The sequence below is a fragment of the Thalassospira sp. GO-4 genome (assembly GCF_023588965.1).
Classification (GTDB): domain Bacteria; phylum Pseudomonadota; class Alphaproteobacteria; order Rhodospirillales; family Thalassospiraceae; genus Thalassospira; species Thalassospira povalilytica.
Genome location: NZ_CP097807.1, coordinates 3,241,716 through 3,357,058, shown reverse-complemented (window position 1 = coordinate 3,357,058; position 115,343 = coordinate 3,241,716). Strand labels below are relative to the sequence as shown.

93 protein-coding genes, 2 tRNA genes and 1 riboswitch (1 of these 96 only partly in view) are annotated in these 115,343 nt (G+C 55.1%); of the genes, 40 read left to right on the top strand and 55 right to left on the bottom strand.

Annotated elements, in window-relative coordinates; translation table 11 throughout:
* Positions 1-24: 24 nt before the first annotated feature.
* From M9H61_RS15480 to M9H61_RS15470, 3 genes are all read right to left on the bottom strand, one after another.
* Positions 25-1,143: an FIST C-terminal domain-containing protein gene (locus M9H61_RS15480; RefSeq protein ID WP_101248232.1), complete on the bottom strand. Its 1,119-nt coding sequence runs from the start codon at positions 1,141-1,143 to the stop codon at positions 25-27.
* Positions 1,144-1,318: 175 nt separating this feature from the next.
* On the bottom strand, positions 1,319-2,023 hold the full coding sequence (locus M9H61_RS15475) for a J domain-containing protein (protein WP_101248233.1): 705 nt from the start codon (positions 2,021-2,023) through the stop codon (positions 1,319-1,321).
* 1,064 nt (positions 2,024-3,087) lie between these two features.
* Entirely contained in the window at positions 3,088-3,795 is a 708-nt protein-coding gene (locus M9H61_RS15470; RefSeq protein ID WP_250281500.1) for an arylesterase, read from the bottom strand.
* Positions 3,796-3,968: 173 nt separating this feature from the next.
* Between M9H61_RS15470 and M9H61_RS15465 the strand changes: the two genes are divergently transcribed.
* Together M9H61_RS15465 and M9H61_RS15460 are read left to right on the top strand one after the other, a co-directional pair.
* Positions 3,969-4,715: an ABC transporter ATP-binding protein gene (locus M9H61_RS15465; protein ID WP_101248235.1), complete on the top strand. Its 747-nt coding sequence runs from the start codon at positions 3,969-3,971 to the stop codon at positions 4,713-4,715.
* On the top strand, positions 4,712-7,270 hold the full coding sequence (locus tag M9H61_RS15460) for an ABC transporter permease (RefSeq protein ID WP_250281498.1): 2,559 nt from the start codon (positions 4,712-4,714) through the stop codon (positions 7,268-7,270). Before M9H61_RS15465 ends, M9H61_RS15460 begins: the two co-directional genes overlap by 4 nt.
* Before the next feature lie 113 nt (positions 7,271-7,383).
* Here M9H61_RS15460 and M9H61_RS15455 read toward each other — a convergent pair whose 3' ends face one another.
* A complete protein-coding gene (locus M9H61_RS15455; protein WP_250281496.1) occupies positions 7,384-9,000 on the bottom strand; it encodes an acyl-CoA synthetase in 1,617 nt (538 codons plus the stop codon).
* 216 nt (positions 9,001-9,216) lie between these two features.
* Entirely contained in the window at positions 9,217-10,800 is a 1,584-nt protein-coding gene (locus M9H61_RS15450; protein WP_250281494.1) for a hypothetical protein, read from the bottom strand.
* 260 nt (positions 10,801-11,060) lie between these two features.
* On the opposite strand from M9H61_RS15450, the gene M9H61_RS15445 reads away from it, so the two are divergent.
* Positions 11,061-11,780, top strand: coding sequence for a Bax inhibitor-1/YccA family protein (locus M9H61_RS15445; protein ID WP_101248238.1), 720 nt, complete (start codon positions 11,061-11,063; stop codon positions 11,778-11,780).
* 152 nt (positions 11,781-11,932) lie between these two features.
* Here the strand turns inward: M9H61_RS15445 and M9H61_RS15440 are convergent, their stop codons facing one another.
* A complete protein-coding gene (locus M9H61_RS15440) occupies positions 11,933-13,543 on the bottom strand; it encodes a hypothetical protein (RefSeq protein ID WP_250281493.1) in 1,611 nt (536 codons plus the stop codon).
* A gap of 376 nt (positions 13,544-13,919) precedes the next feature.
* Complete coding sequence (htpX, locus tag M9H61_RS15435) at positions 13,920-14,927, bottom strand: zinc metalloprotease HtpX (protein WP_228194733.1); 1,008 nt, start codon at positions 14,925-14,927, stop codon at positions 13,920-13,922.
* A gap of 296 nt (positions 14,928-15,223) precedes the next feature.
* On the opposite strand from htpX, the gene M9H61_RS15430 reads away from it, so the two are divergent.
* A complete protein-coding gene (locus M9H61_RS15430; protein WP_250281491.1) occupies positions 15,224-15,868 on the top strand; it encodes a hypothetical protein in 645 nt (214 codons plus the stop codon).
* Between the two features lie 71 nt (positions 15,869-15,939).
* On the opposite strand, the gene M9H61_RS15425 is transcribed toward M9H61_RS15430, so the two are convergent.
* From M9H61_RS15425 to M9H61_RS15410, 4 genes are all read right to left on the bottom strand, one after another.
* The gene (locus M9H61_RS15425; RefSeq protein ID WP_250281489.1) at positions 15,940-19,119 is read right to left on the bottom strand and encodes an efflux RND transporter permease subunit; all 3,180 of its coding nucleotides are present in this window, start codon (positions 19,117-19,119) and stop codon (positions 15,940-15,942) included.
* A 36-nt stretch (positions 19,120-19,155) separates the two neighbouring features.
* Positions 19,156-20,319 carry an efflux RND transporter periplasmic adaptor subunit gene (locus tag M9H61_RS15420; RefSeq protein WP_250281486.1) on the bottom strand — a complete coding sequence of 388 codons (1,164 nt, stop codon included), beginning with the start codon at positions 20,317-20,319 and terminating at the stop codon, positions 19,156-19,158.
* A gap of 162 nt (positions 20,320-20,481) precedes the next feature.
* Complete coding sequence (locus tag M9H61_RS15415) at positions 20,482-21,096, bottom strand: TetR/AcrR family transcriptional regulator (RefSeq protein WP_101248243.1); 615 nt, start codon at positions 21,094-21,096, stop codon at positions 20,482-20,484.
* A 291-nt stretch (positions 21,097-21,387) separates the two neighbouring features.
* Positions 21,388-26,223, bottom strand: coding sequence for an NAD-glutamate dehydrogenase (locus M9H61_RS15410; protein WP_250281484.1), 4,836 nt, complete (start codon positions 26,221-26,223; stop codon positions 21,388-21,390).
* Positions 26,224-26,606: 383 nt separating this feature from the next.
* Here M9H61_RS15410 and fabI point away from each other — a divergent pair, with 383 nt between their 5' ends.
* Positions 26,607-27,365, top strand: a complete 759-nt coding sequence (gene fabI, locus M9H61_RS15405) for an enoyl-ACP reductase FabI (RefSeq protein ID WP_114111985.1) — start codon at positions 26,607-26,609, stop codon at positions 27,363-27,365.
* 73 nt (positions 27,366-27,438) lie between these two features.
* Here fabI and M9H61_RS15400 read toward each other — a convergent pair whose 3' ends face one another.
* The 3 genes from M9H61_RS15400 to M9H61_RS15390 form a co-directional block, all read right to left on the bottom strand.
* The gene (locus tag M9H61_RS15400; protein ID WP_250281483.1) at positions 27,439-28,080 is read right to left on the bottom strand and encodes a DUF488 family protein; all 642 of its coding nucleotides are present in this window, start codon (positions 28,078-28,080) and stop codon (positions 27,439-27,441) included.
* Between the two features lie 110 nt (positions 28,081-28,190).
* Positions 28,191-28,265 (bottom strand) — tRNA-Gly (locus M9H61_RS15395).
* A 36-nt stretch (positions 28,266-28,301) separates the two neighbouring features.
* A tRNA-Gly gene (locus M9H61_RS15390) sits at positions 28,302-28,376 on the bottom strand.
* Positions 28,377-28,596: 220 nt separating this feature from the next.
* On the opposite strand from M9H61_RS15390, the gene M9H61_RS15385 reads away from it, so the two are divergent.
* The 5 genes from M9H61_RS15385 to M9H61_RS15365 all read left to right on the top strand — a co-directional run bounded on the left by M9H61_RS15385 (position 28,597) and on the right by M9H61_RS15365 (position 31,507).
* Positions 28,597-29,112, top strand: coding sequence for a prolyl-tRNA synthetase associated domain-containing protein (locus tag M9H61_RS15385; RefSeq protein WP_250281481.1), 516 nt, complete (start codon positions 28,597-28,599; stop codon positions 29,110-29,112).
* 139 nt (positions 29,113-29,251) lie between these two features.
* On the top strand, positions 29,252-30,184 hold the full coding sequence (gene trxA / locus M9H61_RS15380; protein WP_250281479.1) for a thioredoxin: 933 nt from the start codon (positions 29,252-29,254) through the stop codon (positions 30,182-30,184).
* The gene (locus tag M9H61_RS15375; RefSeq protein WP_250281477.1) at positions 30,181-30,870 is read left to right on the top strand and encodes an LON peptidase substrate-binding domain-containing protein; all 690 of its coding nucleotides are present in this window, start codon (positions 30,181-30,183) and stop codon (positions 30,868-30,870) included. Before trxA (M9H61_RS15380) ends, M9H61_RS15375 begins: the two co-directional genes overlap by 4 nt.
* Before the next feature lie 49 nt (positions 30,871-30,919).
* The gene (locus tag M9H61_RS15370) at positions 30,920-31,108 is read left to right on the top strand and encodes a Trm112 family protein (protein ID WP_101246487.1); all 189 of its coding nucleotides are present in this window, start codon (positions 30,920-30,922) and stop codon (positions 31,106-31,108) included.
* Positions 31,109-31,123: 15 nt separating this feature from the next.
* Positions 31,124-31,507, top strand: a complete 384-nt coding sequence (locus M9H61_RS15365; protein ID WP_250281475.1) for a gamma-butyrobetaine hydroxylase-like domain-containing protein — start codon at positions 31,124-31,126, stop codon at positions 31,505-31,507.
* Positions 31,508-31,611: 104 nt separating this feature from the next.
* Here M9H61_RS15365 and M9H61_RS15360 read toward each other — a convergent pair whose 3' ends face one another.
* Positions 31,612-32,268, bottom strand: a complete 657-nt coding sequence (locus M9H61_RS15360) for an OmpW family protein (RefSeq protein ID WP_250281474.1) — start codon at positions 32,266-32,268, stop codon at positions 31,612-31,614.
* Positions 32,269-32,412: 144 nt separating this feature from the next.
* Positions 32,413-33,636: a 2-octaprenyl-6-methoxyphenyl hydroxylase gene (gene ubiH, locus M9H61_RS15355; protein ID WP_250281472.1), complete on the bottom strand. Its 1,224-nt coding sequence runs from the start codon at positions 33,634-33,636 to the stop codon at positions 32,413-32,415.
* A 597-nt stretch (positions 33,637-34,233) separates the two neighbouring features.
* On the opposite strand from ubiH, the gene M9H61_RS15350 reads away from it, so the two are divergent.
* From M9H61_RS15350 to M9H61_RS15315, 8 genes are all read left to right on the top strand, one after another.
* On the top strand, positions 34,234-34,572 hold the full coding sequence (locus M9H61_RS15350; RefSeq protein ID WP_007088725.1) for a P-II family nitrogen regulator: 339 nt from the start codon (positions 34,234-34,236) through the stop codon (positions 34,570-34,572).
* A gap of 23 nt (positions 34,573-34,595) precedes the next feature.
* Positions 34,596-35,924 (top strand): ammonium transporter, encoded by a 1,329-nt coding sequence (amt, locus tag M9H61_RS15345; RefSeq protein WP_250281470.1) that lies wholly within the window; start codon positions 34,596-34,598, stop codon positions 35,922-35,924.
* Between the two features lie 334 nt (positions 35,925-36,258).
* Complete coding sequence (locus M9H61_RS15340) at positions 36,259-37,497, top strand: ammonium transporter (RefSeq protein WP_228194741.1); 1,239 nt, start codon at positions 36,259-36,261, stop codon at positions 37,495-37,497.
* Positions 37,498-37,697: 200 nt separating this feature from the next.
* Complete coding sequence (locus tag M9H61_RS15335; RefSeq protein WP_250281468.1) at positions 37,698-38,888, top strand: aminotransferase class I/II-fold pyridoxal phosphate-dependent enzyme; 1,191 nt, start codon at positions 37,698-37,700, stop codon at positions 38,886-38,888.
* A 60-nt stretch (positions 38,889-38,948) separates the two neighbouring features.
* Entirely contained in the window at positions 38,949-41,402 is a 2,454-nt protein-coding gene (locus M9H61_RS15330) for a DNA translocase FtsK (protein WP_101246494.1), read from the top strand.
* A gap of 307 nt (positions 41,403-41,709) precedes the next feature.
* The gene (locus M9H61_RS15325) at positions 41,710-43,395 is read left to right on the top strand and encodes a methyl-accepting chemotaxis protein (RefSeq protein WP_250281465.1); all 1,686 of its coding nucleotides are present in this window, start codon (positions 41,710-41,712) and stop codon (positions 43,393-43,395) included.
* Positions 43,396-43,578: 183 nt separating this feature from the next.
* The gene (gene dcuC / locus M9H61_RS15320; RefSeq protein WP_114111990.1) at positions 43,579-44,973 is read left to right on the top strand and encodes a C4-dicarboxylate transporter DcuC; all 1,395 of its coding nucleotides are present in this window, start codon (positions 43,579-43,581) and stop codon (positions 44,971-44,973) included.
* Between the two features lie 44 nt (positions 44,974-45,017).
* Positions 45,018-46,394 (top strand): lyase family protein, encoded by a 1,377-nt coding sequence (locus M9H61_RS15315; RefSeq protein WP_250281463.1) that lies wholly within the window; start codon positions 45,018-45,020, stop codon positions 46,392-46,394.
* Here M9H61_RS15315 and M9H61_RS15310 read toward each other — a convergent pair.
* From M9H61_RS15310 to tsaE, 7 genes are all read right to left on the bottom strand, one after another.
* Positions 46,382-47,320 carry a LysR family transcriptional regulator gene (locus M9H61_RS15310; RefSeq protein ID WP_101246498.1) on the bottom strand — a complete coding sequence of 313 codons (939 nt, stop codon included), beginning with the start codon at positions 47,318-47,320 and terminating at the stop codon, positions 46,382-46,384. The genes M9H61_RS15315 and M9H61_RS15310 overlap by 13 nt on opposite strands.
* 207 nt (positions 47,321-47,527) lie before the next feature.
* Positions 47,528-47,848, bottom strand: a complete 321-nt coding sequence (gene trxA, locus M9H61_RS15305) for a thioredoxin TrxA (RefSeq protein ID WP_101246499.1) — start codon at positions 47,846-47,848, stop codon at positions 47,528-47,530.
* Between the two features lie 177 nt (positions 47,849-48,025).
* Positions 48,026-51,490 carry a double-strand break repair helicase AddA gene (gene addA, locus M9H61_RS15300; protein ID WP_250281462.1) on the bottom strand — a complete coding sequence of 1,155 codons (3,465 nt, stop codon included), beginning with the start codon at positions 51,488-51,490 and terminating at the stop codon, positions 48,026-48,028.
* Positions 51,487-54,687, bottom strand: coding sequence for a double-strand break repair protein AddB (addB, locus tag M9H61_RS15295; protein WP_250281461.1), 3,201 nt, complete (start codon positions 54,685-54,687; stop codon positions 51,487-51,489). The genes addA and addB overlap by 4 nt, the downstream gene beginning before the upstream one ends.
* Positions 54,687-55,448: a nucleotidyltransferase family protein gene (locus tag M9H61_RS15290; protein WP_250281458.1), complete on the bottom strand. Its 762-nt coding sequence runs from the start codon at positions 55,446-55,448 to the stop codon at positions 54,687-54,689. The genes addB and M9H61_RS15290 overlap by 1 nt, the downstream gene beginning before the upstream one ends.
* Entirely contained in the window at positions 55,445-56,572 is a 1,128-nt protein-coding gene (locus M9H61_RS15285) for an aminoglycoside phosphotransferase family protein (RefSeq protein ID WP_250281456.1), read from the bottom strand. The genes M9H61_RS15290 and M9H61_RS15285 overlap by 4 nt, the downstream gene beginning before the upstream one ends.
* Entirely contained in the window at positions 56,569-57,045 is a 477-nt protein-coding gene (tsaE, locus tag M9H61_RS15280) for a tRNA (adenosine(37)-N6)-threonylcarbamoyltransferase complex ATPase subunit type 1 TsaE (RefSeq protein ID WP_250281454.1), read from the bottom strand. The genes M9H61_RS15285 and tsaE overlap by 4 nt, the downstream gene beginning before the upstream one ends.
* A 242-nt stretch (positions 57,046-57,287) precedes the next feature.
* On the opposite strand from tsaE, the gene M9H61_RS15275 reads away from it, so the two are divergent.
* Entirely contained in the window at positions 57,288-58,310 is a 1,023-nt protein-coding gene (locus tag M9H61_RS15275; RefSeq protein WP_170310180.1) for an NAD(P)/FAD-dependent oxidoreductase, read from the top strand.
* Positions 58,311-58,350: 40 nt separating this feature from the next.
* Positions 58,351-58,749 (top strand): GFA family protein, encoded by a 399-nt coding sequence (locus tag M9H61_RS15270; protein ID WP_250281450.1) that lies wholly within the window; start codon positions 58,351-58,353, stop codon positions 58,747-58,749.
* Positions 58,750-58,757: 8 nt separating this feature from the next.
* Here M9H61_RS15270 and M9H61_RS15265 read toward each other — a convergent pair whose 3' ends face one another.
* Together M9H61_RS15265 and M9H61_RS15260 are read right to left on the bottom strand one after the other, a co-directional pair.
* Positions 58,758-59,555, bottom strand: a complete 798-nt coding sequence (locus M9H61_RS15265) for an SDR family oxidoreductase (RefSeq protein ID WP_250281447.1) — start codon at positions 59,553-59,555, stop codon at positions 58,758-58,760.
* Positions 59,556-59,599: 44 nt separating this feature from the next.
* Positions 59,600-59,920, bottom strand: a complete 321-nt coding sequence (locus M9H61_RS15260) for a nuclear transport factor 2 family protein (protein ID WP_250281445.1) — start codon at positions 59,918-59,920, stop codon at positions 59,600-59,602.
* Between the two features lie 105 nt (positions 59,921-60,025).
* On the opposite strand from M9H61_RS15260, the gene M9H61_RS15255 reads away from it, so the two are divergent.
* Positions 60,026-60,376 carry a helix-turn-helix domain-containing protein gene (locus M9H61_RS15255; protein ID WP_250281443.1) on the top strand — a complete coding sequence of 117 codons (351 nt, stop codon included), beginning with the start codon at positions 60,026-60,028 and terminating at the stop codon, positions 60,374-60,376.
* Between the two features lie 36 nt (positions 60,377-60,412).
* Here the strand turns inward: M9H61_RS15255 and M9H61_RS15250 are convergent, their stop codons facing one another.
* The 3 genes from M9H61_RS15250 to lepA all read right to left on the bottom strand — a co-directional run bounded on the left by M9H61_RS15250 (position 60,413) and on the right by lepA (position 64,711).
* Positions 60,413-60,877 carry a heme-degrading domain-containing protein gene (locus M9H61_RS15250; protein WP_250281440.1) on the bottom strand — a complete coding sequence of 155 codons (465 nt, stop codon included), beginning with the start codon at positions 60,875-60,877 and terminating at the stop codon, positions 60,413-60,415.
* Positions 60,878-60,884: 7 nt separating this feature from the next.
* Positions 60,885-62,783: a P-loop NTPase fold protein gene (locus tag M9H61_RS15245; protein WP_250281438.1), complete on the bottom strand. Its 1,899-nt coding sequence runs from the start codon at positions 62,781-62,783 to the stop codon at positions 60,885-60,887.
* A 122-nt stretch (positions 62,784-62,905) separates the two neighbouring features.
* The gene (lepA, locus tag M9H61_RS15240) at positions 62,906-64,711 is read right to left on the bottom strand and encodes a translation elongation factor 4 (protein WP_101246506.1); all 1,806 of its coding nucleotides are present in this window, start codon (positions 64,709-64,711) and stop codon (positions 62,906-62,908) included.
* 559 nt (positions 64,712-65,270) lie between these two features.
* On the opposite strand from lepA, the gene M9H61_RS15235 reads away from it, so the two are divergent.
* Positions 65,271-67,313 carry an ATP-binding protein gene (locus tag M9H61_RS15235; protein WP_250281436.1) on the top strand — a complete coding sequence of 681 codons (2,043 nt, stop codon included), beginning with the start codon at positions 65,271-65,273 and terminating at the stop codon, positions 67,311-67,313.
* 149 nt (positions 67,314-67,462) lie between these two features.
* Positions 67,463-67,936, top strand: a complete 474-nt coding sequence (locus M9H61_RS15230; RefSeq protein ID WP_250281434.1) for a hypothetical protein — start codon at positions 67,463-67,465, stop codon at positions 67,934-67,936.
* 105 nt (positions 67,937-68,041) lie between these two features.
* Here the strand turns inward: M9H61_RS15230 and pheT are convergent, their stop codons facing one another.
* From pheT to rpmI, 4 genes are all read right to left on the bottom strand, one after another.
* Entirely contained in the window at positions 68,042-70,450 is a 2,409-nt protein-coding gene (gene pheT / locus M9H61_RS15225) for a phenylalanine--tRNA ligase subunit beta (protein WP_206926589.1), read from the bottom strand.
* A gap of 4 nt (positions 70,451-70,454) precedes the next feature.
* Positions 70,455-71,525, bottom strand: coding sequence for a phenylalanine--tRNA ligase subunit alpha (gene pheS, locus M9H61_RS15220; RefSeq protein ID WP_101246510.1), 1,071 nt, complete (start codon positions 71,523-71,525; stop codon positions 70,455-70,457).
* A gap of 121 nt (positions 71,526-71,646) precedes the next feature.
* Entirely contained in the window at positions 71,647-72,003 is a 357-nt protein-coding gene (gene rplT, locus M9H61_RS15215) for a 50S ribosomal protein L20 (RefSeq protein ID WP_101246511.1), read from the bottom strand.
* A 17-nt stretch (positions 72,004-72,020) separates the two neighbouring features.
* Complete coding sequence (gene rpmI, locus M9H61_RS15210; RefSeq protein WP_044829755.1) at positions 72,021-72,218, bottom strand: 50S ribosomal protein L35; 198 nt, start codon at positions 72,216-72,218, stop codon at positions 72,021-72,023.
* 253 nt (positions 72,219-72,471) lie between these two features.
* Here rpmI and M9H61_RS15205 point away from each other — a divergent pair, with 253 nt between their 5' ends.
* Positions 72,472-73,431: an AEC family transporter gene (locus M9H61_RS15205; RefSeq protein ID WP_250281433.1), complete on the top strand. Its 960-nt coding sequence runs from the start codon at positions 72,472-72,474 to the stop codon at positions 73,429-73,431.
* Between the two features lie 104 nt (positions 73,432-73,535).
* Here the strand turns inward: M9H61_RS15205 and M9H61_RS15200 are convergent, their stop codons facing one another.
* The 4 genes from M9H61_RS15200 to M9H61_RS15185 all read right to left on the bottom strand — a co-directional run bounded on the left by M9H61_RS15200 (position 73,536) and on the right by M9H61_RS15185 (position 76,923).
* Complete coding sequence (locus M9H61_RS15200; RefSeq protein WP_101246513.1) at positions 73,536-73,940, bottom strand: response regulator; 405 nt, start codon at positions 73,938-73,940, stop codon at positions 73,536-73,538.
* A 53-nt stretch (positions 73,941-73,993) separates the two neighbouring features.
* Positions 73,994-74,509: a translation initiation factor IF-3 gene (infC, locus tag M9H61_RS15195; RefSeq protein ID WP_101246514.1), complete on the bottom strand. Its 516-nt coding sequence runs from the start codon at positions 74,507-74,509 to the stop codon at positions 73,994-73,996.
* A 231-nt stretch (positions 74,510-74,740) separates the two neighbouring features.
* Entirely contained in the window at positions 74,741-75,772 is a 1,032-nt protein-coding gene (locus M9H61_RS15190; protein ID WP_250281431.1) for a glycosyltransferase family 9 protein, read from the bottom strand.
* Positions 75,769-76,923, bottom strand: coding sequence for a glycosyltransferase family 4 protein (locus M9H61_RS15185; RefSeq protein WP_371922192.1), 1,155 nt, complete (start codon positions 76,921-76,923; stop codon positions 75,769-75,771). Before M9H61_RS15185 ends, M9H61_RS15190 begins: the two co-directional genes overlap by 4 nt.
* 116 nt (positions 76,924-77,039) lie before the next feature.
* Here M9H61_RS15185 and M9H61_RS15180 point away from each other — a divergent pair, with 116 nt between their 5' ends.
* Positions 77,040-77,858 (top strand): carboxylesterase, encoded by an 819-nt coding sequence (locus tag M9H61_RS15180; RefSeq protein ID WP_250281429.1) that lies wholly within the window; start codon positions 77,040-77,042, stop codon positions 77,856-77,858.
* 39 nt (positions 77,859-77,897) lie between these two features.
* On the opposite strand, the gene M9H61_RS15175 is transcribed toward M9H61_RS15180, so the two are convergent.
* The 5 genes from M9H61_RS15175 to tsaD form a co-directional block, all read right to left on the bottom strand.
* Entirely contained in the window at positions 77,898-78,233 is a 336-nt protein-coding gene (locus tag M9H61_RS15175) for a Rieske (2Fe-2S) protein (RefSeq protein ID WP_250281427.1), read from the bottom strand.
* On the bottom strand, positions 78,230-78,643 hold the full coding sequence (locus M9H61_RS15170; RefSeq protein WP_101246518.1) for an EVE domain-containing protein: 414 nt from the start codon (positions 78,641-78,643) through the stop codon (positions 78,230-78,232). Before M9H61_RS15170 ends, M9H61_RS15175 begins: the two co-directional genes overlap by 4 nt.
* A gap of 3 nt (positions 78,644-78,646) precedes the next feature.
* A complete protein-coding gene (locus tag M9H61_RS15165; protein ID WP_101246519.1) occupies positions 78,647-78,925 on the bottom strand; it encodes a YciI family protein in 279 nt (92 codons plus the stop codon).
* 113 nt (positions 78,926-79,038) lie between these two features.
* A complete protein-coding gene (locus M9H61_RS15160; RefSeq protein WP_114112345.1) occupies positions 79,039-80,043 on the bottom strand; it encodes an NAD(P)H-dependent glycerol-3-phosphate dehydrogenase in 1,005 nt (334 codons plus the stop codon).
* Positions 80,044-80,103: 60 nt separating this feature from the next.
* On the bottom strand, positions 80,104-81,162 hold the full coding sequence (gene tsaD, locus M9H61_RS15155) for a tRNA (adenosine(37)-N6)-threonylcarbamoyltransferase complex transferase subunit TsaD (RefSeq protein ID WP_250281425.1): 1,059 nt from the start codon (positions 81,160-81,162) through the stop codon (positions 80,104-80,106).
* 318 nt (positions 81,163-81,480) lie between these two features.
* Here tsaD and hemC point away from each other — a divergent pair, with 318 nt between their 5' ends.
* From hemC to M9H61_RS15135, 4 genes are all read left to right on the top strand, one after another.
* Complete coding sequence (hemC, locus tag M9H61_RS15150) at positions 81,481-82,425, top strand: hydroxymethylbilane synthase (RefSeq protein ID WP_101246521.1); 945 nt, start codon at positions 81,481-81,483, stop codon at positions 82,423-82,425.
* 75 nt (positions 82,426-82,500) lie between these two features.
* On the top strand, positions 82,501-83,184 hold the full coding sequence (locus tag M9H61_RS15145; protein WP_250281423.1) for a uroporphyrinogen-III synthase: 684 nt from the start codon (positions 82,501-82,503) through the stop codon (positions 83,182-83,184).
* Positions 83,185-83,224: 40 nt separating this feature from the next.
* Positions 83,225-84,697, top strand: coding sequence for a mitofilin family membrane protein (locus M9H61_RS15140; protein WP_250281421.1), 1,473 nt, complete (start codon positions 83,225-83,227; stop codon positions 84,695-84,697).
* Positions 84,694-86,127, top strand: a complete 1,434-nt coding sequence (locus M9H61_RS15135; RefSeq protein ID WP_250281419.1) for a heme biosynthesis protein HemY — start codon at positions 84,694-84,696, stop codon at positions 86,125-86,127. The genes M9H61_RS15140 and M9H61_RS15135 overlap by 4 nt, the downstream gene beginning before the upstream one ends.
* A gap of 72 nt (positions 86,128-86,199) precedes the next feature.
* Here M9H61_RS15135 and M9H61_RS15130 read toward each other — a convergent pair whose 3' ends face one another.
* From M9H61_RS15130 to M9H61_RS15115, 4 genes are read right to left on the bottom strand one after another with little or no spacing between them, the layout of a single operon-like run.
* On the bottom strand, positions 86,200-87,162 hold the full coding sequence (locus M9H61_RS15130; protein WP_250281417.1) for an ABC transporter substrate-binding protein: 963 nt from the start codon (positions 87,160-87,162) through the stop codon (positions 86,200-86,202).
* A gap of 22 nt (positions 87,163-87,184) precedes the next feature.
* A complete protein-coding gene (locus M9H61_RS15125) occupies positions 87,185-88,249 on the bottom strand; it encodes an iron ABC transporter permease (protein WP_250281415.1) in 1,065 nt (354 codons plus the stop codon).
* Positions 88,249-89,262 (bottom strand): iron ABC transporter permease, encoded by a 1,014-nt coding sequence (locus M9H61_RS15120; protein WP_250281413.1) that lies wholly within the window; start codon positions 89,260-89,262, stop codon positions 88,249-88,251. The genes M9H61_RS15125 and M9H61_RS15120 overlap by 1 nt, the downstream gene beginning before the upstream one ends.
* A complete protein-coding gene (locus tag M9H61_RS15115) occupies positions 89,259-90,050 on the bottom strand; it encodes an ABC transporter ATP-binding protein (protein ID WP_250281410.1) in 792 nt (263 codons plus the stop codon). The genes M9H61_RS15120 and M9H61_RS15115 overlap by 4 nt, the downstream gene beginning before the upstream one ends.
* A gap of 122 nt (positions 90,051-90,172) precedes the next feature.
* On the opposite strand from M9H61_RS15115, the gene M9H61_RS15110 reads away from it, so the two are divergent.
* Complete coding sequence (locus M9H61_RS15110) at positions 90,173-91,480, top strand: NtaA/DmoA family FMN-dependent monooxygenase (RefSeq protein ID WP_250281409.1); 1,308 nt, start codon at positions 90,173-90,175, stop codon at positions 91,478-91,480.
* A gap of 67 nt (positions 91,481-91,547) precedes the next feature.
* On the opposite strand, the gene purH is transcribed toward M9H61_RS15110, so the two are convergent.
* The 4 genes from purH to M9H61_RS15090 form a co-directional block, all read right to left on the bottom strand.
* Positions 91,548-93,125 (bottom strand): bifunctional phosphoribosylaminoimidazolecarboxamide formyltransferase/IMP cyclohydrolase, encoded by a 1,578-nt coding sequence (gene purH / locus M9H61_RS15105; protein WP_250281407.1) that lies wholly within the window; start codon positions 93,123-93,125, stop codon positions 91,548-91,550.
* A 347-nt stretch (positions 93,126-93,472) separates the two neighbouring features.
* Positions 93,473-94,879, bottom strand: coding sequence for a VOC family protein (locus M9H61_RS15100; protein ID WP_250281405.1), 1,407 nt, complete (start codon positions 94,877-94,879; stop codon positions 93,473-93,475).
* Positions 94,880-95,073: 194 nt separating this feature from the next.
* Positions 95,074-97,035, bottom strand: coding sequence for a nucleoside-diphosphate sugar epimerase/dehydratase (locus M9H61_RS15095; RefSeq protein WP_250281403.1), 1,962 nt, complete (start codon positions 97,033-97,035; stop codon positions 95,074-95,076).
* Between the two features lie 124 nt (positions 97,036-97,159).
* A complete protein-coding gene (locus M9H61_RS15090) occupies positions 97,160-98,173 on the bottom strand; it encodes a glycosyltransferase family 4 protein (RefSeq protein ID WP_250281397.1) in 1,014 nt (337 codons plus the stop codon).
* 220 nt (positions 98,174-98,393) lie between these two features.
* Between M9H61_RS15090 and M9H61_RS15085 the strand changes: the two genes are divergently transcribed.
* From M9H61_RS15085 to M9H61_RS15070, 4 genes are all read left to right on the top strand, one after another.
* A complete protein-coding gene (locus M9H61_RS15085) occupies positions 98,394-99,740 on the top strand; it encodes an RsmB/NOP family class I SAM-dependent RNA methyltransferase (RefSeq protein WP_250281395.1) in 1,347 nt (448 codons plus the stop codon).
* 132 nt (positions 99,741-99,872) lie between these two features.
* A complete protein-coding gene (gene rpe / locus M9H61_RS15080) occupies positions 99,873-100,538 on the top strand; it encodes a ribulose-phosphate 3-epimerase (protein ID WP_250281393.1) in 666 nt (221 codons plus the stop codon).
* A 177-nt stretch (positions 100,539-100,715) separates the two neighbouring features.
* A complete protein-coding gene (locus M9H61_RS15075) occupies positions 100,716-103,028 on the top strand; it encodes an FdhF/YdeP family oxidoreductase (RefSeq protein WP_250281386.1) in 2,313 nt (770 codons plus the stop codon).
* On the top strand, positions 103,025-103,375 hold the full coding sequence (locus tag M9H61_RS15070; RefSeq protein WP_250281379.1) for a hypothetical protein: 351 nt from the start codon (positions 103,025-103,027) through the stop codon (positions 103,373-103,375). Before M9H61_RS15075 ends, M9H61_RS15070 begins: the two co-directional genes overlap by 4 nt.
* Before the next feature lie 9 nt (positions 103,376-103,384).
* Here M9H61_RS15070 and M9H61_RS15065 read toward each other — a convergent pair whose 3' ends face one another.
* Positions 103,385-103,657, bottom strand: coding sequence for a DUF1674 domain-containing protein (locus tag M9H61_RS15065; RefSeq protein ID WP_181848865.1), 273 nt, complete (start codon positions 103,655-103,657; stop codon positions 103,385-103,387).
* A gap of 245 nt (positions 103,658-103,902) precedes the next feature.
* Between M9H61_RS15065 and M9H61_RS15060 the strand changes: the two genes are divergently transcribed.
* The 5 genes from M9H61_RS15060 to M9H61_RS15040 all read left to right on the top strand — a co-directional run bounded on the left by M9H61_RS15060 (position 103,903) and on the right by M9H61_RS15040 (position 109,399).
* A complete protein-coding gene (locus M9H61_RS15060; RefSeq protein WP_250281377.1) occupies positions 103,903-106,248 on the top strand; it encodes a Tex family protein in 2,346 nt (781 codons plus the stop codon).
* A 129-nt stretch (positions 106,249-106,377) separates the two neighbouring features.
* A riboswitch (TPP riboswitch) is annotated at positions 106,378-106,483 on the top strand.
* A 76-nt stretch (positions 106,484-106,559) separates the two neighbouring features.
* Entirely contained in the window at positions 106,560-107,369 is an 810-nt protein-coding gene (gene thiM, locus M9H61_RS15055; RefSeq protein WP_250281376.1) for a hydroxyethylthiazole kinase, read from the top strand.
* Positions 107,366-107,998 (top strand): thiamine phosphate synthase, encoded by a 633-nt coding sequence (gene thiE / locus M9H61_RS15050; RefSeq protein WP_250281370.1) that lies wholly within the window; start codon positions 107,366-107,368, stop codon positions 107,996-107,998. Before thiM ends, thiE begins: the two co-directional genes overlap by 4 nt.
* Before the next feature lie 211 nt (positions 107,999-108,209).
* Positions 108,210-108,515, top strand: a complete 306-nt coding sequence (locus M9H61_RS15045; RefSeq protein ID WP_114112024.1) for a hypothetical protein — start codon at positions 108,210-108,212, stop codon at positions 108,513-108,515.
* A 278-nt stretch (positions 108,516-108,793) separates the two neighbouring features.
* Complete coding sequence (locus M9H61_RS15040) at positions 108,794-109,399, top strand: superoxide dismutase (RefSeq protein ID WP_101246540.1); 606 nt, start codon at positions 108,794-108,796, stop codon at positions 109,397-109,399.
* A gap of 59 nt (positions 109,400-109,458) precedes the next feature.
* Here M9H61_RS15040 and M9H61_RS15035 read toward each other — a convergent pair whose 3' ends face one another.
* The 5 genes from M9H61_RS15035 to M9H61_RS15015 form a co-directional block, all read right to left on the bottom strand.
* Complete coding sequence (locus tag M9H61_RS15035) at positions 109,459-109,743, bottom strand: type II toxin-antitoxin system RelE/ParE family toxin (RefSeq protein WP_250281369.1); 285 nt, start codon at positions 109,741-109,743, stop codon at positions 109,459-109,461.
* Entirely contained in the window at positions 109,743-109,997 is a 255-nt protein-coding gene (locus M9H61_RS15030) for a CopG family ribbon-helix-helix protein (protein ID WP_250281367.1), read from the bottom strand. Before M9H61_RS15030 ends, M9H61_RS15035 begins: the two co-directional genes overlap by 1 nt.
* A gap of 112 nt (positions 109,998-110,109) precedes the next feature.
* Positions 110,110-111,609: an aldehyde dehydrogenase family protein gene (locus tag M9H61_RS15025; protein WP_250281358.1), complete on the bottom strand. Its 1,500-nt coding sequence runs from the start codon at positions 111,607-111,609 to the stop codon at positions 110,110-110,112.
* A 58-nt stretch (positions 111,610-111,667) separates the two neighbouring features.
* Positions 111,668-112,987, bottom strand: a complete 1,320-nt coding sequence (locus M9H61_RS15020) for an aspartate aminotransferase family protein (RefSeq protein WP_250281357.1) — start codon at positions 112,985-112,987, stop codon at positions 111,668-111,670.
* Between the two features lie 61 nt (positions 112,988-113,048).
* Positions 113,049-114,236, bottom strand: coding sequence for an FAD-binding oxidoreductase (locus M9H61_RS15015; protein WP_228194785.1), 1,188 nt, complete (start codon positions 114,234-114,236; stop codon positions 113,049-113,051).
* 290 nt (positions 114,237-114,526) lie between these two features.
* Between M9H61_RS15015 and gcvA the strand changes: the two genes are divergently transcribed.
* Positions 114,527-115,343 carry the 5' portion of a transcriptional regulator GcvA gene (gcvA, locus tag M9H61_RS15010; RefSeq protein ID WP_101246545.1) on the top strand. The gene runs 98 nt beyond the window's last position, so only the first 817 of its 915 coding nucleotides appear in the window; the start codon lies at positions 114,527-114,529; the stop codon falls past the right edge of the window.

Sequence of the window (115,343 nt, the reverse complement as noted above, 5' to 3'; positions counted from 1 at the left end):
GCTAACACGCATCAAGTGCCGGCCCTAGACAAACAGGGTCAGAACCCCGGTATAGCCATAGAAACGGTCATTGCAGATTTCACCATTGCCGTAAAATCCGGTCAGGGGCAAATCCCCCAATTCGTCGCGGATGATCATCATTTCACGGCTTTCGGTGCCAAACAGATGCGGGCCACGGGCGACACAGCTGCAATAAAGCGCCCCGCGCGGTTTACCGGGCAGACGTTTTTGCAATTCCGATAGCATCCGGCGCAAATCCTGTTCGGCGGCGGCCCCGTCCCGGCGAACAAAGCGGATGGCGTCACCGGCTTGCACATCGCCACTAATGGCGATCATGTTGTTGTGGGGATCAACCCCCATCAGATTGCGCACGACAAAATCACCGGTATCGGAACCGGGCACCATCAGGGCCGCGTGATAACGCCCGGATGCCATGGAATGTTCACTTCCATCGGCGTCGAGTTCTTCCTTAAGCACCGAAAGAGCTGGACGGTCATCAAGGGTGGAAACGATGCCTTCGCGGCCTTCGGTCACGCGATGGACCGGGCCGATTGGCGTGCAGGCCTGGCTGATGCCGACCTGAACGGTGGTTTTGCTGTCAAACAGTACGCCTGAAAGACCGCCATTGACCACGCGATCGGCAATCTGTGGCGCGCTTCGTTCGCCCGATGCAATCCCGCCGACCAGATAGGTTGATCCCATGCGCGCCAGTTCCGACAGGGTCGCAAGACTTTGCGGTGCACCGGGATCGCCATGGACCAGACCGAAAATCGGTTGCAGACGATCAATCGCCTTTTGCAGTTCCGGTGCATCAAGATCGGCATCGGTTTTCAGCGGTTCGAAAATATGAAAGTCGTCACTGGCAAACGGGGCCACCATGACAGAAGCCGCCGGAACCCCGAAATAGGCGCGGCCCGATCCACAGACACCAACACCCGATGTGCCGATCCAGTGTTCAATCGACAGGCGCGATCGCAAAAAGGTCAGGATGCTGCCGATATCTTCGGCAAGGGCTTCGGAAACATAGAGAAACGCCAAAGCCTGGGAGGGGAGCGGTTCTTTTTCCAACAGTTCCGCCAGCTCGGAGGCGACAGACGCCCAGTTTTCCCCGCTGGCATGTGCAGCCCGAAATTCCGCCGTCATGCATTCTCCCGATTTTGACTGATCACACGATCCGGGTCTTGCGCCCGCCTTTGTCCGAACATCCCGACACGACAGCGTGCGGCCATCCGGATAGCTCACTTACATTATATCTAAGCATCGGGTCCGGTTTTCGACAAGGGCCATCGAAAAAGCAGGGTCCGATGCGCGCTTGCGGTCAGGAAATATGTTTGCGCAACAGGTCCATGGCGGCATTCAGCTGTGTCATGCGTTGATGGGACCCGTAATTGCTGTCGGGATGATGGATCGCGGCAAGCACCCGGTATTTGGCGCGTATCGTGCGCATATCGGGCCGGGCACTGGGCGCAAACCCCATGACATGCAGGGCCTCGTTAAAGGTGGTCACACCACGATCAAGCGGATCAAAGGCAAGGTTATCCACAATCTGGCGCAGACGTTCGAGTTCCTCGCGCGATTGCAAAAGTTCGACCGGGGGTTCGGCCTGACGCTTTTTGATGGCGCGCGCTTCTTCAAGGGCGGCGCGTTCTGCGGCAAGGACATCGGACTTTTCAACCCGCATATTGACGTCCCCCGCATCAAAATCGATGGCCATTTTCAAGGCCTTGCGCACGGTGACCACCGCAAATCCCGGTGGCAGACGCAATTGCAGGCGCGGTTTGCGCCGCCACGGGCGACCTTCGGCCGGACCTGATTTCAGAACAATGGTTTCACGGTCCCCTTTGGGCGGATCACCGGGATCTTCGTAATCCTCGATCGTTTTTTCCGGCACGATCAACATTACTGATCGCGCCAGATCCGCGGCATTGACGCCGCGCCGTTCGGCCAATTGCAAAACGGTGTCACGAAATGTCGACGAACAGGGGATGGTGTAGGATTGTTTGACGCCAGATGATGCGGACACGCCCGATGCCTCTGTTAAATTATTGATTTAATTTAATAATTATTACGTCCCGGGTAACTTTAACCGCCCAATCGCGCGGGCTTTTTCTGTTCCCGGATGGAAGTGTATCGGGTGATTCCGGCAGCTGCAACTGCATTTGCAGTCAAAATCGAATCGCTTCCGATTCATCCACAGGGAAAATTGCGACTCGGGATGAATCCTTGGAGTCGCCAAATGACATCCAAAGCCCTGATATTGCGCCATTCCCGCCGAATCACCAGGGATTCCAAGCTGCGACTCGGTAAAAAGTTATTCAACAAACTTATCCACAGGCCCGGATTGGCATTTTACGGGTAAATTTACCTAAATTATTGAATCATATGGATTCTTTATATGAATCAGCGGTTATGACATTTCCCCACCCTGCGCAGCCTGCAGTTCCGCGATTGAAGATCGGGCGCGTTCAAAAACACCTACCGCACCTTTAAAACAACATACGCAGTTAACGGACTGACAATTCGGAACATATCCGAAAGTAAATGGTCTGTTAATTTTACAGTAAAGCCTGTGTTTTGGGGCCAAATCCGGGTGTTTTCGGGTGCTTCAGCCACTCATGGCACATTCCGAACCTATGATTAATCAATTGATTTTAAACGATTATCATAACATCTACGCCAAGTTTCCGACCTTCCCCCTCACAGAGGGAGAAATCGTTTCGGGTTGTTGATGTTTTCTATCTACATTTGCAGTTTTTTCGCCACCCCCAGTCCGAAAATGTCGCAATTCCATCGCCAGACGACATTTTCCGTCGGATTTCATGACCGATAACCCATTGGAAAACGGTTGTTTTTCAAACCAACACCCGACAAGCGGCAAAATTCAGAAACTGCTGCACTGCACAGCTTGCCCGCATGAGGCAGTCGCACCGCACCAACGATAACCGGTCACAGATTGCGCCAAAATTGCCGCCATCGGCTAATCCACCCCGATCCACAAAACCCAAACCATGGTCCGCAAACAGCAAAAAACCCCGATACCACACGGCAATCGGGGCTTTTGGCAGGGAAAAGATTAATCAGGCAGGATCAGGATGCATCATCGAGCAGATTGATCACATCGGGCAAAATGCGTTCAACAATAACCGCGACCCCGTCCGCATTGGGATGCATGCCGTCATCCTGGTTAAGGTCGGGTTCGGCCGCAACGCCATCCAGGAAAAATGGATAGAAATCAATTTCATAGCGGCCGGCAAGGTCGGGATAGATGCTGTTGAATTCATCGCCATATGCCTTGCCCATATTGGGCGGTGCCATCATCCCGGCCAACAGGACATCGACATCCTGTGCGCGCAGTTTTTCGATGATTTTGGCCAGATTGTCGCGCGTCTGGGCCGGTTCGACCCCGCGCAAGGCATCGTTGGCACCAAGTTCAAGCAACACCGCATCGGGTTTATCCACAAGCGCCCAGTCAAGGCGGGCCAAACCGGCAGCAGAGGTATCACCCGATACCGAACTGTTAATCACCCGCACATCGTGACCGGCTTGTTTCAGGGCGCTTTGGAGCTTCGGGGCAAAGCCGTCATCATGGGCAAGGCCATATCCGGCCATCAAACTATCGCCAAACAAAACAATGGTTTGCGGCGATTTATCCGCAGCCTGAACCGGTAAAACTGCGCCAAACAGGCCAAAGAGTGCGACCATCGCCACCACAAGCCCGCGTGAAAGCCGCCTGATCGCAGTGCGCAGTGCAGTGAACTCGATTACAGTGCGGTCTTGCCCGATCGCCAAATTCATAACAAATCTCACCCCATATGCTGTCATCTTGCCGGGATGGTTACCAAGCGGTTACCCTGCGACAGCGCATTCAGATCATTAGAAATATTATCTGAACCAGAAACGTCCTGATCCGTAAGCTTATGTAACCTGCTTTGATGATCTTGCAACGGACAAGCCCGATAGGACCCCAAATGAGTGTGACCGAAACCACCGCCGTCGCGGAACAAACTGATGCTTCTGCGGGCAAGAAAGCCGAACAGACAATTGATGTCCGCAACCTGAAGCTCAGACTGCAAGGCCCCGCCGGCATTGTCGAGATTCTCAAAGGTGTTGATCTGTCACTTTATGCCGGGGAACGGGTCAGTCTGGTTGGCCCGTCCGGATCGGGCAAAACATCGCTTTTGATGGTTATTGCGGGGTTGGAACAAGCCCAGGAAGGTGTGGTCAATGTCTGTGGCAATGACCTGCGCGCCCTTGATGAGGATGGCTTGGCACTTTATCGCCGCCACCATGTCGGCATCGTGTTTCAGGACTTCCATCTGATCCCGACCATGAGCGCGCTTGAAAACGTTGCACTTCCGATGGAGTTCGCCGGACGCAAGGATGCATTCGAAAAGGCCCGTGCCGAACTTGAACTGGTCGGGCTTGGCCATCGCACCGATCATTATCCCGGCCAATTGTCGGGTGGCGAACAGCAACGCGTCGCCCTTGCCCGGGCGCTTGCCACCGATCCGGAACTTTTGCTGGCCGATGAGCCGACCGGCAACCTTGATGGTGCGACCGGTGAAACGATTATCGAATTGCTGTTTGATCTGACCAAACGGCGCGGTTCCACGTTGCTTTTGATCACCCATGATCCGGGCCTTGCCGAGCGGTGCGACCGTACCGTGATGCTGCGCGACGGCGAAATCGTTTCGCAACTGGAATCGCGGTCATGAGCAACGGTTTGTCTTTATCCCCAAGCGATGACCGCCTGTGGTCGATTGCCTGGCGGGTGTGCCGCCGGGAATTGCGCGGCGGTCTTTCGGGTTTCCGGATTTTCCTGGCCTGCCTGGCGCTGGGCGTCGGGGCGATTGCCGCTGTCGGAAACGTTTCGGAATCCGTTCTTTCCGCGCTGGAGCGCGACGGGCGCAAGCTTTTGGGCGGCGATGTCGAACTGCGCCTGACCCATATGGAAGCCACAGCCGAGCAACTTGACTGGCTGCGCGCCAATACCGAACGCATGGGCGAACTGGCAACCATGCGCACCACGGCCTATGGCCCGGAACAGCGGCGGCTGGTGGAACTCAAGGCGGTTGATGATATCTATCCGCTATTTGGCGAGATGGAGCTTGCCGATAACATTCCGTTTGCCGGTATCCTTGATCGGAAAGACGGCCTTTGGGGTGCGGTGACCGAGGCCGGCCTTCTGGAACGCCTTAACATCGCGATCGGAGATACGGTCAAACTTGGCGATATCGATGTCCAGATCCGTGGCGTCATTGCCACGGAACCTGACAAGGCGGTCGGGTTCTTTAACTTTGGCCCGCGCCTGATGGTGTCAAAAGCCGCCCTGATGGACACCGGCCTTGTTCAGCCCGGCAGCCTGATCCGCTATTATTACGCATTGGATCTGATGGGTAATGAAACGCCAACCGCGTTTCGTGAACGGCTTGAAAACCAGTTTGAAGATGCCGGTTGGCGCATCCGCGACACATCGAACGCCAATCCCGGTTTGCGCCGTTTTATTGAACGTTTGACCCTGTTTCTGACCCTGGTTGGTCTGTCCGCCCTTCTGGTGGGCGGCATCGGGGTCGCCAATGCAGTGCGCAGCCATATCGAAAGCAAAACATCTGTTATCGCCACCCTGAAATCGATCGGGGCGTCACATGGACTGGTGTTGCGGATTTACTTCCTGCAAATCCTGGTGCTTGCGCTGATCGGGATCGGGGTCGGGCTTTTGATCGGGGCTGTAACCCCGGCAATTGTCGCCCCGCTTCTGGCCGGGCGGTTGCCGATCGATGTGACCCTTGGCCCGGCATTGCCATCCCTGATCATTGCCACCAGCTTCGGGCTGCTGACCACACTGGTCTTTGCATTGCCGTCCCTGTTGCGTGCGCGTGAAATTCCCGCCGCCCGGCTTTTCCGGGCCAGTGCGGGTCTGTTTAACGGCAGTCCGGTGCGCCGGCGCGACCTGCCCTATATAGGCATCCCCCTTGTGCTGTTGCTGGTCCTGACGGTTTTGACGGCAACCGACCGGGCAATTGCACTGGGCTTTATTGCCGGATCTGCCGCGGCCGTGGTGATTTTCACCTATGCCGGACGGGGAATTGTATCTCTTTCGAAACGGTTTATCACCGGTCGGGATGCCTTTTCGCGTCTTGCCCTGGCCAACCTGCATCGTCCGGGGGCAAGCACGGTTCCGGTCGCCCTGTCACTTGGGCTTGGCCTGACCCTGCTGGTCACGATTTCCGGGATCGAGGGCAATCTTGATAACGAGATCAATGAAAACCTTCCTGAATCTGCCCCGGCCTTCTTCTTCCTTGATATACGTCCGGATCAGATGGATCAGTTCCGAAGCCAGCTTCTGGCGCAGGAAAATGTTTCGGATATCGAACAAACACCGATGCTACGCGGACGTGTCACCGCGATTGACGGGGTTGATGCCAATGATGTGGGCCCGGGCGATGATCGCTGGTTCCTGCGTGGTGACCGTGGCCTGACCTTTGCCGCCGCCCCGCCGCCCGAAACCAAACTGGTGCGCGGGGAATGGTGGCCGTCTGATTATGATGATGTGTCCAAGCCGCTGGTATCGATCAGTGCCGATATCGGCAATGCCTTTGAACTTGAACCCGGTGATACGATTACGGTCAATATTCTGGGCCGCGACATCACGGCCGAGATCGCCAACTGGCGCGAGGTCGAATGGCAAAGCCTGCGCATGAATTTTGCCATGGTGTTTTCACCCGGCCTGATCGACAAGGCCCCCTATAGCCTGATTGCCACCGCCCATATGCCGCGCGAAATGGAAGAACCGGTTGATCGCATGATCGGTCTCGACTTCCCGAATGTATCCGCCATCCGTGTGCGCGAGGCACTGGAAGCCGCCAACGCCATTCTGGCCGGGATTGGAACCGCACTTAATGCGACAAGCATGATTGCGATTGTTGCCGGGGTGCTTGTCCTTGCCGGCGCAGTTGCCGCAGGCCGCCGCAAGCGGATCTATGATGCCGTGGTGCTCAAGACGCTTGGCGCGACACGGGCCAATATCCTTTATGCCTATGCGCTGGAATACGGGATTTTGGGTCTTGCGACCGGGGTGATTGCCGCCTTTGTCGGCTCGGTCGCGGCATGGTCGGTGCTGGTTCTGGTGATGGAGGCACATTGGGTCTTCTTGCCGATGACCATTTTCGGTCCGATTGCCATCGGTCTTCTGGCAACGCTTTCGGCCGGCTTCGTTGGCACCTGGCAGGCGCTGCGCAGTCCCGCCGCACCGATGTTGCGCAACGAATAGGCCATTTCCCGATATCTTGAAAAAACAGGGCCGGTCACATTTGACCGGCCCTGTTTTCTGTTTCAGATCATTTCGATATCAAACCGGAAAGACCGGTTCGGCTGGTAATGGCATTACGCCAGATCACGCAAAGCACGCCTGACGACCTTGCCGGTCGTGGTCATTGGCAACTGATCGAGAAACGCGATTTCACGCGGATATTCATGCGCGGCAAGGCGGGTTTTGACGAAATCCTTGATATCGCTTTCAAGTTCGGGGCTTTGCGCATAACCATCAGCCAGAACCACAAAGGCCTTTACGATCTGTCCGCGCTGGTCATCGGGTTTGCCAATCACCCCGGCCATGCGAATGGCCGGATGGGCAATCAGGCAATCTTCGATCTCGCCCGGGCCGATGCGATATCCGGCCGAACTGATGACATCATCATCGCGCCCGACAAAGCGGATATAGCCATCCGCATCGACACAGCCCATATCGCCGGTCAAAAGCCATTCGCCGACAAATTTGTCACGGGTGGCTTCGGGATTGCGCCAATATTCCAGAAACATCACCGGATCGGGTGCCCGCACTGCAATGCGCCCCATCTCACCGGGGGCCACGACATTCCCGCCCAGATCAATCACCGCAACATTATGGCCCGGCACCGGACGGCCCATGACGCCGGGCTTGGGGGCCATGATCGACTGACAGGAACTGACGACCATATTGCATTCGGTCTGACCGTAAAATTCATTGATGGTGACACCGAACACCCGACGCCCCCAATCAAGAAGTTCCGCACCAAGTGTTTCGCCACCACTTGCAATAGAACGTAGGTTGCAGTTGAATTTTTGCGCCATTTCATCGCCCGCCGCCCGCATCATCTTTAATGCAGTTGGCGGCAGGAAGGTATTGCGCACACCATATTCGGCAATCAGGCCAAAGGCGGCTTCGGGTGTGAATTTTTCAAAACGGTGCGCAACCACCGGCACCCCGTGATGCCAGGCCGGCAGCAAGACATCAAGCAGCCCGCCGATCCAGGCCCAATCCGCAGGCGTCCACATCACATCCCCGTCCTTGGGGAAGAAATCATGGGACATTTCAACACCGGGCAAATGGCCCAGCAGAACCCGATGGGCATGAAGCGCGCCTTTGGGCTGGCCGGTGGTACCGGATGTGTAAATGATCAGGGCCGGTTCATCGGCACGGGTTTTGACAACATCAAACTGGTCGCTGGCCTCGGCTGACAGGGCCTTGAAATCAAAGCAGCCATCCGGCGCGCCATCAATGACATAGACATATTCAAGTGCCGGCAAAAGATCGCGGATTTCAGCAATTTTTGCCGCCCCTTCCTTGTCGGTCACCAGCGCCTTGGCGGCACAGTTGCCCAACCGGTATTCCAGCGCATCGACCCCGAAAAGGGTAAAGAGCGGAACCGCAACTCCGCCCATCTTGTAGGTCGCGATATGGGCAATCGCGGTTTCGGGGCTTTGCGGCAACAGAATACCCACCCGGTCCCCACGCCGGATGCCATGGCGGCGCATGACATTGGCAAAGCGATTCGACAAACGTTTGAACTGGGCAAATGTGTAATCACGGCGCGATCCGTCGCGCCGACGGTGCATCAGCGCCAAACGATCCGGGTCATCGGCCCATTTGTCGCAAACATCAACACCAATATTGAAATGAGTCGGTACATCCCAGACAAAATCCGAGCATACCGTCGCGTAGTCATCACGACTGGTCAGCATATTTCCTCCCTGAATTTACCGCTGTTATTTGTTTTTGGCTGCGGCAAATATTGGCGACATGATAGTGCCTTTTGCATTCGGATTGCACCGATTTTGTTTGTCGTTGGCGATCTGAATGGCAAGAAAGCCCCATCAGAACGATGCAGTGCATCATTCAAACCATAAACCGGCCTTGTCTGACCCGGGGTTATTTGCAGATAAGTTGCCGATCCTGATTCAGGGTGACGGATCAAGCAGGAAAGTGAAATTCGCAGACTGCCCGGCATCGGTTGTAGCCCGGCTGTGGCAGCCCAGACAGGTGGCATCGGCTTGGTGCTGCATGAAGCTTTCAAGCGCACTGTTGGTCAGATAACGGGGAACTTCGCCGACGCCGAATGTCGCCCCGCCCGGATTTCCGATCCATTGTGTGCCAAGCAGCATGTAATTCTGCCAAACGGTACCGGCCAGTTTGCGTTGCCAGATGAAATTGGACTCCGCCGTGCCCGAAAACAGTCGCCAGCAGCGAACGATATCGGATCCCCCGACCGGTTCCCCGGACAGGCGCCGCGCATAGGGTGCGCTGTCCGCCCATTTCACATCCCCCGAAACCGGATTATTGGCCGCCGTCCCGCCAACGCCATGCCCGCCGTAAAATGCATAGGGCCGATCGATATCAGTTGGCGCCAGACATCCGTTGGCAAACGGGGTATCGGTGATGATGCTGTTGGGGCGACGGGCATTCGACGCCAAGGGCACATTGTCGATATGCTCGAAACTTGACCAGATCCAGCGATCCCCATTGCCACTTTGCACCCGCTGTACCAGATGCAAGCCCACCAGTCCGACCGTGACATCAAGACATTTCGCCCGCCCGTCGACCGTTTGCGATGGCCCCAGCGATATGCGGGCCGGACGGGTGTAATAGCCATGATCGACCAGCGTTTTGGTGCCGTCATTGCCCGGTAAAATGCGCCAGGCAAATTTCAATAATTGCGCGCCCATAACCCCGGGTGCGCTTGGCGGAATGCGCGGCGCATCGCCGACGGATGCACCATTCCTTACAGCGTTGCGCGTATCATCGGTTGATCGGGATGATGTGCTGTCTGCTATGGCCGTCGCAGTGATTGGTGGCGTCATGTGCCCGACAGGAAAGCTTATGGGGTTTTGCCCGTTGGCAAAGGCCAGACGCCCGGACTTCTGATCAAGGCCGTTCTCGCGGATATAATCCGCTGCAACCTGATTGATCCGGGTTTCATACAGCACAAAATTCCCGGCCTGATCGATCAGGATATCGCCGGTCGATTGCACATAGCTTGCCAGCAGCAGGGAACCGTCGGGCAGATCATCGGCACAGGACGGGTTGGGAAAGGCGACTTCGGAAAACAGATCCCGTCGGGTCGGGAAGTCTTGCCAGGCGGCTTTGCTGCCCGGGATATCAAGATCGGCATCACGTGCGACATCATGTGCGGCATCATGTACGGCATCACCCGGGGCCATCAGGGCGGTAAAAGCCTGCCAGGAGAAGCGGTCAAACGGACGTTGCGCATGATAGGCCAGAAACCGGTAGACGAAACTGGCATCAAATTCCGGCACATCGACGGGCGCAATCGCACAGGGTTCCGCGCCCGAACCGTCGGCACAGAATTCACCGTCATCGTATTTTTCAACAAAGACCGGGATATCCCCACGTTCGGCATTGGCGGTGAATTTCGCATTCTGGGCCAGCGTGGCAGACGGTATCGCCAACATCACCGGCATCAGACACAGGGCAATGCCAAGTTTGCGCATCGAAAATGGTGGTGCCACGATGGTTTCTGACATGCCTGTTGGTACCTTTGATGTATCGCGCTGCACATCATGCTTTACGCCGTGGCGCCATCATAAACCTGTTTGGGCGGGCTGTCCTTAATGTGGAATTTCACATTCTTGTCAGATGTCGGGTGAACAAGATCACATTCGGGCGCGCCGGGGGATTGCCGTTTCCGCCAAACCGTTGCTTTTCACGGAAATCCTGCCATATTTTGACCATCGCAGAATTGTATAAACGATTCTGCCCACAATTGGATCAAAGAGGGATTTCAATGGCTTTTGAAACGCGTCAACGCGGCTATGACGTCTCGGTTGGCCGGTCGGCGGCCGAGATCGATGAAGGTCTCCGCGCCTATATGCTGCGTGTCTATAACTACATGGCATCCGCACTTGCCCTGACCGGTATCGTGGCAATGGCTGTGTCGACCAGCCCGGCCCTGATGCAGGCTATTTTTGGCACCGGACTGCACTGGATTGTCATGCTGGCCCCGATCGGGCTTGTCTTCTTCCTGAGCGCACGAATTCATAAAATGAGCTTCGGCGCAGCACAGGCGACATTCTGGGTATATGCCGGGCTGATGGGCTTGTCCCTTGCTTCGATCTTCCTGGTTTATACCGGTGAATCGATCGCACGTACCTTCTTCATCACCGCTGGTACCTTTGGTGCGATGAGCCTTTATGGCTACACCACCAAGAAGGACCTGTCGGGTTGGGGCAGCTTCCTGTTCATGGGCCTGATCGGCATCATCATTGCCAGCGTGGTCAACATCTTCCTTGGCAGCAGCATGCTGCAGTTCGTCATTTCGGCGGCTGGTGTTCTGATCTTCACGGGCCTTACCGCCTATGACACCCAGCGCATCAAGGAAGCGTATCACGAGCATGATGACGCAACCACCGCAGGCAAAAAAGCCCTGTTCGGTGCGCTGCAGCTTTATCTCGACTTCGTGAACCTGTTCATCATGCTTCTGCACTTCTTCGGTAATCGCGAATAGAAGTGACGTTGTATGCTGCCCCCGGGCAGTCGCAGTCAAAACCCCCGCAGCGTCTGCTGCGGGGGTTTCTTTTTGTTCGGATCACTTCGTGATGCCTGACGTGCTTCCGGTGTCCCCTGGACGCCCAGTTCGGAAAGCTCGCCAGCTGGCAATCAGGAGGCCGCGGCCTTTGCCGATCCGTCGCCGCCGGTGGCTTCCATCACGGCCTTGCGATGGCCCATTTGCGAAATGATGTTTTCAGCACGGGTATAGCCCCCGGAAGCCGCGCGCGCCGCCCCCTTGGCCCCGGCATCGACAAAGGCCTCATAGGATTGCGAGAAGCCCATTCTGGCATTGGACAGCATGGTGACATCCTGATCCTGGGTACCATTGGTCAGATAGACCGTCGCCAGGGCAAACATTGTCCTGCCCCAGATATAGGGATCATCACGCCGGCCACAGATTTTAAGGGCGGCCTGAAAGACAGGAACGACCTGCGCATCGGGGATGCTGACATCATTGATGATGGCCGCAGACACAATCGATTCCGCCAGCCCATAGGCGGTAATCGCATAAAGCGGCGCATGTGCCCGACTGTTGATCATGCCAAGGGCACGGCGATATTGCGATGCCCCCTGTTCGACAAGTTTGGCGTCCTCGGCATCCTTGCCGGTTGCGACCATTGCCTCGGCCAGTTTGCAGATTGCCAGTGCACGATCAACCGGCGATCCCATCGACAGTTCGAACCGCCGTTCAAGCATTTTCCAGATGCCGATGGCCAGCGCACCCGAGCGCGCCTTGAGACTGGCGATCAGTGACCAGTTCACAAGCCCCGCATACAGCGCAAGAAGGGCGGCCGATCGGGCGTCGATTTTTGAAAAGTCGCTGATTTGCGCTACCAGATCTTCGGTGCGCAATTCACGTACGACTTCTTCTTTTTGCTGGGGCCGTGATGTTTCACCCAGCAATCCCGATGATGTACGGGCCTTGGGTTTGGCCGGTTCGGATACGGTTTCGCCCGCCGCACCAAGGGTTTTGCGAATATGGGGTTCAAGCACGCGCAAGGCACTGGCGCAATAGGTGCGATCCCCGGTTTCGGTCAGGACAAACGCCCCAAAGGCATAGGCGGTCGCCACCCCCTGCCCGGCCATTTCGAAATGTTCGCCGCGATTGATGCGTTCCTGAAATTCTTCGAGATGGGTGGTCAGACGTGAAATTTGCAGCAACCGCTGCTCGCCGCCCCGCGATTTGAAAATCAGCTGGGCCGCCAGCAAAATGCGCAAGGCCTGGGCGACATCGGGATGATCGGTTTGCCGGAAACTGTGAGTAAGCGGCAACATCAGATCATAAAGCGACGAGGTCAAAGCATCACTGACCAGATGCAGATCGAAACCGCCGGTATTGTGGTTTTCCTGTCCCCAGAAAACCGCATCCGCATCAACCCGGCGCCCCATATTCAAAACATTGAGCTGGGCTTCGCGCATTGCCTGGAATGCATCAACCGCATCCGAATTGGGGGCAAAATACTGATCCAGTCTGATCTGGCTGCTTTCGGGCATATCGGCCAGACTGCGCGCGATCATATCGCTTAGCGGATCTGGCGGGCGGACACCGCCCTGGGCATTTGCATCGGGACGATTGAAGCGGGCAATGGCATACAGGCACAGCGGTTCCGCAGCCGAGGCAGTATCATCCCCCGCAGTCTCAACCAACTCCCCTGATGTATCGTTGCCGGTAATCAGTGACTTGATCACCAGGCCAACCATTGACCAGAACCCAGCCATTCCTGCCCTTATTGCATCCACGAAAAACTGACACGCAGCTTCTATAGATACTTGAATTCATTAAGGGTCCATTGTCATCCGCGCGACCCGGCTGGTCAATGCTGGAGCGCGGCTTTAACGCCATACCGAAGTATAGAAAACCTACCCTTCAAATACCGAACCCCCCAGTCGATCAACTAGATTTTAGGGTTCTGCGCGGTCATCGCAAATCGGTGACCTTTTTGAAACCGTTACGGGAATGACCTGCGTTCCCGGGCGGGTTGCAGAAAGAAAATCATCCATATGACATCCACATGATCGGGCAGGCAAAAGGCACCGGACCATAACGATCCGGTGCCTTGAAAACAGGTCATCAGGAATGTCGCACGAACAGTTTTCAGTTCCAGGGACGGGTGCGGCGCCGTGGTTTGGTTGCCGGTTGCGTCGGGCGCGATGCCGGTTGCGATCCGCCCCAGGGCCCTTTTTGTGATGCCGGACGCGCAGACGCAGGCCGCGCGGCCGCACCATGTCCACCACTACCCTGCCCGCTCAGGCCACTGGCCATTTCCTGAAGCTTGGCGATGCGGTTGGCCATGTTGGGGTGGGTGGAAAACAGATTGTCGACACCCTTCCCCGACAGCGGATTGGCGATATACATATGTGCGGTTGCCGGGTTGCGCTCGGCTTCCATGTTCGGGATGGCGTGCACACCTTTATCAAGCTTGGCCAGTGCACTGGCCAGCCACAGGGGATGTCCGCAAATTTCAGCCCCGATACGGTCCGCGTCATATTCCCGGGTGCGCGAAATTGCCATCTGCACAATCATCGCCCCCATCGGGGCCAGAATGGCAATCAGGATCATGCCGATCCCGCCCAACGGATTGTTGTTTTCGCTGCGATTGCCGCCGAACATGCCGGCAAACATCGCAAAATTGGCAAGGGCCGAAATCGCACCGGCGATGGTTGCCGTAATCGTCATGGTCAGGGTATCGCGGTTTTTGACATGGGCCAGTTCATGGGCCATGACACCGGCGATCTCGTTGCGATCAAGCAGTTTCAGCAAACCCGTTGTTGCCGCCACCGCCGCATTTTCCGGATTGCGCCCGGTGGCAAAGGCATTGGGTTGCGGGTTTTCAATCACATAGACCTTGGGCATTGGCAGACCGGCATTACGCGCCAGATCGCGCACCATGGAAACCAGTTCCGGCGCGGTGCGATCATCAACCTGTTTTGCACTGCGCATCCGAAGCAGCATGGCATCGGAATTCCAATAGGCGAACACATTCATCGCCCCGGCAAACAACAGCGCAATGATCATGCCCTGTTGCCCGCCAATCATCATGCCAACGGCACCAAACAGCGCGGTCAACCCCGCCAGCAACAAACCTGTACGCACATAGTTCATGGTCGAACACCCTTTTCGACAACCCTTTCGAACGACAGATAAGGCAAAGTTTGCCAATGGCAAGCGCCCGGCAAACTTGTCCTGCCTGTTTGCCTCCGCATCGAAAACTTATTCCTTGGTGTGGGAAGATTATTCCCGCCAACCCTTTGAACAAGCAAAATGATTATGGCTTTTTTATCTGCGTGACCAACATCACAGAACAAATACCGCAGATATCAAAGGCGCCCGGCACACACACCGATAAGTGGTCTTTTAATTGCATGCACAATTTAAGATATCACTCAAGGAGGTGTTCTATGGTCGAGTTTCAAGGAAAGATGTCCATCGTCGGTGCGCGGTACCTGACCATGCCCAGACCGATTGATCCGCAAACCGGTGAATACAGCACCAAGTTTTCGCTTGATGAATGGAAAGACATCCAGGCCAAGCGCAAGGAACAATTCGAAACCTATCAGGCCAATGCCGAAAACCATCTGAACAGCTGGCTTGATGATAACAGCGACGCAGAGATCACACGCGCCTACTATCTTGATGATGAACTGGTTGCCGTGTTTGGCGAGGATAACGTCAATGTATCCAATGGCATGAATTACGCCATGGAGTATCGCTATGCACAAAGCGATGGCGAGGATCTTGGATATTCCGGGGATCAGTTAACCCGATATGTTGAAAACCGTATCGAGTTCGCGTTGCGTCGCGAATATGGCGACCGATTGACGGTCAAGGAAGGCCCCGCCGGGACACTTGGCACGCTGGCAGATTATCGCGAGGAACTGTTTGGCGGGGATCGATGGCCATCAGAAGAAAACATGCCGCCAATGCGCGAAATTGACTGGGATGCGCCATCACCGGCACAGGCAGGCACTTGGCAAGGACCAGTGGCCCTGATTGATACCCAGGCATTTCTCGACATCCGCACCATGAGACTTGAGACGCAGTAGGATAAGTAAAACAGCCGGACCGGCGGGGTCGGGGGAAAAAGACGGTCCGGCTGTTTCTGCAACGATGTCGGTTACTCCGCAGGCTGGTGTGCGTCAGCCTCATCAAGTGAACGAACTTCGTTGCGCCGGCCAATCATGCGTACAAGAACATAAAAGACCGGGGTCAGGATCAGGCCAAATATCGTCACGCCTAGCATCCCCGAGAACACGGCAATACCAATCGCGTGGCGCATCTCGGCACCGGCACCACTGGACAGAACCAGCGGCACGACGCCCATGATGAAGGCCAAAGAGGTCATAAGGATCGGGCGCAGGCGCAGACGGCTGGCCTCGATCGCGGCTTGAACGGTGCTGCGTCCCTGATGTTCAAGTTCGCGGGCGAACTCGACAATCAGGATGGCGTTTTTCGATGCCAGCCCGGCCAGCACAAACAGGCTGATCTGGGTGAAGATATTGTTGTCACCCCCGAACAGATAGACACCAAACACAGCAGACAGGATGCTCATCGGGACGATCAGGATCACGGCCAGTGGCATGGTCAGGCTTTCATACTGCGCGGCCAGAACCAGGAACACCAGAAGGATACAGATCGGGAAGATGAAGATCGCCGTATTGCCCGCCAGTATCTGCTGATAGGTCAGTTCCGTCCATTCATAGGACATGCCGGGCGGCAATGTTTCATCCAGAATCTTGCTGATCGCAGCCTGTGCCTCGCCGCTGGAATAGCCCGGGGCGGCGTTGCCATTCAGATCGGCCGACCGGAACGCGTTGTAGCGCATTGCCGTGTCCGGTCCGAATGTTTCAGATACCGACAAAACAGAGCCCAGCGGCACCATGTCGCCATCCGAATTGCGCGTTTGCAGACGCAGGATGTCCTCCGGGCTTGAACGATATGGCTTGTCGGCCTGTGCGATCACCTGATAGGTGCGGCCAAAGGCGTTGAAGTCATTGACATACATCGACCCAAGATAGACCTGCATGGTCCGGAAGATTTCATCAACCGGCACGCCAAGCTGCTGAACCTTGGTGCGGTCAAGGGTCGCCTGAAGCTGCGGCACATTGATGTTATAGCTTGAAAACACACCGGTCAGTTCCGGTGCCGCCCATGCCTTGGCAAGGACCTGTTTCATGGCATCATCAAGGGCGCGATAGCCCTGATCGGAGCGATCCTGAACCTGAAGCTTGAAGCCACCAACAGTCCCAAGTCCCTGAACCGGCGGTGCCGGGAAGATGGCAACAAAGGCCTCGTCAATGGCGGCAAATTTCTGTTGCAGCTTGCCCGCAATGGCAAGGCCCGACAGATCATCGCTTTTGCGTTCGTCAAAGTCGGTCAGCGTGACAAACACGATGCCGGCACTTGAACTGTTCACAAAGCCGTTGATCGAAAGCCCCGGGAAGGCCACGGCACTTTCAACACCGGGTTCCTTAAGCGCGATGTCAGACATTTCACGAATGACATCTTCGGTCCGGTCCAGTGTCGCGCCCTGCGGGAGCTGGGCGAAACTGACCAGATATTGCTTGTCCTGAAGGGGAACGAAACCCGTGGGCAGAATCTGGAAACCCTGCCAGGTCAGAACCAGCAACCCGGCATAAAGCGCCATCATGATGGCCTTTACACCCAGCAGACGCTTGACCCCGCCGGCATACATTTCCGTGCTGCGGTTAAAGAAGCGGTTAAAGCCGCGGAAGAACCAGCCAAAGACAAAGTCCATGCCACGCGTCAGCCAGTCTTTCGGCGCATCATGACCACGCAGAAGGACCGCCGACAAAGCCGGGCTCAGCGTCAGCGAGTTGATGGTTGAAATGATCGTCGCAATGGCGATGGTCAGGGCAAATTGCTGATAGAACTGGCCGGTCAGGCCGGAAATAAAGGCAATCGGCACAAACACACCGGTAATCACAAGCGAGGTTGCGATGATCGGACCGGTCACTTCGCGCATGGCCGCAACCGTTGCATCGCGCGGAGAAAGACCCCGTTCGATGTTACGTTCAACGTTTTCGACCACAACAATCGCGTCATCAACCACGATCCCGATCGCCAGGATCAATCCGAACAGCGACAGCACGTTGATCGAAAAGCCCATCAGAAGCATCAGGGCAAAGGTCCCGATGATCGATACCGGCACAGCCAGCAACGGAATGATTGATGCCCGCCAGGTTTGCAGGAAGATCGTCACCACGATCACCACAAGGGCGATGGCCTCCAACAACGTCTTGATCACCGATTTGATCGAGCCGCGCACAAATACGGTCGGGTCATAAACAATCGAGTAATCGAGATCGTCGGGGAAGTTCTGTTTGAGTTCTTCCATGGTCGCGCGCACATTGCTTGAAATATCAAGCGCGTTTGACCCCGGGGATGCAAAGATCGGAATGGCGACCGCGGGCTTGTTATCAAGCAGGGAACGCAGCGCATATTGCTGGGCTTCCATTTCGACACGCGCCACATCGCCAAGACGCGTAATCGTGCCATCGGCTTCGCGTTTGATGATGATGTTCTGGAATTCTTCAGGGGATTCCAGACGGCCACTGATATTGATCGGCAACTGGAACTGCACACCACTGTCATAGGGTGCACCACCGATGATGCCGGCTGCGACCTGGACGTTCTGGCTTTGGATGGCGGCAACCACTTCGCCCGCGGTCAGGTTACGTTCGGCAACCTTGTCGGGGTTCAGCCAGACACGCATGGCATAATCGCCCGATCCGAACAGGCCAACCTGCCCGACGCCACTGATACGTGCCAGACGGTCACGGACATTGAGCGTCGCATAATTGCGCAGATACAGCATGTCATAGCGTTCATTGGGCGAACGCAAATGCACGACCATGGTCAGATCAGGGGATCGTTTGGAAACGGTCACACCAAGCTGACGCACGATATCAGGCAGGCGCGGCTCGGCCTGTGATACGCGGTTCTGGACCTTTTGCTGGGCCAGATCGGGATCGGTGCCAATTTCAAAGGTCACGGTCAGCGACAGGTTGCCGTCCGTGGTGGCCAGTGAGTTGACATAAAGCATCCCTTCGACCCCGTTGATCTGTTCTTCAAGCGGGGATGCAACAGTTTCGGCAATCTCGGCGGGGTTCGCGCCGGGAAACTTGGCTTCGACCACGATCGAAGGCGGCACGACTTCGGGATATTCCGAAATCGGCAAACGCCACATCGCAATCAGACCGGCCAGCAACATCAGCACCGACAAAACGCCGGCAAAGATCGGGCGGTCGACAAAAAATCTTGAGAGGTTCTGCATGATAGTAAGCCTTGCTTAGCGCGCCATCCGCATCCCTCAGGATGCGGCGGCCTGCAGAATTTCGGGGGCCACCGGCATGCCGGGGCGGACCTTCATGATGCCGTTGACGATGACAAGATCACCTTCGTTCAGGCCAGAGGTCACAATGCGCATACCGTTGATTTCCGCCCCCAGGGTGACCTGGCGATAGGCAACCGTATTGTCCGGTTCGACCACATAGACGAATTTGCGGTCCTGATCGGTGCTGATTGCTTCGGGCGAAACCGTGATGACATCCTGCTTGGCAAGCGTTCCGACCTGAAGGGCGGCAAAGGTGCCCGGCAGAAGGTTGCCATCGAGATTGTCAAACAGTGCGCGGGTGCGGATGGTCCCGGTGCGCGCATCAATCCGGTTATCGAAACTGTGCACATAGCCCGACACCTGACGCCCGTTTGACAGGGTCATGTTGACCGGGATGTTATGGGCAGCTTCGTCGATTTTGCCGTTATCCCCAATGCTGGCAAAGAAGGTCTGCTCGTCGAGATCGAAATCGGCATAGATTTTACCGGTCGAGACAATGGTGGTCAGAACCGGGGCATTCGGGCCGGCATTGACCTGGTTGCCAACGGTCAGTTCGACCCGGCTGACACGCCCGCTGATCGGGGCTTTGACAAAGGCATGATCCAGTTCGATTTCAGCCAGTTCAAGATTGGCCTTGGCGCGGGTGACCTGACTTTGTGCCACGCGATGGGCATTCAGGCGTTCGTCATAGACGCGCTTGGAAACCGTGCCGTTCGACACCAGCTTTTCCGCGCGTGCCTTTTCCTTGGCCGCCAGCGACAGATTCTGTTCGGCTGCGGCCAGTTCGGCACGGGCTTCGTTCACGGCGGCCTGATAGCTGCGCGGATCAATCACGGCAAGCACATCGCCCTTTTGAACAAGCTGGCCGTCTTCAAACCGGATTTCGACGATCGCACCGCTGACCTGCGGGCGCAGCTGCACTTCTTCAACCGCGCTCAGACGGCCGGAAAAATTGTTCCAAAGACGGACGGAACTGCTTTTGACGTTGGAAACGGTAACAGGGGTTGCCATCGGGGCGGTCTGAACCGCCACTTCGTCGGCAGATGAGCCAGAGATATGCAAGCCATATCCACCGGCAGCAGCAATCAGTGCCAATGCGGCAACTGGCAGCAAAATTTTGCGTTTTGATCGAGACTGCATCTTTTGATCTTCCAAATGGGTTGCGCCGCACACACGCGGCCCGTTTGGAGCTTAGATGCATACCAATCGGTTTGTTCGCAAGGGGAAGAAGGCAAAAAAATGGCGTTTTTTTAATTTTTATTGTTTTGTGACAGGAATGAAATCAGGAAAATATTCTGATAACTATCTGAATTTACATTGCAAATTAAGGATGCGATAGATCCCTTCGCGCAGATCAGACCGAACAGTATCAAGATCGTTAAAAACCTTGCCATAGGTCAGCAGACCATGGACATACTGGAAAACAAGCCGTGCCAGGGTGGTGACGTCACCATCTTCACCCAGCATGCCTTCGCCCTTCAGACCGCGCACCATCGAGGCCAGATATTTGATCTGTTCGTCAGCCAGTTCGCGCGAACAATTCTGGATTTCCATATCTTCGGGGCCGACCTGGCCGCCAGCAGTAAAGATCGGACAGACACAGACTTCGCTTTCGCCGGGCACGGCATAGCGTTCCTGCTTGTCACAAACCAGTTCGATATAGCGGTTAAGCTGTTCGACCGGCGGAACTTCGGGGGAAAAGATGGCGCGAAGCTCATCCTTGCCCTTTTCCCAGTGATGGCGGGCAGAGGCCGCAAACAGGGCCGCCTTGCTGTCAAAGTGATGATAGAACGCGCCCTTTGTCACGCCGGCATGCTTGCAGACATCACTGACACCGATATCGTGATAGCTGCGCGTTGACAGCAACTCGATCGCGGTTTCCAGAAGCTTGGTCCGGGTTTCTTCGGCGTTCCTCATGGCTTTGACCTGTATATTGATTATGGATCAGATATACGTACCGGTTGGTATTTTTCAAGGAAACCCAGCCGACACATTCCAAGATCATCATGTAAACATGGCAGGAGGATGACAGGAATGTTCAGAAATTCAAAGATTTAACTCGCGATGTGCGTGATGCACATAACAGCCATCAAAGCGGTATTTTTTTTCATCCCGCCCCGTTTCAATGACGAAATCCGGCCCCGAAACGACAAAAGAGGGCGCACAAGGCGCCCTCTTTGCACTGAGATGTTTGATGCCCGATCCGGATCAGGCCCCGATCAGCGCCCGCATCTGGCGGTTTGCCACCGTGATCATCGACAGATCGATCTGGCCCGCGGCGCGCAACTCGTTGATCAGTTCGTCACAGCGCGCACAACCACGCTGATGGGCAGCAACCCATTTATCAACAAGCTCGCTACCCGAGCTGCCTTTTTTGCCTTCGGCCAGAACAGCACGGGTCAGTTCGCGCTGATGACCAAACAGGTCATCAATCACTGCTGCACGTGCCAGTTTCTGCCAATGGGTTTCGGCTTCGATCGATTCTGCTGCGGCCCGCATCAGACCAAGCTGGAAGCGGGTTCCGACCGCGAAATAGGTCGATGCAACTTCGATGACGTCACGACCAGTTGCCTCGGCAATCCGGACCACATCACAAATCGCGACCATCTGAGCAACCGATGCGATGCGGCGCGCAAGTTCTTCCGGAACGCCCTGTGCGGTCAGCGACTGGGTTTTCTGTTCCAGTGCAGTCCGGAATGCAGCATCGGCAGGAACGATTTCATCAAAGGCCGAAATCACCTTGGATACTGCCGGACGGAACATTTCGATCTTGGCACCGACATTCAGGTCTTCGCAATTGCGCAGGAACCATTGGGTGACGTCATTGACCATGCGGTTGATGTCGCGGAACATGCTGGTCTGCAATTTGGCCAGCACCACGTTATCAAGGGCTTCGATCCCGGCCCAAAGATCACGCAGACCAAACACCGCACGGGTGATCAGATAACCGCGTGATACATCAACGGCCGAAAGACCGGTTGCTTCCATCATGTCATGCACGAACGTGCCACCAACCCGGTTGACCAGACTGTTGGTCGCCACCGTGGCAATGATTTCACGTTTCAGACGATGGCCCGAAATCGCATCCGTATATTTCTTGCGAAGCGGTGTCGGGAAATAGCGCACCAGTTCTTCGACCAGAATCGGATCATCAGGAAGATCGGATTCCAGCACTTCGTCATAAAGCCAAAGTTTGGCATAGGGCATCAGCACCGAAACTTCGGGGCGGGTCAGACCTTCATGCGCATTGGCACGACGTGCGAGTTCTTCATCATCGGGAAGATATTCGATTTCCCGGTTCAGACGGCCTTCGCGTTCCAGCATCCGGATCAGGCGCACCTGCGCATCAAGCAATTCCGAATTTGCCGCGTGGGCATTCGAAATGGCCTGACTTTGCAGATAGTTGTCGCGCAGAACCAGATCGCCGACCTCGTCGGTCATTTCGACCAGAAGCTTGTTACGCTGCTTTTCGGTCATATCACCGGCCGAAACGACTTCGCCCAGCAGGATCTTGATATTGACCTCATGATCCGAGCAGTTCACACCCGCTGCGTTGTCGATCGCATCGGTATTCAGACGACCACCGGCATGGGCATATTCAATACGGCCACGCTGGGTCGCACCAAGGTTTGCGCCTTCGCCCACCACCTTGGCCCGGACTTCGCGACCATTGATGCGGATGGCATCATTGGCACGGTCCCCGGCATCGGCATTGGTTTCGTGACTGGACTTGATATAGGTCCCGATACCACCGAACCACAGCAATTCGACATCGGCCTTCAGAATGGCCTTCATCATGTCGGCCGGGGTTACCTTGCCGCCATCAAGACCCAGAAGCTTGCGGACTTCGGGGGACGGATCAAGGGTTTTGGCCTTGCGGTCAAAGATGTCGCCGCCTTTTGACAGGACCTTTTTGTCATAGTCGGTCCAGCTTGAACGCGGCAGATCGAACAGGCGTTTGCGTTCGGCAAAGCTTTTTGCCGGATCCGGGTCCGGATCGACAAAGATATGCATGTGGTTGAAGGCCGCGACCAGTTTGATCTGTTCGGACAACAACATGCCATTGCCAAACACGTCACCGGACATGTCACCAACACCGGCGACGGTGAATGGCGTGGTCTGGATATCCTTGCCCATTTCGCGGAAGTGGCGTTTGACCGATTCCCAGGCACCGCGCGCCGTGATGCCCATTTTTTTGTGGTCATAGCCCTGCGACCCGCCCGATGCAAAGGCATCGTCAAGCCAGAAGCCATAATCACGGGCGACACCATTGGCGATATCGGAAAATGTCGCCGTGCCCTTGTCGGCGGCAACAACCAGATAGGGATCATCATCATCAAGACGACGGACCCGTTCCGGCGGAATGATTTCGCCGCCAACAATGTTGTCGGTGATATCGAGCATGCCGCTCATCAATGTTTTGTAGCAGGCAATGCCTTCTTCAAGGAATGCTTCGCGCGACCCGTCCGCAGGTGGACGCTTGACCACGAACCCGCCCTTGGACCCGACGGGCACGATCACCGCGTTCTTGACCATCTGAGCTTTGACCAGACCAAGAATTTCGGTGCGAAAATCTTCCTGACGGTCGGACCAGCGGATGCCGCCACGGGCAACCGGCCCACCGCGCAGATGGACAGCTTCGACCCGCGGGGAATAGACAAAGATTTCCCGCCACGGACGCGGCAGGGGTAAATCTTCGATCATGCCGGAATTGAATTTGACCGACAGATACGGTTTCGGATTTCCATCCGCACCATACTGGAAGAAGTTGGTGCGCAATGTCGACTGAACCAGATTGAGGAAGGCGCGCAAAATGCGGTCTTCGTCCGGGTTCATCACGTCTTCAAGACGGGTGATGATATCGGCCTCGATCACGTCGACTTCGGCGGCCAGACCCGGATCGCGATCCGGATCAAACTTGGCAATGAACAGCGACACAATCGCCGATGCCAGGGCCGGGTTATTGGCAAGGGTACGCGCCATATAGTTCTGCGAGAAGGCCGAGCCCATCTGACGGGTATAGCGGGCATAAGCCCGCAGGATGACGACTTCACGCCAGTTCAGATTCCCCAGCAGAACCAGACGGTTAAAGGCGTCATTTTCGACCTCGCCATGCCACATGCGCACGAACAGTTCCTGGAACTTGTCACGGACGTCATGCAGATTGAACTCACCATCGACAACCACACCGAAATCATGGATCCGCACGTTGGTTTCAACATCGCGCGGGCTTACGGTAAACGGGTTCTCGGTGATGACCTTAAGCCCCATATTTTCAAGCATGGGCAGAACATCAGACAGCGGAACCGGCGCACCGGGATTGTAAATCTTGAAGCGCAGTTCGTTTTCGGCAGCCTCGATCGGGCGATACAGGTTCACCCGCAGGTCATTGGCCTTGATCACATCTTCGATGCGTTCAATATCAAGGGCCGCACTTTCGACGGTGAAACGTTCGCGATAGTCGCTTGAGAAACTTTCACCATAGCGACGATACAGCGCCAGACCACGTTCTTCGCCCATTTCACGGACAAGAACCTGACGCAATGTGTCGGTCCAGTCGCGGGCAACTTCCACCAGCTGGCGTTCGATTTCGGCAACGTCATATTCCGGCAGCTCACCCGGATTGGTTTTGACCAGCAAATGCAGACGCGCAAGCGGGCTGTCCCCGATCAGGGTGTAATGCGCGGTTACCTTGCCATCAAAGGCATCCTCGATGACTTTCTGGAACTTGAAGCGCAACTTGGTCGAGAACCGATCACGCGGACAGAACAGCTGACAGGATACAAACCGTTCAAACGCATCGCGACGGACAAACAGGGCAATGCGTTGACGTTCCTGCAAATGCAGGATGCCCATGCAAGTATGATACAGGTCATCGAGTTCGACCTGGAACAGCTCATCGCGCGGGAAAGTTTCAAGAATATTGACCAGCGCCTTGCCATCATGGCTGGCTGGCGGGAAGCCGGCACGCTTGACCGTTTCGGCAAGTTTCATGCGCAGAAGCGGGATCAGACGCGGGCTGAGGTTATAGGCGACCGAAGTAAACAGACCGACAAACAGATGCTGACCAACGACCTTGCCCTTGGCGTCGAACTGTTTGACGACGATGGTATCAAGATGCACCGGACGATGAACGGTGGATTGCTTGTTGGCCTTGGTCACCATCAGAAGGTTGGGGCTGGTGACGAAATCCTGAACTTCGGGCGACAGATTGCCGATCTGGCGCAGTTCATCAAAAACATGCGTTCCTTCACGCGACAGAATGCCCAGCTGGTTTTTCACCTCGACATCGACAGCACCCTTTTTGCCGCCGGTTTTGAAGCGGTATTCGCGATACCCAAGGAAGGTGAAGTGATCATTATGCAGCCAGCCAAGGAAATCCTTGACCTCCTGGCGGTCTTCCTCGGCAACGCCACCGGTGCTTTCACCGATTTCATCAAGAACCTCGGTGACCTTTTTAAGCATCGGCTGCCAGTCACGCACCGCCAGCGCAACATCGGTCAGCGCGTTTTCCAGACGGTCGTGAATTTTGGTCAGAACGGCCTGATCGGTCTGTTCGTCAATCTCGACATGCATTACCGATTCACGCGGGTCTTTTGACTCGTCCACCCCGGCCACCGACAGCAATTCACCACTGTCATCACGGGCAATGCGCATGATCGGGTGAATGACAAGATGCACGGTCAGATCAAGTTCATGCAGGGCCGATGTTACGGAATCGACCAGAAACGGCATGTCGGTATTGCTGATTTCGATCACGGTGTGATCGGATTTCCAGCCGTGCTCTTCAAGATCGGGGTTATAGACCCGGATCTTGGCAGCATCGGCGGACGGGCGCTTTTGCGCGAATTTATAAAGCGTCAACGCCGCGCCATAAAGCGAGTCGACCGATCGACCCGCCATGTCGTCAGGCGGAACATCCTTATAAAAAAGGCGAACGAATGCTTCTGCATCCTTCGCCGTCTTGCCTTTTATGCGTTGCTTGATTTGTTCGACAACTTTGTCGATGACTTCCCGTTTCGGGTCGTCTTTTCGGGCTTTCATGTCCAATTTCCCTTTTTCTCAGTTCTGTTTGCCAGAACCGAAACACCGACCTTTGCGGCCGGCATCACACACCACGGATGTCACATTTTATTTTTGGGCCGAAACCCGAAAGAAACCGGGGGAAAACCGCTATTGGATGACACGGATTTCCGAAGGATCCTTCCAAGGCTACACATAGCCGATCAATTGCCTAAAAACTATGCTTCTGCACAAAAAAAATTCATTTAACCAACAAGCTAGGCATCACCCATCTGATTAACTGTTAGGCAGTATTGTCACAGAATTTTGTTATTTGCTGCGACGCAAAATCACCTAAACTGTTTCCTTCTGCCACACACAGCCGATTCTTTCGCAACCGCACACCACATTGCCGGAGACACGCCATGCTGGAAGGCAAAAAGGGATTAATCGTTGGAATTGCCAATGACCTGTCCATTGCCTGGGGGTGTGCGCGCATTTTCCGACGCGAAGGTGCCGATCTTGCGGTCACCTACCTCAATGACAAGGCCGAACCCCATGTTCGCCCCCTGGCCCAAAAGGTCGATGCCGCGATCATCACCAAACTTGATGTCAGAGATGAACAACAATCTGACATGTTGTTTGCGCAGATCGAAAAACAATGGGGAAAGCTTGATTTTCTGTTGCATTCCATCGCTTTTGCCCCGGCAGATGCCCTGCACGGGCGGGTCGTTGATTGCTCGCGCGACGGATTTTTGGCCGCCATGGACATATCGTGCCATTCCTTTGCCAGGCTCGCCAAACGGGCCGAACCGCTTATGGGCGATGGCGGGACACTTTTGACGGTGACCTATATGGGATCGGAACGGGTTGTGGATCATTACGGGGTGATGGGCCCGGTAAAGGCCGCACTTGAAAGCACGACTCGCTATATGGCAGCCGAGCTTGGCGCCAAAGGCATCAGGTGCCATGCCATATCGCCCGGCCCGCTTTTGACCCGTGCGGCATCGGGCATCGCCGAATTTCAGCATCTTATGGATGAAACCGCCCAACGCGCCCCGTCAAAGCGCCTTGTCACCATTGACGAGATCGGTGAACTGGCAGCTTTTCTGGTCAGTGACCGTGCAAAGTCACTGACAGGCGATGTCGTCCATATTGATGGCGGTTACAACATCATGGGCTAGATCCGCAATCAGGCGCCCCGCCCGCATCGCCAAGACCCCGATTACCCACCCCTAGCATGCGCCAAGAAGCTTCCTAGCGGCGCTTGATGGCGTCGTCGGCCATTGGCGCGACCCGTTTGATCTGACGGGCCAATGCCAGTTTGTAATCCGCATCCGGGTCGGGTTCGGCCGCGGCAAACAGATCGGGGGCATCCCCGCCATTGATCTGAAGCATCCGCTGTTCGGTTTCCGTCTGGCTTTCGATGCGGCCTTCGACCAGATGGCGCAAATCAAACCCGGCTTCCTTCAATGCCGGTGCGATCAGCAAGGTCCGATGACAATCAAGCGGGTCCTTTTCCGCACACATCAGGCAAATACGGTACTTTTCCGCCCCGCTGACAAGCCGCGCGATCCCCGACCGGAAAGCAGGCGTTTGCGCCATCAGGCCATAATCAAGCTGCCCGTCCGGATACAGCGCGGGGGTCTGGGGCTTGCCACCCATGACATCGCCCATAAAGACATAGGCAATGCCGTTTTCGCGCAAAAACGGCCCGAAACTGTCCGCATCAAAAGCCGTCCAGTAACTGGATCGCTTGAATGTCCTGATATCAGCAACTGCCGTGATGCCCTGCGCCTTGAAAAGCGCAAGCAAACTGTCGCGGTCATGCCCGGCATAGCCGACAGTAAAGATGATGCGATCTGGATTATGCGAAGTGGTCGAAGCTTGATGTTGCATAGGGCCAAGAAACGATAATTCGACCCAAGCTGCAAGATTGATGGTGACTCCGTCACGCAATCGCAAAAAGCAAAAGGCCGCCCCGAAGGACGGCCTTTGAACTTTCATCATGGAGCGGGCGAAGAGATTCGAACTCTCGACCCTAACCTTGGCAAGGTTATGCTCTACCCCTGAGCTACGCCCGCATCATCATGAAAGCGATGCTTGTGGAAACCGTCTGATGGAGCGGGCGAAGAGATTCGAACTCTCGACCCTAACCTTGGCAAGGTTATGCTCTACCCCTGAGCTACGCCCGCATTCATCAGTTTGTTTCCTGCCCCTGTGGAGCGGCGCGGATAATAGCCCAACAAAGAGCGATTGCAACCCTTTTTTCCGCGAAATCGTAACATTGCAAATTTTGGCGGTTTTCCTTGACTTTACGAGGTCCAATTGCCGAAATCCGACCGTGCCGACGCAAATTTGCGTCCCGTTCCGAACTTGGCTATCTTCGCGCACTACATCCGTAAGGGAAAGAGCATGAGCGATCCATCAACCGTACTTTTCGATCAACTGGCAAAATTGGGAATCGAAACGACGACTCACGAGCATGTTCCGCTTTTTACGGTCGAGGATTCGCAAAAGCTGCGCGGGGATCTGCCGGGCCTTCATTCCAAGAACCTTTTTGTCAAAGACAAGAAAGGGGCGATGTGGCTGGTTGTGGCCGAGGAAGAAACCGAAATCCGCATGAACCACCTGCACAAACGGCTGGGCTGTGCACGCCTGTCTTTTGGCAAACCGGAATTGCTGATCGAAACATTGGGGGTCAAACCGGGCTCTGTCACACCCTTTGCGCTGATCAATGACCGGGAACGACAGGTCAATCTGGCGCTGGATGCGAAGCTTGCCAGGGGCGATGTTTTGAATTTTCACCCCTTGCGAAATGACCGCACCACGACAATTTCGTCCCAAGACCTGTTGAAATTCATCGACTCCCTGGGCTACGAAGCCCTGGTCATTGATTTCGATGCAGAACCGGAACCGGCAGCCCCCTAACTGAATGGCGGACACCTAAGGTAAACCATTATAAATACTTATATTTAACTATAGTAATACACCTATTTCACATGCCTGCCTCTTGTCGTCCGGGCACTGCGGCATCATCTAGAATTTCAGAATTAGCGAGTGACCTACTATGTCGATTATTCTTGACGCGAATGCGCCTGAGACCGCCACCAATCAGAATCAGGCTTCTGACCTGATCAAGGACAGCAGTGTAGAAACGTTTGTCCAGGACGTGATCGAGCCTTCCATGGAAGTTCCCGTGGTGGTCGATTTCTGGGCACCGTGGTGCGGTCCGTGCAAAAACCTGACGCCGGTGATTGAAAAAGTCACCCGCGAAGCTGGCGGTCGCGTAAAGCTCGTCAAAATCAACATTGATGAAAACCAGGAACTGGCGATGCAGCTGCGCATCCAGTCGGTTCCGACTGTCTATGCCTTCAAGGGCGGTCGCCCGGTTGACGGTTTTCAGGGTGGTCAGCCCGAAAGCGAAGTGCGCGCCTTTTACGAACGCCTTGCCGGTGGCCCGATCGAAAGCCCGGTCGAAGCACTTCTTGAACAGGCGGCCACCGCCCTTGCCAATGATGACATCCAGTCGGCCTATGGCCTTTACGGTGCCGTTCTTGAACGGGATGGCGAAGGCGAAAACGAACAGGCCACAGGTGGCGTGATCCGTTGTCTGGTCGCGATGGAAGAACTTGAAGCAGCGCGCCAGTATGTCGATGACATGCCAGAACAGCTGCGCCTGAAAGGCCCGGTCAGCGAAGCCATCAGCGCGCTTGAACTGGCCGAGACCGGCGTGTCGGGGGATGACCTTGAAGAAGCCCGCGCGCGGGCCGAAGCCAACCCCGATGATTTGCAGGCACAGTTTGATTACGGCATGGCGTGCTTTGCTGCCAATCAGCGCGATGCCGCCGTCGATGCCATGATCAGGATCATTCGCACCGACCGGCAATGGAACGAGGATGCAGGACGCACACAGCTCCTGAAGTTTTTTGAAGCCTGGGGCCCGATGGATCCTGCCAGTGTTGCCGGACGCCGGGCCCTATCGACGGTACTGTTTTCATGAGCATATGCGGTCCATTTGATCCGGCCTTTTCGGATCTTCCTGATGTCATGCCGGTTTTCCCGCTTAGTGGTGCGCTTTTACTGCCGCGCGGGCATTTGCCGCTGAATATATTTGAGCCACGCTACATGAATATGGTGGCCGACGCATTGGGACAGGACCGCATTTTCGGGATGATTCAACCGCGCCCCGACCAGCATAAAAACTATTTCATGGACCCGGACCATCCGGAAATCTTTTCGACCGGATGTGCCGGGCGCATTACCGCCTTCAGCGAAACCGACGATGGCCGGTTTCTGATCACGCTGACCGGCGTATGCCGCTTTAACGTGATTGAGGAATTGCCTTGTACCGATGGCGGATATCGCATGGTCCGCGGCGATTTTTCCCCGTGGAAAGACGATCTGGATATCCCGGCCGATGACACCCCGATCAATCGCGACCGGCTGCGCATCGCACTTGAGGCCTATTTTGCCCAGCATTCCCTGCGATCATGCTGGGATACACTGGCCGACAGCGATGATGAAATGCTGATTACGACCATTTCGATGGGGTGTCGGCTCAGCCCGCTTGAAAAACAGGCTTTGCTCGAATGCACAACCTTGTATGATCGGGGCGATATGCTGACCACGCTGCTTGAAATGGCGGTCCATGCCGGCCCCAAACAGGTACATGGCAGCGCCAATTGATTGTCCATGCCATTCTTTGTGATGGCACCCGAACCCAAAGGCCGAATTCATGACTGCGACCCACAGCCCGGTAGACCCGAAACTGCTTGAAATCCTTGTCTGCCCGGTAACCAAGCAGGCGCTTGAATATGATCGTGAAAACAACGAACTGATCAGCCCGAAGGCCGGTCTGGCCTATCCGATCCGTGACGGCATTCCGATCATGTTGCCCGACGAAGCCCGCCCGATCGAAGACTGATCAGATCAGGCCATCATGTCACAGGACGGCTTCACACCGGAATTCACCCCCGTCGAGATCAATTATCTGCGCGATGACCGCATTCTTGAGGTCATCTGGGATGACGGCGTATCGACACGTCTAAGCGCAGAGCTTCTGCGTGTTGAAAGCCCGTCCGCCGAAGTGCAGGGCCATCACCCGTCCGAGAAAAAGATCATCGCCGGACGTCGACATGTCGGGATCATCGATATTGTGCCAGTCGGCAATTATGCCGTGCGCATCGGCTTTGATGACCTGCATGATAGCGGACTTTATAGCTGGCATTATTTGCGCGAGCTTCATGACAAGCAGGACAAACTTTGGTCGGATTACCTTGCCGCCCTTGAAGCACGCGGCCTGTCACGCGACCCGAAGCGCTAACCTGCAAACTTTCCCGTCATTCATGACCAATAAAAAACGGCCCTGCCAGCGGCAGGACCGTTTTTGCGTCTTCAGACCGTGACACTTTGTGTCACAGATAGAAATCAGAAGCGATAGCCAACACCAACGCCGAAGACCCATGGGTCAAGATGTGCTTTGGAGGTATTGGCACCGTTATTGATGCTGACATCGGTATCAAGGAAGATTTTCTTCACATCGAAGTTAACCGACCACGGACCGGAAATGGCATAGTCAAAACCGGCCTGGAACGCGTAACCGAAACCATCGTCATATTTGACCGAGTTGAACTGACCCGGCTTGGAATCGTAGAAGAAGGTATAGTTGATACCTGCACCGACATACGGGCTCCAACGGCTTTCCGGCATGAAGTGATATTGCAGAGTCAAGGTCGGCGGTAACAGGCGAACCGAGCCGGCGTCCAGATTAGGGTTCTGCCAGTCAAGATCATGCTTGGTCGTTGCTGCAATCAGCTCAAGCACCAGGTTGTTGGTCAGGAAGTATGAAAAATCGACTTCCGGCACGACGTCATTGCTCAGCTTACCTTCACCGCTGCCAATCGTATCGTCATAAGTGTCTTCATCCGGTACCATCGCAATACCGCGAGCACGAATAACAATGTCACCAGCCTGTTTGGTTTTGAATTCTGCGGACTGTGCATAGGCCACATTGCCGGTAAGCAAGGCCGCTGCCATCAGGCCACCCAATGCAGTCGCGCCCATCGTTTTCTTCAAGAATGACATTGTCTGTCCCCTTTTTCCGTAGTTCAGATCGAAGGGGACATTGCGCCTTTCTGATTGATGACTTGTTGACACATATCAACAGTCATTGACTAAAAACGACAGTGTTTTGAATGGTTTTAAATGAACCTTGATCAGTAATGACCATTAAAGCGACTTACCCTGCATCAATTTCGGCAGTGTTCCGGCATAGCCCATGGCATGGGACATGAAGGTCTTTTTAAGCGGCGGGATTTTCTGAACCACTGCCAGACCGATATCGCGTGCCCAGCGTATCGGGGCAATGTCATTGGAAAACAGCCGGTTGGTCAGATCGGTCACCGCCAGCATCACCGTATTGTCGAACCGGCGCCATTGTTCATAATCGGCCAGCACATCGGCACTGCCGATATCACGGCCCAGACGGCGCGCATTGACCAGGATTTCGGCAAGAACCGCGACATCGCGGATTCCCATATTCAGGCCCTGACCGGCAATCGGATGCATGCCATGTGCCGCGTCCCCGATCAGGGCAATGCGATCCTGGGTATAGTGATAGGCATGCTGAAGCCCGAGCGGATAACAGAAGCGCGGCCCGACAACTTCCAGATCACCAAGATAGCCGTCGAAACGACGATGCAATTCATCAACAAAGGTTTCTTCGTCAAGATTGACCAGATAATTGGCAAGGTCAGTCCCCTCGGTCCAGACGATTGAACAGCGGTTATCGGTCATTGGCAGGATCGCAAACGGACCGGCCGGCAGGAAATGCTCGACCGCCAGACCATTATGGGGCTGCTTGTGCTTGACCGTGCAGACCACCGCACTTTGCTTGTAACTCCACTGATAGGTTTTGATGCCTGCCCATTTGCGCAGCATCGAATTGCGACCTTCGGCCCCGACAGCCAGTGGTGCGCGCACGGAACGGCCATCATCAAGGGTGATGGTCATGCCGCCCTGGTCGCGGGCAATTTCAGAAACACGGGCCGGTGCAATCATTTCCACCAGATCGTTTTTGGCAATTGCACGATAAAGCGCCCCGCGGGTCACAAGGTTTTCAACAATATAACCCAGCGGCTCGTCACCAATATCGTGATGGTCGTAATGCAGGAAAAGCGGGCTTTGACCATCCGCGATCCGGATATCAAGGATCGGCTCGGCCTCGTCAGCCATATGTTTCCAGGCCCCGACCACATCAAGCACCGATTTGGACGCCGCCGCGATTGCACAGGTGCGACCATCGTAATTTGCACTCAGGATCGTTTTGGGATCTGCGTAATCGATCACAACCGACTTCATGCCTCCGTGGGCCAAAGCAAGCGCCATCGCCGCCCCGTTCAGACCACCGCCCAGAATGACGACATCGGTATGAAGTGCCTGTTGATCATGCATCTCGAAATATCCTGTTTCAGTCGGCTCCGTCGATCCCGCTGTCTTACGGCCTTTGATCACAGGACGGCGTTGACCTGACGCAATATTCATAACCGCAATTGATTACAGCCCATATTTACCCCGCCCGGAACGCCCCCACAACCCGCCCCGGTCACTCTGGCCCGGGAATTGTCATGTGATGATATTTACGGCGGTCTGCCCACGCCCGGATCACCGGCCAGATCCGCGACAGGCTCCGATTAAATAATGGCGGAATCCCGCCACCGCACAGACCACCCATCCCCGAAAAAGCGCCAATATCTGCGCAATCCGCGACCTGCCATCGCCTTGAGCTACAACAGGTTTTTGCTGTTGTATTTCTTTGATTAAAAAATATGCACATTTTTTAAACAGAAACAGATTCTGTGCATATTTTAATCCACCAATTCCATTGGAATGTTCTGGCTCAACTCAAACGATCTTTGAATTTTTCATTACAAATCAATTGTTTAACAGTTTTATTTTGAGTCTGGCACGATTCTTGGTTTGGAAACTGCGACTGCGAAATCGTGATTACCACGTTGGTACTCAACGGATATGCCGGGAGGTCGCAATATTATGAAACTTGTTACTGCTGTCATTAAGCCGTTCAAACTCGATGAAGTCCGCGAAGCGCTCAGCGCGCTTGGCGTTCAGGGTCTGACGGTCACCGAAGTTAAAGGTTTTGGCCGTCAGAAAGGCCAGACCGAAATTTATCGTGGTGCTGAATACATGGTCAGCTTCCTGCCGAAGGTGAAGCTGGAAGTCGCCATCACGGATAATCTGGTCGATCAGGTTGTCGAAGCCATCACCAAAACTGCTCAAACCGGGAAAATCGGGGACGGTAAGATTTTCGTTCTTGATGTGAGCCAGGCGGTCCGTATCCGTACTGGTGAAACCGGCGACGACGCCCTGTAAGTCCAGAGACAAGGGGAGACATTATGACTATTTCCATGAAGAAAACCGGCCTTGCTGCTGTTGCAGCTACCGCCCTTCTGGCAATCGCTTCTCCGGCCTTTGCTCAGGACGCTGGCGTTTCGGCTGAGACCCAATACATTCTTAACACCTTCAGCTTCCTGTTCAGCGGCGCGCTGGTCATGTGGATGGCTGCTGGTTTTGCGATGCTTGAATCCGGCCTCGTTCGTACCAAGAACGTTTCGACCATTCTGTTCAAGAACATCGCGCTGTTTGCTGTTGCAGGTATCATGTATTACCTCATCGGCTACAACCTGATGTATATGGATGTTACGGGCTGGATCGGCTCGCTCAGCCTCTGGAGTGCTGATGATGCAGCAGCTCTGGGTGGTGACTTCTCTGGCGGTTATTCTGCAACCTCTGACTGGTTCTTCCAGATGGTGTTCGTTGCAACCGCAGCTTCGATCGTTTCCGGTACTGTTGCCGAGCGCATCAAACTGTGGCCGTTCATGATCTTCGTCGTCGTACTTACCGGCGTTCTGTATCCGATCACCGGTGCATGGACATGGGGTGGCGGCTGGCTCTCTGAAATGGGCTTTGCTGACTTCGCCGGTTCGACCATCGTTCACTCGGTTGGCGGCTGGGCTGCTCTGACCGGTGCGATCATCCTCGGTGCACGTAAAGGCAAATTCGGTGCAGACGGTTCGGTTCACCCGATGCCGGGCTCCAACCTTCCGCTTGCGACCCTTGGTACCTTTGTCCTGTGGCTCGGCTGGTTCGGCTTCAACGGTGGTTCCCAGCTTGCTATGGGTTCCGGCGCTGATGTCATCGCGATTGCCAACATCTATGGCAACACCTCGATGGCTGCTGCTGGTGGTGTTGTTGCCGCTGCGATCCTGACCCAGATCCTTTACAAAAAGGTCGACCTGACCATGGCACTTAACGGTGCGCTGGCTGGTCTGGTTTCGATCACGGCTGGTCCGGACACCCCGACCATCGGTTCTGCCATCATCATTGGCGCAATCGGCGGCATCCTGGTTGTCATCGCGGTTCCGCTGCTCGACAAACTGAAAATCGACGACGTCGTTGGCGCAGTTTCGGTTCACCTTGTTTGCGGTATCTGGGGCACGCTTGCTGTTCCGTTCACCAATGACGGTGCATCGTTCGGTGTTCAGCTGACCGGTATCGTTGCAATGGGTGCCTTCACCATCGTTGCTTCGGCGATCGTCTGGCTCATCCTGAAGTTCACCATCGGTATCCGCCTGTCTGAAGAAGACGAGGCAATGGGTTCGGATGCTGCTGAACTTGGTCTGGAAGCATACCCGGAATTCGGTAAGGGTTCCCAGCGCTTCTAAGCAAACAGATTTCCTGACGGGTATCGGGTTCGCCCGATACCCTGCCTGTCAGACCAACTGGCCCGCCCGGGATGCATCCCAGGCGGGCTTTTTGTATGCAGTGCTGCCTTTTTGGGCAGCGATTTGGTCACTGCGAAGGCAAAACCCGTTTTTCACAGCAGTCGCACATCCCCCACCCCAAGCGACGATTTCGACGCCAGACCGTTGATGCTGCTGGCCTGATGGCGGTTCGAACCATTTCTGGCACGAAAATTGATCTTGGCAGCTCCGAACCAGAGTCCGGCTACCCCGAAAAGACCGGACCGAGAGGAAACGCTATAAAGGGGGATGCCTTATGGAGGCCTTCCAGACTGCCTCGGACGTGTTTTTCGTCCTGATGGGCGCCATTATGGTGCTTGCGATGCATGCCGGTTTTGCCTTTCTTGAAGTCGGCACCGTGCGAAAAAAGAACCAGGTCAATGCTCTGGTTAAGATCATTGTCGATTTTGCCGTTTCGACAATCGCCTATTTCTTTGTCGGATACAGCATCGCCTATGGTGTTGATTTCCTTACAAGTGCTGCTGTATTGAGCGGCCATGCGGGCAGCGACGGCGTGCCTGTTTTTGCCTCAAGCGGTTATGATCTTGTCAAATTCTTCTTCCTGCTGACATTCGCCGCAGCAATCCCGGCCATCATTTCAGGTGGCATCGCGGAACGCGCACGTTTCTATCCGCAGCTTCTTGCAACGGCCATTCTGGTCGGTGTGTGCTATCCGCTGTTTGAAGGCATGGTCTGGAACAACAATTTCGGTTTCCAGGACATGATCGAAGCCACATTTGGCGCGCCGTTCCATGATTTTGCAGGATCCATCGTCGTGCATGCGGTCGGGGGCTGGATCGCACTTGGGGCTGTCATCAGCCTTGGCGTTCGGCGCGGCCGTTACAGCAAAACCGGCGGATTGATCGGTATTCCGCCGTCCAATATTCCGTTCCTGGCACTGGGATCGTGGGTTCTGTGCGTGGGCTGGTTCGGCTTTAACGTCATGTCCGCACAATCGGTTTCGGGTATTACCGGTCTTGTTGCCGTGAATTCGCTGATGGCGATGGTTGGCGGCATTCTGACCGCGCTGATTGCCGGGCGCAACGATCCGGGCTTTGTCCATAACGGTGCGCTTGCCGGGCTTGTCGCGGTTTGCGCCGGGTCCGATGTCATGCATCCGATCGGGGCGCTGGTGACCGGCGGGCTTGCCGGGGTTCTGTTTGTCTGGGGCTTTAACCAGTGTCAGGCCAAATGGAAAATCGATGATGTTCTGGGTGTCTGGCCGTTGCATGGCATGTGTGGCCTGCTGGGGGGCATTGCATGCGGTATCTTTGGTCTTGAGGCCCTTGGCGGCATGGGCGGCGTGTCGCTTGGTGCGCAGCTTGCCGGATCGTTGATCGGGGTTGCCTTTGCCACGATTGCCGGCTTTGTCGTGTATGGCGCGATCAAGAAAACCGTCGGGTTCCGTCTTTCCGAAGAAGACGAATTTGATGGCGCGGATATTTCGATTCATAAAATCGGCGCCTATCCCGAGGATGACCTGCGGGCAAGCTAAGACCGCCCCGACATCCCGAGAAGATTTTTCGAAGCCCGGAAAGCCAGCCTTTCCGGGCTTTTTGCACCTTTGTCGCCAGTCTCTTAAATCTTTCTTTGCACTTTTGGCATAGGGGTAAAGTCAGGGGAATTTACCCATATTCTGCATAACGGCCGCGTTCAGTGTGACGGGGCACAGATCAAGCTGGATTGACGACGACCATGTTTAACGAACGCCTGGATCAATTGCCTGCCTATCCGTTTCCGCGACTGGCGGCCCTGCTTGACGGGATCGAACCCGGGCAATCCCCGCTGGTGATGTCGATTGGCGAACCGCAACATGAACCCCCGGCAATGATCACCGAGGCGATGGTCAAACACGCATCGCTTTGGCACAAATATCCGCCCGGTTCCGGCACACCCGAATTGCGCGACGCCATCAAGAACTGGCTTGATCGCCGCTATAACCTGCCGGCCGGCATGATCCATCGCGATGACCATGTATTGCCCGTCGCTGGCACACGTGAAGCCCTTTATCTGATTGCCACCACCGTCATTCCGCAAGATCAGCCGGGCCAAAAGCCCAAGGTGCTGCTGCCCAACCCGTTTTATCAGGTCTATTGCGGCGCAGCGGTTCTGAATGACGCGGAAATGGTGCCGCTGGCAGCCGGTCCTGAGACCGGTTTTCTGCCTGATCTTGATCTGATTGATGAGGCGACACTTGATGCCTGTCGGCTGTTTTTCCTGTGTTCGCCCGCCAATCCGCAAGGCGCGATCGCATCGGCCGACTATATCGAACGCATGATCAATCTGGCGCGCAAGCATGATTTCGTTCTGGCGATGGATGAATGCTACGCCGATATCTATGACCGCGAAGCCCCGGTCGGCGCTCTTGAAATCTGTGCCAAACAGGGCGGAAACATGGACAATGTCCTTGTGTTCCATAGTCTGTCGAAACGATCCAGCGCACCGGGGCTGCGATCCGGTTTTGTCGCCGGGGATGCCAAAATCGTCAAACGCTTTACCGCCTTGCGCAGCTATTGTTCGGCGACCATTCCGATGCCGATCATGGCCGCATCGGTGGATTTGTGGAATGACGATGCCCATGCCGAGGCAAACCGGGATCTGTATCGCGCCAAGATCGATGTCGCGGCCGAAGTTTTCGGCAACCGGTTTGGCTTCTACCGACCGCCCGGGGGATTTTTCCTGTGGCTTGATGTCGGCGATGACGAAGCAGCGACCAAAAAGATCTGGAAGGAAGCCGGGGTTAAGGTCATCCCGGGCAGTTACCTTTCGATAACCGACAAGAATGGCCACAATCCGGGCAAACAGTTTATCCGCATTGCCCTTGTCCATGATCTTGCAACCACACGCGACGGGCTGACGCGGATTGCCGGGGCGCTTGAAAGCTAAGCCTGTCGCGCCCTTGCCATCATTCACCCCAAACAGGACTTAACCAGAACGGATACCCAGATGAGCAGTCAGTCGAACACTCTTGGAACCGCGTTTATGCCCGGCAGTCTCGTGACTTTGCTGAAGCGTAGCGGTTTGCGGATTTGCGGCCTTGGTCTGGTTTTCATTGCCATTGCCCTGTTCATCATGCTGATCGGGTTCCATCCGGGCGATCCGTCCTTTAACCATGCCACAGACCGCGGACCGATTTTCAACCCGCTGGGAATTGTCGGCGCCTATGGGGCGGATCTGATGCTCCGCACGCTTGGTCTTGCATCGGCCCTTCTGACGGTTCTGATGCTGGGCTGGGGGTTGCGCCTGATTGCGGTCAAACCGTTCAGCTGGATGTGGGTGCGGTTTCTGGTTCTGCCGCTTGCACTGTTGCTGGTTGCCATTTCAGCAGCCGCGATCCAGCCGGGCATGCATTGGCCGCTGACCGTGGGTCTTGGCGGGTTTGCCGGGGATCTGTTGCTGGCAAAGCTTCAATCCGGATTTGCCATGATTGGCGTTCCCGGGGCGCGTGCGCTGATTGCGCTGACATCCATGATCCTTGGTTTTGTTCTGACGATCTATTGCATGGCTTATTCCCTGTCGGACTGGGAACGTCTGGGCGGGGTTCTGTCCTATGCCGCGGGCAAGGTGATTGCCGGCATTCGCGCCGTCATCCCGCATGGCAGCAATGACGAACCGATTTCCAAACGCGCCCCCGGTTCGCGTCAGGAACCGTCACTTGATAAATCAAAATCCAAGCTGGGTTCGGCCATTTCGACCCGCAAGTCGGAACCGAAACTGGCCCCCGATGACAGTGATGACGACGATTTTGATGATGACAGCGTCGATAACGAACCACCGGTCCATATCGTCGCAGCACCGGCTGCCAAGCTGCAACCAAGCCAGAAGGCCGCCGCCCAGCGTCAGGCATCCTTTGATCTGGGATCGGATGAATATCGCTTCCCGCCACTTGATCTGCTGCACGAGCCCGACCCGGCCGATGCCGCCCAGATCGATCAGGAAGCCCTGGCACAGAATGCCCGTCTGCTTGAAACCGTTCTTCAGGACTTTGGCGTCAAGGGTGAAATCGTTCAGGTCCGCCCGGGTCCGGTTGTGACCCTTTATGAACTCGAACCGGCCGCAGGTGTAAAGTCATCGCGCGTGATCGGCCTTGCCGATGATATTGCGCGGTCCATGAGTGCGATTGCCGCCCGTGTTGCCGTGGTGCCGGGCCGCAACGTGATTGGTATCGAATTGCCAAATGCACGTCGCGAAACCGTGCATCTGCATGAAATTCTGGCATCAAGCGACTTTGACAAGAATACCGGCAAGCTCAATATGAGCCTGGGCAAGGATATCGGCGGCACCCCGGTGATTGCCGACCTTGCGAAAATGCCGCACTTGCTGATTGCCGGTACGACCGGTTCGGGTAAATCGGTCGGGGTGAACGCAATGATCCTGTCATTGCTTTATCGCCTGAAGCCCGAAGAATGCCGCTTTATCATGATTGACCCGAAAATGCTGGAACTGTCGATCTATGACGGCATCCCGCATCTTCTGACCCCGGTGGTCACCGACCCGCACAAGGCAGTCGTCGCCCTTAAATGGGCGGTGCGCGAAATGGAAGACCGTTATCGCGCCATGAGCCAGGTGGGCGTGCGTAACATTGCCGGGTACAACAAACGCATCAAGGAAGCGGCCGCCAAGGGCGAACAGCTTACCCGTCGGGTTCAGACCGGCTTTGATCCGGAAACCGGCAAACCGATCTTTGAAGATCAGGAACTGCCGATGGAGCCGCTGCCCTTTATCGTCATCATCGTTGACGAGATGGCCGACCTGATGCTGGTGGCGGGCAAGGATGTCGAAGCATCGATCCAGCGTCTGGCACAGATGGCCCGTGCGGCGGGTCTGCACCTGATCATGGCGACACAGCGCCCGTCGGTGGACGTGATCACCGGGACGATCAAGGCGAACTTCCCGACGCGTATTTCCTATTCCGTGACCTCGAAAATTGATTCGCGCACCATCCTTGGTGAAATGGGTGCCGAACAGCTTCTGGGGCAAGGCGACATGCTTTACATGGGTCAGGGTGGCCGTTTGCAGCGTGTTCATGGCCCGTTTGTATCGGATGAAGAAGTCGAAAGCATCGTCAAGCATCTGCGCGATCAGGGCGATCCGGCCTATCTTGAAACCGTTACCGAAGAACCCGAAGAAGATCCGATGGCCGCCTATATGGGTGGCGGCAATGCCGGTGCCGGCGGGAATGGTTCGGATGATGATCTTTATAATCAGGCGGTCGGCATTGTCCTTCGCGAGAAAAAGGCATCTACCAGCTTCATCCAGCGCAAATTGTCGATCGGTTATAACCGTGCTGCCCGCATCATCGAACAGATGGAAGAAAACGGCGTGGTGTCTGCTGCCAACCATGTCGGCAAGCGCGAAGTGCTGATGGAAAACATGGATGGCAGCCCGTACGAATACTGATCACCAAGACGGGCCAGTACAACCGGGTGCTGTGGCCCCAAATACTCAAAAAAGGCGGACCTGATCGGGTCCGCCTTTTTTCATGTCGGGCCCGCGACATTCCGCCACGGATAATGGCAATTACCACGCGATTGGCACGTTTGAACGGGAAGATGTGATTTATCATGAACTTGGCAAATATAATTTGAATTGTTTGCCATAGATCAGAGCACCCGGCGCGCGAATGCGCGAAACAGTGCACAACTGTTCACTGTCTTTCAGGGCATTTCACCTGAAATGCGCCACACCGCTATCAAATGGGTGCTATATGAAGCTTTCTGACTATTCGTTCGCGTGGAAGTTGCGCGGCGTCAATATTGTGGTGGCGATTGCGCTGGCTGCGATGGCCGCGATCAATCTTTTGTCGTTATACAACACCATGCTCAATGACCGCGAGGTCACCCTGCGATATGTGGTCGATCAGTCGGCAAGCATCATTGACGAATTTGCCAAGCGCGCCAGATCGGGCCTTCTTTCAGAAGAAGACGCGAAAAAGCAGGCACTTGAACTGGTTGCGGCACAGCGTTTTGACAACCACAACTATGTCTTTGTCACCGATCATGACGGCACCATGGTCATGCACCCGATGTCCCCTGCCCTGAATGGCAAAAGTGCCGCATCGGTCAAGGACCCGACCGGTGCAACCCCGATTGCCGATCTTGCCACGGCGGCACGCAATCCCGATGGCGGCTATGTCAGCTATGTCTGGCCCCATCCGGGCAGCAAGGAAAACGAACCCAAGCTGGCCTTTGCCAAACGCACACAGAATTGGGGCCTTGTGGTTGCAGCCGGTGTCTATACCGATGATGTCGAGGCAACCTTCTGGTCACGGGCCCAGGTCGATATCTTTACCCTGATTGCCATGATGATGGTTATTGGCGGACTTGGTCTTGCGGTTGAACGCAGCACGACCGGGCCGATGCGCAGCATCACCGATGCGCTTTCGCGTCTGGCAAATGGTGACAAGTCGGTTGAAAACAATGCCATCGACCGCAAGGACGAAATCGGTGATCTGGCCCGGGCACTTGAGGTTTTCCGCGCCAACCGCGAAGAAGCCGATCGCCTGCATCAGCAGCAGGAAGCCGCCAATGCCGCCGAACTTGCCCGTGCCAAAAACGTCAATGACCGCATTGCCCGGTTCGAACAGGAAGTCGAAAGCAACCTGACGACAGTCAATGCCGCCCTTGCGCAATTGCGCAGCACGGCGACCAGCATGGCCACGCAATCGGATCAAACCACCGTTCAGGCCGCCAATGTCGCTGCGGCAACCGAACAGGCCGCCACCAATGTCGACACGGTCGCATCGGCCGCCCAGCAACTTGCAAGCGCGATTGATGAAATCACCCTTCAGGTTGCGCGCAGTTCCGACATCGCACAATCGGGCGCAAACGAGGCCGACGATGCCAGCACGATCTTTGCCGAACTGGCAAATGCTTCGGACAGGATCGGCGAGGTTGTCGAACTGATCCAGTCCATCGCCGAACAGACCAACCTTCTGGCGCTTAATGCCACCATCGAAGCCGCACGGGCTGGCGAAGCAGGCAAAGGGTTTGCCGTGGTTGCCGCCGAGGTCAAAAACCTTGCCAACCAGACCACCCGTGCAACCGAAGACATTGCCGGACATATCAGCGGCATTCAGGACAGCACCCAGGGGGCACTGGGCGCGATCGAACATCTTTCGGCACGGATGAAGGAATTGAACGAAGTCGCGGGTGGCATTGCTGCTGCGGTCAGTGAACAGGATGCCGCAACCGGGGAAATTGCCCGAAACGTTTCCGAAGCAGCATCCGGCACCAAGGAAGTCGCCCGCAATGTCGTTGGCCTGCGCAAATCGGCCGAGGAAGAACGTCATTCATCCACCGATGTTCTTGATGCATCCAACAGCCTTGGCGACAAGTCGCAGGCGCTTCTTGGTCAGATCAAGCAATTCCTGGTCGATATCCGGGCGGCCTGACGCAACAGCTACCGATTATCAAACCGGTACAAACCCGAAGGCAGGTCCATGTGACCTGCCTTTTTTGTTGCTGGTTTGCGTTATAGTTTATGCAAAAATGCGATCAACTTATCGCGTTATAGCAATATACACCCGGGCTGCTCCGCCCATAACGTGTGCGCGGAAACGTCTGGGAGGAAACCAATGATCGCATTAATAATTGCAATCGCCGTCACGGTGATTGCAGCAACACTCATAATCAAAAGATATCAGCCGCATACTGTTCTTCTGCTGTCAGGTTTGACGCTGTTTGCGGCAACCGCACTGTTTTTCCCTGAACAAAGTGTCATTTTCCGCAAAACCGATCCGACCGGCTGGACCGGATTTGACATCTTTGAACATATTCACGGCATCATGTCATACCGGCTGGCCGGGCTTGGCCTGATCATTATGGCAGCTGGCGGTTTTGCCAAATATATGGACCATATCGGTGCAACCAACGCCATGGTCGATATCAGCATCAAGCCGCTTTCGCGCATTCACGCGCCTTATCTTGTTCTGGCAATCGGCTATGCGGTTGGTCAGGTCCTTAATATCTTTATCCCCAGTGCGGCCGGGCTTGCCATGCTGTTGCTGGTAACGCTGTATCCGACACTTGTGCGCCTTGGCGTCAGCAAGGCCGCGGCAGCAGCAATGATTGGCACCACATCTGTTCTTGATCTTGGTCCGGCTTCGGGCACCGCAAACCTTGCGGCCAATACCGCCAATATCGATGTTGCAATCTTCTTTACCCAATATCAGATCCCGCTTGCGGTATTCATCATTCCGACGATCTGTGTTCTGACCTATTTCAGTGCCAAATATTTCGACAGCCGCGATGGTCACGTTGTTGTCGCTAGCCATTCCGCGCCGGTCGGAACAATGGATCCGGAACCGGTGGCACAATCGGCACCGGGCTTCTATGCATTGCTGCCGATTTTGCCACTGACCATGATCCTGATTTTCAGCAAGCTGTTCATCGCCCATATCGAAATCAGTGTGGTAACCGCAATGATCATGGGGGCGCTGCTGGGTCTTTTCTGTGAAATGATCCGCCTGCGCCATGACCTTCGTGAAGTTTTCAAGGGCTTTATGGTCTTCTTCAAGGGCATGGGAACGATGTTCTCGGGCATTATTTCGCTGATCATCTGTGCGGAATTCTTTGCCGGCGGCCTCAAGGCAATTGGTGCCATCGACTTCATGATTGTCACGGCCGAAAGCGCGGGCTTTGGTCTGGTCGGCATGATGTTTGTTGCCTGTATCCTTGTCGCGGTAACAGCCATTCTGACAGGCTCGGGCAATGCGGCATTCTTCTCGTTTGCCAATCTGGCACCGCAGCTTACCGCCAGTTCGAGTGCCGGGGCGGTATCGCTTTTGCTGCCGCTGCAATTCACCGCGGGTATTGCGCGGTCATTGTCACCGGTCTCCGGGGTTATCATTGCAGTATCCGAAGTTGCCGGATGTTCGCCAATTGATATCGTGAAACGAACGGCAATCCCGCTGGGTGGCGCGCTGATCGTGCTGTTCACCTACAATGTGCTGTTCCTGTCAGCCTCGTAACTTCTTCCATCTGCCTCTTCGATCCACGGACACGAGTAAACAAAATGACCAAGCTGACCACATTGCCAAATGACACCAAGGGCCTGTTTTCAAAGCAGGCAACCTGGCAATCATGGCTAATGGTAGAAGGGGCACTTGCACAGGCACAGGGGGAAACAGGCATGATCCCCCTTGCCGCTTCCACTGAAATTCGGCGCCATATGCGCATTGAGGATTATGACCTTGATGCGCTTGAGGCCGAAATCACCCAAAGCATGTCACCGGTTATGGCAATCGTCCGTGCAATGGCCGTACGCTGTGACGGCGATGCCGGCGGATATGTGCATTGGGGCGCAACCACCCAGAACATCATCATTACCGGCAAGATGTTACAGTTGCGCAAGGCCCATACCCTGACGCTGGAGCGTCTTGGCCGTTGTTTGACCCTGTTATCGGGTCTGGCCCGCAAAACAGCCGACTGGCCGACAATTTCGCGTACCAACCGTCGTCAGGCCCTGCCCATCACATTCGGATACAAGGTTGCAGGTTGGATTGATGAATTTCAACGCTGTGTCGAACGACTGATCGAAGTCGAAAAGCGGACCTTTGTTCTGACATTCGGCGGGGCAAGCGGTGCCATGCACAGCTATGGCCCGGACGGGTTTGCATTGTCTGCGAAACTGGCCAACATTTTGGGACTGGAAGTATCAGCGGTGCATTCCCGTGCTACCAATGACGGGCTTGGCGAATATGTCGCGGTGTTGGGTTTGCTGGCCGTTGCCTGCGAACGCATGGGTAATGAGCTTTACACCCTTATGGCCAATGAATTTGGCGAAGTTTTTGAAAGACAAAGCGAAAATGTGGTTGGCAGCAGCACGATGCCCCACAAGACCAATCCGAAATATGTCGTCGCCTTGCTTGCCGAAAGTGCACATTTGCGCAACATGGTCGCCCCGGCACTTGAAGCATGCCGCCCTAGCCACGAAGGCGATGCGGCATTCAATTTCCGGCTTTATGACCTGCTTGATGCGGCGGGCGTATCGGCGTACGGCGTTGTCACCCGTCTTGAGACGCTTTTGACCCATCTTGAATGCGACAAAGCCGCCATGTATCGCAATTTGATGATCAATCCGGCACCATTGATGTCGGAAAAAATCATGCTGGAACTGGCAAAATCAACCGGACGTCAGAACGCACATGACGTCGTCCATCATGCGATTGTTGTCTCGGAACGTGATGCCATCAGTTTTGCCGATGCCCTGTGGCAGGAAAAGGAAGTTTCCAGCCATTTCAAGGACAAGACCGCGCTCGCCGGTCTGCTTGATCCTGCAACCTACACCGGATGCAGTGCCGAAATTGCAGCAAAACTTGCAAATGCAGGTGCAGAAAGCGCCGAAATGGTCGCCAAACATGCCAGAAAACTGTCTGGTCAGGACATCTGAACCGGGCGCACAGCCTGACCATAGACCGGATCATCTTCGCATCGGCGGGTCACATACTGTCTTAACAATTCCACGAAATGCATCGCCAACCGGTTGCGGCCGGCTGGCGGCATGACGCAGGCATAAGGCAACCAGAATTCCGGTGCGATCGGGCGCAGAACGGTCTTGGTTGAATCACTGAATGCGCTGTTGATCATATCCATCACGCCAAGCCCATAGCCGCTTTCGACGAATTTCGGCACCAGAAGGCTCGATCCGATTTCAAGGCTGATATTGGGGAGCTTTCCGATGCTTTCAAACACACGATCAAGGCGCTGTCGCCAGATCTGATTGGCGCGCAAGGATACAAACGGTTCATCGGCAAAGGCTTCTGCCGGGACAATATCAAGTGCCGCCAGCGGATGGGAAATCGGCAATAAAACCTGTGTGCGGGCCTCAAGAATCGGTTCGATTCCGAGTTCGACCACGTTGTTTTTGACCGGCAGCGACAGCAATCCAAGATTATAGCGCCGCGACCCGACCTGGCTTTCGACGTCAGAACGGGTTCCGATATCGATCTTGCATTTCAAACCGGGATTTTCGTCACGCAGGATATCTATGACCGGCGGCAAAAGTGACGCCCCGATCGGCCCGACCGTAATGATCCGCAGGGTTTCATCAATTTCGGCACGAATGTCGCGGGCAATTTTCGGAATTTCCTCTACCCCGTTAAGGATATGCTCGGCTTCCTGAAAAAAGCGTTCGCCTTCTGCTGTCAGGACAAGGCGCTGGTTGATCCGCTCAAACAGCTTGATTTTGAGTTCCGCCTCAAGGGTCGCAATCATCCGGCTTGCCGAAGACTGGCTAAGATTTGCGCTTGCCGCTGCTCCCGACAGGGTCCCTTGCAAGACTGTCAAACGAAATAGGCGTAGCGCTTTGAGGTTCATGGGAAGTCCGCAACAGTTCCGGGGTGAATGGCCCTTACTTTTAGACCGGATACCCCAAATCCCGAAAGACAAAAGCACGGTACGCGGCCGTTCCCGGGGTCATGGGGCTGCGCACGAAACAGCATTGATCTTTGTCGTACAAATCATCATGCCATGAAAAAAGGCGGGCCAGATTGGCCCGCCTCTTTGAATTCTTTGACCCGAAGATCAGATCGACTGGTTGATCCAGTCAACAAGTGCGCTTTTCGGAAGGGCGCCAACTTTCATTGCCGCAACTTCGCCGCCCTTGAAGATCATCAGGGTCGGGATGCCACGAACACCGTATTTCGCCGGGGTGTTCGGGTTTTCGTCGATATTTACCTTGGCGATCTTGAGCTTGCCGCCCAGTTCACCGGCAATTTCATCGAGGTAAGGCGCAATCTGCTTACACGGACCGCACCACTCAGCCCAGAAATCGACCAGAACCGGGTCGTTGGAACCCAGAACGTCGGAATCGAACGAACCGTCGGAGACTTTAATCGTGGTCATACTTTCAGATCCTAGTTGTTACGAGGCAAAGGGTTTCCCCGTTAACCTCGATCCGCTGTATGAGGCCAAGGTAGGCAGCACTGACGCAAACGTCAAGCTCATTGGGCGACTAGCGGCCATGTCACCCACGCCAAACCCCGTGTTTTGCAGAGTCGGCCAAGGCCCCTTTTATCCCGATCAGCCAAATGTCAGAATATGGTCGGGAAGCTCCACCATCCATGGCCCGTTGGTCCACAAAATGAAACAACGGACCTTTTTGCCCGGATACATTTGCGCAAGGGCCGCCCGGTAAATCGACATCTGTCGACGGTATGCCTTTGGCGTGCCTTCAACATCACGTGGCGGCGGGCGGTTGGTCTTGTAATCAACGATCATGACATCGTCATCGCGCACGACCAGACGGTCAATCTGGGCCGAAACCACATCGCCGCCAACAGTACCGACCAAGGGCACCTCGGCCCGTGATCCCGGTGCAAAGACCGGGGCAAAATCGGGATTATTGAAAATGGCGATGGTTTCATCGGCAATTTCCGCCTGCTGATCCGGTTCAAGCGCGTGAACAGGCTGTGCCAGGAAGCGTTCCGCCGCCCCGCGACGCATATCTGCGGGCAGATCAGGCAACAGTTCCAGAAGCTTGTGAATCAAAATGCCGCGCTTGAAGCTTTGCCCCTGATCCCCGCCCAAGGGCGATTGAACGGCTGGTTCTTCTTCGAGCGGCCGACTGGGGGCCAATGGTTTGGGCGGGAAGGATTCTTGTGGTGCGACCGCCCGAATAAGGCTGCGCGCGGCAGTTTGTCGAGTTGCCGTACCGGTTTCAACCCGGTCGGGTTTGGGTTGTTCGGACTGATCGGTTTCCCAAATCCATCCTTCACCCGACCAGCCGGAACCGGAATAGGCACCAAGATCAATCTGGGCCGGTTTGGCATAACCTTCCATCGCCTGTTGGCACAGATTGTACCAGCAATGTTCAGGCGCCTTGCGCCGCCCTTGCCAACCGCAAATGTAAAGCCGGTCTTCGGCACGGGTCAGGGCAACATACAGCAGCCGGTTATATTCCTGATCGCGCTTCACGGCGATGGCATCGCGCAGACGCGACACCACATCGGTTTCCAGTGCCACGCGCGGCAACCAAAACATCAGGTTTTTATCTTCCTGCCAGAACAGGTTGGGGGCTTGGGTCGGTACCTGCATGGTATCGGGCAGAAACACGATCGGTGCCTGAAGGCCCTTGGCCCCGTGTACGGTCATGATGCGAACTTCATCGCGGCCGCTTTGTTCAAGGTCACGCTTGATTTCGGCATCCCCGGCCATCAGCCAGTGCAGGAAACCCTGCAAGGTCGGGGCGTGATCGGCCTCATAACCCATGGCAAGGTTCAGGAATTCGTCAATCGGATCATTGGCCTCGATCCCGAGCCGCCCGACCAGACGGGCCCGAACACCGCGCGCATCGTCACCGCGCCCGCCCAGCAATTCGGCATAAAGTTCAAACGGCCGTTCGTAATCAACCCGGCCCAGCCATTTGAACAAAAACGCATAGGCACGGGCAAAGATCGATCCGTCATCCACCGCCCCTGCCTTTTCACGCAAGGCATGCCAAAGCGTTCTTGGGCGGTTATGGGCAATTTCAAACAACTGGTCATCATTCAAGCCGATCAACGGGCTTTTAAGCACCTCGGCCAGTGTCAGGTCATCTTCGGGCATCAACAGGAACCGCCCGAATGCCACAAGATCCATCACCGCAAGCTGATCGGTGATCTGCATACGGTCAACACCGGCGACCGGAACATTGCGTTCTTTCAGTGCCTTGACGACTTCGTCAACGAACGCGGTACGACGGCGCACAAGGATCATGAAATCACCGGCGCGCACCGGACGGCCGCGGGATGTCAGGATTTCCTTTGCATCGATTGCATGGCGAATGCGCCCGGCAATCACCCGTGCCAGACGGATTTCCGGGTCTTCAAGACGCACAATCCGGGTCGGTGGTGTCCACGGGTCTTCGGGGGCACGTTCCTGTGGCTCGACCGCAGGCCAAAGTTCAATGCGGCCTGCCTGCCCGACGCGAAACGGACTATGGGCGACATCCGCACCATCATCACCGACCCCTTGCTTGGCCACCGGTCCGGCAAAGACACGGTCCACCGTGCCCAACACCGCATCGGTAGAACGGAAGGAAATGTTCATCGGCACTTCGCGCCAGTCAGCAGCAATTTCATTTGCCCGTTCGCGGAAATAACGGCGCATTTCGGCAAACTTTTCCGGGTCGGCACGCTGGAAGCTGTAAATCGATTGTTTCGCATCCCCAACGGCAAAGATGGTGCGGGGCTTATCGGCATGCCGACCGGCATCGATAAAGAATTCCTCGGCCAGGATGCGCACCACTTCCCACTGTTCGGGGTTGGTATCCTGCGCCTCGTCAATCAGGACGTGGTCAAGCCCCTCGTCGAGTTTGAACAACACCCAACCGGCAATCCCGGCCTGCCGTTGCAAAAGCTGCAAGCTGGTCAGGATCAGATCATCGTAATCAAGCCGCGCATGCAGCGCCTTTTTGGTGGCATAGCGATCAAGCATCGCATTGCCGATGGTAATTAGCGCCGATGTCGCCCCGGCCATGGCAGCCGCCTTGCGCTGACGGTCAATTTCGATCAGACGCGCACATTCCTGTTCAAGGGCATCGGCCCCCATCGGGTGGTTTTCAGCCGCCCCCTTGGTGATCAGTTTGGCGCGCGGTTCACCAGCGGTCGTAAAGAACACGCTGCGATAATCATTAAACACCGCCAAGCGGTCTTCGACCGTGGTCTTTTCCAAAAATTGCGCCAATGCCGGCACACGGGCCTTATCGGTTTTGGTTCCGGCTTCAAGGGCGGCAAGACCGCGCATCAATCCGTCACGGTCAAAGGCATCATCGGATAGCGCCTTGGCAAGAATGGCTTCCTCGTTAACGCCGACCGGCACGCCAAGTGCCTTATAAACCGCATCGCGCATGCGATTGGCCCCACCCAGATTGGCCAGCATCCGTTTAAGACGGCCACGTTCGCGGGCCAGTTCGCCCATGACTTCGCCAAATGCACCTTCGCGGACCTGTCCGGTGACAACGGAAAGTGCCTTGGCCAGATCTTCGTCGCGCCCCGTACGGGCAAAGGCCAAAACTTCTTCCTGCACATCGGCCATGGTTTCGGCGGCCGTGCGGTCATCCATGATTTCGAAATGCGGGGCAAGGCCCGCTTCAAGCGGGAAACGACGCAGCAGTGACTGGCAGAATGCGTGGATGGTCTGGATTTTCATCCCGCCCGGCGCATCAAGAACACGGGCAAAGAGCTGACGCGCACGGATGGTTTCATCGGCACTGGGCGCCGATCCGGCCAGATTGGCCAGATCAGCCTGAAGGTCGCGGTCTTCCATCGTCGCCCAGCGGCCGAGCCGTTCATTGACACGGTTGGCCATCTCGGCGGCGGCTGCCTTGGTAAAGGTCAGACACAAAATGCGATGGGGTTCGGTGCCCGACAGCATCAACCGCAATACCCGGTCAGACAGCACCTTGGTTTTGCCTGCACCCGCCGATGCCGACACCCAGACCGATGCATTGGGATCGGACGCATTACGTTGCAGGACATTGGGATCCGTACCGCGCATTTCGGTCATGACTTTTCCCCTTTGCCCGCATCAGGATTCGCAGCGATGTTAGCGCTAACATCACCATTGTCCGGGCCATCCGTTTGGGCGTCGATATCCTCACTGCCCATCCATTCGCGCAGGCGCGACAGATGCACATAATCGGAATATTTCGGCGCGTGATCCGGGTGCGGGACACTCAGATACGGCGTGTCGGGATCGGCGAAGGCCGCGGCCAGACCATTCACACCATCCACGGCCTCGTGTGCCAGGGCGGCGGGCGTGGTTTTCATGCGGGCGGTATTAATCTCGACAATTTCACCGGCCGGATCACCGCCCGAAAGTTTCCAGAATGCCATGCTGGCCGGTGGCCCGGCGGGTACATCCCCAAATCCGCCCTTTTCGGCAATCGCGGCTTCAAGCGGCAATTGCGGGGCAAAGCCGTTGGCAACGTCCCCCTGACTGGGCGGAGCACCGGTTTTATAATCAATGATCGCAATGCCACCATCACGAAGCTGATCAATACGGTCAGCCCGGGCATAGACCTGAAAACCGCTGCTGGTATCGAGGGTTCCGGCCTGTTCGGTATAGGACCGGCGCACCGCATCACGCCTTGTGGCTTCGGTCTGGATGAACCATTTGGCAATGCGTTCAAAACGCGGCCACCAGAATGCCCAAAGCCCCGGGCGTGCTGCCAGCGGCCGGAAGACTTCGCGCCCGATAATCAGCAATTCCTGTTCGCCGTCGGGTGGCAAATGATCGGGATGGCGGGCAATGAATTGATCAAGGGCATCATGGATCAGATTGCCGTAATCCGCCGCGCCGGGATCTTCATCAACCCCGTCAAGTTTGCGCAAACCCAGAATATGGCGGGCATAAATCGCATAAGGATCGCGCATCCATGTTTCGATCTGGGTTACCGACAAACGTTGCGGACGGGCCGATACCGGTGGTTTGGGGGCCGGACGCCCGATCCTGATCCGCATTTCGTCGGTCGGCTCGTCAAGGGTTTCGGCCAAGGCACGCCAGTCGGCCGCATCGGGTTTTTCCATCGAAACACCCGATTTCCGCAGAATGTTTTCAATCCGCAACAACCACCGCGACGGCACTGTCGGCGTGCCTTCGATACGCAATGCGCGGGTCATCACCACATCTGGCGAACAAAACAATTGCTGGAAATCATGGGCCGATTGCCCGACCCGGTGTTCGGGGGCCGGAAGACCGAAATTACGACGCATCGGGCGGCTCATCCACGGGTCGGCCCCGGCTTCTGGCGGCCAGACGCCTTCGTTCAGTCCCCCCAGAATGGTCAGATCAGCCTGCTGCATCTGGGCTTCGACCGTGCCCCAGATAAACAGACGCGGATGTTTTCCATAACGCGGGCGTACCGCACGATCAGCCATCAATGCATCGAGAAACGCGCCATAACGATTGCCCGGCATCGGCACAAACTCGCCCAGGGCATTCAGCAATTCATGGACAAAATCGGCCAGTGCCTCGCCCGCCTCGCCGCGCCACAAGCGATCTGCACCCGATTGGGTGTCGCTTGCCGCCAATGCCTCGGCTGCGGTGATATGACAACGCAGGGCATGAACCGGCGACAGGGCCTTTTCCGCATTCAGATCCGACAGACTTTCAAGGCAGGCCGCACAGCGGGCCACCAGATCAGACAGCCGATCATGATCATCGCGTATCCGTTCAATCCGGGCCGGGGCCCTGTCCGATCCGCTCGCCGTCAGGCGTTCGATCGCCTCGTCACGCCAACCATCAAGGGCGGTTTGCAAACCATCCAGTCCGGGGCCCGGACGCGCCCCGCGCAACACTTCCTTTTCCAGAAGTCGGGTCAGAACACGGAATGTTTCCGGCGACAAACCGGCAGCCGATAACGGATGTTTGAGAAGCTCCAGCAACGGAACCGGTGCGAATTCTTCCTGAACCGCACGCACGACAAGGCGCAGGTAAATGGCAGGTGCCGTGTCATGAAGCGGAATACCCGCCGAATCATCAATTTCAACTTCCCACCGGCGAAGCTCGGTTGCAACACGGCGTGCCAAGCCACGATCGGGGGTAACCAGCGCACAGGTCTTGCCGGGATGTTCAAGGGCCTCGCGCATCATCAATGCGATTGTCGTTGCCTCTTCCCGAGCACCCGAACAGTCAACACGCAACACCCCATCAAGCACATCGGGCGCAAAGCCCGTGATATGCCGCCAGTGATGGGTGGTTTTGGCCGGACGCAGGGCTTCGCGGGCCAGACGACGGCGTTCGATGGTGGCATCCGACTCTTCGCCTAGTGCGGGCCATGGCAGCACACTGTCGGCATGACGTCCGATATGGCGCAATGTCTTGCCCAGCAAATGCTGGGGATGGGTGGCGTCCTCATTGATCGCGACCCAGTCTTCGTGATTGAGCCCCTTCATCAGACCGGGCAGAACCACGCGCCCCTTGGGCATCCCAAGAACTGCACGCATCAGATCACGCAATGCCGGAAACGGCCCGGTCGACCCGACGATCAAAACCGGGTTTTGTGGCGGATTGGCATCCCAAAGATCAATTTGCGCCTTGATCAGGGCATTACGGCGCATCGCCCGGTCACTGACATCCTGGGAGGCCAGAATACCCGGCCAATGCAGAGTCAGGATTTGCAGGAATTCAAGCGTCAGTTGCCAATGCTCGGCAAATTCCTCGGGCACCAAGCCTTCAAGATCATCAAAGGCGCAGTTTTCGGTCTGTACCTGATCCAGGAAACGGGCCAGTTCCCCGGCAAGACGGGCGGCCTGATCCGCAGTTGGTTTTTCACCGCGGTGATCGGGCCGGTTCATGATCAACCGGGTCAAAAGCAGTTTTCGTTGCAGGTCCGGAATGGCTGGCGGAAGATCAAGGGCTGCCTGCTCGCCACCCGCACCATAGATCGCCAGTTCATCTTCGTCGGCCTCGCCCAATGGCCGAATGGTCGGAAGCAGGGTGACCGCGCCATTCGATTGGCGCAGAAAAGCATCGCGCATCACCTTGGCCGATCGGCGGTTGGGCACCATCAACACGTAATCGGGCAAGGCGACTGGCTGATCAGCAGTTTCTGCGATCAGTTGCCTGGCAATCAGATCGGCAAAAGCTTCGCCCGGCGGGATAAAGAACAGGTTTTGCGCAAGTGCGTCTTCACCGCCAAACGGGTCCGCGCCATCGTCGGGATATTCGGGTGCGTCCATGTAATCAAACAGGTCCGCCATTACTTGCCCCCGGCTGTGGCTTGTTTGTCGCGTTCGATTTCAAGCGCCCTGGCAATGACAGGTTCGGAGTCCGAAAGGGCTTCGGGGGTTCCGATATGAAAATGCCCGCCATCATGGACAAGCCCGTAACACCGCCCTTTTGCCAGCGCCTTGTCATAAACGACGTTCAGCGAAAAGGCCCCGTCCGGGGTATTTTCAAACAGCCGCGGAGACAGGACCTGAACCCCGGTAAAGAAATAAGGCGCGCTTGGCGCATCGCCGCGACGTTTCAACCGCCCATCAACCTGCCAGAAGAAATCACCGGCGCCATCATAGCCATATCCGTCCGCCACCGGATAGATCGCCAAAAGTGCATCCATATGGTCGGGATCAAAGGCACTGATCAGGCGATCAAACAAGGCTTCCCGTCCCTCGGTCCAGAAGACATCGGCATTGGCAATCAGGATCGCCTCACGGTCCAGCAACGGCAGGGCCTTTTTCACCCCGCCCCCGGTTTCCAGAAGGTCAACCTCCGGCGAGGTCACGACCATCGGTGCCGCCCGTGTTGCAACATGATCGACAATCATCTGGCCAAGGTAGTGGCAATTGACCACCGCCTGATCGAAGCCGGCTGCCGCCAGCTTATCAAGCACATGATCAAGCATCGGCTTGCCTGCCACCGGCACCAGCGGTTTGGGCATGGTATCGGTAATCGGGCGCATCCGTTTGCCAAGACCGGCGGCCAGTACAATTGCCTGTGCGCGATGATTGTTACTGGTCATGGATGCGCCTTTCGGGTCGGGGTGGTGGCCGCATTTGTCGCAAGATCGGGTGCCTTGCGTGCCGGTTCGGGGATATGGGTTTGGACCCAGTCTTCAAGGGCTGGCAAATGGTCAGCCGCCCCGCGCAGGATCAGATCCCAACAGCGCGGGATATAGTCAAAATATCGTGTTTTCCCGGCCTTGACGGCAAGCCAGCCAAACCGGCCAAGAATACGGAAATTACGAACCATCGATGTCGCCACATATGACGTTTCGAAATCGGAATGATTGACATTCGGAAAGGCCGCCAGATAAAACTGCTTCATCCGGTTTTCAAGATCAGGGCCGATATCATGGCGCACATCGCGCAAAAGCGACGCAAGGTCATAGGGGCGCGTGGCAATTGCGGCATCCTGAAAATCAATGATGCCGCAATCATCGCCGCCATCGCCGTTTTCGACCAGCATCAGGTTGTCGACATGATAATCACGGTGAATAATCACCTCGCCCGCCTGCCAGCACATCGGCAATACGTCATCCAGTAGCCGGTCAAATGCGGCAATTGCGTCGGCACGCCTGGCTTCGTCGTCAATGATCAGTGGCAGATAGTCATTCTTGAAACTCGCCAGCATCTTGCGGAAGTTATCCGGGCCATACTGGACAAGGCCACTGTCTTGCATGCCACCAGCATCGCAGAAGCGATGCAGAATGATCAGTTGTTCGACCGCGCGAAGATAAAGCCCGTCCTTGCCTGTCCCGTCCATCATCGCCCCGGCCTGAAGCGCACGGGTAAAGGTGATATCGCCAAAATCCTCGATCAGGACAAGACCGCGTTTTTCATCGGACGCCTGGATGTGCGGCACCCGCCAGCCGGCACGTTCAAACAGCGGCGTCGTATGAAGGACCGGGGCAACCGATGCCGGGCGTTCGGGATCATCGTAAATGCCATGCGGATCGACATGGATCGCACTGGGCGGGAAATCCATCAAAAGGGCTGTGTCATGACGACGTTCAAGCCGGAAATATTGCCGTGCTGATGCATCATCGACCAGCGGGGAAACCTGTGCATTTTGCCAGCCACACGACACCAGAAAATCCTGGCGTTCGAAATTGCGGCGTTCCTGATCGGGGGTCGCGCGGCTCATACCCCGTCCCCTGCCAGCTGATCAATGCGTGTCACCCAGTCATCCCCGCTTGGTTCAAGGATGAACACCCGCCCATCGGGGGTTGATCCGGGTTCGATATGAATATCAAGACGGTTTTCCGGGGTCAGATATTCCAGACGATCTGGCCATTCAATCAGGCTGACGGCATCGGCAAAGGCGTCCTCGATATCGAGTTCGTGAATTTCTTCGGGATCAGACAGGCGATAGAGATCAAAGTGCCAGACCGGCAGACGATCAAGTTCGTAAATCTGAACCAGCGTGAAGGTCGGACTTGGGACTTCTTCATGCGGATTATCGGCAACAGCCCGAATGAAGGCGCGGCAAAACGCACTTTTGCCCATGCCCAATGTACCATGCATCAAAATCACATCACCCGGCTTGGCGATGGCGGCAAGGCGCGCGGCAAGGGCTTCGGTCCCGGTTTGATCACTGACAGTGACTGTCTTGCTCATGATATCCGTTCATTGAATGGGATCTGTTTGTTCTGTTGTAGGGTGACTGACCGTCCCTTCGCAATGATTTTACAAAATCACGATTGCACGCACAGCAAAACAGGCCGCACATGGCAAATTTGCCCGGTTTACGTTGCGATAAATGCCCCCAGATGCTATTTCGCAGCTAACAGTTTTCCCGCAGATCGTCGGGCAAAGGTCGCGACCTGGCCCAAACTTGATTTTAGTTGGATGGAATAAGTATGTCAGACGCATCAAACAGCACTGATATTGCCATTATTGGCGCAGGCCCGGTCGGGCTTTTTGCGGTTTTCGAAGCCGGTATGCTGGGGCTTAAATCCCATGTGATTGATGCGCTTGAAATGGTTGGCGGCCAGTGCAGCGCCCTTTACCCGGAAAAGCCGATTTTCGACATCCCGGCCCATCCGCAGATTGCCGGTCAGGACCTTATTGATCAGCTGGCCAAACAGGCCGAACCGTTCGAACCGACCTATCACCTGGGCCAGCAGGTCATCAAACTTGAAAAACGCGACGATGGCCGCTTCACGCTTGAAACCAATACCGGCACGGTGATTGATGCCGGTGCGGTCGTGATTGCCGCTGGTTGCGGTGCCTTTGGCCCGAACAAGCCGCCGATGGATGGCCTTGAAGATTACGAGGGTTCCGGTGGCGTTCAGTATTACGTCAAACGTCGTGCCGATTTCGCCGGCAAGAAGGTTGTGATTGCCGGTGGCGGTGATTCGGCCGTTGACTGGGCATTGTCGCTTCATGACGTGGCTGAGAAAGTGATGGTTGTCCACCGTCGCCCGAAATTCCGCGCCGCCCCTGATAGCAGTGCAAAGCTTCAGGCACTGGCAGAAGCCGGCAAGATCGAAATGGTCATCCCCTATCAGCTTAAGGGCCTTAAGGGTGAAAACGGCAATCTGTCACATGTGGTTGTCGCGACGCTTAAGGGCGAAGAGCGCGAACTCGAAGCCGATCACCTTCTGCCATTCTTTGGCCTTGCCATGGAACTTGGTCCGATTGCCGACTGGGGCCTTAACCTTGATAAAAGCCATATCGGCGTAACCCAGGGTACGATGCAGACATCGGTTCCGGGCATCTTTGCCATCGGTGATATCGCGACCTACGAACATAAACTGAAACTGATCCTTTCGGGCTTTGCCGAGGGTGCCAGCGCAATCCACGCGGCACGTTCCTATCTGTTCCCGGACAAGGAATTCCACTTCGAATATTCGACCACCACGGGTGTTCCCAACGAATAATCGAAGCCGGTCCAAAACCACCATTTCAGGAAAGCGCACCATGACCACGCATAATCCAACCCATTCCGGTGGATGTCTGTGTGGCGCGGTGCGCTTTGTTGCTTCTGGTGATCCGGTTGGCGGCAATCATTGCCATTGCGACATGTGCCGGAAAGACAGCGGTTCGGGGGTTTCGACCTTTGTCACCTTTGCGACCGGTTCTGTGACGTGGGATGGGAAGCCCACCGATTATGAAAGCTCGCCTGGCAAGTTTCGCGGATTTTGCCCGAAATGCGGATCAAGCATCACCTGGCGGAATGGCGTCAATGACAGCACCATCGACATCCGGCTTGGCAGCTTTGACGATCCACGCCCGTTCAAGGCCCGCAAACATTTGTGGATGCGTAACGCCCTTGAAAGCTTTGCCGGAATTGATCCCGATATCGACCATATCGACTGATATTCAATTCAAACGGTCGGGATCGTGCCGCAATCGATCGTATATTCCGCACCATGAATGGCCGATGCGCGTTGTGACACCAGAAATGCCACCAGTTCGGCAATTTCATCCGGAACAGCCGGCCGCCCCAGCGAAATACCCCCCAAAGCATCAAGAATAGATTGCCTGGCGGCATCTTCGGTCATGTTTCCGCCCTTTGCGATGCGCGATACCATCGCCTTGGCCGCATCGGTATATATCCAGCCCGGGGCGATGCTGTTGACGCGGATGCCTTTGGGACCAACTTCCTTTGACACAGACTTGCTGTATGTCGTCAAAGCCGCCTTGGCCGCGGCATAAGCCGTGGTTGCGTCATGAAGTGGCAGTTGGCGTTGAATAGATGACGTGTGCAAAACAACGCCCCGCCCGTTCCTGATCATTGCGGGCAAGATGATGCGATCCAGCCTGACAGCAGAAAGCAGGTTCAGGTTTAATTCCTGCATCCAGATATCATCATCAATGACCGCAAATCCGCCCGACGGCGCGGTAGAGCCCCCAACAACATGAATAAGAATATCCACATGCCCAAAGTGCGATAATGCGGCCTCACCGAACCTTTTGACATCGGCCGGATCGGTCAGGTCGGCCTGTATATATGCCCCGTGTTCCAGATCATCGGGCTTTGACGACCGACCCGCAGTCAAAATGTCGGCACCCGCTGTTTTAAGCCGGTCGTAAATGGCCTTGCCTGCCCCTTGGGTTCCGCCGGTCAGGACAACTGTTTTGCCGGCGAATTCTTGGTCGAAACCCGATTGATGCTTGGTCATGTTCATCGCTTTCATCAACTCGTTAAAACTGTTGGCAGATGTGACTATGAAATTGAAAGACGGTGAATAAGCCCGTCACAAAGCGTGAAACGGTAATCAAGCATCACTGGACTGCCGGGAAAGTTTCCCGACACCTTGGCGCGCACAATGACGTCGTCTGCATCTTTGGTCAGTTCTTGGGGTTCGGCGTGAAAGTCGTATTTCTGTCGCGCTGCGGCCTGCCAGGCGTTGATTTCCGCATGGCCACGATGTGTGTTGCTTTCGTCATGAACGACCGCATCACGGGAAAACGCCCGCAGATCAAAGGACCCGTCATGCTTTCCGGAAAAATATCGATCGACCGGTGATGGAAGGATCGGTTTCATGGTCTGGACTCCTGATTGGATGATTGTCAGACCGCTATATTTTGCCTTAACTTACTTTTTGTGAAGTACGCACTTAAAAGTAAGTTAGTGAGCATAAGGTAGGAAATGGGGAAACAATACACACCCGATAGTGCGGCATCTGATGTCGAGGCCATTCTGCGGATGCTCGAAGGTCGATGGAAACTGGTGATCCTGTTTCACCTGTTTGGTGGCAAGACACAGCGTTATTCCGACCTTGAACGTCTTATTCCGGCGATTTCACAAAAAATGCTGGCGCAGCAATTACGACAACTTGAAGCCGACGGCATCATAAAGCGCAAGGTGTACCCGCAAGTCCCGCCCAAGGTGGAATACAGCATGACCGACTGGGGACAATCATTGTGCCCGGCACTGGATGCACTTTTGAAATGGGCAGAAGCACGCCCGGCCCCAGCGGAAGCAGAAGCAGAAAGCTGACAGCTTGTCCTTGGCAGAACGGGTCTGCACCGCGGGTCAGAGGCCGGGGTCTGTTTTCAGATAGGCTGCCAGAACATCAACAATCATGCCGTGATCTTCGTGAGATGCCAGTCCAGATACCGTAATCGCACCAATCACGCCGACACCGGCAACCCGGATCGGGAAACTGCCGCCATGATCGGCGAAATCGGCAAAATCAATCCCGTGATCGGCCAGCGTCTTGCCCTTGGCCTTAAGCGCCATGCCAAAACGCATTGAACTTTCATGTTCGCGCAAGGTCAGGTTGCTTTTGCGACGCGCCCAGGCGTCATTGGCCGGTTTGGCACCGGGCAAGGATACATGAAACAGTGTGCGGTCAGGGGTTCGGATATCAACCACCACAGGCGCATTCTGGGCACGCGCGACCGCAACCAGATTTGAGCCGATGGTCCATGCCGTATCCTCGTCAAAGCGATCAAAGACCAGCTTTTCTTCTTGAGCCCTCAGGTTGACAATATCCATAAGAAATTCATCTTCCGTCTTCAATTTCACCTCCCTTATCTTTGAGCAAAACAAGAGAGAACCCGAGAAACTGAGAAAATTTCTGGAAAGCCGACTTCACCTGAAGCATGAGTATATTTTTATGAGGCGGCTTTGCTCCCTCAACCAAAAATAGAACTTCGTATAAAAGGTCAATTAGCCACTCACGTTCCTGATGAAGACTACAAATTTCATGCCCCTGTGCATTCTGGTAACGCTGACCGAGTGCAGAAAGCAGTAAACGATCTGCCTTTTCGTCTTGGACCATCAATGCTGCAAACGCCTTTGGATCAATAAAGTGCAAGAACGCGATGTTTCCAAACTTCTCCGCGTTGAAATCGCATTCATAAAGCGAATCATATTTGCTATCATCTTGATGGTATTTATCTATGTAAATATTTGCGAAATCTCGCATTTTCTGCTTTAGCGCGCGCATATTGGAATAGTTAATCAGATTATATATCTCTTTAAACTCTGGGCTTTCTACACTTCTATAACCCAATCCATCATAGCCTGAACCAGCACCCACCCCAAAAACTTCGTCGTCATATTCGAACTTTCCGGCTTTCAAAAGATTATGGGCATGATTTTCAAAAAACTTAAATACACTGCAGAAGGGACTTCGAACGTTTCCCTGAGCTTTTTCAATCTCAATCATAGACCCTGCTGCCAACAATAGCGGACCAGGACTTCTAATATTTTTCTGCAAGAAACTTGCGTACAGATCCTGAATACACAGTTCATATTCTTTTCGATTTAAATTATAAAAACTCCATAGCTTACGCCAAACTGGAATAAATTTCGAATCAACAACCATAGGATGCATCAGCAAGTAATTATTCAACACCTCACGATCACACCTTCCTTTATCTAATAAATCTGAAATTATTTCTCCTGACAATATTGGATTACTAAAGTCAAATATTTCATGTTTATTAAAGTAATTCTCCAGCCCCATTCCTTCTTCTGAATCCCGTTCATCTTCTTTTTTTAGAAACCTAAAGCTGTAAAAATACGCGCCACTTGGCATGTTTTTTATATCTTTTCCAGAAATATTATTCGCCCGATACTCCAAACCAATAGATATAAAATATAACAAAATTTCCTTTAATGCGGACTTTGAAGAACAAACTTTCTCATCTAGAAGTTGAAAAATTCGATCGAAATCCATCAACAAAGATCTTAAACTTCTAAAGTTTAAAATTCCTGATTTTAACATAATATTTGAAATATCGCCCAATAACTCCAACTGAACTTCTTTTGATTTATTTTCTTTTATTGAGTTTATTATAGAAAAAACAACCTCCCTAACATTTGGAACAAATTCTATCGTCTTACCAACAACTTTCTCTTTAATATCATTATATTTTTCATTCTTTTTAGAAATATAGATTTCTTCCGCCAAGAGTATTACTTTTAATCCATCATGCTCGACGTAATTATTAATGTACCCAATCATTTCCTCTACAGGAAGTTCGCTTCTCTCTAAATCGTCAAAAACCAGAATCTGGTTTTTGACGCGCACTAGCAATTCTTTCGCCACCTTACTGAGACCACCGCCAAATAGAGATATTCCCGCGTATCCCTGCAGAGCCGTTGATCCAGCAGCCCCTACCAACCTAGCAGCAGTAGAATTCAGCACAGGGTTAAGCTGAGCAAAAAACTGATCACTGATCCCTGAAACCTTCGAAACACCATTCAGGCTAACGTACAAGTAAGATCTTTCGATCAACGGATCCGCACTGCGCAGCTGGGCATGCCTTTTTTCAAGATATTGCTTAATGAAATGGGTCTTACCAACCCCCCATGCGCCGGTAATCAAAACAGCAGACCGCTCATCCGTGGATAAATAGTGATCTAAATAGTCAGTAAGATCTTTCGTAGACACGCCACCCTCCTTGGATGCGGATAACACATGGCAGATTCATCATAACACAATAAACAACTACAACGAAAAAAGGCTGCACCCATAACGGGATACAGCCTTTGTTTCGATATCGTAATTTCAGCTTATTTATCGTCGCCCATCTTGAGCGCATTGATAAAGGCCGATTGCGGAATTTCGACCTTGCCGAACTGACGCATCTTTTTCTTACCGGCCTTCTGTTTTTCCAGAAGTTTACGTTTACGCGAAACGTCACCGCCGTAACATTTTGCCGTCACGTCCTTGCGCAGGGCAGATACGGTTTCACGGGCAATCACCTTGCCACCGATGGCAGCCTGAATGGCGATGCGGAACATCTGGCGCGGGATAAGGTCCTTTAGACGTTTACAAATCTCGCGGCCACGATATTCAGCAGCCGAACGGTGCACCATCAATGCCAGCGCATCGACCGGTTCTTCGTTCACAAGGATCGACACCTTGACCAGATCGCTTTCGTCATAGCCGGCGATCTCGTAGTCGAAGCTTGCATAGCCGCGCGAGATCGATTTCAGGCGGTCATAGAAGTCAAACACCACTTCGTTAAGCGGCAGCTTGTAGACCACCATCGCACGGTTCCCGACATAGGTCAGGTCAAGCTGCACACCACGGCGTTCGGTACACAGGGTCAGGATGCCGCCAAGATAATCATCGGGCACCATGATCGATGCCTTGATCCACGGTTCTTCAATCGCCTTGATCTTGGTGACGTCCGGGAAATCTGCCGGGTTATGAAGCAGGATTTCTTCGCCCTTGCTCATGGTGATCTTGTAGGACACCGACGGGGCGGTCGTGATCAGATCAAGCTCGAACTCGCGTTCCAGACGTTCCTGGATGATTTCGAGATGAAGCAAACCCAGGAAGCCACAGCGGAAACCAAGACCAAGTGCGGTCGAGTTTTCCGGTTCGAACTGGAAGGATGCGTCATTTAGATGCAGCTTTTCAAGCGCATCACGCAGCACTTCATATTCGCTGGTATCGACCGGGAAGATGCCACAGAACACAACCGGGATGGACGGTTTGAAACCGGCCAGCGGTTTGGCGCAGGGGCGCTTTTCTTCGGTAATGGTGTCACCGACTTCGCATTCGGCCACGGTTTTCATGCCGCAATTGATAAAGCCGACTTCACCCGGGCCCAGTTCATCAAGGGCAAGCGGTTTTGGCGTGAAGACGCCGACACGTTCGATCTGATGGGTGACCTTGGCGTTCATGAAGCGGACTTTCTGCCCTTTTTTGAGCGTCCCTTCCTTCACACGCACCAGAATCATCACACCAAGATAGGTGTCATACCAGCTGTCCACCAGAAGGACTTCAAGCGGGGCATCCGCATCACCGGTCGGTGCCGGAAGACGATGCACCAGTGCTTCAAGCACGTCGGGAACACCCATGCCGGTCTTGGCCGAAATCATCACGGCTTCGGATGCATCAATGCCAATGACTTCTTCGATCTGTTCCTTTACGCGGTCGGGCTCGGCAGCCGGAAGATCGACCTTGTTCAAAACCGGAACGATTTCGTGGTTGTTTTCAATTGCCTGATACACGTTGGCAAGGGTCTGTGCTTCCACACCCTGGGCGGCATCCACCACCAGAAGCGATCCTTCACACGCCGCAAGCGACCGCGACACTTCATAGGCAAAGTCCACGTGGCCCGGCGTATCCATCAGGTTGAGCGTATATTCCTGCCCATCCTTGGCGGTGTATTTCAAACGCACGGCCTGTGATTTGATCGTGATGCCGCGTTCACGTTCGATATCCATCGAATCGAGAACCTGATCGGCCATTTCACGTTCGGTCAGGCCACCGGTCAACTGGATCAGACGATCGGCCAGGGTCGATTTCCCGTGGTCGATATGCGCAATGATCGAAAAGTTACGAATGTTCTTAAGGTCAGTCATTTTGGCTGCTTCTGGCACTAAAATTGGCTGGCATTTCGCCGCGTGGCACATGTGTTTCGATTTGGCGTGATCCCCCGAACCGGACGGTTACGATCCACGCAATCAACAAGCTTTCCCATTGCGATCCATCCCGGTCTGCACGCCTGTGTGGCGGCGACTCAAAGGTAGGATCACATCCGGTTACCGGACTGGCATAAACAGGAAAACCCGCCTTGCGTGATCGTCGTATCCGTCAGAAAACCGCATTTTCAATTTTCCGGATCAATCACCAGCGGGTTTATAGGGGTTTTTGCCCGCAATTAGAAGCGTTGTGTTGTGTTTGCGGCCCAACGAATTCACATGCCAGACACGCACCCCATATCAACAGAACACCGCAACCGGGTGCCAAAGCATCGCCCGATCACGCAAACAGGCACAGTTGAAGGCTTTTTCTTTTGCAGTACCTATGAATTCATCTGTTTGTCATCTTTTCAACCGCATGAAAAGAACATAGGTTTTAAAGAGTAAAAACAACAACCTTCCTGACAGGGACAGCCGGGGATACGCGAAGAACATGTTCATGACGTCGATCGAGCCGTCCCTGTCACGGCGCAGCCTGGTAAAATTGCGCAAAAGGCTGGCAGCCCTGACCCTTACCGGTGTGTTTGTCTTGCTGTTTTCGTTCTTCTTTATCCAGAAGACGCTTTATGACAGTGCGGTTGAACATGCCAGCGCCCAGCTTGAAGCAACGGCCTACCGGCTGGGGTCGATGTTGTTGCAACATGACGATGTCGATCTGCAACAGATCGTGAATGACAATTCCACCATCACCGTCGGTGTTCTTGATCAGGACCTTAATCAGATCAAGGGGTTTATCCCGCCGCATCTGATCGGTGATCTCGCGGACTATATCAGCCATCAGAACAATGATCGTGATTCGCTGATTTGCGTGCATGGTCAGCAGGTCATGGTTCTGGCATACAGCAAATTGCTCGAACTTGACCGCATTGTGGTGGCTTATACGCCGCGCAGCATCCTGATGGAAAGCTGGCGCGAAGCCATCATCCTGCATGCCCTGATGTTTGTCATGGCACTGGTTATCATGTGCGGATTGTCGATCTGGCTTTGGCAGCGCCTTAAACGCCAGCATCTGCGGGCGATCAACCTGACGGAGCATTTCAGCGAAACGGAAAACACGCTTTCGGAATGCGGATGTGCTGTCATCAGCTGGCCGGTCGAAAGCAATGATGGCAGGCTTTCCACGCAATTGAACTGGCCGGAAATCCTTGGCCCCACCGACGAAACAGTTGGCCCGTTCATGACCGATTTTCTTGATCGGCTGTCGCCGGCATCAAGGGCCAAATTGCAGGGCCCCCTTATTCAGAACAAATGGCCCGACGAGCGGATTGGCGCGATGGTCGATCTGCGGGTTTCGGGGAGCCAGTTGCAGCGTTTTTATCTGATGGCGCAACGCGTTCAGGAAGATGATCACGAAACCATTTCGGTTTTGCTGCTTGAAACGGCAAGCCATCAGGAACTTTGCCATCCGTTTGAAACCTATTTGCGCCACACGCCCGAACCATCCATCGCAATTGATCAGGACGGGATTTTACGCGGCTTTAGTCCGGCACTCGAAGAGCTTGTCGGATTGCAATTGCACGAAGTGATCGGCAAACATTTCTTCAAGATCTTTGAGCCGGATGATCAGCAATCTGCCATGACCGCGTTTCGTGACCGCGGCCCGGCACATATGATCGGGGATGGCAATTCCATACTGCGCGTGCGTGACCATCACAATCAGGTGCGCTGGCTGGCCTGGCGCGGTACGCGGCCGATCGACGGTATGATCTTTGCCAGCGCGCGCGACGTGACTGAGTTTGTCGAAAACGCCAACAAGTTGCGTGATACCCTTGATCAACTTAAGCGCAGCAACGAGGATCTTGAACAGTTTGCCTATGTGGCATCCCATGATCTGCAACAGCCATTGCGCATGGTGGCAAGCTATACCCAGTTGCTTAAACGCCGTTATGGCGGAACCCTTGATCAGGAAGCCGACGAATATATCGATTATGCCGTTGATGGTGCCAAACGGATGCACAAGCTGATCAGTCATCTGCTTGAATATGCCAAAACCGGCACCAGCGAAGATTTCACCGAAATCGACTGCAATCTTGTTCTGAACGAAGCACAGGCCGACCTGAAAGCCGTGATCAGTCAGGAACATGCCACCATTACCCATGACGATTTGCCGATCATCAAGGGCGACCGGATCGCATTGTCGCGGCTGTTCCAGAATTTGTTGTCGAACGCCATCAAATACCGCCGTCAGGGCGTGCCGCCGCATATCGAAATCACCGTCGAACCGGACCCGGTCATGGGCGATTTCTGGCGGTTCTCGATCCGCGATAACGGGATTGGCATTCATCCCGAACATGCACAGCGCATCTTCCGGCTGTTCCAGCGCCTTCATAAGGATGAATTTTCCGGGACGGGACTGGGTTTGTCATTATGCCGGAAAATCGTGGAACAGCATGGCGGTCGTATCTGGCTTGATACCAGCCGTCCGGTCAGCGACCCGGGCACGACGATCATCTTTACATTACGGGTCAACCGGCCGGACTGATCGGGAAATTGCCCGCCGGGGCATCCCGAAGGCTCCAGAAATACGTCGCATCGCCAGAACCTCACACCGGATGGCAAGCATATTGCTTTGATATCAGGGTATCGGGGCTGCCGGGAAAAAGCTGCCCTGTTGTGGCAATGGAGTGACGCATGTTCAGATTTTCGGCCCCGTCCCGCCCCCGTCTTGGCATCCTGTTTGTGATGCTCGGTACATTGACCATAAGCGCCTGTGGCTCGGACATGCGCACCATGAATAACAGCCACATGCAAAAACTGGCCTATTTCTTTGCCGAACATGAACCGGGTGAACCGTTGCCCCGTGGCTGGAGACGATTGGACGGCCGGGAAATCAATTACCGTTTCGCAAACGAAACATATGCCATCTACTCAATTGATGAAGATGAACAGCTTTTGGTCATGCATCTTTATGACAATGGCGAAGGCCGCCTTGAAGCCGACGATGATCGCGAACGGTGCGCCTGGAACACCATGATGGATCAGTTGACGATCGAATGCGACGACACCGATATGGAATGGCATGTCTATACCAACGGTCCCGATTTGATTGCGCTTGATCTGGACGAGGAAGAATATGCCATCCTGCGCAAACGGCCTGGTCGGTAAATATTGTCCGGTAGGCGTTTATCACACCGTCGGAATTTCCAAAAGAAAACGGGCCGCCCATTTTCCAATGCGCGGCCCGTTTTGATTTTACATGGTCTGCGGCACTTAAGCGCGCAGCGATCCACCAGTTGCCTTTTGAACGGCTTCGACAACCTTTTTACTGACCGCTTCAATCTCTTCTTCGGTCAGGGTTGCCTTGGTCGGCTGCAAGGTAATCGAGAAGGCAAGTGACTTCTTGCCGTCTTCAATGCCCTTGCCCGCATAAAGGTCAAAGATCGTCACATCCGTGATCAAAGCACGGTCGGCACTGCGTGCTGCCTTGACGATGGCTTCGGCTTTGACATCGTCATCAAGCAGGAAGGCAAAGTCACGCTCGACCGACTGGAAGCTCGATGCGTTCAGTGCCGGGCGTGCGGTGCCTTTTTTCTTGGGCATCGGAATGTTTTCAACAAACAGTTCGAACGCCACGACGCGGCCTTTGACACCAAGTGCTTTGAGCACTTTGGGGTGCAGTTCGCCGAAATAGCCAAGCACGTTTTTCGGCCCCAGCTGCAAGGCAGCCGATCGACCCGGATGATACCATGCCGGTGCGCCTTCGGTATTTACCTGAAGGTTGGCCGCATTGGTACCAAGGGCATCCACCAATGCTTCGACATCGGCTTTGACATCAAAGACATCGACATCACGACGCGAACCGGTCCAGCTGCGCGGGGTTGTTGAACCGGCACGAAGACCCGCTGCGACCAGACGCTGATCACCGGGCTGATCGCCAAAGAATTCCGGACCAACTTCAAACAGCGACAGATCGGCAAAGCCGCGCGCCTGGTTGCGTCCCGCGGCGGCGATCATGTTGATCAATGCGTTCGGACGCATGACATCGAGATCGGAGCTGATCGGATTTGCCAGATACAGACCTTCTTTGAGTTCGCCAAACAGCTTTGCCCAGCGCGAGTCGGTAAAGGACCAGGTCACGGTTTCATAAAGACCACGCGACGCCAGAACACGACGGGTCAGACCGACACGCTTTTGCATCGGCGACAGGGCCGGAACCGGAAGGCTGGTTTCACGTTCCAGCGCAACAGTCGGGATCTTGTCATAGCCGACAATACGCAGGACTTCCTCGACCAGATCGGCTTCACCAATGATGTCCGGACGCCAGGTCGGTGCAACCGCGGTAATAACCGGGGCCGATCCGCTGACTTCAAAGCCAAGTGCGGTCAGGATTTCAATTGCACGGTCGGCCTCAACCGCAACACCGCCAAGCTCAAGAATCCGGTCAATGCGCAGATCAAAGGCATTGCGCGGATTGGGAACTTCGCCCGCCTTAACAACGTGGGAAACTTCACCACCACAGATTTCGGTGATCAGGTGGGTGGCAACTTCCATCCCCCAACCGATCGACTGCGGATCAACGCCGCGCTCGAACCGATAACGGGCATCGGAATTGATCTGAAGCTTACGGCCGGTCTTGGCGATGCTGATCGGGTCAAACAGCGCGCATTCGACAAACACATTGACGGTTTCATCAAGGCAGCCGGTCTCTTCACCACCGATGATGCCACCAATGCCCAGTGCCTTTGCCTGATCGGCAATGACAACCATGGAGTCTGAAAGCTCGTATTCCTTGTTATCAAGGGCAGCAATCTTTTCGCCATTGGTCGCATAGCGGACATTGATATCGCCCGACAGTTTGTCGGCATCAAAGACGTGCAACGGACGGCCAAGATCGTGGGTCACAAGGTTGGTGATGTCGACCAGTGCCGAAATCGGACGCAGACCGATGGCCTCAAGACGGGCTTTGAGCCAGTCCGGGCTTTCACCGTTTTTCACGCCACGGATATAACGCCCATAAAATGCCGGGACCGCGTTGTTTGCTGCGATCTCGCCAGAAATGGTCACGCCAATCGGGCTATCAAACGAACCTGCAACCGCTTCCTGACGCGGATCCGCCTTAAGGGTGCCGATACCGGCAGCCGCCAGATCACGGGCAATACCACGCACACCCGTACAATCGGGGCGGTTCGGGGTCAGACCGATTTCAATGATTGGATCATCCGCCCCCAGAACAGCCGCAACCGGTGCACCGATTTCGGCGTCTTCGGGAAGTTCGATGATACCGTCATGATCTTCGCCCAGGCACAGCTCGCGGGTGGAGCACATCATGCCCTGGCTTTCGACACCACGGATTTTGCCCGGTTTCAGCTTGGAACCGTCGATCGGAATGATCGCGCCCGGCTGAGCCAGTGCAACCTTGAGGCCCGTTCGGGCATTCGGCGCACCACAGACGACCTGGATCATCTTGTCACCGGTATTGACCCGGCACAGTTTCAAACGGTCGGCATCGGGATGCTGACCTGCTTCTTCGATATAGGCGACACGAATGTCAGCAAGGGCTGCTGCGCGGTCGGTGACGCTTTCAATTTCCAGACCGATATCGGTCAGTTTTTCGGCAACCACCTCGATCGATGCATCGGTATCAAGGTGCTGTTTCAGCCAATTCAGTGTGAATTTCATAATCTCAGCCCCTTACCATGTTCGGTACATCCAGCGGCACGAAACCATAATGTTTCAGCCAGCGCAGATCGGTATCGAAGAAGGTGCGAAGATCGGGAATGCCGTATTTCAGCATGGCGATACGTTCGATCCCCATGCCAAAGGCAAAGCCCTGATATTCATTCGGGTCAAGACCACAAGCTGCGAGAACGCGCGGGTGAACCATGCCACAGCCGAGAATTTCCAGCCAGTCATCGCCTTCACCGATTTTCAGCTCGCCGCCTTTGCGCGAACAACCGATATCCATTTCGGCACTCGGTTCGGTGAACGGGAAGAAGCTCGGACGGTAACGGACCGGCACATCATCAAGTTCGAAATAGGTTTTGACGAACTCAAGCAGGCAGCCCTTCAGATGACCCATATGGGTTTTCTTGTCGATGACCAGACCTTCGACCTGATGGAACATCGGCGTATGGGTCATATCGCTATCGGAACGATAGGTACGACCCGGCGCAATGATGCGGATCGGCGGGGTTTTGCTCTGCATGGTTCTGATCTGAACCGGGGATGTATGGGTCCGCAGCACAAGGCGCGATCCATCTTCCTGTTCAGGCAGATAGAAGGTGTCCTGCATTTCACGCGCCGGATGTTCCGGCGGAATGTTCAATGCGGTAAAGTTATGGAAGTCGTCTTCGACGTCCGGCCCCTCGGCCAGGGCAAAGCCCATCTCGCCAAAGATCGAGACAATTTCATCAATCGTCTGGCTGATCGGGTGAATGCGGCCTGCGGTTTCATCCGGGCGTGACGACAGGGTGACGTCGATCCGTTCGCCGGCAAGACGCGCCTCAAGGGCTGCATCTTCGAGGGCGGTTTTGCGGGTGTCGATTGCGCCTGCTACCTGGTCTTTGACAAGGTTCAGCGTCTGACCAAATTCACGACGCTGATCCGGGTCCATCTTGCCAAGGTTTTTCATCAGGCCGGTAATGCGGCCTTTCTTGCCAAGGGCGCTGATGCGGACTTCTTCAAGAGCAGCAAGATCAACTGCCTTTTCGACTTCCGCCAGAACCTCTTCGCGCAATGCTTCGATGTTTTCCATAACTTCCGACGCTTTGGCTTGGGTTTAAAAAAGTACATAAAGAAAAAGAAAGGGGACGGCCAATATGGCCGCCCCCGATCAAATCAGGCAAGTGCCGATTAAACCTTTTGACAAAGGTTTATTAGCCGAGTGCAGCCTGCGCCTGGGTGACCAGAGCTTTGAAAGCTTCCGGTTCACGCACTGCGATGTCGGCGAGCACCTTGCGGTCCAGTTCAACACCAGCCTTCTTCAGGCCGTTCATGAACTGCGAGTAGCTCAGGCCGTTCTCACGTGCGCCAGCGTTGATACGCTGGATCCAGAGCGAACGGAACTGGCGTTTCTTAACGCGACGATCGCGGTATGCATACTGCAGACCTTTTTCCACAGCCTGAACGGCGGTGCGGAAAGTATTGTTGCGGCGACCGCGGTAACCCTTGGCAGCCTTAATAACCTTGCGGTGACGAGCGTGTGAAGACACGCCCCCTTTTACACGAGCCATTTAACTCTCCTTCAACCTTAACCGTACGGCAGGAATTTTTTGACGATGCGGGCATCTGCGTCACAGAGGATCTCTGTGCCACGAGCCTGGCGCTTCATCTTGGTCGGTTTTGCAGTCAGAAGGTGGCGCTTGTTTGCCACGTTGTGACGAACCTTCCCGCTTGCAGTCAGGCGAAAGCGTTTTTTCGCACTCGATTTGGTCTTCATCTTGGGCATTTTTCTATCCTTGCATAAGCAATGAAAACGAAATCCCCTTCGGCGGCTGGGCATGCCCTGAAGGACCATTACAGACCTTCCAGCCTCACCACCTGTTTTGGGGACGGGTGGTTATAGACTCCGGGATTGCCTTTTTCAAGGGCCAATTCGCCCCTTTCCCCTTGCTTTTTGCGGCTCTGACCCGCCATTGTGCGCAGGCTTGTTTGTTTATCCACTCAGCAAGCGTCCTGATTTCAGCTATCTGACTGATCATATGTCACAAATCACGTCTATCATTTTGCCGTTCTTTGCCCTGATCGGTCTGGGCTGGATTGGCGGCAAGTTCAAAATTGTCACGCCTGAAGGCATGCGCGGCATTAACGGGTTTGTCTTTTATTTTGCCTTGCCTGCCCTTTTGTTCCGCGCGCTTGCAACCCGCACGCCGACAGAAATCTGGCAACCAGACATTCTGCTGGCTTATGGCGGGGGGACACTTGTGGTTTATGGGCTTATCCGTCTGATGGCGGCCAAAATCTTTGATCTCGATCCGACCAGCCAAACCCTGTTTGCCTTTGCCGGAACGATGTCCAATGTCGGCTTTATGGGATTGCCGCTTATTATCGGGTTATTGGGGCCCGAGGCCACTGTTCCGCTGATCGTCGCCCTTGCCTTTGATTTGATCGTGATGTTGTCGCTATCCCTTTTGCTACTGGAAGGGGCCAAGCATGCCAATGGCAGCAAATCGGTTGGCAAAATCATTCGCGGGACGCTGACCAACCCGGTTGTCCTGGCGATCATGGCTGGCGTGTTTGCCAGCCTGATGGATATTCGCTGGCCCGATGGTGTTGACTATCTGCTTGAATTGCTTGGACGAAGTGCAGGGCCGGCCGCCCTGTTTGCAATTGGCGTTGCCCTTGTCGGTCGGCCGATTGCCGAAAAACGTGCCGAGCTTGCGGCCATGTCGATCGCCAAACTGGTGGTCCATCCACTGATCGTTTTTGTCGGCTTTTATCTGGTGGGGACCGTTAGTGCACTTGAAGCAAAGGCTGTATTTCTGCTGGCCGCATTGCCGACTGCGGGCAATGTTTTTGTCGTGGCGACGACCTATGACCGATATATCGTCCGCAGCTCATCGATTGTGCTGGTAACGACAGCATTGGGCGTGATTACGTTTTCGATCTTTTCGTTCTATATCGATCCGATCATTGGCGTGCTTGAACACATAGCACCCTAGCCCCCGTCCGACTTTAAACGGGGCAACGTCACGTGCATTGCGATCTGATTTTCGCGAAACGGACTTTAACAGGAAAGTTTGCAGCCTGATCCGGGGTTATGGGATCAAACAGCGGTTTTGATGGTGTGGGCGCGGCCGATCCACTTGTCGATTCGGCTCATCAGCTTTTCACGATTGACCGGCTTGAGAACAAAATCATTGCCCCCCGCAGCAACACCGCCGCGCAGATCTTCTTCGCCCTGACGGGCTGTTACATAAATGATGGCACAGGCCAGATCCGGGAACTGGGTACGCACATTCAGCGCGGTTTCAAACCCGTTCATGTCCGGCATCATGATATCCATCAGAATGATACGGGGGCGCTTGGTCTTCAGAAGCTTGAGAAGCTCCGCGCCAGAGGAAACACCGACAAACGAGAAACCGCCGCTTTCGACGATTCGTTTGAGCAGAACCAGACTCTTGGGATCGTCATCGACACCAACGATCAGAAGATCATTTCCAGCTGGCATGGCATTCCCTCTTTGGCTTGGACCTTTGGGGCAAAACGGCAAAACGCCGCGTCTTAACGCGGCGCCAGCACCATAATCATAACACGGCCTTCCATCTTTGGCATCATTTCCGCTTTTGCGAGATCATCGAGATCCCCCGAAAAACGTTGCAGCATGCCAAGACCGAGATCCTGGTGAGCCATTTCACGTCCGCGGAACCGCAGCGTGACTTTCACCTTGTCTCCACCGCCAAGAAACTTCTGCGCGGCGCGCAGTTTGACATTGTAGTCATGGGTGTCGATGTTCGGACGGAGTTTGATCTCCTTGACCTCGATCACCTTCTGTTTCTTCTTGGCCTCGTTCTGCTTCTTGCTTTGTTCGTATTTGAACTTGCCGTAGTCGATCAGCTTGCACACAGGCGGTTCAGCATTCGGCGCGACTTCGACGAGGTCGAGTCCAACTTCCGCTGCCATTTCAATGCCTTCACGCACCGTCATCGGCTCCGACATATTGCCTTCGGCATCGACAACACAGATGGAACGGGCTTTGATATCCTCATTGACGCGCGGACCTTCCTTGGTCGGCTGCATCGGTTTGCGTGGTCGTGCTATGGATAATCTCCTATGGTAATCAAACAAATCGGTCAGAAACAGAAACGACTAAAAACACCGCTTGATCCGACAGTGTTTTCGTTCCGACCTCACCTAGCATATCCGCGTGCGTTCAGAAAGCAATGTTTTTAGGCAATTAAACCGGACGCAAAGCGCCATTTTCTGCGCCTTTTATTCACAAGCCCCTGTAACGGCATTTGCGCAAGACACCTAATCTGTCAGATCGAGACGATGACGTACTTCATCCATCACCCGGTTGACGGTCAACTGACGCAGATCACTCTCGCGGATAATACTCACAGCATCCTTTGAAAGTCCGCGCGGCGCACTGAGTTTCGGATCAGATTCGCGGGAAAACAGCACAATGGACGGTGCCCCCGCAGCAGCCGCGATATGCATCGGCCCAGTGTCATTCCCAATCGTCAGCACCGAACGCGCGGCAAGCGATGCAATTTCAAGGAAATCGGTCCGTCCCATAAGGTTTCTGGCCTTGGGACACATCTGATCAATCTTTTTAAGGACGTCACTTTCCTTGTCCGTTCCGATCAGGACCGGCGTCAAACGGTAGTCTGCAAGCTTCTTGGCCAACAGACCAAATCGTTCAGCAGGCCAGCGCTTTGCCGGACGATGTGGCGCCCCGCCCGGACAAATCAGGACAAACGGGCTTCGAATCCCGAACCGTTCAAGATCAATATCCGGCCCCTGAATATAAGGAAGCGGCACATCGGAAATGCCCGCGTCATGCAGTTGTTCGGCCATACGATCAATTGAATGCATCGAATCCCGATGCGGATTGGCGTGAGGATGCGAACAGCCTCTGGCGATCCCCGACCATTCCGGTTTCGGGCCCGGCCAGAACAGCTTGTAATAAAAACCGCTGCGATCTGATGTCTGAAGATCATACACCCGATCGAACCTGCCATTGCGCAGAAAACGGCGCAGTGCCAGAACTTCACGCGGCTGGCTCAGTTTGGGGCGGCGATCAATGGCGATGGAGTCAAAATGACCACTTGCCTTCATCAGATCGACATAGGGACGGGTGGTCAAAACGGTGATATGCGCATCGGGATGTGCTGCCCGAATGGCCTCAAACGGCCCCAAGGCAAGAATGACATCCCCAAGCGCCGACAGCTTGATAACAAGAATCCGCTCGCGATGCGGTTCTGTTGCAGACACAGCACCATCGTCAACCGCGAGAGAAATCGCAGGATCCTGGCCGGTTTCAATTTTTTGATCGGTCATACTGCGTTCCTGGTAACGCGCTTGAGCGCCTTGGCGTATACCCGCAAGGTCCGCTCAGCCATCTGTTCAAGCGAATATTCCGCAATCACGTGATTGCGTCCTTTGCTCGCCAGAATTGCCCGTTTTTCCGGCGTCAGGCTCAGGACCTGAATCAATGCACGGGATAGCTGATCGACCTCGTTCGGACTGACCAGCCAACCGGTTTCGCCAGGCAAGACCGTCTCCATCGCGCCACCATGGGCTGTTGAAACAACCGGCCGCCCCATGGCCTGGGCCTCGGATGGAATACGACCGAAAGCCTCAGGTTCTACTGACGGACACGCAACAACATCTGCCAACATGTAAGCAGCAGGCATATCGGCACAATGGTCGACGATATGCACCACGTCCTCAACACCCAGCTTGCGGGTCAATTGCAGGATTTCCTCGCGGTAGGCTGTTCGCCCCTGGTCCGATCCGACAATCAGGCAACGCACCTTTCGGTGGCCCAGCTCTTCAAGGACGGCCGGCAGGGCACGAATCAGGAAACTGTGCCCTTTCCAGCGCGTGATCCGACCTGGCATCATGATGACATATTCTTCACCATTCAGACGCCATTGGGTCGAGAGCGCAATCAGGCGTTCCTGACTGACATTTTCCGGATTAAACAGATCAACATTCGTACCACGTGGCACAATGTTCAGCCGATCCGGATCAACCTTGTAATATTTGTTGATGTGATTGGCGATATGCTTGGAAATCGCAATCACCTGATCGCCCATGGTCATGATCGCGTTGTAACGGCGCTTGAACGGATTGGTATAGCCGGAATAGGTACCGTGGAACGTCGTGACAAAGGGAATGCCGGCCTTGCGTGCCGCGAAATACGCGCTCCAGGCAGGCGCCCGTGACCGGGCGTGAATGATATCAACCCCTTCTTCCCGGATCATCTTGACCAGCGCGTCAATATTTCTGCGCATCACCAGAATGTTTTTGGATTTGAGCGGCAGGTTGATGTGTTTGGCGCCAAAACGGGCCAGTTCACGCTCAAGGCGCCCGCCTTGCGATGCGACAAGAGCCTTGCCACCACCATCGACGATGGCACGCGCAATATCGACGGTACCGCGCTCCACCCCGCCGGCATCAAGTTCGGGCAGCACTTGCAGAATCACGGCAGGACGATAGTCCCCGTCTTGCACTCGGGGCTCGGTTCGATAGACTGTTTCTGTCATTACTTCTGACGCGCTCATGCAACTCCAACCATCAACACCCAAGGATCCCGCCCCGGATGACACATGACATGCCGACGCCACAGCGTGAAAAGCCCCAATTTCTTGACCGGCCTGACGGGTTAAAAATCGCATACCATCACGTGCCGGGCAAGCCATCTGACGTACAGGCCCCCAATACTCCCGGCGTGATGTTCCTTGGCGGCTTCATGTCGGACATGACCGGCACCAAGGCCACGCACCTTGAGGCACACTGCGTTCGGCAGGGGGTGGCTTATACCCGCTTTGACTATTCCGGTCACGGACAATCGTCGGGGAAATTCGCAGACGGGACGATCGGCAAATGGACCAGCGATGCCATTGCCATTCTTGATGAAATCACAACTGGCCCGCAGATATTGGTCGGATCGTCAATGGGTGGATGGATCATGCTTCTGACCGCGCTAGCACGCAAGGAACGGGTCGCAGGTCTGGTCGGGATTGCAGCAGCGCCGGACTTCACAGAAGATCTGATGTGGGCACAATTCAGTGAAGAACAGAAAAAAGCGATCCTTGAGGATGGTGCGCTGATCGAACCCACGGAATACGGAGATGATCCCTATACCATCACGCGTGATCTGATCGAGGATGGCCGCAACCAGCTTTTGCTGCGCAAGCCGATTGATCTTTGCTGTCCGGTCCGGCTGGTACAAGGCATGCAAGACCCCGATGTGCCCTGGCAAACCGCCATTCGCCTGACCGAGGCACTGGTCGGCGATGATGTTCGGGTTGATCTTATCAAGACCGGTGATCATCGCTTGTCGGAACCCGATCAGCTTGATGTCATTACCGGTCACCTGGATGATCTGATTGCAAAAACGGCGTCCCAGGGAACCTAGAATCGCCGTTTCGATCATCCGAAAACATCAACTTTCCGATCAGGCGAGAACCACGTTCTCGCCTTTGATCTTTACTGCGACCGGTTCAAGAACATCACCGGTGCAAGGACCCGAAACACATTCCCCGTCTTCGATGCGGAACCGTGCGCCGTGGGTTGAACAGATGATTTCTTCACCAAAATCACTGATGAATTCGTCCGGTTCCATTTCAAGCGGCACACCGATATGCGGGCAGCTGTTTACATACCCAAACACATCACCACCGCTTCGAACGACAAAGATACCGGTGTCGGCAAGATTGATGCCTTTGGCACCGGTCGCATCAAGATCAGAAAGTGCGCATAAAACGGTCCCGGATTCCGGAAGACTGATCACGGTGTCACCCCGCCCATTTCACAGATCGCCGCCCAAGAGGCATCATCAATCGGCATCACAGACAGGCGCGACTGTTTAAGCAATGACAGCTCGGCAAAGCGCGGATCAGCCTTGATATCGGCAAGGGTCACCGGAGTTTTGAACGGCTTGACCGTCTTGAAATCAACCTGCACGAACTTGCCAGTCGCATCGGTCGGATCTGGATAGAATTCGCGCACCACTTCAACAATGCCAACAATGCGTTTTTCATTCACCGAATGATAAAAGAACGCCTTGTCACCGATTTTCATGGTGCGCAAATTCTTCGCGGCCTGATGGTTACGCACACCATCCCAGCCTTCGACATCTTTCTTGACCTGGTCGTCCCACGACCAGCTTCCCGGTTCGGTTTTGACCAGCCAATATGCCATGGATCAGAACACCTTCTTGAACGGGCGGATTACAACCGATTCAAAAAGCCCGGCCTTGGCATAGGGGTCATTGGCCGCAAACTCGCGGGCATCTTCGATTTTATCGAACTCGATGATAAAGACCGAACCGTTCATGCCCTCAAGATCGGGATCAAGGGTCGGACCAGCCGCAACGATACGATCAGCAAAGCCACCCTTGATATAGGCAAGATGGTCATCACGATTGGCCTTGCGGACATCAAGATGACCGGGCTTATCAACGCAACGGATATAGAAATGCATGGACTGTTTCCTGCTTCTTTATGGGATCAATGGCCATAAAGTGACAGAACCACCCGACATTCTCAAGCCGAACCAATCGGAACTACAAGGCTTGCACAAACAGCAGCCCGACGTCAGCCGGCACTTTCCAGTTCATCGCGGAACGGACGCTGTAACAGGGCGTTAATCGTGCTGCGCAGATCGGCATTATGGTTTGCGACCTGATCGACCGCGGCACAGATCGGCATTTCAACACCGTATTTTGCCGCAACCGCCGTAATGGACGCAGCGGTATGAACGCCCTCGGTCACGGAACGACGTTCTGCAAGAATATCCTTGGCCTTGCGGCCTTCGCCAAGGGCAACGCCAAAGGTGTAATTGCGCGAAAGCGTACCGGTACAGGTCAGGGTCAAATCACCAAGACCCGCCAGCCCCATCATGGTTTCAACCCGTCCGCCCATCGCAACAGCAAGGCGCGACATTTCGGCAATTCCCCGTGTAATCAGGGCTGCGCGCGCATTGTCACCAAGCTTGAGCCCGGCAACCACACCGCTTGCAATCGCAAGGACGTTCTTGATTGCGCCTGCAACTTCGACACCGGCAACATCGGTACTGAAATAAGGACGGAATTCCGGGGTCCCGATAAGATCGACCAGTCGTTTTCCAAGCACCCGGTCTTCGCAGGCAAGCGTGATCGCAGCGGGCAGGCCAACCGCGACTTCCTGTGCAAATGTTGGCCCGGAAAGCACCGCAACCGGCACATTGCCAAGGGTCTCATTGACCACCTGCGCCATCAGGGCACCGGTTTCCTTTTCAATTCCCTTGCAGCAAATCACCGCCGGAAGATTATCCGTCCAGTGCGCGGCAAACCGGGTCAGGGTTTCACGCAAATGCTGTGCTGGCGTAACCAGAAGCACAGCATCTGAATCGCGAATACCGTCATAGTTTGTTGTCGCGCGAAGCGCACCTGGCAACGAAATACCGGGCAGGTAAAAGTCATTCTCGCCGTTATTGTTGATCCGGTCCGCAAGGTCGGGATTGCGCAAGATCAGTTCGACATCTTCGCCCGCACGCACCGCCTGCACCGCAAGAGCCGTTCCCCAGGCACCGCCACCAACAACTGTAATGCGCTTTTTCATGTTCATTGTTCCGGCAAAAATAAAGTCGTTTCGTATCGTGGTAACCTGCCCTGAAAGCCACTAGGCCTTGACGCCAGCACCGGGTCTTTTGGGGGCTTCGGGGTCGAGTGGCCAACGCGGACGCGGCTTGAAATCAAGATCATCGCGTTCGCCAAGCCGGAACCGTTCCAACCCGGCCCAGGCGATCATCGCGGCATTATCGGTGCAAAGATCAAGTGGCGGCGCAACAAGCTGCATCCCCGCCTGATCTGTCAATTCCGTCAAACGGCCGCGCAGATATTTGTTGGCGGCAACCCCGCCGGCAAGAACCAGCGTTTTGCCCGTCGGGTAATCGCGCATGAATTCAAACACTGCATTGCGCGCCCGATCAATCAGCGTATCACCGACAGCGCGCTGGAAAGATGCGGCAAGATCGGCTTTGACTTCGTCTGTTTGCTGATCGACCGGAAAACCGTCCATATATGTGCGAACAGCGGTCTTGAGCCCGGAAAACGAAAAATCACAGCCCGGACGGCCGCGCAACGGGCGCGGCAGGCCAAAACGATCCGGATCGCCCTTTACCGCGATCTTTTCCAGGGCGGGACCGCCCGGATAGCCAAGACCCATCATTTTGGCAGTCTTGTCAAAAGCTTCGCCGACCGCATCATCAATTGTTGTGCCAATCCGTTTGTATTTTCCAACACCTTCAACAATCAGAACCTGACAATGACCACCAGAGACCAGCAACAGCAAATAGGGAAATGCAACATCATCGGTCAGACGCACGGTAAGCGCATGACCTTCAAGATGATTGACCGCCAGAAACGGCTTGTTGGCGGCAAAGGCAATGGCCTTGGCCGTCATGGTGCCAACCATCACCCCGCCGATAAGCCCCGGCCCGCCGGTGCAGGCAACCGCATCAAGATCATCGAAATCGACACCGGCATCATCCATGGCCTCGGCGACCAGCCGGTCAAGATGTTCGAGATGGGCGCGCGCGGCAATTTCGGGCACAACCCCGCCATAGGGACGATGATCGTCAAGCTGGGACAAAACACGGTTTGCCAGAATTTCGCGCTTGTCATTGACGACAGCAGCGGCCGTTTCATCACAGCTTGTTTCGATACCAAGTACGATCATGGGTCTGATCCGGTCAGGGTGTGCCAAACAGTCGGCAATCGGAATACAATAATACGCCTGGCGATGATGTAGCGGAAAGTTTGCCTGCTTTCCACCCCCGACGGGCGCATTTGCCATATGCAGTTATCGCGCTTCACGCCCAACTTCGGCAATTTTCATCCAAATCCTCCGCATCGCCAACACCACAGCACGCGCGATATAAGTCAATGCGCGCAACTAATCAGTTGCTATCATCACCATAGACAGACCGGAAAATTCGCACCCGATTTCCGCTGGCGAACCTTGTTTCCAAACGATTTTACGACTAAGACTCCTGCCATGACAGATACAGCAAAACTTCGCATCGGTACCCGTGGTTCACCCTTGGCTCTTGCCCAGGCACATGAGGTCCGTGACAAACTGGCAAAAGCGCATCCCGAACTTGCAGAAGACGGTGCAATCGCCATTACCGTGATTACCACGACCGGCGACAAGATCCTTGATCGTGCCTTGTCCGAAATTGGCGGCAAGGGCCTTTTCACCAAGGAAATCGATGACGCCCTGATGGGGGGCGAAATTGACCTTGCCGTTCATAGCATGAAGGATGTGCCGACAGTCCTGCCTGATGGCATGATCCTGCCGACCATTTTGCCGCGCGAAGACGTCCGCGATGCGTTTATTTCGCTGAAATATAAAAGCTTTGCCGAAATGCCGGCGGGGTCTGTCATCGGATCGGCGTCCCTGCGCCGTCAGGCAATGATCCTGAACAAATATCCGAACCTGAAAGTCGTGACATTCCGTGGCAATGTTCAGACCCGCCTGCGCAAGCTGGGCGAGGAACAGGTTGACGCCACCCTGCTTGCGATGGCCGGACTTAACCGGTTGGGTCAGCCGGAGATCGCAACCGCACCAATCGCCGAAGATGACATGTTGCCCGCAGTCGCACAGGGTGCGATTGGCATTACCATCCGCGAAGAAGACCAACAGACCAAAGATTGGCTTGCCGCCCTTCATTGTGAAAAATCGGCCATTCGCGTGGCGGCAGAACGTGCCGCACTCAAGGCACTGGACGGTTCATGCCGCACCCCGATTGCCGCACTGGCAGAATTCAACGACGATGGCAGCATGCGCTTGCGTGTCAGCATTGTGCGCCCGGATGGCAGTGAACGACTTGATACCGAACGCCTGATTGCCAAACCCGATATGGCATCCGCCGCGGCAGCCGGCACAGACGCCGGTGAAGAATTGAAGCAACGTGGCGGGCCCGACTTTATTTCGGCCTGATCCCATAAATGGACGGGAACGCAGATGGGACCCTTGGTGTTAAATACCCGGCCCGAAACCGATTCTGCCGACCTTGTGGCCGCGCTTGATGCGCGCGGCTACCGCCACCTGTCTGCTCCGATGCTGCATATCTCGTTCCCGGCACGACAAAATCCACTTGATATCAGCCACTATCAGGGGCTGATTTTCACATCTGCCAATGGTGTACGTGCCTTTATCGGTCTTAGCAGCGAGCGCACTTTACCGGCATTTTGTGTCGGCGATGCCACGGCACGCATGTGCCAGGAGGCGGGTTTCAATTCCGTTCATTCGGCAAATGGCGACATTCATGACCTTGCTACCCTTATTCGTCAGAAAGTCATGGCATCTGATGGGCCGCTTTTTCATCCTGCGGCACGTAAAACAGCCGGCGATCTGGGCACGATGTTGCGCAATGACGGGTATGAAATCGATCGCCAGACAGTTTATGAAGCAATCGCAAGTGATGAACTGCCCGAAGATGTACTGACGGCCATTCGCCGTCATCACATTGATGCAGTTTTATTTTTCTCTCCCCGCACTGCGGAAACCTTTGTTAAGCTTGTTCAAAGCTATAAACTTGAAGGTGACCTAGCCGGGGTGAATGCAATTTGCCTCAGCCCGGCAGTGCAATCGAAGATCTCAGACCTTACATGGCATAGAACGCACGTTGCATCACAACCGACACAAGAATACCTTCTTTCCTTATTAGGGTCCGTCGTAACGGCTTGCCGTACCTGACGCCGTTTTGGGAATAACCGCAAACTGCAATGGTCCGATCGTGAAAACACCAGAAACGCCAAAAACCAACGCTTCCGCAAAGTCGACCGATACGGAAAAGCCAACTGAAACCATTTCCGTTGACAGCAAGGGCAATGCCAGCCCGGACCCCAAAAAAGCAGATGCAACCCCCGCATCAAAACCCGGCTCTTCCGACAATTCGGCAAAGAAACCCGATAGCAGTCCCAAGGCCGAAAATCCGGCAAAGGCGGATGCCACCAAGCCTGGTTCCACATCGACAGGTGCAAAGCAACAGGACGAAAAACCGGCAAGCACAGCAGCCCGCAAGGGTGCCGGTGGCAAGGCAATTGTCATCTTTGTCCTGATCATTGTTGGCGGCCTGGCAGCTGGCTGGTTGACCCGCGCAATCTGGTGGCGCGATGCCCAGCCGCATCTGGCACAGTTTGTCCCCAACGATATTCTGGCTGAAATTGCGCCGGACGGCTTTGACGCAGACAATCCGCAAAATGGTGAAATCACAGTCACCAACGCGCCGGAAGCCGCAGGCGGATCAGAAGAAAACACCATTCCGGCACCAAGCGAAGATGCCGCAATGGCCGAAAAGGATGACGCCGAAGTCAAAACCGACGAAGAATCCCGTCCGACCGTAACCGGCATGGACAGCGAAACAGCCGACGCAGCACCGATCCCGGACGGGGCGGTTGTGGTCGATCCCGATTTGACCGAACGACTTTCGCGTCTTGAAGGAACGATCAATGCGCTGCGTGAACGACTGAACAGCGAACGTGGCGACACACTTAACAATACGGTTGCCCGCCGCATGGCCGAGATCGAGACCCGTACCGCCCCGATCGAGGAACTGGCACGCGTCGAAAGCGAACTGGCCGGTGTGGCCAATGAAATGCGCGAACTGTCCGCCCGCCTGTCGACCATGGAAGAAGAAGTTCGTGCCACCACCGGCCTTCGCGTCGAAAGCCGTGGTCAGGCCATCGCCATGGCCGTTACCATCCTGCGTGATGCGCTTCAGCGGGGTGGACCGTTCATGATTGCCCTTAATCAGCTTGAACGCAGTGCCGGCGATGACGCCGTGATCCTTGATCAGATCGAAACCCTTAAACCGCTTGCCGAACAGGGTGCACCGACCATCGAAAAACTGCGTCAGTCGTTCCCCGTCATGGCGCAAGAGGCCGTTGCCGCAGCGACCGACGATCATTCAGGGAGTGTCCTTGATGCCACCTGGGCCAACATCAAAAAGCTGGTTCCGATCCGCCGTGTCGATGCCGCAGGCGAAGAATCCCTTGAGGGACGTCTTGTTCTGGCAGAAAACGCCCTGGCACAAGATGACCTTGATGGCGCAGTCGCCGCACTTAACGGCGTCGAAGGTGAACATGCACAGGCTGCTGTAAGTGACTGGCTCGATGCAGCTAAACGCCGTCAGACCCTTAACGCGTCGATTGCAACCCTTAGCGCCCACGCCATCGGCCTTCTGACCGGGGCGGAGGACAGCCAATGATCCGTCTTCTGACCTTTATTCTGATCACGGCTGTTCTGGTTTTCTGCACCGTCTGGTTTGCCGAAAATCCGGGCAATATGACGATTGTCTGGCTGGGATACCGGTTTGACGGATCGATCGGCATGGTTGCACTTGGCCTTCTGGCCTTGACCGTGGTGCTGGTCCTGGTCTGGCGTGGCTGGACAATGATTGCAAATTCGCCGGGCTGGATCGGGCGTTTGCTTGGCAGTCGTCGCCGCAAAAAGGGCCAACAGGCATTGACCATGGGGTTGCTTGAACTGGCATCGGGCGATGTGCGTCAGGCCCTTAAACATACCCGTGCGGTTGACCGTTATCTTGAAGATGACACCCTGACCCGTCTTCTGACAGCACAGGCCGCCGAACTGGATGGCAATAACGACGCTGCCAAACGCCAGTTCGAAGCGATGCTTGAAAAGCCGGACTCGGCATTTTTCGGCCTGCGTGGACTGTTGCAATTGGCCCTTAAGGCCGATGACCGCGAAGCGGCACTTGATTACGCCGAACGGGCCCACCGTTTGCGTCCGCGCAACCCGGCGGTAATCGTGACCCTGTTTGACTTGTTGCTGACGTCGCGACGCTGGGACCGTGCATTAAGCCTGCTGGTGGATGCGCAAAAGGCATCGGTGTTCGATGAACAGGAACTGACACGTCGTCGCGCCCTTTTGATCACAGCCAAGGCCGAAGACGCCATTGCGGCTGGTGAAAATGCCGAGGCGATCAAACTCCTGCGCAAGGCATTAAGCGCATCCGCCGAATTCACCGGCGCGGCCGTCCTGCTGGCGGGTCTTTATCGTGACCTCAAACAGGATGCCAAGGCCCGTGACGTTGTCATGCAAAGCTGGCGTGTTGCGCCGTCAGCAGCACTGGGCACCATTTATCGTGAAACCCTGACCGGCGACCCGCTGCTACAAGTCAAATCGGTTGAGAAGCTGGTGGCAACCAATCCCGAACATGTTGAAAGCCAGATCGTCCTTGCCGAAGCCGCCCTTGAAGCGGACCTTTGGGGGGTTGCGCGCAGCAACCTTGAAAAGGCGATGGCATCAAAAGCCGAGGCACGCCATTACCGGCTTCTGGCCGATCTGGAATTGCGTGAAAATCAGGATGGCGCAAAGGCCCGCGATCTGTTGATCAAGGCCAGCCACGCCAATCCTGATCCGGATTGGCGTTGCGGGGCGTGTGGTGCGGAAACTGATCGCTGGGTCGTATCCTGCCCGTCCTGCCATTCATTTGGCAGCGTAGATTGGCGTGCCCCGCTGCGCGTCCATCAGGACAACACAGCCAAATCACCTGACACCCGTGCAAAAGATCCGGTCGCACTGGAACAGGATGGCACCGTCATTGACCATGATAATGACGATGCCCCGTCCCCGACCGATCAGCCGTCAAAAGGCAACCAGCCCGCGATTTAAAATCGTGCTGGCCCGGACAAAGAAACAAACCCCTGCAACCATGTTGCGGGGGTTTGGTTTATATCAGCCATGCTATTTCGATGTCGCCCAGGCTTCGATTGCATCAAGCGTGTGCCGCGCACTGGCGACCGTTGGCGTGGTTACGGCAACCGAATCAAGATAAAGAACCCGGCCTTCCTTGTGGGGGCGCAGGAAACGATCCCATCCGGGCACAATGGCATTCAACCGGTCACGAATGGCAGCCTGACCACGATCCGCGCTGACATAACTGTTCATAATAATCAGAATATCAGGATTAAGGCGGGCGAACTGTTCGGAACTCAGGGGCACGGCGAAGCCTTGGCCATAGCCCGATGCCTTGCCACTGCCTTGAAGGTCTGCACGACGATATCCCAGATCCTCGATCGCCTGAATGACACCGGACATGTTGCTGACGACATTGATCTGGTCATAAATGATCACCGCCAGATACGTCTTTCCGTCCGGGGCTTCGGGCAATTTGGCACGCACATCATCAAGTTGGCTTTTATAGTCGGCCATCAGGGCATCGAAATGATCCGATACGCCCAGAAGATCTGCCAGTTTTTGCTGGGTGCTGAACCCGGTGATATCCGGGGTCCGGATGTTTTTGAGATAAACCGGTGCGACAGATGACAGGATATCGGCCTTATCCGCGTCACTTTCCCCGCCAATGATCAGGTCCGGTTTCAGGGCACTCAGTTTTTCAAGGTCAATATTCCCCAGCGGACCGATACCAGAAATCCCCAGATCAGCGCCATCCTTGCCCAGAACGGTCTTGATGAAATCGACCCGCAACATCGAACTGCCATCATCGTTGCGCCCGTAAGACCCGACAATATCAAGCCCAAGTTCAAGGATCGGAATCCCCAATAGCGGTTCTTGCAAGACAACAATACGTTCGGGCGTATCGGGCATGGGCACGGTACGCCCGCGATCATCCTGCACATCGTGACTTTGTGCTTGTGCCAGTCCGCTCGCAACAATCAGCGCCAGGGTCAAAAACAGCTTGTGCATGGGAACTCCAATCAATCGGGTATCAACCTGTTCGGGCTTGTGAAATGGTCCGAAGACGCAGGGAAATGATAAAAATCGGGGCGCCGATCATCATGATGGCAAGCCCGGTCGGCAGTGTCACCTGATCAGAGCCAAGACGCGTCAATCCATCGGCCGCCACCACAAGAACACCCCCGGTCATCGCCGCCAGAAACAGTCGCGCCCGCCCCTTTGCCGGGGATATGAAACCGGCAAGATGCGGGGCCATCACACCCAGAAACACCAATGGACCGACCGCAGCCGTCGCCGCGGCCGTCAACAGGACGGCAACAATCAGAATGGCCGGCTTGGTGATATGAACGGCCTCCCCTAGGGCCAGCGCCATATGGTCACCAAGGTCAAGACTGCGCAATTTGCGACCAATCACCAGAATTGCCGGGATGGAGATAACAAACCATGTCGCAAAACTGCCAACAGCCGCCCAGTCAGAATGGAAAAGTGACCCGGCAAGCCAGCTTGAAATCGCGTGTGACTGTTCGGGCGGCGCATAAAGGATCAGGATCGATGTCACCGATGACAAAGTGGTTTCAACCGCAATCCCCATCAGCAAAATGCCAAGCCCCCCGGAATGATGACGCCCGACCAGTACCATCAACAGCGCGGCCACCGCCAACCCACCGGCAAATCCGGCAAGGGGAGTAAAGATCAACGGCAATCCGGGAAAAAGAACCAGCACAAGCATGATGACCACAAGCGACCCCTGGCTCAGCCCAAGCAGCCCCGGATCCGCCAGCGGATTTTGGGCAAGTGATTGCAACATCGCCCCGGTCAGCGCAACGCACCAGCCTGCCATGAACCCCATCAGAATGCGGGGCAGACGGACATCTGCAATTGCAAATGCGACATCACCAGAGACAGCATTGCCATCAAACAATCCGACAAGGTCGGAAAATGTGCTGTCGGTTGATCCTGTGGTCAAAAGCGCCACACCACCGACCACAGCAACCATCATCAGGATCACCGCACAGATCAGATTATGCAGACGGATTTCCAAACCACCGGAAAATCTGAGAACAACATATCCATGAAGACCGGTCGTCAAACGCATTACAATGACCTCCGCAATCCGGGGGTCAGGTAATAGCGCCGCACGACAAAGGCAAAAACAACGCCACCGAACAGGTCCATCATCACGCCGGTATGAAGAACAAACGGGCTGAAGGCCAGTCGTGCAACCATGTCGGCAATCAGACAAATGCTGGCCCCGACCAGAATGCAGCCCGGAATGATCACTGTCTGCTTTGCACCGACCAGTGGTCGCACGATATGGGGCACAACCAGACCGACAAACCCGATCGGGCCGCAAATTGCGACCGCCGCACTGCTTGAAAGAACCACGGATGCAATTGCCAGACGCGACACAAGGACAATATTAACACCGGCCGATGCCGCCTTTTCCGGGCCAAGGGCAATAAGGGTCAGCGCGCGTGACAAGATCAGAAGCACGACCACACCACCGACACCAACCGGCCACATCTGATGAAGGCGGTCGATATAGACATGGTTGATATCGCCCGTTACCCAGCCAAGAAACTCGTTTCGCAGTTCCGGCGTCGATAACAGCAAGGCATTGGCAATGCCGATAAACAGCATTGAAACCACCGCCCCGGACAGAATAAGCGACAACCCCCGCGGGTTGCTATCCATGCCCGACATACGTGCAACCATCAGACAGGCGCCAAATCCGCAAATCCCGCCAATCAGCGCCGCAATTCCCTGAAATGCGGATGAAATCCCGAAAAATATCACCCCGCCAACCACAAACAGGGTCGCACCGGCATTGATCCCCAAAAGCGCTGGTGATGCGAGGGGATTGCGCATCAATCCCTGAAGCACAGCACCGCTGCATGCCATCACCGAACCGACAAAAACGGCAATCAATACCCGTGGAAGACGTTGATAGATCACGACAAAATGGTCGTAATTATCCGCATCAAAGCTGAAAAACGCCAAAAGGATGTCTTCAGGTGCAATATTGGTCGCCCCAAGTGACAGATTGGCAAAAAATGCTGCCATCAGGATCAGAATGAAGGCCGAAAAGACCTTTGCACGACCGGTCATTCTGCGCGTGCCCGCATCTGTTCGTCCTGACGCGGCAAACAGACAAGACGATCTTCGCGCATGAAAACATCGGCATCGAAATCAAAGACCATGCGGATGTTTTCCGGTGTGATGACCTGTTTGGTCGGGCCGGAAACGCCTGCTTTGCCCTGACGGATCATCACCACATGGTCGGCAAATGCTGATGCCAGATTAAGGTCGTGCAAAACCGTGATGATTGTTTTGCCGTGCTCCTGACCCAGACGGCGCACCAGATCAAGCACGGCATACTGGTATTTCATATCCAGATGATTGACCGGCTCGTCCATCAGAATGATGTCGGCATCCTGTGCCAGAACCATGGCGATCCAGGCCCGCTGACGTTGCCCACCCGAAAGTGAATTGACCGGCACATGGGCCATATCGGACAGCCCAACGGTGCGAAGAACGTCTGCAAACAATGCCCGGTCCTGTGCACTTGGCCCGCCAAACAGGGAATAGCGTGCATATCCGGCAAGTTCGATCAGCTCACCCAGAACGATATAATCCGGGCAATGGTTTTCCTGTGGCAAATAGGCGATGCGCCGTGCCAGGGTTCGCCGCGGAATATCGTCGATCGGAACATCATCAAGGGTGATGGTCCCGGCTGATTTTGGCAAAAGACCAAGGATCGCCTTGAGCAGTGTGGATTTCCCGCATCCGTTTGGCCCGACCAGTGCCGTCACACCGCCTGTGTCGAACTGCACCGAAAGTCCGTTCAGGACCGGTGATTTTCCATAGGAAACAACAAGATTTTGGGCAGACAGCACGTTCAAAGGTCCGGTTTTTCAATCCTGACCAGAACATAGATCAAGGCGTTTTATGCTGCAAATGATATTCATTCATATTATCAAGCATGCAACAGACGACGATCAAAGGAATTCTGCCCGCCATGACGACCCGCAAGCACATCCATATCGGTTTGTCCGTCGCCCCGACCTGGTTGATGAATGATGCCTGGCGCCGTGGTGACAGCAATGTCGAAAATGTCTTTTCCACAGACTTTTTTGTCGAGATTGCCAAACGCGCGGAAAAGGCCAAGATCGACTTCCTGTTTCGTCCTGACACGCTTTTCATGAAACCGGAAATGATTGCCGGTTCCCCCGGGTTTTCCAGTCTCGATCCAACGATCCAGCTTGCGGCACTGGCCGAACACACCAGCAAGATCGGACTGGTCACGACGGCATCCACGACCTTTTATCCGCCCTATATCGTCGCCCGCCAGATCCAGTCGCTTAATATCCTGTCCAAGGGGCGGGTTGGCTGGAACATCGTCACATCCCTTGATGGCAACGAGAATTTCGGAATTTCGGAAATGCCATCAAGCGAGGATCGCTATCGACAGGCAGCCGAATTTAGCGATGTGGTCCACAAACTTTGGGCAAGCTATCCTTCCAATGCCATCGTTGCGGACCGCGAAAGTGGGACTTATGGCACCCCGGACGCCCTGACACGGATTGATCATCACGGGGAGTTTTATGATGTTGCCGGGCCGCTGAACACACCGGCCTTTGGCAATGGCAAAGTCCCGTTGTTCCAGGCCGGGGCATCGCCGGCCGGACGTGACTTTGCTGCGTCCGTTGCCCATGCAATCTTTGCCGCCACCCCGGATCCGGAAGTTGCGCGTGAATTGCGCAGTGACCTGCGTGAACGCGCGGCAAGCAAAGGCCGCAACCCCGATGATATTCGCATCTTGCCCGGACTTAACATGTATCTGGCCCCGACCCGCGAAGAAGCACGCGAAATTTTCGCCCAAACCCACGCCCGCATGGACCCACGCCGCATGATTGCCAAGGTCAAGGAACTGATTGCCCTTGATCTGACAGATCATCCAATGGAGGCCCGTGTCACTGCCGAAATGTTGCCCCCCGCGGATACGGTGGTGCGCAGCAAGACCCATGGCGACCTTGTCCGTCGTCTGATTGAACGTGATCAACCAACGGTCAAGGATCTTCTGACCCGTCCAGAAGTCATGGGGTCCTCGCACTGGATCGTGGTCGGCACGCCCGAGGATGCGGTTAACGAAATTGCGGCTTGGGCTGATATCAATGCCGGTGACGGCATCATTGCCTTACCCAGCGGTTCACATCAGTCGGTTGAGTTGTTTCTTGATCAAGTGGTTCCGGGTTTGCAGGAACGCGGACTGTTTCGCACCGAATATTCCGGTCATACCCTTGCCGATCATCTTGGCATCAAATAGCCAACAAAAAACCCCGGGGAAGTTCCCGGGGTTTTTCAATTTGATCACGATTTGATCCCGACCGCGCTTAGTGGCGGAAGTGACGCATGCCGGTAAAGACCATGGCAATGTCATGTTCGTCGGCTGCGGCAATGACTTCTTCGTCACGCATGGAGCCACCCGGCTGGATCACAGCCGTTGCACCGGCCTTGACTGCGGCCAGAAGACCATCGGCAAACGGGAAGAACGCATCAGACGATACGACCGAACCCTTGGTACGCAGTTCGGCTTCACCGGCATTTTTGCCAGCTTCTTCTGCTTTCCAGGCGGCAATGCGCGAGCTGTCAACGCGGCTCATCTGACCGGCACCAACACCAACGGTCTTGCCGTCTTTGACATAGACAATGGCGTTTGATTTGACATGTTTGCCAACGCGGAACGCAAACAGAAGATCATCAAGTTCGGCATCAGTCGGCTTGCGCTTGGTGACGACTTTCAGTTCTTCGCGTTTCACACGACCCGCATCACGGTTCTGAAGCAGATAACCACCCGCCAGCGAACGAAGCGTCATGTCTTCGCCTTCCGGGTCGGCCATGCCGCCGGTTACCAGCAGACGCAGGTTTTTCTTGGCTGCCAGAACTTCCTTGGCAGCATCGTCTGCTTCCGGGCAAATCACGACTTCGGCAAACAGTTTGGCGATTTCTTCGGCGGTTTCTTTATCAAGGGTACGGTTGACCGCAATGATGCCACCAAATGCCGAAACCGGATCACAAGACAGCGCCTTGTTATAGGCTTCGATCAGGGTTGCACCCTCGGCAACGCCGCACGGGTTGGCGTGCTTGATGATCGCAACAGCCGGCTTTTCGTCAAACTCGGATACCAGTTCAAACGCAGCGTCGGTGTCATTGAGGTTGTTGAACGACAGTTCCTTGCCCTGAAGCTGGGTCGCGGTTGCCACACCTGGACGGTTTTTACCGTTGGTGTAGAACGCGGCCTGCTGGTGCGGGTTTTCGCCATAACGCAGGGTCTGTTTCAGTTCGGCCGAAACATTCAGGCGCTGCGGGAAGGTTTCACCAAGCTGACCGGCAAACCAGCTTGAAATCGCCGAGTCATAAGCGCCGGTGCGGGCAAAGGCCTTGGCGCCCAAAACGCGACGAGTTTCAGCGGTGGTGGCACCGGCATTGTCATTCATTTCGGCGACAACACGGTCATAATCGGACGGATCGACAACCACGGTAACCGATTCATGGTTTTTCGCCGCCGAACGGATCATGCTTGGTCCGCCGATATCGATATTTTCGATGCAGGTGTCGAAATCGGCACCCTTGGCAACGGTTTCTTCGAACGGATAGAGGTTCACACATACCAGATCGATCGGGGAAATGTCGTTATCTTCCATCGCCTGCATGTGGCTGGAAAGAGAACGGCGGCCCAGAAGGCCGCCGTGAATCTTCGGATGAAGAGTCTTGACACGACCGTCCATGATTTCGGGAAAACCGGTGTGATCGGCAACTTCCTTGACCGGAATACCGGCAGCTTCGATCGCCTTGGCGGAACCACCAGTGGACAGGATTTCAACACCCTGGGCGTGAAGGGATTTGGCAAATTCGACCAGACCGGTCTTGTCGGAAACGGAAATAAGCGCGCGCGCAATACGAGCAGTCATTGGGTTCGCTTTCATGCATCAATGTGATGAAGGTTGCGGACCCATTGATGATATATCGGCCCACAATATCAGAAATGCGCATGGCTGCTCGTGCATGCGATGTGACAGTGTTGCGGGCAAGACCGGCCTTTTAACGGGACAGAAATGACATCATTTCGATCCGGGCCGACACATGATCAATGAGTCCGAACCATGTTTCGCGCGGAGCTTTATCATGTGCGGCGCAAAATGTGGACCCCGAATTCTTGCATGGCGGACTTTTGCAAACCCGCCAACTGTCCGGGCATCCGATACTGAAAACGGGGCGGTCCAATGACCACCCCGTATCGGTTTTGCCAACTATCGGATCAGGCGACGTTTTTCCGAATACCCAATGTTTCGAACGCCTGATCAATAGATGCCTGTTGATGGGCGGCATAAAGCGCCAATTCATCGGCAACAGATGCGCCAAGGCATTTCTCGAACACATCCTGATTGGACTGTTCGGCGTAGTTTTTCTGTTCGTCACTGCCAAGATTCGACTGGAAGATGCCTGCCGCACTGACCGGCAGGAAATCTTCATAGATGATCGGGTCTGCATGCAGGTATCCCTGATCAACCAGCTCGTCTACCGAAACATCACGATCAACCTTACCCGCCGCATCGCGACCAGCGTCCGTCACGCTGTAACGGAAGAATGCCAGCTTTTCGACACGGAGCGTCTCGTAATCATCGGGGAAGGCGGCAAAACGTTCGGCCAATTCGGTTTCATAATCGCGTGCGTTTGATCCGCCCGCACTGACCTGGACCGCGTGGCGCACCGATGCCAGAAGCGTGTCGTAAAGTTTGCGCCCCTCGGCGGTCAGGGCAATACCACGCTGCTCGATCTCGCCAAAGCGTGCGGTGTGGGTGCCCGCCGTTCCCTTCGGATTGCTCCCGACGAAATAGACCTGCTCTTCGAGCGCCTTGAAGCTGGTTTGGCGCAAAAGGATCGGACATTTGCGTGACGGCGGACCTTCGACAATGGCCTTGGGCGAAATGCCGCGTTCGGGCATGGCACGCTGAACCGCATCAATATCAAGGGTCCGCGGCGTCAGATGGTTGATATGCGGTCCCTTGAAGCAAACAACATCGGCAATCAGGCGGTGCGCATCATGAAGCTTCTGATAGGTTTCAAGTGACACCGTCGCATCACTGTGCCAGCGGAAAGTTTCCAGTGCCTCGGCCACAAATTGTTCGGCCTGAACACGGTCAAGCCCGCCGTTCTTTTCGGCCAGATAAATCAGTTTCAGCGCATCTGGGGTAAAGATTTCACGTTTTGCCAGGATAGCTTCGGCCTCTGTGCGCAGTTGCGCATCCTCGATCAGTTCAAGGCGCAGGAGCGACGTGAAAACACGGAACGGATTGCGGCGCAGGGCATCGTCATCAATCGGGCGAAATGCAGTTGAATGCACTGGCACACCGGCAACCGACAGATCGTAATACCCGACCGGATGCATGCCCATCACCGCAAACAGGCGGCGCATATTGAACAGTTCTTCGGGCTTGCCCAGCCGGATTGCGCCATGACGTTCAAGATCAATACGATCAAGGTCATCACTGCGTACAAGTCCGTCACGAAGCACGGGATCAGCAGCAAGTCTTTCCTGATTGATGTCCGAAACGAGTTCCATCAGGGTGCCGTATTGCGGCACTTCGGCACGGTACATGTCCGACATCGCGCCGGAAAACATCGAACGGATTTCATCAGGGTGGACAAAAGCATCTGCCGACATGCGGGGCCTCCAATAGACGGATCGTCAGGAAAATCGGTGAACCATCAACAAGGTCATTCCGATTTGTCATTCTGAGCGCAAGATATGGCCCGCATTTGGCAATGACAAACGACAATTCCGCACGAGTTCATTCCTTCAATGAATGAACATGCGTCGCCATTGCTCGGCTATGCGTGATTGAAATGGCCCGATAACTAGGCCGTATCACCGGTCACTTGATTGGCCGTTTCCGCCGGGGTGTCGGCAAAGATCGATTTGACACCAATTTCGGGCGGCTGGAATTCCGGCACCAGCTTGCTGATCAATTCGAGTGTCTGGTGGGTATTGCGGTTGGTTGCACTGTCTTCAAGCGCATCGAAAACCTGTTTGATTTCGGCATAATCAACCACACGCGGACTTGCCAGCATAACGCCATCGGTTTCGGTGGGAACCGGCGGTTCGCTGTCATGGAACAATTCTTCATACAGCTTTTCACCCGGGCGAAGTCCAGTAACCTTGATCTCGACATCCTTGCCCGGACGAAGTCCCGAAAGCAGGATCATCTGACGGGCGAGGTCAATGATCTTGACCGGACGCCCCATATCGAGAACGAAGATCTTTCCGCCATCGGTCACGCCATGGCGACCAAGTTCCGCGGATTGCAAGACCAGCTCGACAGCCTCGGCAATGGTCATGAAATACCGGGTGATGCCTTCGTGCGTTACGGTCAGCGGCCCACCGGCTTCAAGCTGACGACGGAACAATGGTACAACCGATCCGGTCGATCCCAGAACATTCCCAAACCGCACAGTGACAAAACGGGTCGGACCGCGCTGATCAAGCGGCAATGTCTCCAACGCCTGACAATAACATTCTGCCAGACGCTTGGACGCCCCCATGACATTGGCCGGGTTTACCGCCTTGTCCGTCGAAATCAGAACCATGGTCGCAACACCGGCTGCACGGCAGGCCTCGGCAACATTTCGGGTGCCAAGGGTATTGGTCAGAATACCTTCATTGGGATTGTGTTCGACCAGCGGGACATGCTTGTAGGCCGCTGCATGAAACACGATTTCAGGTGCCACATGATCAAATACCTGACCGATCCGGACACGATCACGAACATCACCCAGAATGCTTTCACGTGGCATATCAGGGAATTTTTCCGCCATTTCCATGTCGATGGCATAGAGATTATATTCCCCTGCATCGACCAGGGTCAGGCTGGCCGGACCATAAGAAGCAATCTGGCGCACCAGTTCCGACCCGATCGAGCCCCCCGCACCGGTTACCAGAACCCGCTTGCCCCCGATCATTTCACGCACACGATCACGATCCAGACGCGCTTGTGGCCGACCCAGCAAATCTTCGATGGCGACCGGGCGAATTTGCAGCGGATCGGCAAGACCTTCGCGCAGATCACCGAGTTTCGGCAAACGCGCCAGCGTCATGCCGTAACGATCAGCAATTTCCACCCATTTGACATTGTCTTCATGGCGCAGCGCATCACCGGTCAGAACAAGACGGCGCGGAAGGCCAAGGCGGCTCATTTCCAGTTTTTTGATGACGTCTTCAAGTTTATCAACAGTCGCAAGCACATCGACGCCATGCATGTTGCGTCCGACCCGTCCTTCGGTCAGGGACACAATGCCGACAACCTTGAACGGGGTATCTGCCGATCGTTCGGTTTCACGAATAAAGGCCTCGGCCTCGTCACCGGCACCAATCAGCAACACAGGCAGACGCGTTGTTCCCTGACGGATCAGTGCGCGTGCGGTGGATTTATCCTTGGCAATCCGGTAGGTCAGCCGCGATCCCCCCAGCAACGCCATCAGCAGGAACCACTGGATTATCGGTGCCGAACGGGGCATCCAGTCCAGACGCGTGGTCAGAAACAGCACAAGGAACAAAACAGCCACGGCAACCGAAACCGCCTTGGCAATACGGGTCAGATCATTAAGCGACGCATAACGCCAGATGCCGCGGTAAAGCCCGAAATACCAGAATGATGCCGCTGCAATCAGTGTAAATAAGGCAGCCGAAAACAGGATGTTGTCAGCCTGATAAAACCGCACACCATCGCCAACCCGAAGATAAAGGGCCAACGGGAACGAAATCGCAGCCATGAAGACATCATGGACAAAGGCAATATGGCTTCGCTGTAAAATGCGCGACATGCGGTCCCTAGTGGCAGTTTTCTGTTTTTAAAAGGATATACCTGTCTGCCCAAAAAACGGACAAGGCATTCTTTTCGCGCCCGTACGGGCACAAGTCAAGCAATGCGCAACTTCCGTGCGATACTTAACTGTCCGTGCGTCCCTTGACCGGCATCCGCACCATCATTCCGACCAGTGACAACACCACAATCAGGGCGGCAAATACCCGCATCCAGCCGGGCGTTTCGCTTTGTGCAAAACACACCGCAATCAGGATCAGATTGCTGATTGCAATCATGGTCGAAACCCGCGCATGGGAAAAGCCGCGCTGGGTTGCCAACTGATAGAAATGTTCTCGGTGGGCCTGCCAGATTTTTTCACGACGAAGCGCACGTTTGACCAGGGTAAAGGTCGCATCAAAAAGATAATAGGATGGCAGGATCAGCGCGACGACCCATGCCCCTTCTGACGCTGTCTTAAGCAAAACCCAGCCCAGAACAAAGCCAAGCGGCACGGATCCGACATCACCCAGAAACAGTTTCGCCGGATGCCAGTTCCAGATCAGAAAGCCGATCATGATGGCCAGAATACCAAGCCCGATATAGCCAAGCCCGATGAATTGCGGCAATGGCATCAGAAGCGCCAGAATAAAGATGCCCAGCCCGATCGAACCGGCTTCGACCCCGGAAATGCCGTCAATCCCATCCATAAAGTTGAACAGATTGATAAACCAGACCCAGGCAAATACCACAAGAACGTGATCGAGCCACAGAGGCACCAGACCACCCAAAACCGGCTTGTCGATGGCAAACACGCCGACAATCACCGCAACAAATTGCATGGCAAAACGTATGGCAGCCGAAAGATCGTGACGATCATCAAGCCAGCTGAGCAATCCAAGCCCGGCTGCTGCTGCCAGCATCAACCAATGACTGACCGAAGTGACCCCGGTATGGATAAACACAACCGCAACCAAAAGGATCAAAAGCGGTGTGACCGCAAGCCCGCCACCGCGCGGCGTCGGCACCGCATGGCTGGACCGGTGATTGGGCATATCAAGGATCGCCTTGCGTCGCAGATAGTTCAAAACCACCCAGGTCAGCAACATCGAGCCAATCAGAAAGATGCTCGAAAAGGTCGCAAGGCCGGTGAAAGTCATGGTTTTGGCGTTCCTGTCACTATCGACGTCAAATGATCCGTCTGGATTAGCCGGACCGCACATCCATCGCAAGGTTTTTCAAACCCTAAGCAAGGTAATCTGCCCCCTCATCTGCCCGATAACACAAGGCAGCCATGCCACCTATTCGGGTGCTTGGTGCTTTACACTTTGCCACGCGACGCTTAACTAACCTTCATAACACGAAACCGGAGATATCCCTTTGACAGAACGCCGTTCCCGTCCAGCACATCGCAACGCCCCGCGCAAACAGCCGGTCGAGACACCCGATCCGCGGATGCTTGCGCTCAAAACCTTGCAGGAACTGCGCGGCGGTGAAGTGACTCTGGACGAACTTCTGTCAAAACATGGCTATGGCCTGCCATCGCTTGATCGCAATTTCCTGCGTCAGCTGCTTGGCACCACATTGCGCCACTTGGGTGAAATCGATGCGGTTTTGGCCCCGCGTTATCAGCCACCGCAAGACCGCGTTGCCGCCCGCCTGACCAATATTCTGCGCCTTGGCGTCGCACAGCTGTTCTTCATGGACACATCCGATTACGGTGCGGTCGACAGCACGGTCAACCTGGCCCGCGACGCAGGCCTGCATAAATATACCAAACTGATCAACGCCGTGCTGCGTGGATTGCAGCGTGATGGATTTGAATGGCCCGAAGGTGTCGAAGACTGGCAGCTTAACATCCCGGCATGGCTGCGCGGGTCGTGGAAAAAGGCCTATGGGGCGGAAATCAGCCAAGCCATTGCCGAGGCATGCCTTGGCCATGCTATGCTCGACCTTTCGATCAAGGATCGCAGCACATCAGCCGACTGGGCGGAAAAGATGGATGGCCTTGTCCTGCCGACCGGTTCGGTCCGCCTTGAAAGTGGTCGTCGCATTCGTGATCTTCCGGGCTATCGCGATGGTGACTGGTGGGTTCAGGACGCAGCCGCGGCCATTCCGGCAACCCTGTTTTCCGCCTATCAGGGCAAAACGATCTATGACCTTTGTGCTGCCCCCGGTGGCAAGACCATGCAATTGGCGTCCCTTGGTGCCAGTGCGATCGCCGTTGATAAATCCGAAGGCCGCCTGAAACGCGTGTTTGAGAATCTTGAGCGCGTTTCCCTTGGTGCCGCAGTTGTCACCGGGGATGCCACCGATCTTGCACCCGATACCCCGCGTGCGGATGCGGTCCTTCTTGATGCACCCTGTTCAGCAACCGGTACCATTCGTCGTCATCCCGATATTCTGCTGCGTCAAAATGACAAATTGATGCGGTCGCTGCTGCCGATCCAGACCAAACTGCTTAATCAGGCTGACAAGCTTTTGAATGTTGGTGGCGAGCTGATCTATTGCACCTGTTCCCTGCAGCCCGAAGAAGGCGAACATCAGGTCAAATCGTTCCTGGCCGACCATCCCAATTACAAACGCAAACCGATCACTGCGGACGAACTTGGTGGCTGGGATGAAGCCATCAACAAGGATGGTGAATTGCGGGTTCTGCCGATCCATATGGCCGATTTCGGCGGCATGGATGGTTTTTTCTGCGCCCGGCTTGTCAAAAAGTCCTGATTTCACGTCAGGATAGCCGTCAAACCTGCAAACAAGGCAGCCATGAGCCCCATTCGGGTGACAGGGCTGCCTTTTTACGTTATGAGATGCGCGAATTTGCCATATCCCGCATTGCTTCAGGACCCGTGACGCATGACCACGTCGAACATTAAAATCGCACCTTCGATCCTTTCGGCCGATTTCGCCCAGTTGGGCGTTGATGTCCGCGCTGTTGACGCAGCAGGCGCCGACTATATCCACATTGATGTGATGGACGGCCATTACGTGCCCAACATCACCATCGGACCGGATGTGGTCAAAGCACTGCGCCCGCATTCCGACAAGGTGTTTGACGTGCATCTGATGATCGCACCGGTCGATCCGTATATCGAAGCTTTCGCCAATGCCGGTTCCGACATCATCACCATCCATGCCGAAGCAGGCCCGCATCTGCATCGTTCGCTTCAACTGATCAAATCACTGGGTAAAAAAGCCGGTGTGTCGCTGAACCCGTCGACTCCGGAAAGTGTCATTGAATATGTCATGGATCTGGTTGATCTGGTTCTGGTCATGACCGTGAACCCGGGCTTTGGCGGCCAGAAATTCATCCCAAGCCAGCTTGAGAAGATCAAACGCATCCGCAAGATGATCGATGCGACCGGCCGCAATATCGATCTTGAAGTCGATGGTGGCGTAAACCCGGAAATCGCCCCGCAGGTCATCGAAGCAGGCGCCAATGTTCTGGTTGCCGGTTCTGCGACCTTCAAAGGCGGCCCGTCGGAATATGCCAACAATATCAAGGCTATTCGCGGCGCGTAATCTGCGTTAAAGGCAGCATCAATGATTGTTCGGGGTCGGAAACACCACAGGGTTCCGGCCCCGATTGCATTTTGAACACATTCAAATCATTGCCGGAACTCTTTGATAAATTTTTTCTATCGACCGATTAGGTATGCATACTTGACCTAATTTCGGTTCTGGCAAATAGATGCCTGCATGAATGAAAGCTTTATTGGAAAAAAATCGTCGGCAGCCGGTGGCTGGGGTGCGCTGAAAAGTTGCGGCAAGCAACTGTTGCAAAGCGGCAGCCCGTTTAACGGCGCACGCACGATGCTTAAGGCCAATCAACCTGACGGTTTTGATTGCCCGGGTTGTGCATGGGGTGATCCCGAGCACGGGTCATCTTTTGAATTCTGTGAAAACGGGGTCAAAGCCGTCTCATGGGAAGCAACCGAAAAGCGTGCGACGCCGGCATTTTTTGCCAAGCATACCGTAACCGAACTGAGCAAACTGAGCGATTACGAACTGGAATTGAACGGGCGCATCACCCACCCGATGCGCTACGATCGGCAAAGCGATACCTATCAACCTGTCGCGTGGGAAGATGCCTTTGCTGAAATCGGTAGCATCCTTAAGGGGTTAAATACCCCCGATGAGGCCGAGTTTTATACGTCAGGCCGCGCAAGCAACGAAGCAGCCTATCTCTATCAGCTGTTTGTACGCATCTTTGGCACCAACAATTTCCCTGATTGTTCGAACATGTGCCACGAAGCCAGTGGCGTTGGTCTGCGTCAGGCAATTGGCGTGGGCAAGGGAACGGTTCTTCTTGAAGATTTCGAAAAGGCGGATGCCATTTTCGTCCTTGGACAGAACCCGGGCACCAACCACCCGCGCATGCTGGGCGATTTGCGCCGAGCGGCAATGCGTGGCGCAAAGATCGTGGTCTTCAACCCGATCCGTGAACGCGGACTTGAACGGTTTTCCGACCCGCAGGACAAGCTTGAAATGTTGCATGGCGGCTCCACCGAGATTGCCAGCCATTATTTCCAGCCCTGCCTTGGCGGTGACATGGCCGCCGTTCGCGGCATGAGCAAAGCGGTCTTTGCCGCCGACGATGCCGCGATTGCCAAGGGCGAACCTTCTGTTCTTGATCACGCGTTCCTTGATGAACATTGCGCCGGACTTGCCGATTACCGTGCTGTGGTTGACGCCACCAGCTGGTCGGAAATCGAAGATCAGTCGGGGCTGAGCCGCCAGGAAATCGAACAGGCCGCCAATGTCTATCTGTCGGCTGAGCGGGTCATTTGCACATGGGCAATGGGCATCACCCAGCACCTTCATTCCGTGCCGACCATTCGTGAAATTGCCAATTTCATGTTCCTGCGCGGCAATATCGGCAAACCGGGTGCCGGTCTGTGCCCGGTCCGCGGACATTCCAACGTTCAGGGCGACCGTACGGTCGGAATCAATGAAAAGCCGCCCGCGGCCTTTCTCGATGCGCTGGAAAAGGAATTCGGTTTCAAGGTACCGCGCAAACACGGGCACAATGTTCTTGGCGCGATCGGTGCGATGCTTGATGGCAGCGCCAAGGCCTTTATCGGGTTGGGCGGGAATTTTGCCCGGGCCACGCCCGACAGCGCCCTTGTTGAAAAGGCGATGAAGAACCTCAAACTGACGGTTCACATCGCAACCAAGCCCAACCATTCGCATCTTATGCCCGGCGAAATCGCCTTTATCCTACCCTGTCTGGGCCGGACCGAGATTGACCTGAATTCCCGTGGTCAGTCCCAGGTGGTCAGCGTCGAAGATTCCATGAGCATGGTGCACGGTTCGGCTGGTATCAACCGTCCTGCTTCACCGCATCTTCTGTCCGAAGTTGGCATCATTGCCGGAATTGCCGAAGCAACGGTTGGCAGCGACATCGTATCCTGGGCGGCACTTGCCGATGATTACGAGCTGATCCGCAGCCATATCGAGGCGACCGTTCCGGGCTTTACCGATTATAATACCCGTCTGCGCAAACCGCGCGGCTTCCATCTGCGCAATGATGCAGCACACCGGGAATGGAATACCCCCGCTGGCAAGGCGACATTTTCCAATGCGCCGCTTCCCAAGCAAACCGTCCACCAGCAGGCACGCCAGACCCGCCCCGCATCTGCCGCACAATCGCGGTTTGCCTTGCAGACATTCCGCTCCCACGATCAGTACAACACGACCGTCTATGGTCTTGATGACCGGTATCGCGGGGTTTACGGCGAACGAAAGGTCATTTTCATCCATCCAGATGATCTTGCCAATCTGGGTGCCAAGGCCGGTGATCGCGTTGATGTCATTTGTGAATATGATGACGGGATCGAACGGATCGCCAATGATTTCCGGTTCGTTTCCTATGACATTCCGCGTGGCAGTGTTGCCGGCTATTACCCGGAACTGAACGTTCTGGTGCCGCTTGGCAGTGCTGGTGAACAAAGCGATACACCGACATCCAAATCGGTGATGGTTTCGTTCCGCCCGGAAAACCGGGTTTGAACAACCACGCCCGAAATCCCGTGGATGGCGATCTTGCACCGGATGCAGCGATGTTTCTGCATCTGGTCGAACGCCTGATGGCAACGCAGCCGGAACTAACCCCTGTTCAAGCGGGCATTCTTGTCGCCGCACGTGAAGATATCGCACGTGACAGCCGGACCTTTGCCCGGCTTTTCGGGATGGCGCATGCCATTGTATTGCGGGAACTCAATGCGCTTGTGCAGTCAGGCGATCTGTTAACCGTGACCAAGCGCGATGCACGCACGTTGCGTACCCATTATCTACCGACAACCGGCCGTGCACGCCCAGACAACGCGGACCTACCGCCCCACAGCCCGGCTGGGTAAGGTCGCGCGTCAGAAATCGATGCAGCGGCCCTTGTTTTCCCAATCACCAAAGCGGGTCGGTTCCGGGCCTTTGGGGCCACCGATTTCCCGGGCCTTGGCAGCCGCTTCCTTGAAGGCCTTTGCTTCGGCCAGCGCATTGATCGCATCTTGCGACAGTTGCGGGGCTGTGTCGGCACCTGCGATTTCGTCGGCTGCGCTTTCTGCTGCCGCATCGGTTTGCGGTTCGGCTTTTTCTTTTGGCTCTACGTTATGAATGACGGTCTCGCGGAATTTGCCGGCCATCCGAATTCTCCTGCTTGGGCGCGTTGCCCCTGAAATCACATTTGCCAAAGAAATAACGTCATCGGCCACCACTCGCAACCCTTGGCGCCGGGCGATCGAACCGGTCAAAAGACATTGGATTTCAGTCCTTTGGAATCAAACACGGAATCCTGATCCGGAGTTTGGGAAAAATTTGGAAAAACTGGCTCTTTTCGATCACGGCCAAAGCCGCTATTTCAGGCATACGAGCAAAACAAGGAGAAACCATGCGTCCAATTCCCCAGCGTATCGCCGAAGAACTTTCGGTTCGTCCGGAACAGGTCATTGCCACCATCGAGATGCTTAACGAAGGCTCTACCGTTCCGTTTATCGCCCGTTACCGCAAAGAAAAGACTGGTGGGCTTGATGACACCCAATTGCGTACGCTGGAAGAACGCCTTCGCTATCTGACCGAGCTTGAAGAACGGCGCGCATCGGTGCTTGAAAGCATCCGTGAACAGGAAAAACTGACCCCGGAACTTGAAGCCCAGATCAACGAAGCCGATACCAAGACGCGTCTGGAAGATCTTTATCTGCCCTATAAGAAAAAGCGTCGCACCAAGGCCCAGATCGCCCGCGAAGCAGGGTTGGAGCCGCTGGCAGATGGCCTGTTCAATGATCCGACCCTTGATCCGGAAACCGAGGCCGCCAAGTTTGTTGATGCCGAAAAGGGCGTCGAAGATACCAAGGCCGCCCTTGATGGCGCCCGTCAGATCCTGATGGAACGCTTTGCCGAGGATGCCGACCTTGTCGCCAAACTGCGTGACCATTTGTGGAACGAAGGCGAAATCACCGCAACCGTGGTCGAAGGCAAACAGGCCGAAGGCGCGAAATTCTCCGACTATTTCGAACATTCCGAAAAAATCAAAACCTGCCCGTCGCACCGTGCGCTCGCACTTTTCCGTGGTCGCAACGAAGATATCCTTCAGCTGAAGCTGACCCTTGGAAAAGAGGACGAAGACCGTCCGCGTAGTCAGCCGGGCCGGGCCGAAATCATGATCGCGGCCCATGTCGGCATTGCCGATAAGGGGCGGGCAGCCGACAAATGGCTGCTTGATACGGTACGCTGGACCTGGCGCGTCAAACTGTCGCTGTCGATCGAGCTTGATCTGTTTGGCACCCTGCGCGACAGCGCCGAAGAAGGCGCAATCAAGGTCTTTGCCGATAACCTCAAGGATCTTCTGCTGGCCGCACCGGCCGGGCAAAAGGCCACCATGGGTCTTGATCCGGGGGTTCGTACCGGGGTTAAGGTCGCGGTTGTCGATGCCACCGGCAAACTGGTCGATACCGCAACAGTTTACCCGTTCCAGCCGCGCAATGACGTCGAAGGGGCGCTTAATACCCTTGCCGCCCTTGCCGCACGTCACAAGATCGAACTGATCGCGATTGGCAATGGCACCTTCTCGCGCGAGACGGATGAACTTGCCGGTCAGCTTCTCAAACGCTTCCCGGCCCTTAAGGCCACCAAGGTCATCGTTAACGAAGCCGGCGCATCGGTCTATTCGGCGTCGCAATTCGCAGCCGAAGAATTCCCCGATCTGGACGTATCCCTGCGCGGAGCAGCATCAATTGCCCGGCGTTTGCAGGACCCGCTGGCGGAACTGGTCAAAATCGAACCGAAATCCATTGGTGTCGGGCAGTATCAGCACGATGTATCGGAAACCAAACTGGCGCGGTCCCTTGATGCCGTGGTTGAGGATTGCGTGAACGGTGTTGGTGTTGACCTGAATACTGCATCCATTCCGCTTTTGACCCGTGTTGCCGGTCTGACCGAAACGCTGGCGCGCAATATTGTCAGCTATCGCGATTCAAACGGTGCGTTCCAGTCCCGTGCCGACCTTAAAAAGGTCGAACGTCTGGGACCAAAGGCGTTTGAACAATGTGCCGGCTTCTTGCGTATTCGTGGCGCCCAGAACCCGCTTGATGCATCGGCCGTGCACCCCGAAGCCTATCCGCTGGTCGAAAAAATCAGTGCAAAGGCATCAAAACCGCTGGCGACCCTGATTGGCGACTCGGCCTTTATCAAGACCCTGCGCGCCGAAGATTTCGCTGACGACACGTTTGGTGTCCCGACCATCCGCGACATTCTGGCCGAACTTGACAAGCCCGGCCGGGATCCGCGCCCGGAATTCAAAACCGCGAAATTTGCCGATGGTGTGAATGAAATCAAAGACCTTCGCACCGGCATGAAGCTTGAAGGAACGGTGACCAACGTCACCAATTTCGGGGCATTTGTCGATATCGGCGTCCATCAGGACGGTCTGGTTCACATTTCCCAGTTGGCTGACAAATTCGTCGAAGATCCGCGCCAGGTGGTCAAGGCCGGCCAAATCGTTTCGGTGACGGTGATGGAAGTCGACGCACCACGCAAACGTATCGGGCTTTCAATGAAATCGGCCCCGGATTACGAAGCTGTGCGTGAAAAACGGTCCGATAACCGTGGGCAGGCCCCCCGCGGTGGTCATGGCGGTCGCCCGCAACACACATCTGGTGGCGGGAATCGCGGTAATTCCGGCGGCGACGGCGGTGCGATGGCTGCCGCCCTTAAGGCTGCGATGGAACGTCGCAAATAATCACGACGAACCAACGACATTTTCAAACGGCGGGATGGCGAAAGCTGCCCCGCCGTTTGCATTCTGATCGGTGATCATGCTGTGACCGACAGGATGAATTGACAGAAAGCGCATTAAAACCCATTTTGGGCATTCACCAAGGGGAGCCCCGTCAGGGGGCTGAGAAACTGCCGCGCAGTGACCCTTTGAACCTGATCCAGTTCATACTGGCGTAGGGACGGTGTGAACGCGAAATCCTTGGCGTTCTCCATCTTTCCGACTTCGAACTGGGTCTCCAAACGCACTTGAGTTTGCTGCATTGGAGCCTCGACATGACGACTGATCTTTCCACCACCGCGACCGGGCTGTTTGAAAAAATGCGTGCGACCAATCCGCTGGTCCATTGCATCACCAACTATGTTGCGATGAATTATGCTGCCAATGTCCTTCTGGCGGCGGGCGCATCACCGGCAATGGTCCATACCCCCGAAGAATCCGGCGAATTTGCCGCAATCGCAGGCGCACTGACCGTCAATATCGGCACCCTGTCGCCCCATTGGGTCGAAGGCATGATTGCCGCGGCCAAATCGGCAAATGATGCGGGCAAGCCATGGGTTCTTGATCCCGTGGCACATTTCGCAACCACATATCGCCGCGATACGGTTGCTCGGTTGCTGAAACTGAACCCGACCGTTATTCGCGGTAACGCATCCGAAATCATCGCCCTTGGCGGCGGCCAAAGTGCCGGTCAGGGCGTAGACAGTGGCGATCCGGTCGAACAGGCCGAAGAAGCCGCCCGCACCCTTGCCACCGCGCAGAAGGCCATTGTTGCCGTCACGGGCGAGGTTGATTTTGTCACAGATGGAACACGCAATGTCCGCATTGCCGGTGGTTCGGACCTGATGCCGAAAATCACGGCCATGGGCTGTTCGCTGACCGCACTTGTTGGCGCCTATACCGCAATCGCCAAAGATCAGGCATTTGAAGCCACCATCGCGGCCCTGACCAATTTTGCCGTTGCGGGAAGCATCGCGGCAAAATCAGCCAACGGTCCGGCATCCTTCATGACGGCCTTTGTTGACGGGCTGCATAATCTTGATGCTGCCACCTTTGCCGGCACTGCGCGTATCGAGGCCCTATGACATCCTTTGATCTGTCCCTTTATCTGGTACTTGATCCCGAGCTGTGCCGAACGCATTCGATGGTCGAAACCACCCAGGCAGCGATTGCTGGAGGGGCAACCATCGTCCAGTTGCGCGACAAAAGGGCCGGTACCGAAGGTCTGATACGCATCGGGCGCGAACTGATGGATGCGATGCGTGGTACCGGTGTGCCGCTGATTGTGAATGACGATATCGACGCCGCCATCGCCATCGGTGCTGATGGATTGCATGTCGGTCAGGATGACCTGCCGACAAAAACTGCGCGCGACCGGCTTGGCCCGGACAAGATCATTGGTCTGTCGATCGAAGACGAAACTGTCGCCCGCAAGGTTGATCGGTCGATTGTCGATTATGTCGGCATTGGACCGGTCTTTGCCACACCGACCAAACCCGATCACAAACCGGCCATCGGGTTTGATGGCCTTGCCAGTCTGGTCCGGATCGCCGGTTTGCCATCCGTTGCGATCGGCGGATTGAAACGCGATCACGTCGACCCGGTATTTGAAACCGGTGCGAACGGCATTGCGGTTGTATCGGCAATTTGCGGACAACCCGACCCCGAAGGCGCCACCCGCAAGATTTCTGATGCCATCAAAGCCCGGAAATAACCGGTTAAATCAGATACCTGGCCCGAAATTCATCGTCAAAACCCCCGCCCGATTTTCCGGTCTGGCGGGGGTTTTGATGGCAGTGACGCATGGCTGTTCCCCGCCCCGCGCAGCAAACCGCACGGAAATGCCGCAATTGCGCCGCTAATTCTCCGGCTTCGGGGTGCATCTTGTTTCCATGAGATCGATGCACACAAGCGCGAGGGATATCATGTTGAAATCTATGCGCAGCAAACCGGTCGCCATCGCCCTGATCTGTATCCTGACCGGAACGACCGCGGCTGTGGCAGCCATCCGGATTGCCCCGAAACCGACGACCGACAGTGTTACTATCAGCTCTGAAAAGCCGGCTGGTGAAGTCATTCTGACGCACCAGGACGGTACCATTGCGCTTGATCGTGACTGTCATACCTTCCCGTGCAAACTGGATATTTCGTCCCTGCCAAAGGGCGAATATGACGTCATGATCCGTAACGGGACGGATATCGAACATCGCACCGGCCTGTATAAGGAATAACCGGGGACACCGATTTTTTTGGCGAGTCCCCGGAACGTTTTCCCGGCCGGGATGTTCAGTGAACAGGGCCAGGCGATATCATATTGCCAAACGGCGCATTGCATAAAATGCCAGCCGACCTAGATTATGGCCCAGAGGCACCCCTCCCTGCCCGGTGAAGTGGCCCTGCAACAAAGGTTTCCAACAGGTTGCACGGGATTTTCACTTTCACCAAAGGTGGAAAAAGGGATATGTTGCGTTACCGCACAGACCAATAATGAAAGTCGAGGAACTGTATCATGGCATTTGAACTCCCAGCACTTCCGTATGCATATGACGCACTTGCGCCGGTCATGTCGGCTGAAACTCTTGAGTTTCACCATGACAAACACCACAACGCCTATGTTGTGAACGGCAACAAGCTGCTCGAAGGTTCGGGCCTTGAAGGCAAGTCGCTTGAAGAAATCGTTGTTGCATCTTACGGCGACGCATCCAAAGCCGGCCTGTTCAACAACGCTGCCCAGCACTGGAACCACATCGAGTTCTGGCAGATGATGAAAGGCAACGGCGGCGGTGCCATTCCGGGTGAACTGGAAAAGAAAATCGTCGAAGATTTCGGCTCTGTTGATGCCTTCAAAGAAGCCTTCATTCAGGCTGGCGTTACCCAGTTCGGTTCGGGCTGGTGCTGGCTGGCACTCGACAAATCCGGCAAACTGGTTGTCACCAAGACCCCGAACGCGGAAAACCCGCTTGTTCACGGTCAGACCCCGCTGCTCGGTTGTGATGTTTGGGAACACTCCTACTACATCGATTACCGCAACGCGCGCCCGGACTATGTCAAAGCCTTCCTCGACAGCCTGGTTAACTGGGAATATGTCGCAGAGCGCTTCTCCAAAGCTGGCTAATCATCCCTGCTTTGAGACAAGATTAATGAAAGCGGTCCCTTCGGGGGCCGCTTTTTTTTTTAAAACTCGTCAGGCCAGCGTCGTGCGGCATGCAATACCGCAATGATGGTCACCGTATCTTCTTGAAGGCTATAGGCAACAAGATAGGGCGTGCCATTCACAATCATTTCGCGTGTTTGTTCCACCCGCCCGGTGCGACCGATAAAGGGATGGCTGGCAAGCTGGGAAACAGAACCTGATATCAGCTGATAGGTTCTAAGGGCTGCTGTTGGGTTGCGGTCCTCTATGTAATCAAGGATATCGCGCAGGTCATCGATAGCCCTACTGTCCCAGCGAATACGCATCAGGAGTGCTTGTCAGCAAAACGTTGCTCAAACGTGGCAAGCACATCTTCATGATCAATCAGTGTTGCGCGACCCTCGGCAATGCTGCGCGAGCGGTCCGCAATAAGGTTCACTTGCCATTCCTGATGATCAGCATACTGGCGAAGGGCATCATTGATGATGCTTGAACGTGTCTGCCCGAAGGCTTCAGCAAGTTTATCAAGCCGCTTGCGCAGATCTGCATCAACGCGCACCGCCATTGTATCTTTGCTCATGACCGACCTTCTGATTGCGACGTAATACAACGTATTCTATCGCAATCAGAGACAAATAAAAACCCCGCCGGCGAACCGACGGGGTTTGGATCGAACCTGATCGGGCGAGAGATCAGATATCGAATTTGATGCCCTGAGCCAAAGGCAGCTCGCGGGAATAGTTGATGGTGTTGGTCGCGCGGCGCATATAGGCCTTCCAGGCGTCCGAACCGGATTCACGACCGCCGCCGGTTTCTTTCTCGCCGCCGAACGCGCCGCCGATTTCTGCACCGGACGGGCCGATATTGACGTTGGCAATACCGCAATCGGAACCGACAGCCGACAGGAACAGTTCGGTTTCGCGCACATCGGTCGAGAAGATGCACGAAGACAACCCTTGCGGCACGCCGTTCTGAAGCGCGATGGCTTCTTCAAGGGTTTCATAGGTCATGACATACAGGATAGGTGCGAAGGTTTCGTTGCGCACGGTATCGGTCTGACCCGGCATTTCAACGACCGACGGGGTAACATAGAAGGCGTTCGGATATTCGGATTCCAGCACACGTTCGCCACCATGAACAACGCCGCCATCCTTTTTGGCATTGGCAAGGGCGGTCTGCATGTTGTTGAAGCTGTCTTCATCGATCAGCGGACCAACAAGGGTGCCATCGGCAAGCGGATCACCGATTTTGACCGACTTGTAAGCGGCAATGATTTTCGGAAGCAACTGATCCTTGACGTCTTTATGGACGATCAGGCGACGAAGCGAGGTACAACGCTGACCACAGGTACCAACAGCCGAGAACACGACCGCACGAACGGTCATATCAAGATCGGCCGACGGGGTCACGATCATGGCGTTGTTGCCGCCAAGTTCCAGAATGGTACGCCCGAAACGTTCGGCAACACGCGGGGCAACTTCGCGGCCCATACGGGTCGAACCGGTTGCCGAAACCAGTGCCACGTCGTGGCTGTCGGTCATGGCTTCGCCGATCTTGCGATCGCCGATCACGACCTGATGCAGGCCTTCGGGTGCATCACCGAATTTCGCCAGTGCCTTTTCAAAGATTTTCTGGCAGGCAAGGGCGGTCAGCGGGGTCTTTTCCGACGGCTTCCAGATCACGGAGTTACCGCACACAAGCGCAAGCGCGGTGTTCCAGGACCAGACAGCAACCGGGAAGTTGAACGCGGAAATCACGCCAACAACGCCCAGCGGATGCCAGGTTTCCATCATTTTGTGGCCCGGGCGTTCTGATGCGATGGTCAGACCGTAAAGCTGACGCGACAGACCGACTGCAAAGTCGCAGATATCGATCATTTCCTGAACTTCGCCAAGGCCTTCCTGATAGATCTTGCCGCATTCAAGCGACACCAGACGACCCAGCGGTTCCTTCGCTGCGCGCAATTCTTCGCCCAGAAGACGGGCCAGTTCACCGCGACGCGGACCCGGAACCTGACGCCATGCACCGAATGCCTTTTTGGCATTGCCGATGATGTCGGTCATTGCAGCCGGATCGGTTTCGGCAACAGTTGCGATTTCCGAACCGTCAACCGGGGTCTGGACCTTAAGCGTGCCATTGGCGATCTCGGCGTCAGACAGACCAAGCTCGGTCAGGATGGATTTGAAACTCACAGTAAAACTCCCTTCTTTTTAAACTTTCCGGTGATCCCACCGGCAATTCCCGTGATACCTATTGCGTTACCTGCGCCACTTTGGGCAGAAGCCTGGCGATGATGGCAAAGGCCTCATCAACCTGATCAAACGGAATGGTCAAAGGTGCCAGCAGGCGCACCACATTGGCGTGTTCACCACTTGGCATTAACAATAGCCCGCTTTCACGGGCCAGTTGCAACAAGCTTTGCAGACGTTTGGGTGACGGTTTGCCATCATCTGCAATCACCTCGAACGCGCGCATGGCGCCAATTCCGCGCATATTGCCGATCACATGCCCGCCGGGCAGATCACGCAACCATGCGATATGGGTCGCATATTTCTCGCCAAGCTGCTTGGCACGACCAAGAATGTTGTCTTTTTCCAGAACCTCGAACACACCGGTTGCCGCCGCACAGGCAACCGGATTGCCCGAATAGGTCCCGCCAAGGCCACCGGGTGCCAGCGCGCTCATCACATCCTCTGCCCCGGTGATCGCGGCCAGCGGAAACCCACCGCCGATCCCCTTGCCCATGACAAGGATATCAGGTGCAACACCGGCATGTTCGATGGCAAACATCTTGGCCGTGCGCGCAAAGCCCGACTGGATTTCATCGGCAATCAGAACCATGCCGTTTTCATCACAAAGGCGGCGCAATGCGACAAGGAATTCACCGTCACAGGCACGAAAACCGCCCTCGCCCTGAACCGGTTCGATCACGATGGCGCCAACCGATTTCGGATCGGCAGATACCGAAAACAGCTTGGCAATAGCCGCCATTGCATCCTCAACCGATATACCTGTTTCCGGGCAAGGATATGGCAGATGCCAGACCGGCCCCGGAAGCGGCCCAAGACCGGTTTTATAGGGCTTGGTTTTCCCGGTCAGTGCCAGGGTCGCAAGCGTTCTGCCATGAAAGGCCCCTTCGAATGCAATCACCCCGGTTCGGCCGGTAAAGGCGCGGGCCAGTTTCAGGGCGTTTTCCATTGCCTCGGCCCCGGAATTGGTCAGCATCGATTTTGCCGGACCTTCAATCGGGCAGTTCGCCGCCAGCCAGTCGGTCACCGCGACATAGGGTTCATGGGGCAGCGCGTTAAAACAGCTGTGGGTAAAACGGTCGCACTGGGCAATCACCCGATCCATCACAACCGGGTTGCGATGGCCGACAGTCAAAACACCGATCCCGCCAACGAAATCGATATAGCGATTGCCATCACTGTCCCAGGCTTCGGCATTCAGCGCCCGGTCAAGATAGACAGGGTGCACATTGCGCACCCCGCTTGAAACCGAGACGGCCTGACGGTCACGAATGGAAGCACCAAGCGTTTCAGCAGTTTTGTTGGCATCATCACGGGGCATTGGGGCCTGCTCCGACAATTGGTTTAACATGTTGATTTCGCATTATCGTTACGAAATCGAATTAAATAACATTCAGCTCGAAAACCGGGGCGTTATCGCGGATGCGCTCATACCCGAATACCGACAGATCAAGGGTCTGATAACTGCCCGTGGTGACAAGTTCGGCAATCCCGCGACCAACGGCGGGGCTTTGCTGCAAGCCGTGGCCCGAGAACCCGTTGGCAAAGACGAAGTTCTTCACATCGGTATGGCGCCCCAGGATCGCGTTTTGATCGAGCAGGTTATAGGAATAGTGACCAGCCCAGGCATTGACGACCTTGATCGCCTCAAACCGTTCGCAGCGCTCGTACAGGCCCGGCCAGATGATGTCGTCAAACAGGCTGTGATCAACTTCGAAATCCCAGCATTCCGGGTCGCGGTCCTTGGGCGGGGCGATCCCGGTGATAAAGAATTCGCCTTCGGGACGGACATAAAGCCCGCTTGGATCAATCAGCATCGGACAGGACGCACTGATATCTTCGGCATCCCGGCAATTGAAGACAAAGATGCAGCGTTTGCGCGGCTCGACCGGGATTTCAAGACCTGCCATTGCGGCAAGTTTCGAACAACCGGTTCCCGCCGCATTGATCAGCGTCCCACAGCCAAACCTGCGCCCGTCTTTCAGGACAACCCCGGTAATCTGATCGCCTTGACGGGTAAGTTCGACAACTTCGCCGTCAATATATTCTGCACCGCGCCGGCGGGCCTGTTTGCGGAATGACTGCATCAGGCAATAGGCATCAAACCAGCCTTCACCCGTGCGGCCCCAGCACCCCGCCGACAAATCAGATGTATTCATCCACGGATATTTGGCGGCCAGTTCATCGGGCTCCATCCAGACGATATCCGCGCCGAATTCGATCTGGGTCGCGTGGTTCTGTTTCAGGATATCGCGCCCCTGATCGGTTGCCAGAATCAGATAGCCCTTTTCATGCAGGGCAATGTCGACATCGGGATCAAGGTCACGTTTCAGATTGCGCAGGAAATCGATGCCATAGGCCGACATTTCGATATTCACCGGGGTCGAGAATTGCTGACGGATTGATGCCGCCGACAGGGCCGTTGAACAGAATTCGTAATTGGGATCTTTTTCAATCACCAGAACCCGGCCCGTGAAATCATCCCGGCCGGTCAAATGCCACGCGATGGAGCTGCCAATAACCGCCCCACCGACAATGATCACATCATAATTTGCGTCAACAGAACCCATTCTTGCCTTCTACCCGATAAATTGTTGAAGCTCTGGCCAATGGCCGAACGCCTTCTTCCCGGACATTTTTGTTTTATGCGCTGGATGCCATCCATGTCCGAAACGGGGGAGACATCCTTCCGAAACATTACAAACTGACGGCAATCCAGCGCGATGGCTCTTGGCCTGAACGCTTCATATGGTGGCGCGAGGAGGCTTGGAACCGTTTAAAACGTTACGCCTTGGCTGCACAGCAAACAAACGATATATTCGCACCACATCATTCCATTTTGTTATGAACTGGATCCTTTATGCGTCGCGTCCTGCCATCGCTGACTGCCCTGCAATTCTTTGAAAGTTCGGCCCGTCATCTGTCCTTTACCCGCGCTGCCGAAGAACTGAACGTCACGCAAAGCGCAATCAGCCGCCAGATCCGTGCGCTTGAGGAATATCTGGGTCGTGATCTGTTTCGCCGGGTGAAAAAACGCCTGAAACTGACTGCTGCGGGCGAAGCCTATGCCGCACAGGTTCGCGATCTTCTGGACCGGGCAGAAGCCGCCACCCTTCAGGTCATGGCCTATTCCGATGCCGGCGGGATGCTGAATGTCGGGACTTTGCCGACATTTGGCGCGCGCTGGCTTGTGCCGCGCCTTGGGGATTTCAAGGCAACCTGGCCTGATATCCAGCTTAATCTGATCACCCAGACGCGCGAGTTCAATTTCGACCGCGAAGGCATCGATATTGCCATCCATTTCGGGGATGACAATCTGCCCGGCTGTGTGTCCCATCGCCTGATGGGTGAAACGCTTATTGCGGTTTGTGCCCCCAAACTGCTTAAGGAAAATGACGATCTGCCGATTGCGCGCGAACGGGTGCGCAACTGCACGCTGTTGCAACATTCCACCCGCCCGCGCGCCTGGCAGGATTGGCTGGCCGCAACCGGGGTGGCTGTGGTCGATGAATTGGCCGGGCCACGATTTGAGCATTTCCACATGGTCATCCAGGCCGCAGTCGCTGGACTGGGTCTGGCATTATTGCCGGAATTTCTGGTGCGCGAAGAACTCGAAAGCGGTCGTCTGGTTGCACCCTTTGATGTCTCGATCCCCAATCAGCACGCCTATTACGTTG

Coding starts and splice junctions, on each gene's coding strand:
- M9H61_RS15480 (WP_101248232.1), bottom strand. CDS start 1,143: ATGACGGCGGAATTTCGGGCTGCACATGCCAGCGGGGAAAACTGGGCG.
- M9H61_RS15470 (WP_250281500.1), bottom strand. CDS start 3,795: ATGAATTTGGCGATCGGGCAAGACCGCACTGTAATCGAGTTCACTGCA.
- M9H61_RS15465 (WP_101248235.1), top strand. CDS start 3,969: ATGAGTGTGACCGAAACCACCGCCGTCGCGGAACAAACTGATGCTTCT.
- M9H61_RS15460 (WP_250281498.1), top strand. CDS start 4,712: ATGAGCAACGGTTTGTCTTTATCCCCAAGCGATGACCGCCTGTGGTCG.
- M9H61_RS15455 (WP_250281496.1), bottom strand. CDS start 9,000: ATGCTGACCAGTCGTGATGACTACGCGACGGTATGCTCGGATTTTGTC.
- M9H61_RS15450 (WP_250281494.1), bottom strand. CDS start 10,800: ATGTCAGAAACCATCGTGGCACCACCATTTTCGATGCGCAAACTTGGC.
- M9H61_RS15445 (WP_101248238.1), top strand. CDS start 11,061: ATGGCTTTTGAAACGCGTCAACGCGGCTATGACGTCTCGGTTGGCCGG.
- M9H61_RS15440 (WP_250281493.1), bottom strand. CDS start 13,543: ATGGCTGGGTTCTGGTCAATGGTTGGCCTGGTGATCAAGTCACTGATT.
- htpX (WP_228194733.1), bottom strand. CDS start 14,927: ATGAACTATGTGCGTACAGGTTTGTTGCTGGCGGGGTTGACCGCGCTG.
- M9H61_RS15430 (WP_250281491.1), top strand. CDS start 15,224: ATGGTCGAGTTTCAAGGAAAGATGTCCATCGTCGGTGCGCGGTACCTG.
- M9H61_RS15425 (WP_250281489.1), bottom strand. CDS start 19,119: ATGCAGAACCTCTCAAGATTTTTTGTCGACCGCCCGATCTTTGCCGGC.
- M9H61_RS15420 (WP_250281486.1), bottom strand. CDS start 20,319: ATGCAGTCTCGATCAAAACGCAAAATTTTGCTGCCAGTTGCCGCATTG.
- M9H61_RS15415 (WP_101248243.1), bottom strand. CDS start 21,096: ATGAGGAACGCCGAAGAAACCCGGACCAAGCTTCTGGAAACCGCGATC.
- M9H61_RS15410 (WP_250281484.1), bottom strand. CDS start 26,223: ATGAAAGCCCGAAAAGACGACCCGAAACGGGAAGTCATCGACAAAGTT.
- fabI (WP_114111985.1), top strand. CDS start 26,607: ATGCTGGAAGGCAAAAAGGGATTAATCGTTGGAATTGCCAATGACCTG.
- M9H61_RS15400 (WP_250281483.1), bottom strand. CDS start 28,080: ATGCAACATCAAGCTTCGACCACTTCGCATAATCCAGATCGCATCATC.
- M9H61_RS15385 (WP_250281481.1), top strand. CDS start 28,597: ATGAGCGATCCATCAACCGTACTTTTCGATCAACTGGCAAAATTGGGA.
- trxA (WP_250281479.1), top strand. CDS start 29,252: ATGTCGATTATTCTTGACGCGAATGCGCCTGAGACCGCCACCAATCAG.
- M9H61_RS15375 (WP_250281477.1), top strand. CDS start 30,181: ATGAGCATATGCGGTCCATTTGATCCGGCCTTTTCGGATCTTCCTGAT.
- M9H61_RS15370 (WP_101246487.1), top strand. CDS start 30,920: ATGACTGCGACCCACAGCCCGGTAGACCCGAAACTGCTTGAAATCCTT.
- M9H61_RS15365 (WP_250281475.1), top strand. CDS start 31,124: ATGTCACAGGACGGCTTCACACCGGAATTCACCCCCGTCGAGATCAAT.
- M9H61_RS15360 (WP_250281474.1), bottom strand. CDS start 32,268: ATGTCATTCTTGAAGAAAACGATGGGCGCGACTGCATTGGGTGGCCTG.
- ubiH (WP_250281472.1), bottom strand. CDS start 33,636: ATGCATGATCAACAGGCACTTCATACCGATGTCGTCATTCTGGGCGGT.
- M9H61_RS15350 (WP_007088725.1), top strand. CDS start 34,234: ATGAAACTTGTTACTGCTGTCATTAAGCCGTTCAAACTCGATGAAGTC.
- amt (WP_250281470.1), top strand. CDS start 34,596: ATGACTATTTCCATGAAGAAAACCGGCCTTGCTGCTGTTGCAGCTACC.
- M9H61_RS15340 (WP_228194741.1), top strand. CDS start 36,259: ATGGAGGCCTTCCAGACTGCCTCGGACGTGTTTTTCGTCCTGATGGGC.
- M9H61_RS15335 (WP_250281468.1), top strand. CDS start 37,698: ATGTTTAACGAACGCCTGGATCAATTGCCTGCCTATCCGTTTCCGCGA.
- M9H61_RS15330 (WP_101246494.1), top strand. CDS start 38,949: ATGAGCAGTCAGTCGAACACTCTTGGAACCGCGTTTATGCCCGGCAGT.
- M9H61_RS15325 (WP_250281465.1), top strand. CDS start 41,710: ATGAAGCTTTCTGACTATTCGTTCGCGTGGAAGTTGCGCGGCGTCAAT.
- dcuC (WP_114111990.1), top strand. CDS start 43,579: ATGATCGCATTAATAATTGCAATCGCCGTCACGGTGATTGCAGCAACA.
- M9H61_RS15315 (WP_250281463.1), top strand. CDS start 45,018: ATGACCAAGCTGACCACATTGCCAAATGACACCAAGGGCCTGTTTTCA.
- M9H61_RS15310 (WP_101246498.1), bottom strand. CDS start 47,320: ATGAACCTCAAAGCGCTACGCCTATTTCGTTTGACAGTCTTGCAAGGG.
- trxA (WP_101246499.1), bottom strand. CDS start 47,848: ATGACCACGATTAAAGTCTCCGACGGTTCGTTCGATTCCGACGTTCTG.
- addA (WP_250281462.1), bottom strand. CDS start 51,490: ATGACCGAAATGCGCGGTACGGATCCCAATGTCCTGCAACGTAATGCG.
- addB (WP_250281461.1), bottom strand. CDS start 54,687: ATGGCGGACCTGTTTGATTACATGGACGCACCCGAATATCCCGACGAT.
- M9H61_RS15290 (WP_250281458.1), bottom strand. CDS start 55,448: ATGACCAGTAACAATCATCGCGCACAGGCAATTGTACTGGCCGCCGGT.
- M9H61_RS15285 (WP_250281456.1), bottom strand. CDS start 56,572: ATGAGCCGCGCGACCCCCGATCAGGAACGCCGCAATTTCGAACGCCAG.
- tsaE (WP_250281454.1), bottom strand. CDS start 57,045: ATGAGCAAGACAGTCACTGTCAGTGATCAAACCGGGACCGAAGCCCTT.
- M9H61_RS15275 (WP_170310180.1), top strand. CDS start 57,288: ATGTCAGACGCATCAAACAGCACTGATATTGCCATTATTGGCGCAGGC.
- M9H61_RS15270 (WP_250281450.1), top strand. CDS start 58,351: ATGACCACGCATAATCCAACCCATTCCGGTGGATGTCTGTGTGGCGCG.
- M9H61_RS15265 (WP_250281447.1), bottom strand. CDS start 59,555: ATGACCAAGCATCAATCGGGTTTCGACCAAGAATTCGCCGGCAAAACA.
- M9H61_RS15260 (WP_250281445.1), bottom strand. CDS start 59,920: ATGAAACCGATCCTTCCATCACCGGTCGATCGATATTTTTCCGGAAAG.
- M9H61_RS15255 (WP_250281443.1), top strand. CDS start 60,026: ATGGGGAAACAATACACACCCGATAGTGCGGCATCTGATGTCGAGGCC.
- M9H61_RS15250 (WP_250281440.1), bottom strand. CDS start 60,877: ATGGATATTGTCAACCTGAGGGCTCAAGAAGAAAAGCTGGTCTTTGAT.
- lepA (WP_101246506.1), bottom strand. CDS start 64,711: ATGACTGACCTTAAGAACATTCGTAACTTTTCGATCATTGCGCATATC.
- M9H61_RS15235 (WP_250281436.1), top strand. CDS start 65,271: ATGACGTCGATCGAGCCGTCCCTGTCACGGCGCAGCCTGGTAAAATTG.
- M9H61_RS15230 (WP_250281434.1), top strand. CDS start 67,463: ATGTTCAGATTTTCGGCCCCGTCCCGCCCCCGTCTTGGCATCCTGTTT.
- pheT (WP_206926589.1), bottom strand. CDS start 70,450: ATGAAATTCACACTGAATTGGCTGAAACAGCACCTTGATACCGATGCA.
- pheS (WP_101246510.1), bottom strand. CDS start 71,525: ATGGAAAACATCGAAGCATTGCGCGAAGAGGTTCTGGCGGAAGTCGAA.
- rplT (WP_101246511.1), bottom strand. CDS start 72,003: ATGGCTCGTGTAAAAGGGGGCGTGTCTTCACACGCTCGTCACCGCAAG.
- rpmI (WP_044829755.1), bottom strand. CDS start 72,218: ATGCCCAAGATGAAGACCAAATCGAGTGCGAAAAAACGCTTTCGCCTG.
- M9H61_RS15205 (WP_250281433.1), top strand. CDS start 72,472: ATGTCACAAATCACGTCTATCATTTTGCCGTTCTTTGCCCTGATCGGT.
- M9H61_RS15200 (WP_101246513.1), bottom strand. CDS start 73,940: ATGCCAGCTGGAAATGATCTTCTGATCGTTGGTGTCGATGACGATCCC.
- infC (WP_101246514.1), bottom strand. CDS start 74,509: ATGCAGCCGACCAAGGAAGGTCCGCGCGTCAATGAGGATATCAAAGCC.
- M9H61_RS15190 (WP_250281431.1), bottom strand. CDS start 75,772: ATGACCGATCAAAAAATTGAAACCGGCCAGGATCCTGCGATTTCTCTC.
- M9H61_RS15180 (WP_250281429.1), top strand. CDS start 77,040: ATGACACATGACATGCCGACGCCACAGCGTGAAAAGCCCCAATTTCTT.
- M9H61_RS15170 (WP_101246518.1), bottom strand. CDS start 78,643: ATGGCATATTGGCTGGTCAAAACCGAACCGGGAAGCTGGTCGTGGGAC.
- M9H61_RS15165 (WP_101246519.1), bottom strand. CDS start 78,925: ATGCATTTCTATATCCGTTGCGTTGATAAGCCCGGTCATCTTGATGTC.
- M9H61_RS15160 (WP_114112345.1), bottom strand. CDS start 80,043: ATGAAAAAGCGCATTACAGTTGTTGGTGGCGGTGCCTGGGGAACGGCT.
- tsaD (WP_250281425.1), bottom strand. CDS start 81,162: ATGATCGTACTTGGTATCGAAACAAGCTGTGATGAAACGGCCGCTGCT.
- hemC (WP_101246521.1), top strand. CDS start 81,481: ATGACAGATACAGCAAAACTTCGCATCGGTACCCGTGGTTCACCCTTG.
- M9H61_RS15135 (WP_250281419.1), top strand. CDS start 84,694: ATGATCCGTCTTCTGACCTTTATTCTGATCACGGCTGTTCTGGTTTTC.
- M9H61_RS15130 (WP_250281417.1), bottom strand. CDS start 87,162: ATGCACAAGCTGTTTTTGACCCTGGCGCTGATTGTTGCGAGCGGACTG.
- M9H61_RS15125 (WP_250281415.1), bottom strand. CDS start 88,249: ATGCGTTTGACGACCGGTCTTCATGGATATGTTGTTCTCAGATTTTCC.
- M9H61_RS15120 (WP_250281413.1), bottom strand. CDS start 89,262: ATGACCGGTCGTGCAAAGGTCTTTTCGGCCTTCATTCTGATCCTGATG.
- M9H61_RS15110 (WP_250281409.1), top strand. CDS start 90,173: ATGACGACCCGCAAGCACATCCATATCGGTTTGTCCGTCGCCCCGACC.
- purH (WP_250281407.1), bottom strand. CDS start 93,125: ATGACTGCTCGTATTGCGCGCGCGCTTATTTCCGTTTCCGACAAGACC.
- M9H61_RS15100 (WP_250281405.1), bottom strand. CDS start 94,879: ATGTCGGCAGATGCTTTTGTCCACCCTGATGAAATCCGTTCGATGTTT.
- M9H61_RS15095 (WP_250281403.1), bottom strand. CDS start 97,035: ATGTCGCGCATTTTACAGCGAAGCCATATTGCCTTTGTCCATGATGTC.
- M9H61_RS15090 (WP_250281397.1), bottom strand. CDS start 98,173: ATGACTTTCACCGGCCTTGCGACCTTTTCGAGCATCTTTCTGATTGGC.
- rpe (WP_250281393.1), top strand. CDS start 99,873: ATGACCACGTCGAACATTAAAATCGCACCTTCGATCCTTTCGGCCGAT.
- M9H61_RS15075 (WP_250281386.1), top strand. CDS start 100,716: ATGAATGAAAGCTTTATTGGAAAAAAATCGTCGGCAGCCGGTGGCTGG.
- M9H61_RS15065 (WP_181848865.1), bottom strand. CDS start 103,657: ATGGCCGGCAAATTCCGCGAGACCGTCATTCATAACGTAGAGCCAAAA.
- M9H61_RS15060 (WP_250281377.1), top strand. CDS start 103,903: ATGCGTCCAATTCCCCAGCGTATCGCCGAAGAACTTTCGGTTCGTCCG.
- thiM (WP_250281376.1), top strand. CDS start 106,560: ATGACGACTGATCTTTCCACCACCGCGACCGGGCTGTTTGAAAAAATG.
- thiE (WP_250281370.1), top strand. CDS start 107,366: ATGACATCCTTTGATCTGTCCCTTTATCTGGTACTTGATCCCGAGCTG.
- M9H61_RS15045 (WP_114112024.1), top strand. CDS start 108,210: ATGTTGAAATCTATGCGCAGCAAACCGGTCGCCATCGCCCTGATCTGT.
- M9H61_RS15040 (WP_101246540.1), top strand. CDS start 108,794: ATGGCATTTGAACTCCCAGCACTTCCGTATGCATATGACGCACTTGCG.
- M9H61_RS15035 (WP_250281369.1), bottom strand. CDS start 109,743: ATGCGTATTCGCTGGGACAGTAGGGCTATCGATGACCTGCGCGATATC.
- M9H61_RS15030 (WP_250281367.1), bottom strand. CDS start 109,997: ATGAGCAAAGATACAATGGCGGTGCGCGTTGATGCAGATCTGCGCAAG.
- M9H61_RS15020 (WP_250281357.1), bottom strand. CDS start 112,987: ATGCCCCGTGATGATGCCAACAAAACTGCTGAAACGCTTGGTGCTTCC.
- M9H61_RS15015 (WP_228194785.1), bottom strand. CDS start 114,236: ATGGGTTCTGTTGACGCAAATTATGATGTGATCATTGTCGGTGGGGCG.